This window comes from Pseudomonas sp. S04, from assembly GCF_009834545.1.
Lineage (GTDB): Bacteria > Pseudomonadota > Gammaproteobacteria > Pseudomonadales > Pseudomonadaceae > Aquipseudomonas.
Genome location: NZ_CP019427.1, coordinates 1,580,147 through 1,694,611 on the forward strand (window position 1 = coordinate 1,580,147; position 114,465 = coordinate 1,694,611).

The 114,465-nt window shown below is 61.6% G+C and carries 105 protein-coding genes (1 of these 105 running past the window's edge); 66 read left to right on the forward strand and 39 right to left on the reverse strand.

Annotation, left to right across the window (positions count from 1 at the left end; genetic code table 11):
• The 4 genes from PspS04_RS06915 to PspS04_RS06930 form a co-directional block, all read right to left on the reverse strand.
• A protein-coding gene (locus tag PspS04_RS06915) for an ABC transporter ATP-binding protein (protein WP_095170907.1) crosses the window boundary here: on the reverse strand, positions 1-673 show its 5' end (the start). 1,160 nt of this gene lie to the left of the window's left edge; 673 of the gene's 1,833 nt are visible here — the first part of the coding sequence; the start codon lies at positions 671-673; the stop codon falls past the left edge of the window.
• 88 nt (positions 674-761) lie between these two features.
• Complete coding sequence (locus PspS04_RS06920) at positions 762-1,325, reverse strand: peptidylprolyl isomerase (protein ID WP_095170909.1); 564 nt, start codon at positions 1,323-1,325, stop codon at positions 762-764.
• Positions 1,326-1,328: 3 nt separating this feature from the next.
• Complete coding sequence (locus PspS04_RS06925; protein WP_095170911.1) at positions 1,329-2,132, reverse strand: alpha/beta fold hydrolase; 804 nt, start codon at positions 2,130-2,132, stop codon at positions 1,329-1,331.
• A gap of 14 nt (positions 2,133-2,146) precedes the next feature.
• Entirely contained in the window at positions 2,147-3,070 is a 924-nt protein-coding gene (locus PspS04_RS06930) for a LysR family transcriptional regulator (protein WP_095170913.1), read from the reverse strand.
• Positions 3,071-3,119: 49 nt separating this feature from the next.
• On the opposite strand from PspS04_RS06930, the gene PspS04_RS06935 reads away from it, so the two are divergent.
• The 3 genes from PspS04_RS06935 to PspS04_RS06945 all read left to right on the forward strand — a co-directional run bounded on the left by PspS04_RS06935 (position 3,120) and on the right by PspS04_RS06945 (position 5,330).
• Complete coding sequence (locus PspS04_RS06935) at positions 3,120-3,434, forward strand: 3-phosphoglycerate kinase (RefSeq protein WP_095170914.1); 315 nt, start codon at positions 3,120-3,122, stop codon at positions 3,432-3,434.
• 149 nt (positions 3,435-3,583) lie between these two features.
• Complete coding sequence (locus PspS04_RS06940) at positions 3,584-4,183, forward strand: FMN-dependent NADH-azoreductase (protein WP_095170916.1); 600 nt, start codon at positions 3,584-3,586, stop codon at positions 4,181-4,183.
• Positions 4,184-4,463: 280 nt separating this feature from the next.
• Positions 4,464-5,330, forward strand: coding sequence for a carboxylate/amino acid/amine transporter (locus PspS04_RS06945; protein WP_159994308.1), 867 nt, complete (start codon positions 4,464-4,466; stop codon positions 5,328-5,330).
• 10 nt (positions 5,331-5,340) lie between these two features.
• Here PspS04_RS06945 and PspS04_RS06950 read toward each other — a convergent pair whose 3' ends face one another.
• The gene (locus PspS04_RS06950; RefSeq protein WP_095170920.1) at positions 5,341-6,639 is read right to left on the reverse strand and encodes a mechanosensitive ion channel family protein; all 1,299 of its coding nucleotides are present in this window, start codon (positions 6,637-6,639) and stop codon (positions 5,341-5,343) included.
• A gap of 194 nt (positions 6,640-6,833) precedes the next feature.
• On the opposite strand from PspS04_RS06950, the gene PspS04_RS06955 reads away from it, so the two are divergent.
• On the forward strand, positions 6,834-8,180 hold the full coding sequence (locus tag PspS04_RS06955) for a DEAD/DEAH box helicase (RefSeq protein ID WP_095080400.1): 1,347 nt from the start codon (positions 6,834-6,836) through the stop codon (positions 8,178-8,180).
• A gap of 193 nt (positions 8,181-8,373) precedes the next feature.
• Here the strand turns inward: PspS04_RS06955 and PspS04_RS06960 are convergent, their stop codons facing one another.
• Both PspS04_RS06960 and PspS04_RS06965 read right to left on the reverse strand, forming a co-directional pair.
• Complete coding sequence (locus PspS04_RS06960; RefSeq protein ID WP_159994310.1) at positions 8,374-8,649, reverse strand: hypothetical protein; 276 nt, start codon at positions 8,647-8,649, stop codon at positions 8,374-8,376.
• Between the two features lie 71 nt (positions 8,650-8,720).
• On the reverse strand, positions 8,721-9,452 hold the full coding sequence (locus PspS04_RS06965; protein ID WP_159994312.1) for a DUF899 domain-containing protein: 732 nt from the start codon (positions 9,450-9,452) through the stop codon (positions 8,721-8,723).
• Between the two features lie 201 nt (positions 9,453-9,653).
• Here PspS04_RS06965 and PspS04_RS06970 point away from each other — a divergent pair, with 201 nt between their 5' ends.
• Positions 9,654-10,046 carry a transcriptional regulator gene (locus PspS04_RS06970; RefSeq protein ID WP_095170926.1) on the forward strand — a complete coding sequence of 131 codons (393 nt, stop codon included), beginning with the start codon at positions 9,654-9,656 and terminating at the stop codon, positions 10,044-10,046.
• Between the two features lie 31 nt (positions 10,047-10,077).
• Here the strand turns inward: PspS04_RS06970 and PspS04_RS06975 are convergent, their stop codons facing one another.
• The 3 genes from PspS04_RS06975 to PspS04_RS06985 all read right to left on the reverse strand — a co-directional run bounded on the left by PspS04_RS06975 (position 10,078) and on the right by PspS04_RS06985 (position 11,998).
• A complete protein-coding gene (locus PspS04_RS06975) occupies positions 10,078-10,935 on the reverse strand; it encodes a DUF6279 family lipoprotein (protein ID WP_095170928.1) in 858 nt (285 codons plus the stop codon).
• 66 nt (positions 10,936-11,001) lie between these two features.
• Positions 11,002-11,718, reverse strand: coding sequence for a TorF family putative porin (locus tag PspS04_RS06980; protein WP_159994314.1), 717 nt, complete (start codon positions 11,716-11,718; stop codon positions 11,002-11,004).
• Between the two features lie 91 nt (positions 11,719-11,809).
• On the reverse strand, positions 11,810-11,998 hold the full coding sequence (locus PspS04_RS06985; RefSeq protein ID WP_030131898.1) for a hypothetical protein: 189 nt from the start codon (positions 11,996-11,998) through the stop codon (positions 11,810-11,812).
• A gap of 351 nt (positions 11,999-12,349) precedes the next feature.
• On the opposite strand from PspS04_RS06985, the gene PspS04_RS06990 reads away from it, so the two are divergent.
• From PspS04_RS06990 to PspS04_RS27980, 3 genes are all read left to right on the forward strand, one after another.
• Entirely contained in the window at positions 12,350-13,186 is an 837-nt protein-coding gene (locus PspS04_RS06990; protein ID WP_095170932.1) for a CvfB family protein, read from the forward strand.
• Between the two features lie 201 nt (positions 13,187-13,387).
• Positions 13,388-14,320, forward strand: a complete 933-nt coding sequence (locus tag PspS04_RS06995) for a DMT family transporter (RefSeq protein ID WP_159994316.1) — start codon at positions 13,388-13,390, stop codon at positions 14,318-14,320.
• Between the two features lie 139 nt (positions 14,321-14,459).
• A complete protein-coding gene (locus tag PspS04_RS27980; RefSeq protein WP_256562504.1) occupies positions 14,460-14,588 on the forward strand; it encodes a PA1414 family protein in 129 nt (42 codons plus the stop codon).
• 210 nt (positions 14,589-14,798) lie between these two features.
• Here the strand turns inward: PspS04_RS27980 and PspS04_RS07000 are convergent, their stop codons facing one another.
• Positions 14,799-16,178, reverse strand: coding sequence for a sodium:solute symporter (locus PspS04_RS07000; RefSeq protein ID WP_095170936.1), 1,380 nt, complete (start codon positions 16,176-16,178; stop codon positions 14,799-14,801).
• Positions 16,179-16,471: 293 nt separating this feature from the next.
• The gene (gene speB, locus PspS04_RS07005; RefSeq protein ID WP_159994318.1) at positions 16,472-17,422 is read right to left on the reverse strand and encodes an agmatinase; all 951 of its coding nucleotides are present in this window, start codon (positions 17,420-17,422) and stop codon (positions 16,472-16,474) included.
• Between the two features lie 236 nt (positions 17,423-17,658).
• Here speB and PspS04_RS07010 point away from each other — a divergent pair, with 236 nt between their 5' ends.
• Together PspS04_RS07010 and PspS04_RS07015 are read left to right on the forward strand one after the other, a co-directional pair.
• Positions 17,659-18,552, forward strand: coding sequence for a LysR family transcriptional regulator (locus PspS04_RS07010; protein ID WP_095170940.1), 894 nt, complete (start codon positions 17,659-17,661; stop codon positions 18,550-18,552).
• Between the two features lie 5 nt (positions 18,553-18,557).
• Positions 18,558-19,154: a tRNA-uridine aminocarboxypropyltransferase gene (locus PspS04_RS07015; protein ID WP_159994320.1), complete on the forward strand. Its 597-nt coding sequence runs from the start codon at positions 18,558-18,560 to the stop codon at positions 19,152-19,154.
• A 143-nt stretch (positions 19,155-19,297) separates the two neighbouring features.
• Here PspS04_RS07015 and PspS04_RS07020 read toward each other — a convergent pair whose 3' ends face one another.
• The 3 genes from PspS04_RS07020 to PspS04_RS07030 are packed head-to-tail and all read right to left on the reverse strand — an operon-like array spanning position 19,298 to position 24,199.
• Positions 19,298-20,653, reverse strand: a complete 1,356-nt coding sequence (locus PspS04_RS07020) for an HlyD family type I secretion periplasmic adaptor subunit (RefSeq protein ID WP_159994322.1) — start codon at positions 20,651-20,653, stop codon at positions 19,298-19,300.
• A gap of 9 nt (positions 20,654-20,662) precedes the next feature.
• Positions 20,663-22,822 (reverse strand): type I secretion system permease/ATPase, encoded by a 2,160-nt coding sequence (locus tag PspS04_RS07025; RefSeq protein WP_095170946.1) that lies wholly within the window; start codon positions 22,820-22,822, stop codon positions 20,663-20,665.
• An 18-nt stretch (positions 22,823-22,840) separates the two neighbouring features.
• Positions 22,841-24,199, reverse strand: coding sequence for a TolC family outer membrane protein (locus PspS04_RS07030; protein ID WP_095170947.1), 1,359 nt, complete (start codon positions 24,197-24,199; stop codon positions 22,841-22,843).
• Positions 24,200-24,780: 581 nt separating this feature from the next.
• Here PspS04_RS07030 and PspS04_RS07035 point away from each other — a divergent pair.
• Positions 24,781-33,351, forward strand: coding sequence for a retention module-containing protein (locus tag PspS04_RS07035; protein ID WP_159994324.1), 8,571 nt, complete (start codon positions 24,781-24,783; stop codon positions 33,349-33,351).
• A gap of 48 nt (positions 33,352-33,399) precedes the next feature.
• On the opposite strand, the gene lapD is transcribed toward PspS04_RS07035, so the two are convergent.
• The 4 genes from lapD to PspS04_RS07055 are packed head-to-tail and all read right to left on the reverse strand — an operon-like array spanning position 33,400 to position 37,126.
• Positions 33,400-35,340: a cyclic di-GMP receptor LapD gene (gene lapD, locus PspS04_RS07040; protein WP_159994326.1), complete on the reverse strand. Its 1,941-nt coding sequence runs from the start codon at positions 35,338-35,340 to the stop codon at positions 33,400-33,402.
• A gap of 26 nt (positions 35,341-35,366) precedes the next feature.
• A complete protein-coding gene (gene lapG / locus PspS04_RS07045; protein WP_095170951.1) occupies positions 35,367-36,074 on the reverse strand; it encodes a cysteine protease LapG in 708 nt (235 codons plus the stop codon).
• A gap of 58 nt (positions 36,075-36,132) precedes the next feature.
• Positions 36,133-36,498 carry a YbaN family protein gene (locus PspS04_RS07050; protein ID WP_162530221.1) on the reverse strand — a complete coding sequence of 122 codons (366 nt, stop codon included), beginning with the start codon at positions 36,496-36,498 and terminating at the stop codon, positions 36,133-36,135.
• 40 nt (positions 36,499-36,538) lie between these two features.
• Positions 36,539-37,126, reverse strand: a complete 588-nt coding sequence (locus tag PspS04_RS07055; protein ID WP_095170955.1) for a UPF0149 family protein — start codon at positions 37,124-37,126, stop codon at positions 36,539-36,541.
• Positions 37,127-37,427: 301 nt separating this feature from the next.
• On the opposite strand from PspS04_RS07055, the gene recQ reads away from it, so the two are divergent.
• Together recQ and PspS04_RS07065 are read left to right on the forward strand one after the other, a co-directional pair.
• Positions 37,428-39,554: a DNA helicase RecQ gene (recQ, locus tag PspS04_RS07060; RefSeq protein WP_095170957.1), complete on the forward strand. Its 2,127-nt coding sequence runs from the start codon at positions 37,428-37,430 to the stop codon at positions 39,552-39,554.
• 118 nt (positions 39,555-39,672) lie between these two features.
• Positions 39,673-40,107: a MarR family transcriptional regulator gene (locus tag PspS04_RS07065; protein ID WP_095170958.1), complete on the forward strand. Its 435-nt coding sequence runs from the start codon at positions 39,673-39,675 to the stop codon at positions 40,105-40,107.
• A gap of 22 nt (positions 40,108-40,129) precedes the next feature.
• On the opposite strand, the gene PspS04_RS07070 is transcribed toward PspS04_RS07065, so the two are convergent.
• Positions 40,130-42,319, reverse strand: a complete 2,190-nt coding sequence (locus PspS04_RS07070; RefSeq protein WP_159994328.1) for a patatin-like phospholipase family protein — start codon at positions 42,317-42,319, stop codon at positions 40,130-40,132.
• Between the two features lie 70 nt (positions 42,320-42,389).
• On the opposite strand from PspS04_RS07070, the gene PspS04_RS07075 reads away from it, so the two are divergent.
• A complete protein-coding gene (locus tag PspS04_RS07075; RefSeq protein ID WP_095170962.1) occupies positions 42,390-42,674 on the forward strand; it encodes a SelT/SelW/SelH family protein in 285 nt (94 codons plus the stop codon).
• A 7-nt stretch (positions 42,675-42,681) separates the two neighbouring features.
• On the opposite strand, the gene PspS04_RS07080 is transcribed toward PspS04_RS07075, so the two are convergent.
• The gene (locus PspS04_RS07080) at positions 42,682-43,575 is read right to left on the reverse strand and encodes a DMT family transporter (RefSeq protein WP_095170964.1); all 894 of its coding nucleotides are present in this window, start codon (positions 43,573-43,575) and stop codon (positions 42,682-42,684) included.
• 92 nt (positions 43,576-43,667) lie between these two features.
• Entirely contained in the window at positions 43,668-44,426 is a 759-nt protein-coding gene (locus tag PspS04_RS07085; RefSeq protein WP_095170965.1) for a helix-turn-helix transcriptional regulator, read from the reverse strand.
• Positions 44,427-44,560: 134 nt separating this feature from the next.
• Here PspS04_RS07085 and PspS04_RS07090 point away from each other — a divergent pair, with 134 nt between their 5' ends.
• Complete coding sequence (locus PspS04_RS07090; RefSeq protein WP_159994330.1) at positions 44,561-45,376, forward strand: UDP-2,3-diacylglucosamine diphosphatase; 816 nt, start codon at positions 44,561-44,563, stop codon at positions 45,374-45,376.
• 248 nt (positions 45,377-45,624) lie between these two features.
• Here PspS04_RS07090 and PspS04_RS07095 read toward each other — a convergent pair whose 3' ends face one another.
• The gene (locus PspS04_RS07095) at positions 45,625-46,200 is read right to left on the reverse strand and encodes an HD domain-containing protein (protein WP_159994332.1); all 576 of its coding nucleotides are present in this window, start codon (positions 46,198-46,200) and stop codon (positions 45,625-45,627) included.
• Between the two features lie 98 nt (positions 46,201-46,298).
• Positions 46,299-46,610: a DUF962 domain-containing protein gene (locus PspS04_RS07100; protein WP_159994334.1), complete on the reverse strand. Its 312-nt coding sequence runs from the start codon at positions 46,608-46,610 to the stop codon at positions 46,299-46,301.
• A gap of 161 nt (positions 46,611-46,771) precedes the next feature.
• Between PspS04_RS07100 and PspS04_RS07105 the strand changes: the two genes are divergently transcribed.
• Entirely contained in the window at positions 46,772-47,833 is a 1,062-nt protein-coding gene (locus PspS04_RS07105; protein WP_095170971.1) for an AraC family transcriptional regulator, read from the forward strand.
• On the opposite strand, the gene PspS04_RS07110 is transcribed toward PspS04_RS07105, so the two are convergent.
• The gene (locus tag PspS04_RS07110; RefSeq protein WP_159994336.1) at positions 47,790-49,244 is read right to left on the reverse strand and encodes a TrkH family potassium uptake protein; all 1,455 of its coding nucleotides are present in this window, start codon (positions 49,242-49,244) and stop codon (positions 47,790-47,792) included. The genes PspS04_RS07105 and PspS04_RS07110 overlap by 44 nt on opposite strands.
• A gap of 119 nt (positions 49,245-49,363) precedes the next feature.
• On the opposite strand from PspS04_RS07110, the gene PspS04_RS07115 reads away from it, so the two are divergent.
• Positions 49,364-49,930: an NAD(P)H nitroreductase gene (locus PspS04_RS07115; protein WP_095170974.1), complete on the forward strand. Its 567-nt coding sequence runs from the start codon at positions 49,364-49,366 to the stop codon at positions 49,928-49,930.
• A 465-nt stretch (positions 49,931-50,395) separates the two neighbouring features.
• Here PspS04_RS07115 and PspS04_RS07120 read toward each other — a convergent pair.
• From PspS04_RS07120 to PspS04_RS07145, 6 genes are all read right to left on the reverse strand, one after another.
• Positions 50,396-51,948, reverse strand: a protein-coding gene (locus PspS04_RS07120; protein ID WP_194240661.1) for an IS3 family transposase whose coding sequence is annotated in 2 segments (ribosomal slippage) — positions 50,396-51,486 and positions 51,486-51,948 — 1,554 coding nt in all. Because the reading frame shifts where the segments join, the coding sequence is not laid out codon by codon here.
• A 504-nt stretch (positions 51,949-52,452) separates the two neighbouring features.
• Positions 52,453-53,790, reverse strand: coding sequence for a sensor histidine kinase (locus PspS04_RS07125; protein ID WP_159994340.1), 1,338 nt, complete (start codon positions 53,788-53,790; stop codon positions 52,453-52,455).
• A gap of 67 nt (positions 53,791-53,857) precedes the next feature.
• Positions 53,858-54,301 (reverse strand): LTXXQ domain protein, encoded by a 444-nt coding sequence (locus tag PspS04_RS07130; protein ID WP_159994342.1) that lies wholly within the window; start codon positions 54,299-54,301, stop codon positions 53,858-53,860.
• 141 nt (positions 54,302-54,442) lie between these two features.
• Positions 54,443-55,120, reverse strand: coding sequence for a response regulator transcription factor (locus tag PspS04_RS07135; RefSeq protein ID WP_159994344.1), 678 nt, complete (start codon positions 55,118-55,120; stop codon positions 54,443-54,445).
• A gap of 225 nt (positions 55,121-55,345) precedes the next feature.
• Complete coding sequence (locus tag PspS04_RS07140) at positions 55,346-55,645, reverse strand: YciI family protein (RefSeq protein ID WP_159994346.1); 300 nt, start codon at positions 55,643-55,645, stop codon at positions 55,346-55,348.
• Position 55,646: 1 nt separating this feature from the next.
• The gene (locus PspS04_RS07145; protein WP_095170019.1) at positions 55,647-56,243 is read right to left on the reverse strand and encodes a septation protein A; all 597 of its coding nucleotides are present in this window, start codon (positions 56,241-56,243) and stop codon (positions 55,647-55,649) included.
• Positions 56,244-56,329: 86 nt separating this feature from the next.
• On the opposite strand from PspS04_RS07145, the gene PspS04_RS07150 reads away from it, so the two are divergent.
• From PspS04_RS07150 to scpB, 4 genes are read left to right on the forward strand one after another with little or no spacing between them, the layout of a single operon-like run.
• Positions 56,330-57,193 carry a PHP domain-containing protein gene (locus tag PspS04_RS07150; RefSeq protein ID WP_095170018.1) on the forward strand — a complete coding sequence of 288 codons (864 nt, stop codon included), beginning with the start codon at positions 56,330-56,332 and terminating at the stop codon, positions 57,191-57,193.
• Between the two features lie 13 nt (positions 57,194-57,206).
• Positions 57,207-57,836 (forward strand): L-threonylcarbamoyladenylate synthase, encoded by a 630-nt coding sequence (locus tag PspS04_RS07155; protein ID WP_159994348.1) that lies wholly within the window; start codon positions 57,207-57,209, stop codon positions 57,834-57,836.
• Between the two features lie 60 nt (positions 57,837-57,896).
• The gene (locus PspS04_RS07160) at positions 57,897-58,655 is read left to right on the forward strand and encodes a segregation and condensation protein A (protein WP_174244613.1); all 759 of its coding nucleotides are present in this window, start codon (positions 57,897-57,899) and stop codon (positions 58,653-58,655) included.
• Between the two features lie 12 nt (positions 58,656-58,667).
• Entirely contained in the window at positions 58,668-59,609 is a 942-nt protein-coding gene (gene scpB, locus PspS04_RS07165) for an SMC-Scp complex subunit ScpB (RefSeq protein WP_159994350.1), read from the forward strand.
• A 95-nt stretch (positions 59,610-59,704) separates the two neighbouring features.
• Here the strand turns inward: scpB and PspS04_RS07170 are convergent, their stop codons facing one another.
• Positions 59,705-61,009 (reverse strand): IS4 family transposase, encoded by a 1,305-nt coding sequence (locus tag PspS04_RS07170; RefSeq protein ID WP_159994352.1) that lies wholly within the window; start codon positions 61,007-61,009, stop codon positions 59,705-59,707.
• A gap of 713 nt (positions 61,010-61,722) precedes the next feature.
• Here PspS04_RS07170 and rluB point away from each other — a divergent pair.
• The 5 genes from rluB to arfB all read left to right on the forward strand — a co-directional run bounded on the left by rluB (position 61,723) and on the right by arfB (position 67,602).
• Entirely contained in the window at positions 61,723-62,958 is a 1,236-nt protein-coding gene (gene rluB, locus PspS04_RS07175) for a 23S rRNA pseudouridine(2605) synthase RluB (protein ID WP_095170015.1), read from the forward strand.
• 766 nt (positions 62,959-63,724) lie between these two features.
• A complete protein-coding gene (locus PspS04_RS07180; RefSeq protein WP_159994354.1) occupies positions 63,725-65,146 on the forward strand; it encodes an amino acid permease in 1,422 nt (473 codons plus the stop codon).
• Positions 65,147-65,289: 143 nt separating this feature from the next.
• Positions 65,290-65,790 (forward strand): Hcp family type VI secretion system effector, encoded by a 501-nt coding sequence (locus tag PspS04_RS07185; protein WP_159994356.1) that lies wholly within the window; start codon positions 65,290-65,292, stop codon positions 65,788-65,790.
• Complete coding sequence (locus PspS04_RS07190; RefSeq protein WP_237234964.1) at positions 65,777-66,472, forward strand: DUF4225 domain-containing protein; 696 nt, start codon at positions 65,777-65,779, stop codon at positions 66,470-66,472. The genes PspS04_RS07185 and PspS04_RS07190 overlap by 14 nt, the downstream gene beginning before the upstream one ends.
• A 716-nt stretch (positions 66,473-67,188) precedes the next feature.
• A complete protein-coding gene (gene arfB, locus PspS04_RS07195) occupies positions 67,189-67,602 on the forward strand; it encodes an alternative ribosome rescue aminoacyl-tRNA hydrolase ArfB (protein ID WP_095170013.1) in 414 nt (137 codons plus the stop codon).
• On the opposite strand, the gene PspS04_RS07200 is transcribed toward arfB, so the two are convergent.
• From PspS04_RS07200 to phhA, 6 genes are all read right to left on the reverse strand, one after another.
• Positions 67,599-68,789 (reverse strand): MFS transporter, encoded by a 1,191-nt coding sequence (locus PspS04_RS07200; protein ID WP_159994360.1) that lies wholly within the window; start codon positions 68,787-68,789, stop codon positions 67,599-67,601. The two genes, arfB and PspS04_RS07200, sit on opposite strands and share 4 nt — an antisense overlap.
• Positions 68,790-68,890: 101 nt before the next feature.
• Complete coding sequence (locus PspS04_RS07205; protein WP_095170011.1) at positions 68,891-69,073, reverse strand: hypothetical protein; 183 nt, start codon at positions 69,071-69,073, stop codon at positions 68,891-68,893.
• A 73-nt stretch (positions 69,074-69,146) separates the two neighbouring features.
• Entirely contained in the window at positions 69,147-69,278 is a 132-nt protein-coding gene (locus PspS04_RS27925; protein ID WP_256585517.1) for a hypothetical protein, read from the reverse strand.
• A gap of 206 nt (positions 69,279-69,484) precedes the next feature.
• Positions 69,485-70,681, reverse strand: coding sequence for an amino acid aminotransferase (locus tag PspS04_RS07210; RefSeq protein ID WP_159994362.1), 1,197 nt, complete (start codon positions 70,679-70,681; stop codon positions 69,485-69,487).
• Positions 70,681-71,037 carry a 4a-hydroxytetrahydrobiopterin dehydratase gene (locus tag PspS04_RS07215; RefSeq protein ID WP_095080175.1) on the reverse strand — a complete coding sequence of 119 codons (357 nt, stop codon included), beginning with the start codon at positions 71,035-71,037 and terminating at the stop codon, positions 70,681-70,683. Before PspS04_RS07215 ends, PspS04_RS07210 begins: the two co-directional genes overlap by 1 nt.
• A 69-nt stretch (positions 71,038-71,106) precedes the next feature.
• Entirely contained in the window at positions 71,107-71,898 is a 792-nt protein-coding gene (gene phhA, locus PspS04_RS07220) for a phenylalanine 4-monooxygenase (RefSeq protein ID WP_095170009.1), read from the reverse strand.
• Positions 71,899-72,176: 278 nt separating this feature from the next.
• On the opposite strand from phhA, the gene PspS04_RS07225 reads away from it, so the two are divergent.
• The 40 genes from PspS04_RS07225 (at position 72,177) to flhB (ending at position 113,140) form a co-directional block, all read left to right on the forward strand.
• Positions 72,177-73,736 carry a sigma-54-dependent transcriptional regulator gene (locus PspS04_RS07225; RefSeq protein ID WP_095170008.1) on the forward strand — a complete coding sequence of 520 codons (1,560 nt, stop codon included), beginning with the start codon at positions 72,177-72,179 and terminating at the stop codon, positions 73,734-73,736.
• A gap of 168 nt (positions 73,737-73,904) precedes the next feature.
• A complete protein-coding gene (locus PspS04_RS07230; RefSeq protein WP_095170007.1) occupies positions 73,905-74,072 on the forward strand; it encodes a periplasmic nitrate reductase, NapE protein in 168 nt (55 codons plus the stop codon).
• Positions 74,073-74,112: 40 nt separating this feature from the next.
• The gene (locus PspS04_RS07235; RefSeq protein ID WP_159994364.1) at positions 74,113-74,379 is read left to right on the forward strand and encodes a chaperone NapD; all 267 of its coding nucleotides are present in this window, start codon (positions 74,113-74,115) and stop codon (positions 74,377-74,379) included.
• Positions 74,370-76,874, forward strand: coding sequence for a nitrate reductase catalytic subunit NapA (gene napA, locus PspS04_RS07240; protein WP_159994366.1), 2,505 nt, complete (start codon positions 74,370-74,372; stop codon positions 76,872-76,874). The genes PspS04_RS07235 and napA overlap by 10 nt, the downstream gene beginning before the upstream one ends.
• Before the next feature lie 11 nt (positions 76,875-76,885).
• Entirely contained in the window at positions 76,886-77,377 is a 492-nt protein-coding gene (locus PspS04_RS07245) for a nitrate reductase cytochrome c-type subunit (protein ID WP_159994368.1), read from the forward strand.
• A 9-nt stretch (positions 77,378-77,386) separates the two neighbouring features.
• Positions 77,387-77,983, forward strand: a complete 597-nt coding sequence (locus PspS04_RS07250; RefSeq protein ID WP_095170003.1) for a cytochrome c3 family protein — start codon at positions 77,387-77,389, stop codon at positions 77,981-77,983.
• A gap of 203 nt (positions 77,984-78,186) precedes the next feature.
• On the forward strand, positions 78,187-78,927 hold the full coding sequence (locus PspS04_RS07255; RefSeq protein ID WP_095170002.1) for a flagellar basal body rod protein FlgF: 741 nt from the start codon (positions 78,187-78,189) through the stop codon (positions 78,925-78,927).
• Positions 78,928-78,972: 45 nt separating this feature from the next.
• On the forward strand, positions 78,973-79,758 hold the full coding sequence (gene flgG / locus PspS04_RS07260) for a flagellar basal-body rod protein FlgG (protein ID WP_027620992.1): 786 nt from the start codon (positions 78,973-78,975) through the stop codon (positions 79,756-79,758).
• A gap of 52 nt (positions 79,759-79,810) precedes the next feature.
• Positions 79,811-80,506, forward strand: coding sequence for a flagellar basal body L-ring protein FlgH (flgH, locus tag PspS04_RS07265; RefSeq protein WP_095170001.1), 696 nt, complete (start codon positions 79,811-79,813; stop codon positions 80,504-80,506).
• 15 nt (positions 80,507-80,521) lie between these two features.
• On the forward strand, positions 80,522-81,631 hold the full coding sequence (locus tag PspS04_RS07270) for a flagellar basal body P-ring protein FlgI (protein WP_095170000.1): 1,110 nt from the start codon (positions 80,522-80,524) through the stop codon (positions 81,629-81,631).
• A gap of 10 nt (positions 81,632-81,641) precedes the next feature.
• Positions 81,642-82,925, forward strand: coding sequence for a flagellar assembly peptidoglycan hydrolase FlgJ (gene flgJ / locus PspS04_RS07275; protein WP_159994370.1), 1,284 nt, complete (start codon positions 81,642-81,644; stop codon positions 82,923-82,925).
• Positions 82,926-82,935: 10 nt separating this feature from the next.
• Positions 82,936-84,978: a flagellar hook-associated protein FlgK gene (flgK, locus tag PspS04_RS07280; RefSeq protein ID WP_095169998.1), complete on the forward strand. Its 2,043-nt coding sequence runs from the start codon at positions 82,936-82,938 to the stop codon at positions 84,976-84,978.
• Positions 84,979-84,992: 14 nt separating this feature from the next.
• Entirely contained in the window at positions 84,993-86,570 is a 1,578-nt protein-coding gene (locus tag PspS04_RS07285; RefSeq protein WP_159994372.1) for a flagellar hook-associated protein 3, read from the forward strand.
• A gap of 366 nt (positions 86,571-86,936) precedes the next feature.
• Complete coding sequence (locus PspS04_RS07290) at positions 86,937-87,863, forward strand: ketoacyl-ACP synthase III (protein ID WP_095169996.1); 927 nt, start codon at positions 86,937-86,939, stop codon at positions 87,861-87,863.
• A 286-nt stretch (positions 87,864-88,149) separates the two neighbouring features.
• A complete protein-coding gene (locus PspS04_RS07295; RefSeq protein WP_159994374.1) occupies positions 88,150-90,135 on the forward strand; it encodes a flagellin N-terminal helical domain-containing protein in 1,986 nt (661 codons plus the stop codon).
• Between the two features lie 73 nt (positions 90,136-90,208).
• Positions 90,209-90,553 carry a flagellar protein FlaG gene (locus tag PspS04_RS07300; RefSeq protein ID WP_159994376.1) on the forward strand — a complete coding sequence of 115 codons (345 nt, stop codon included), beginning with the start codon at positions 90,209-90,211 and terminating at the stop codon, positions 90,551-90,553.
• 82 nt (positions 90,554-90,635) lie between these two features.
• Positions 90,636-92,000, forward strand: coding sequence for a flagellar filament capping protein FliD (gene fliD / locus PspS04_RS07305; RefSeq protein WP_159994378.1), 1,365 nt, complete (start codon positions 90,636-90,638; stop codon positions 91,998-92,000).
• 117 nt (positions 92,001-92,117) lie between these two features.
• Complete coding sequence (fliS, locus tag PspS04_RS07310) at positions 92,118-92,519, forward strand: flagellar export chaperone FliS (protein WP_159994380.1); 402 nt, start codon at positions 92,118-92,120, stop codon at positions 92,517-92,519.
• A gap of 24 nt (positions 92,520-92,543) precedes the next feature.
• A complete protein-coding gene (fliT, locus tag PspS04_RS07315) occupies positions 92,544-92,840 on the forward strand; it encodes a flagellar protein FliT (protein ID WP_159994382.1) in 297 nt (98 codons plus the stop codon).
• A 178-nt stretch (positions 92,841-93,018) separates the two neighbouring features.
• Complete coding sequence (locus PspS04_RS07320) at positions 93,019-94,494, forward strand: sigma-54 dependent transcriptional regulator (protein ID WP_095169990.1); 1,476 nt, start codon at positions 93,019-93,021, stop codon at positions 94,492-94,494.
• 128 nt (positions 94,495-94,622) lie between these two features.
• Positions 94,623-95,804: a sensor histidine kinase gene (locus PspS04_RS07325; RefSeq protein WP_162530222.1), complete on the forward strand. Its 1,182-nt coding sequence runs from the start codon at positions 94,623-94,625 to the stop codon at positions 95,802-95,804.
• Positions 95,805-95,809: 5 nt separating this feature from the next.
• On the forward strand, positions 95,810-97,210 hold the full coding sequence (locus PspS04_RS07330; RefSeq protein ID WP_159994386.1) for a sigma-54-dependent transcriptional regulator: 1,401 nt from the start codon (positions 95,810-95,812) through the stop codon (positions 97,208-97,210).
• Between the two features lie 132 nt (positions 97,211-97,342).
• A complete protein-coding gene (fliE, locus tag PspS04_RS07335) occupies positions 97,343-97,669 on the forward strand; it encodes a flagellar hook-basal body complex protein FliE (protein WP_095169987.1) in 327 nt (108 codons plus the stop codon).
• 14 nt (positions 97,670-97,683) lie between these two features.
• Positions 97,684-99,471, forward strand: a complete 1,788-nt coding sequence (gene fliF, locus PspS04_RS07340) for a flagellar basal-body MS-ring/collar protein FliF (protein WP_159994388.1) — start codon at positions 97,684-97,686, stop codon at positions 99,469-99,471.
• Positions 99,464-100,483 carry a flagellar motor switch protein FliG gene (gene fliG, locus PspS04_RS07345; RefSeq protein WP_095169985.1) on the forward strand — a complete coding sequence of 340 codons (1,020 nt, stop codon included), beginning with the start codon at positions 99,464-99,466 and terminating at the stop codon, positions 100,481-100,483. The genes fliF and fliG overlap by 8 nt, the downstream gene beginning before the upstream one ends.
• Positions 100,484-100,487: 4 nt before the next feature.
• Entirely contained in the window at positions 100,488-101,270 is a 783-nt protein-coding gene (fliH, locus tag PspS04_RS07350; protein WP_159994390.1) for a flagellar assembly protein FliH, read from the forward strand.
• The gene (gene fliI / locus PspS04_RS07355) at positions 101,260-102,618 is read left to right on the forward strand and encodes a flagellar protein export ATPase FliI (RefSeq protein WP_095169983.1); all 1,359 of its coding nucleotides are present in this window, start codon (positions 101,260-101,262) and stop codon (positions 102,616-102,618) included. Before fliH ends, fliI begins: the two co-directional genes overlap by 11 nt.
• A gap of 6 nt (positions 102,619-102,624) precedes the next feature.
• Positions 102,625-103,077, forward strand: a complete 453-nt coding sequence (fliJ, locus tag PspS04_RS07360) for a flagellar export protein FliJ (protein ID WP_095169982.1) — start codon at positions 102,625-102,627, stop codon at positions 103,075-103,077.
• A gap of 656 nt (positions 103,078-103,733) precedes the next feature.
• Positions 103,734-104,042 carry an STAS domain-containing protein gene (locus PspS04_RS07365; protein WP_095169981.1) on the forward strand — a complete coding sequence of 103 codons (309 nt, stop codon included), beginning with the start codon at positions 103,734-103,736 and terminating at the stop codon, positions 104,040-104,042.
• 8 nt (positions 104,043-104,050) lie between these two features.
• A complete protein-coding gene (locus PspS04_RS07370; RefSeq protein WP_159998748.1) occupies positions 104,051-105,754 on the forward strand; it encodes an ATP-binding SpoIIE family protein phosphatase in 1,704 nt (567 codons plus the stop codon).
• 31 nt (positions 105,755-105,785) lie between these two features.
• Positions 105,786-106,154 carry an Hpt domain-containing protein gene (locus PspS04_RS07375; RefSeq protein WP_159994392.1) on the forward strand — a complete coding sequence of 123 codons (369 nt, stop codon included), beginning with the start codon at positions 105,786-105,788 and terminating at the stop codon, positions 106,152-106,154.
• 80 nt (positions 106,155-106,234) lie between these two features.
• Positions 106,235-107,500, forward strand: coding sequence for a flagellar hook-length control protein FliK (locus tag PspS04_RS07380; protein ID WP_159994394.1), 1,266 nt, complete (start codon positions 106,235-106,237; stop codon positions 107,498-107,500).
• 244 nt (positions 107,501-107,744) lie between these two features.
• Positions 107,745-108,245: a flagellar basal body-associated protein FliL gene (fliL, locus tag PspS04_RS07385; protein WP_095169978.1), complete on the forward strand. Its 501-nt coding sequence runs from the start codon at positions 107,745-107,747 to the stop codon at positions 108,243-108,245.
• Between the two features lie 9 nt (positions 108,246-108,254).
• The gene (gene fliM, locus PspS04_RS07390; protein WP_095169977.1) at positions 108,255-109,223 is read left to right on the forward strand and encodes a flagellar motor switch protein FliM; all 969 of its coding nucleotides are present in this window, start codon (positions 108,255-108,257) and stop codon (positions 109,221-109,223) included.
• Between the two features lie 54 nt (positions 109,224-109,277).
• On the forward strand, positions 109,278-109,736 hold the full coding sequence (gene fliN / locus PspS04_RS07395) for a flagellar motor switch protein FliN (protein WP_095169976.1): 459 nt from the start codon (positions 109,278-109,280) through the stop codon (positions 109,734-109,736).
• A gap of 45 nt (positions 109,737-109,781) precedes the next feature.
• The gene (gene fliO / locus PspS04_RS07400; RefSeq protein ID WP_095170025.1) at positions 109,782-110,168 is read left to right on the forward strand and encodes a flagellar biosynthetic protein FliO; all 387 of its coding nucleotides are present in this window, start codon (positions 109,782-109,784) and stop codon (positions 110,166-110,168) included.
• Complete coding sequence (fliP, locus tag PspS04_RS07405) at positions 110,168-110,917, forward strand: flagellar type III secretion system pore protein FliP (RefSeq protein WP_159994396.1); 750 nt, start codon at positions 110,168-110,170, stop codon at positions 110,915-110,917. The genes fliO and fliP overlap by 1 nt, the downstream gene beginning before the upstream one ends.
• Positions 110,918-110,941: 24 nt before the next feature.
• Complete coding sequence (fliQ, locus tag PspS04_RS07410) at positions 110,942-111,211, forward strand: flagellar biosynthesis protein FliQ (protein ID WP_027621022.1); 270 nt, start codon at positions 110,942-110,944, stop codon at positions 111,209-111,211.
• 3 nt (positions 111,212-111,214) lie between these two features.
• Entirely contained in the window at positions 111,215-111,997 is a 783-nt protein-coding gene (gene fliR, locus PspS04_RS07415) for a flagellar biosynthetic protein FliR (protein WP_095169974.1), read from the forward strand.
• Positions 111,998-112,000: 3 nt separating this feature from the next.
• The gene (gene flhB, locus PspS04_RS07420; RefSeq protein WP_159994398.1) at positions 112,001-113,140 is read left to right on the forward strand and encodes a flagellar biosynthesis protein FlhB; all 1,140 of its coding nucleotides are present in this window, start codon (positions 112,001-112,003) and stop codon (positions 113,138-113,140) included.
• 34 nt (positions 113,141-113,174) lie between these two features.
• Here flhB and PspS04_RS07425 read toward each other — a convergent pair whose 3' ends face one another.
• Positions 113,175-114,269 (reverse strand): RHS repeat-associated core domain-containing protein, encoded by a 1,095-nt coding sequence (locus PspS04_RS07425; RefSeq protein ID WP_159994400.1) that lies wholly within the window; start codon positions 114,267-114,269, stop codon positions 113,175-113,177.
• Between the last annotated feature and the right edge of the window lie 196 nt (positions 114,270-114,465).

Here is a 114,465-nt window from a genome sequence, read left to right on the forward strand (position 1 = left end):
TCCGCCCCATGAGTTTGGAACGAGCATCGGACGACACCACCGAGCGCTCCTTGACCCGGGGCACGAAGTAGCAAAGGGCGGCGATGTAGGCGGCGATCCAGGTCAGCAGCGGGATCATCAGGCGCCAGTCGGCCTCGGCGAACAGCACCAGCGAGCTGATGGCATAGATCAGCACGTGCCACAACGCATCCACGGCTTGCACCGCGGAGTCGCGCAGTGAGTTGCCGGTTTGCATGATGCGCTGGGCGATGCGCCCGGCGAAGTCGTTCTGGAAGAAATTCAGGCTCTGCTTGAGCACGTAGCTGTGGTTCTGCCAGCGGATCATGCTGGTCATGCCGGGGCTCAGGGTCTGGTGCACCAGCAGGTCGTGCAGACCGACAAACACTGGCCGCAGAATCAGGGCAACCACGGCCATCCAGGCCAGCTCGGCACCGTGCACCTTGAAGAAGTCGGCATTCGGTGTGCCCTGGGCGAGGTCGATGATCCGGCTCAGGTAGCTGAACAGCGCCACTTCGACCAACGCGGCAAACAGGCCCACCACCAGCAGCGCGACGAAGCTGGGCCAGACCTGGCGCAGGTAGTAGGTATAGAAGGGCAGCACCTGGTCGGGCGGGGCTGCCGTCGGGGCTTCACGGAAGATATCGATGAGTTTTTCGAAGCGGCGATAGAGCATCAGTCAAACGCCCGCGTACGGGCTCTCCTTTTTTTGATGCGAGCGGCGCGATCAACCATCCGCTGCCGCTCAGGACGCCCTGTACAGCTTAGTCGATGCGCTTGGCCGACTTGATCAGCACCGGGTCGATCGGCACGTTCTGCATGCCTTGTTTGGTGGTGGTTTGCGAGTTGACGATGATGTCGACGACGTCCATGCCCTTGACCACTTTGGCGAAGACCGCGTAGCCGGCATCGCGGCCCGGATTGAGGAAATCATTGTCGGCGACGTTGATGAAGAACTGGCTGGTGGCCGAGTCCGGATTGGACGTACGGGCCATCGACAGGGTGCCACGCACGTTGTGCAGGCCGTTGCTGGCTTCGTTCTTGATTGGTGCCTTGGTGTCTTTCTGCGCCATCTGTGGGGTGAAACCACCGCCCTGGACCATGAAGCCCGGGATCACCCGGTGGAAAATGGTGTTGGTGTAGAAGCCGCTGTCGACGTACTCAAGGAAGTTCTTGGTACTGATCGGCGCCTTGACCGGGTCCAGTTCGATTTCGATCTGACCGTTGGTGGTCTCCAGCAGTACATGGGGAGCCTTGGCTGCTTCGGCGGCCATCAGGTTGGCGGCGAACAGTACGGAGCCGGCCACGAGGGCGATTTTTTTCAGCATGGGTCAGTGATCCTGGGTAGTGGTGTCGACTGTGGTTAAAAACTCAAGCAGGGTTTGGTTGAAGCGGTGTGGCTGATCCAGCGGGGTGGCGTGGCGGGAATCGTCGATCACCACCAGACGCGCATCGGGCAGTAGTTTGACATAGGCCGCCTTGAGCGCCACCGGGGTGTAGTCGCGGTCGGCGCTGATGACCAGGGTTGGACAGGTCACTCGTGACAGTCGTTCCTCGACCCCCCAGCCAACAATGGCGTTGAAGCTGGCGAGATAAGCACGTTTGTCGTTTTTTGCCCAGCGCTCGGCCATCTTTTGCCGCAGTCCGGCCTGTTCTGGCTTGGGGAACAGCTTGGCGCCCAGGGCTTTGCCGATGGTGCCCAGGCTCAGCACGTGCATCAGGCTCCAGCGCTTGAACCATTGCCAGTAATCATCGGCACTGCGCAGCTTGACCTGGGGTGCGCTGTTGACGATAGACAGGCTCTTGAGCAACGCCGGTTGATCTACCGCCAACTGAAAACCGATCATCCCGCCCATGGACAGTCCCACCAGGTGGGCCGGGCCAAGGTTGAGGTGCTCGATCAAGGCCACCAGGTCGGCGCTGAAGCCGGCAATGCTGTAGCGCTCGCGGGGTTTGTCGGAACGGCCATGGCCGCGCACATCGGGGACGATCACCCGATAGTGTGCCGCGAGCTGGGGAATCTGCTGCTCCCAGTCCAGGGTGCTCGAGCCCAGTCCGTGCACCAGCAGCAACGGTGTGCCGTGGCCATACTCCTCGTAGTGCAGGGTGCAACCTTCATGCTCGAAATAGGCCATGGCGCAACTCCTTGTCAGGCTTGTTCTGGGGCGGCGAACGGGGCATCCAGCGGCGCGGTGTCGAAGGTGCGCAGCAGTTCGATGAGGATCTGCGTGGCCGGACCCAAGGGTTTGTCCTTGTTTGAGTAGAGATAGAAACTGGGATTGCGGCTGCCACCCTGGTCCAACGGTAGCAGCTTGAGCACGCCTTCCTTGAGTTCACGCTCGATCATGTGTCGCGGCAGCCAGGCAAACCCCAGGCCGCTGCTGACGAAGGTGGCTGCGGTGGCCAGGCTGCCGACGGTCCAGCGCTGCTCGGCACCCAGCCAGCCGACGTCGCGTGGCTGCTGCCGGCCGGAGTCGCGGATCACCACTTGCAACTGGCTTTCCAGGTCCTGGAAGTTCAACTCGCGATTGAGTCGGTGCAAGGAGTGCTCGGGGTGGGCCACGGCGACAAATTCGACATCGCTCAGCTCTGCCCCGAGGTAGCCGGGAATGCTGAACCCACAGATGGCCAGGTCGGCCACGCCTTCGAGCAGCACCTCTTCGACCCCGGACAGCACTTCTTCGCGCAAGCGCACGCGGCAACCTCGGCTTTGCGGCATGAACGCGGTGAGCGCACGGACCAGCCGGGCACTGGGGTAGGCGGCGTCTACCACCAGCCGCACCTCAGCCTCCCAGCCTTGCTCCATGTGGTGGGCCAGGTCTTCCAGCTGGCTGGCCTGCTTGACCAGTTGCCGCGAACGCCGCAACAGCACGCCACCGGCCTCTGTCAGCACCGCTTTGCGCCCGTCGATGCGCAGCAGCGGCACGCCGAGCTGATCCTGCATGCGCGCTACGGTATAGCTGACGGACGATTGCGAGCGGTGCAGCACTTCGGCCGCCTGAGCGAATCCGCCGTGGTCGACCACGGCCTGCAGCGTGCGCCATTGATCAAGGGTCACGCGGGGCGCTTTCATGATGGGCTCCTCTTGTCCTAAGCTGGCGGCTTCCATTGGAGGCTGCCGAATGAAAAAAATCTGTTGTGTGCTGCTGGCGATGTTGCCGTTGAGTGCGTTTGCCTATCCCATCGATGTTGAAAAACACCTCAATGATCTGAAGATTGACTACACCACCTACGCCACCGACTACGACATGGGCTCCATTACCCTGAACAACTACGGCGATAAAGCCGCCGACTGCAAGGTGATCTTCCGCAATGGCCCGGAATCTCCACGCACCCGCCGAGTCAGTGTCGAGCCGGGGCGCAGCGCCGAGCTGTCGGCCAAGTTCAGCCGCAAGATCATCAAGCTCTACCTCACGGTGACCTGTACCCCGAAATGATGGGCAGCGGGACGCTGTGGTTGAGCATACGTGCTTATAAACGAATTTATTGATGGGTTATAGCAGTTATTTGCGCTTTTTCATCGATATGACTCTGTTTAATCTCCACTCCATCGACTTACAGCATTCACCGATGGAGGCTACATCCCATGTCCCGCGTTCTGATCATCGAAAGCAGTGCCCGCCAGCAAGACTCGGTATCCCGTCAACTGACCCAGACCTTCATCGAGCAGTGGCAGGCCGCACATCCGGCCGACTCGATCAGCGTCCGCGACCTGGCGAGCCAGCCGGTTCCGCACCTGGATGCCAACCTCCTGGGTGGCTGGATGAAACCTGCCGAGCAGCGCACTGACAGCGAACAGGCTTCGCTGGAACGCTCCAACCTGCTGACCGACGAACTGTTGGCCGCCGATGTCCTGGTAATGGCCGCGCCGATGTACAACTTCGCGATCCCCAGCACCCTCAAGGCCTGGCTCGACCACGTGCTGCGTGCCGGGGTTACCTTCAAGTACACCGCCACCGGCCCGCAAGGCTTGCTCAGCGGCAAGCGCGCCTATGTGCTGACCGCTCGCGGCGGGATCTACGCTGGCAGCAACAGCGATCACCAGGAACCCTACCTGCGTCAGGTCATGGCCTTCATCGGTATCCACGACGTCACTTTTATTCATGCCGAAGGCATGAACCTGGGTGGCGACTTCCAGGCCAAGGGCCTGGACCAGGCTAACGCCAAGCTGGCCAAAGTGGCTTGATATGTTAATCGCCAGATAATCGCTGGATGGTCTAGTGAGCTGGCGTACCCCTTCAAGGTTGCATGCGCATCGAACCTCCCTTTGCACTTGTTGCTCCTGAGTGCTCCTGCCCGATTGCACGCTTTAGCGAGATCGGGCTTTTTTTTGCCTGGAATTTGCCGGGTGGTCAGCGTGTACCAGCTGTGCAAGCCGGTTTGTCCCACAAGGTTTGTGTTGGTTGGGTGTTCGCGATCAGGTCCAAAACCCGTTATCGTCGCCGCCATTGAAAAATGAGGCGAACATGGGCTATCTACTTTTTGTCACGCTGATCCAGGCGTTTTCCTTCAGCTTGATCGGCGAATACCTGGCCGGTCACGTCGACAGCTACTTTGCGGTGCTGGTGCGGGTGGTCCTGGCCGGGCTGGTGTTCATTCCGCTGACCCGCTGGCGCTCGGTGGAACCGGCGTTCATGCGCGGGATGCTGGTGATCGGCGCCTTGCAGTTCGGCGTGACCTACGTCTGCCTGTACCTGAGCTTTCGTGTGCTGACGGTGCCGGAAGTGCTGCTGTTCACTATCCTTACTCCCCTGCACGTGACCTTGATCGAAGACGCGCTGAACCGCCGCTTCAACCCCTGGGCACTGGTGGCAGCGCTGGTGGCGGTGCTGGGTGCCGCAGTGATCCGCTACGACCGCATCAGCCCGGACTTCCTCATGGGCTTCCTGCTGCTGCAACTGGCCAACTTCACCTACGCCGCGGGGCAGGTGATGTACAAGCACCTGGTGGCGCGGCACCCCAGTGACCTGCCGCATTACCGACGTTTTGGCTATTTCTACCTGGGCGCCTTGCTGGTGGTGTTGCCCGCGTTCCTGATGTTCGGCAAAAGCAACTTCCTGCCCGAAGCCCCGCTGCAATGGGCCGTGCTGCTGTTTCTTGGGCTGGTGTCGACGGCGCTGGGCCTGTACTGGTGGAACAAGGGCGCCTGCCTGGTCAACGGCGGGACCCTGGCGGTAATGAACAACCTGCACGTGCCGGTGGGCTTGCTGCTCAACCTGCTGATCTGGAACCAGCACGAAGAACTGGGACGGCTGCTGTTGGGCGGGTTGGTAATACTGGCGGCGGTGTGGATCAGCCGGTTGGGCATTCGCCAACCGGCCACCGCCACCTGAGGTTGGGCATTTACCCGCGCTGTTGTTCCTGCGGCGTGATGTGACTGGCCCCCAGCACCGCCGGCAGGATCCCGGCCCGCAGGTCGTTGCCGCTCGGTTGCTGGTACAGGCTCAGGCCAAACTCCGGCAGCACCGCCAACAGGTAGTCGAAGATGTCGCCTTGGATGCGCTCGTAGTCGGCCCAGGCGGTAGTGCTGGTAAAGCAATAGATTTCCAGCGGCACGCCCTGGGCAGTGGTCTGCATCTGGCGGACCATGCAGGTCATGTTCGGCTGGATCTGCGCATGGCTCTTCAGATAGGCCAGCGCGTAGGCGCGGAAAGTGCCGATGTTGGTCATCCGTCGGCGGTTGGCGGACATCGCCGCGACGTTGCCCTGGGCCTCGTTCCAGGCCTTGAGTTCGGCCTGTTTGCGCGTCATGTAGTCGGTGAGTAGGTGGATACGGGTCAAGCGCTGTTCTTCATCATCGGTAATGAAACGCACGCCGCTGGCATCGATGAACAGGCTGCGCTTGATTCGCCGCCCCCCGGAGGCCTGCATGCCGCGCCAGTTCTTGAAAGACTCGGACATCAGGCGCCAGGTCGGGATCGAGACGATGGTCTTGTCGAAGTTCTGCACCTTGACGGTGTGCAGGGTGATGTCCACCACATCGCCATCGGCGCCCACCTGGGGCATTTCGATCCAGTCGCCGACCCGCAGCATGTCGTTGCTGGTCAGTTGCACGCTGGCGACGAACGACAGCAGGGTGTCCTTGTAGACCAACAAGATCACCGCCGACATGGCGCCCAGGCCCGACAGCAGGAGTAATGGCGAGCGGTCGATCAGGGTCGCGACGATGATGATCGCACCGAACACGAACAGCACCATCTTCGCCAGTTGCACATACCCTTTGATCGAGCGGGTCCGGGCGTGCTCGGTGCGCGCGTAGATGTCCAGCAGCGCGTTTAGCAGGGCGCTGATGGCCAGCACCAGGAACAGGATGGTGAACGCCAGGGCCACGTTGTCGAGAAAATTGCGGGTGATCTTGTTCAGTTCGGGGATCAGGTTGAGGCCGAACTGAACCACCAGCGACGGGGTCATCTGGGCCAGGCGGTGGAACACCTTGTTGTTGAGCAAGTCATTGAGCCAATGCATGGCCGGCTGCCGGCCGAGCAACTTGACGGCGTGCAGGATCAGGTAGCGCGCCACTCGTCCGACGACCAGCGCCACCGCCAGCAACATCAGCAATGCCAGGCCGGAGTACACGCGCGGGTGTTGCTCCAGCGCGGTCCAGAGTTCTTGGGTATTGAGCCAGAGCTGTTTGAGATCCATAAGCTAAAACGATTCTTCTGTAGGTCAGGACGGGGTCGATTAGAGCATTTAAGCGGAGTCGGGTTCGGTTTTACGACAAATCAGCTAATAAAATACCCACTGTTTGCGACCGTTTGCATAAAGAAACTCGGCCTGAGCGCTCGAAACCGTTACCCTATGCAGCTGATTTTTTGTATTTCTTCGAGGTAGCACCCGTGTTTTCCCAATTCGCCCTGCACGAACGCCTGCTCAAAGCCGTGGCCGAGCTTAAATTTGTCGAGCCAACGCCTGTGCAGGCAGCGGCTATCCCGCTCGCGCTGCAAGGGCGTGACCTGCGGGTGACGGCGCAAACCGGTAGCGGCAAGACCGCTGCATTTGTCCTGCCGATCCTCAACCGCTTGATCGGCCCGGCGAAAGTCCGTGTCAGCATCAAGACTCTGATCCTGTTGCCGACCCGTGAGCTGGCCCAGCAGACCCTGAAGGAAGTGGAACGCTTTTCGCAGTTCACCTTCATCAAGTCCGGCCTGATCACCGGCGGTGAAGACTTCAAGGTCCAGGCCGCCATGCTGCGCAAGGTGCCGGACATCCTGATCGGTACGCCGGGGCGGATGATCGAGCAACTGAACGCCGGCAACCTCGACTTGAAAGAAGTTGAAGTGCTGGTGCTCGACGAAGCCGACCGTATGCTCGACATGGGCTTCTCCGAAGACGTCCAGCGCCTGGTCGACGAGTGCACCAACCGTCAGCAGACCATGCTGTTCTCCGCCACCACCGGCGGTTCGGGCCTGCGCGAGATGATCGCCAAGGTGCTGAACAACCCTGAGCACCTGCAGCTCAATGCGGTCAGCCAGCTGAATGCGACCACTCGCCAGCAAATCATCACCGCTGACCACAACCAGCACAAAGAACAGATCGTCAACTGGCTGCTGGCCAACGAGACCTACCAGAAGGCCATCGTCTTCACCAACACCCGGGCCATGGCCGACCGTATCTACGGCCGCCTGGTGGCGCAGGAGTACAAGGCGTTTGTCTTGCACGGTGAGAAAGACCAGAAGGACCGCAAGCTGGCGATCGACCGTCTGAAGCAGGGCGGGGTGAAGATCCTGGTGGCTACCGACGTAGCCGCTCGCGGCCTGGACGTGGACGGCCTGGACCTGGTGATCAACTTCGACATGCCACGCAGCGGCGACGAATACGTGCACCGTATCGGTCGTACCGGGCGTGCCGGTAACGATGGCCTGGCGATCTCGCTGATCTGCCACGGCGACTGGAACCTGATGTCGAGCATTGAGCGCTACCTCAAGCAGAGCTTCGAGCGCCGCACCATCAAGGAAGTCAAAGGCACCTACGGCGGACCGAAAAAGGTCAAGGCTTCGGGCAAGGCCGTTGGCGTGAAGAAGAAAAAGACTGACGCCAAGGGTGACAAGAAGAAGTCAGCCGCCAAGGCACCAACCAAGCGCAAGATCGCCAACCGACCGAAGACCGACGCCCTGTCGCTGGTGAGCAAGGACGGCATGGCCCCGCTCAAGCGCCGCAAGCCGGAAGCTCCAGCGGCGGAATAACGCGCTGCGCTGAGACGATAAAAACCCGGACCGGGCGCTCTGGTGTAGGAGCGAGCCTGCTCGCGATGAACTTGAGAGCGCCGCGTGGTGACTGAAACCCCGCGTTATCGTTCACGTCCATCGCGAGCAGGCTCGCTCCCACAAGGGCTGGCCGTATCTCCCTGACTGATCAGCCTCAGAATCTGCCTCGCGATCAACCGTCAGCCTTCTTCTCTGCGCTATCCAGCTCCTTGAGCCGCAGGTCAATCAACTGGCACTTGTCCGGTAGGTCCGCGGCAGCGGTGCCCAGGTCCATTTTCTGCAACTCGTCGTTGATTTCCTTGGCCTTGGTCGGGTTCTGCTCGGTGAGCGTGGCCACGCGTTGGGCCAGTTGCTCACGCTTGGCCGTGGCTTCTTCCGGGGTGCAGGCCCAGGCGGGCAGGGCGCTGCACAGTGTGGCGACAAGGGTCAATTTCAGCAGGCTGTTCATCGGGTGGGCCTCCGGTGCCGTTCTTGGGTACCCGGTTGAGGGCCGGCCTCGGGGAAAAGTTCAGCCGGTTGTCATGAGTGGCAGCAACTGGCGCCAGCCGTCTCCTCGTAGCGGTCGTGATGGCGCACCCATTCCATGATCTGCTCTTCATTACGCCCCTTGGGCGTCAGGTCCAGGTAGTTGTAGGCACCCACCAGCAAGTCCAGGCCGCGGGCGTAGGTGGAGTAGGTATGGAAAATCTCGCCGGTTTCGTTGCGATAAAACACACTGAGGCCGGGGAGTTCTTCTTCGGCGCTGTCGGACTTTTCGTAGTTGTAGGTTGCGGAGCCGGCCGCCAGCTCTTCCGCGCGGGCCGAGACGCCGAAGTCGTAGTTGAAATCGCAACCTTCTGACGACAGCCAGTCGAACTTCCAGCCCATGCGCTGTTTGAAGGCCTGCAACTGCGCCAGCGGCGCGTGGGACACCGCCACCAGGGCCACGTCATGGTGAGACAGGTGCTGGTTGGCGCCGTCGATGTGGTCCGCGAGGAAGGAGCAGCCCGGGCAACCTTCGTCCCAGCCGTCGCCATACATGAAGTGGTAGATGACCAGTTGGCTGCGAACGCCAAACAGGTCGGCCAGGCCCAGTTCTCCCGTTGCGCCCTGGAAGCGATAACCCTTGTCGATTTTCACCCAGGGCAGGGCGCGGCGCTCGGCGCTGAGCTTGTCCCGTTCGCGGGTGAAGGCTTTTTCGTGTGCCAGGTGTTGGCGGCGGGCAGCCAGCCATTGCTCCCGGGACACCACCGGGTGATCGTGAATGTGCATGCTGTGTTCTCCTGCCTGCTGAGGTGAAAGTCGATCCGCGCTGCGCGGTTGCACCGTCCTGCATCATCTAGTCGTCTGGGCGCGGGGGATTCGACATACCGTCGGTCGGGAGTGGCAAAAATCCCGGCTGAACGGCTACCGATCGCACCGGTCACAACCTATGCAGACCCTCTCACTTGCAGTTTTGGAGGTTGAATCAGGATGACGACTTATAACTGGGACTTGATCGAACGGCTGTTGCACGAAGTGCAGAATAGCGCTGGCCACAGCTTTACCCCGCGCCCCTACGCCGAACAGCACGCCGCAGCCAAGGCTGCCGAAGGCGAGTCGACCGGCAATCTGGACGAGTTGAAGGTGACGGCCACCGAGTATGAAAAGCTGCTGCTGGACCGTGGCTTCATCGAATCGCGCCCTGAGGATCAGGGTGGCAATGGTGAAAACTTCATCCTGACACCCCGCGGTTCGAGCTTGCTGAGCCTGCTCGACAGTAGCATTCCGGGCAACGAGCACCCTCGCCAAGTGCTGGATGAACAGGCTGATGGGCTGGATCCGCTGACCTTTGATGAAGTGGCGGGCAAGGCGCAGATCGCCTGACCGGCTAGCGGTCACAGGGTCATGGCTGCGCTCAGGCTTTGAGGCATTTCAGGGCTTTCAAGTCGCTGCGCAGCTTTTCAATCTTTTGCACCAGGTGCTGGCGTTGCTCGGCTGTGCTTTGGTCCATGAGGTCGACGAGCAGGCTGCGCGCCTGGGCTTCGGTGTCGCTGAAGGCCTGGCGGTAGGCGGGGGTCCACAGGCTTTCGCGGTCTACCAGCAGGGTTTCGATCCGCGGGGCAAAATCGGCGCTCTGGCGTTGCGCCATGGCGGCGCTGAACTGCGCCTGCCAATGGGCGCGGTTGGCGATCCATTGCTGGTTCTGCTCGCCGAGCGCGGTGGACCAAGCCACCACGCGTGCTTTCTGCGCTTGATTGAGAGGCCCTAGCCAGTCGCTCAGGCGCTTGTCCATGCGTGCGCCGCGTTGACGGATTTGCTGGGCCAGCGGTGGCTTGAGGTATTTGTCCTGGCGTTCACGCAAGTCTTTGGCGAAGGCCTGGTTCATCTCCTTGACCTGTTGATCACTCATGCCCTGCAACAGCTCAACCGCCGAGGGGGTGATTTGCCGGGCGGTCAGGGCGATTGCCTGCCTGGCTTCCAGGGTGCGACTTTGCAACGCGCTGTCGCTGACCTGGTTGCTGGCGACCATCTGCTGCAGCTGGCCCAGCCATTCGAGGTAACCCGGCATCTGGGTCGAGCAGTGCCAGCTTAGCGTTTGTTTGAGGCGTGTGCCGAGCCAGTCCTTCTGCTGGCTGTTCATGTCCAGGTAGTCGTCGAGCGTCCAGGGAATCAGCACGTCGAGGTTGCGATAGGCCAGGTCCACACGGTTGCAGGCCGTCAGTGCCAGGCACAGGCTCAGGAGCAGACTCAGGTGGTGCAACCAGCGCGTCATGGGCCAATCCTTGCGAAGGTGTTGTCCTGGTATCTGAACGCGTAAACCGGGTGGCAGTTCAGCCCTTCAATAGAACGAGCGTTCAGCCTTGAAGGTGAGCAGGCCGTCGCATTGGCTGTTGTGCCCGGAATAGGCGCTGCACCCGTTGCCATTGAGGTTTGAATCACTGTAGATCAGGTTCAGGTCGATGCCCAACCACGGTCGCGAAAGCTTGACCGACCAGTCGTTGAAGGTGGAGATGTAACCGCCGTCGGCGATCGACACTGGGCTGTTTAACCGGTGGCTGGTGTACTTGAGGCTGAGCCCGATGCCGAAGGGTTCGTTACCACTGAGATTGGCGAACAGCGTGCTATTGCGTCGGTCGGGATCGTTGCTGAAGGCGGCGCCGAAGCGGCTGCCGAGCAGGGTCAGGCCGCCGAAAAACTCCTGGCTGTCGAGGGTGTCCAGTTGCGGGTAGCTGTAGTGGATCATGCCCACTTCATAGCCCAGGGTCTCGTCGAAGGGGTGTTTGAAGCCCAGGTAGGAGTCGACCTCCAGGTTGCTGGCTGGCGACAGGCCCATGCTCGGCGCCCACTGGCCGACATACCAGCCGCTGTCATGGCTCAGGTCCAGGCCGCCATGGAAGGACCCGCTGCTGGACGGCTTGACCAGGCCCTGGGCCATGCTGCGGCTCGGGCTGGTGCCTAGCTTGAGGTCGTAGTCACCGAGTTCGCGCTGGAATATCTGCGCGTCGGCGTGCATGCAAGCCAGCAGGCTGATCAGGAAAATCGTCGGTTTGAACATACGGGGGAGGTTACGGGTACTGCGGGGAGTGTTCCAGTCCTAGCGCTTCGATAGCCAAAGCGCTTAGGGACCAGGGTAACGCGCGGGGGTATTACTTTTTGCCCAGGGTGATCTGCTTGGATGGGCCGAATGTCTGGCCGCTGACGCCTTTGGCAATTTGCTGGATCTCGCCACCGGACTTGAGGAAAGCAGCAATCTGGTCGTTGATCGATTCGCTGGTTTCAACGGCTGGAGCTGGCTTTGCTTTGCTGTTGGATGCTTTTACGCGCATGGCGGCCATTAACCTGTAGAAAATTAACTTGGCCAGGCATCGTACAGGAAATACTTGACAATTGCTTGGTAAATATCCTCTGGAATAACCAGGGGGAAAGCTTGGTCAATACCAAGTTGCAGTTGTAAATATTCCCCTAAGCCACTGTTTTAAATAACAACCTGGGTGTGCAAGAAGGTCAGTCTGGCACCTTGTCAGGCGTGACGGAGGGTTAACTGGCCTGACGAGCGGGGTCGAGCGGCCAGGCCAAACCCAGGAAAATCGCACCTTGCAGCGGAAAATTCACAGCCGGTCCTGCGGCCACCCAACGGCGGCGGCAAAAACGGGTAGAATGCCGCCCACGCAATGAGGGTATTGGAAATGGCTTTAGTCGGGCGCTACAACAGTTTGCAAGTGGTTAAACACACTAACTTCGGTTTATATCTGGACGGCGGCGCGGATGGCGAAATCCTGTTGCCCAATCGTTATATTCCAAAAGATATTCCCAGCGAAGATGAAGACTGGCTCAACGTATTTGTTTATCTGGACAGCGATGACAAACTCATTGCCACCACAGAAAAACCGAAAGTTCAGGTCGGTGAATTTGCCAGCCTGAAAGTGGTTGAGGTCAACAGCATCGGCGTGTTTCTCGACTGGGGCCTGCCCAAGGACCTGCTGCTGCCGTATTCCGAAGAAAAACGCCAGATGACCGCCGGTGAATACTGCGTGGTGCATGTCTATCTCGACAAGCACACCCGTCGTATCACCGCGACTGCGCGTCTGGACCGCTACCTGGACAAAACCCCGGCCAACTACACGCCCGGCCAGGAAGTTGACCTGCTGGTGGCCGAAGCGACCGACATGGGCTTCAAGGCGATCATCAACAACAAGCACTGGGGCCTGATCCACAAGAACGAAATCTTCAAGTTCATGCGCGCCGGCAAGGAAGAGAAGGGTTTCATCAAGGAAGTGCGGGCCGACGGCAAGATCAGCCTGAGCCTGCAGCCGGTCGGAGAAGAGGCCGCCACCAGCCTGAACTCGAAGATCCTCGCCAAGTTGCGTGACAACAACGGCACCTTGCCGGTCAGCGACAAGAGCGACCCGGCACTGATCAGCAGCCTGTTCGGTGTCAGCAAGGGCAACTTCAAGAAGGCCATCGGCGCGCTCTACAAGAACGGCCAGATCGTCATTCACCCGGACCGCATTGAACTGAGCTGACCCTCAAACTGGGTGATGGCTTGATGATGTAGGAGCGAGCTTGCTCGCGATGAACTCATATATTGCGCGTAGCTACAGGAAGTATTGCGTATTCGTTGACGACCATCGCGAGCAAGCTCGCTCCTACATGTCTCCATGGGTTCATTGCACCATTGGTTTTTGAGTAACTGCCATGTCCTCGACCCTGTGTGAGGTTGCCTGATGATTGTCACTCGGCGCAGCGTCGATGGCTTTGCCCTGCAAGTGATGTTTGGCCTGTGCCTGGTGTGGGGCATCCAGCAGGTGATGATCAAGTGGGCGGCGGCGGACATCGCGCCGGTGATGCAGGCGGCCGGTCGCTCGGGGATCTCGGCGTTGCTGGTGGGGTTGCTGATCTGCTGGAAAGGCGGCTGGAATCAGGTCAGTGCGACCTGGCGTGGCGGCTTGCTGGCCGGCAGCCTGTTCGGCCTGGAGTTCCTGTTCATTTCCGAAGGCCTGCAACTGACCACCGCGGCGCACATGTCGGTGTTCCTCTACACCGCGCCGATCTTCACCGCGCTGGGCGTGCACTGGCTATTGCCCAGCGAGCGTTTACGGGCGGTGCAATGGCTGGGGATCCTGCTGGCCTTCATTGGCATCGGCGTGGCGTTTGCCGGGGGCGTGTCCTGGGACAACCTGGACCGGCGCATGCTGCTGGGCGATGCGCTCGGTGTATTGGCCGGAGCCGCCTGGGGGGCGACCACGGTGGTGGTGCGGGCTTCGCGCCTGTCGGAAGCGCCAGTGACCCTGACCCTGTTCTATCAGTTGATCGTCGGCTTTGTCGGCCTGTTGCTGATCGCCATACTCAGCGGCCAGGTGACCCACGTACACCTGAGCGCCGTGGCGGTCACCAGCGTGCTGTTCCAGGGGTTGGTGGTGTCGTTCTGCAGTTACCTGATCTGGTTCTGGTTGTTGCGCCGCTATCTGGCCGCCAACCTGGCGGTGTTTTCGTTCATGACGCCGCTGTTCGGTGTCACGTTCGGCGTGCTGTTGCTCGGCGAACAACTAACCCTCAACTTTGTCATCGGCGCGATGCTGGTGTTGCTGGGCATCACCTTTGTCAGCGCCGAACAGTGGGTTCGCCGTCGTTTGCGCAAAGCCCTTGGGCAACACTGACCGGGCGCAAGTTGATTTGGATCAATTCGGTAACAGATCTTTGCGTACTGAGGCGAGCATTGCGTAGGAGTTCGGACTACTATCTGTATGAAGCGTTTACAGAACCCGGTCGCTGGGCATTACCCTGAAGGGGGGCACCATGAAAGAGAAATTGCAAAACTGGCTCCATGACCTCGGTGTCGCGCTAGGTTTGATCGAACCACCTCTGCAACCCGTGCCTATTCGCACTGACGACGAACAACGCCGCCGCCAACCGCGCCGCCGGTAAAGCGCATGTTGTCGTAGCAGCTGCCGCAGGCTGCGTCCGCCTGCGCAGCAGGCGTAATCACTATGCCGCAGATCCTCCATCTGCGGCCCATTTTCCGCCGCTCGAAAACCTCCACTTTCTTCTGACTTACTTTTCCCCAGACGAAAAAAAACGGATGCAGCGACCGACGCTGCACCCGCCGAAGAAAGGTGTACGGCGTCTGGCCTGGGGTCAGATCGCGTTGGCCAGGGAGGCCGGGCGACGGGACGCCAGGCTGACCACGATGAAGCTCACCAGGCCGACCGCCAGGCTGTAGTAGATCGGCGTATTGGCATCCAGGCCATCCTTGAACATGAACACCAGGGCGGTGACGAAGCCCAGGCCCATGCTGGCGATGGCACCGGCGGTGGTCGCGCGTTTCCAGAAAATTGCCCCGATCAGCGGTACCAGCATGCCGCCCACCAACAGGTTGTAGGCCAGGGTCAGGGCGCTGATCACGTCGTTCACCACCAGGGCGATGCCCAGTACGGCAATCCCGGTCAGTGCGGTGAACAGGCGGTTGATTCTCAGGCTCGACTGTTTGCCACCACGCAGTTTCGGCAGCAGGTCTTCGGTCAGGGTCGTGGCGGCGGCAAGCAGGCCGGCGCTGGCGGTGGACATCATGGCAGCCAGGGCTGCGGCAATCACCAGGCCACGGATACCGTCAGGCAGCGACAGTTTGACGATGGCGGCGAAGGCGTTGTTGACGTTGTCCAGGTCCGGAATCAGCACGTGTGCCGCCATGCCGATCAGGGCGCAGGCCAGGCCGTAGAGAATGCAATAGAACCCGGCGAATGTACCCGCGTACTGAGCCACTTTGGCGGTGCGCACGGTGAACACCCGTTGCCAGATATCCTGGCCGATCAGGATGCCGAAGAAGTAGATCATGAAGTAGGTGATGATGGTGTCCCAACCGATGGTCGTGAAGCTGAAGTTCGACGCCGGCAGTTTCAACACCAGTTCGTCCCAGCCGCCGACGCGGTACAGGCAGATCGGCAGCAGGATGAACATCAGGCCCACGGTCTTGATCACGAACTGGACGATGTCGGTCAGGGTCAGCGACCACATGCCGCCGATGGCCGAGTAAATCACCACCACGCCACCACCCAGCAGTACCGAGATCCAGAACGGCAGGCCGAACAGCACTTGCAGCACAGTGCCGATCGCCAGGATCGAGGTCACGCCGATCATCAGCGCATACGCCAGCATGATGATCGCGCTCGCGGAGCGGGCCATCGGGTTGTAGCGTTTTTCCAGGACCTGGGTAACGGTGTAGATCTTCAGCTTGAGCAGCGGTTTGGCGAGGAACAGGTTCAGCGCCACGATCCCGCAGCCCAGTGCGGCGCACAGCCAGAAACCGGAGATGCCATGCACGTAGCCCAGGCGCACGGTGCCCACGGTGGACGCGCCGCCCAGGACGGTGGCGGCCATGGTGCCCATGTACAGGCTCGGGCCGAGATTGCGCCCGGCGACCAGGAAGTCCTCGTTGGTCTTGGCTTTGCGCATGCCGTAGTAGCCGAGTATCAGCATCGCGGCGGCGTAGATGAGTACGACGAATAAATCTAAAGCCATGATGGCGTGTCTCCGATTGTCTTTTTTATGGTGAGGCAATAATCAATCTGTCGGCGCAAGGGAGTGCGTTAGCCAGGCGGTTTGGCGCATGACCGGTGTAACCCGCAACGCCATGCCCTTGCGGCATGGCGGATAAGTGTTCGTTGCAGGCCAGCCAATGGCCTTTGGTTGCTGGCGAAACACGATGGTTTCGCCCGCCTGGCTAATGCGTTGCTCCAGGCCCCGCGACCGGTTCAGGCCAAGGCTGTCATCCGGTCGGCGCCAGCCTTGAGCAACTGATCCTGTGGGGACCCTCAGCGGTGGGTCACACCCGGCAGTACGCAGAGCATTTCGTACAGCAGGTTGGCGCCCAGCAGCGAGGTGTTGCCGGTGGTGTCGTACGGCGGCGAGACTTCTACCAGGTCGCAGCCAATCAGGTCGAGACCCTGGCAGCCACGGACGATTTCAATCGCCTGGATGGTGGTCAGGCCACCGATTTCCGGGGTGCCGGTGCCAGGGGCCCAGGCCGGATCGATGCCATCGATGTCGAAGCTCAGGTACACCGGGCCACCGCCGACTTTCTCGCGCACTTCAGCCATCAGCGGCGCCAGGGATTTGTGCCAGCACTCTTCGGCCTGGACCACACGGAACCCCTGTTTGCGGCTCCAGTTGAAGTCCTCCGCGGTATAGCCCTGGGCGCGCAGGCCGATCTGCACCACACGGTCGCAGTCCAGCAGGCCTTCTTCGACGGCGCGGCGGAAGGTGGTGCCATGGGCGATCTTCTCGCCGAACATGTGATCGTTGACATCGGCGTGAGCGTCGATATGCACCAGGCCGACCTTGCCGTGCTTCTTGTGGATGGCCCGCAGGATCGGCAGGGTGATGGTGTGGTCGCCACCAAGGGTCAGCGGGATCACGTCGTGTTCGAGGATCTCGTCGTAGGACTCTTCGATGATGCGCACGGCATCCAGCAGGTTGAAGGTGTTGATCGCCACGTCACCGATGTCGGCAACCGACAGCGAGTCGAACGGCGCGGCACCGGTGGCCATGTTGTACGGGCGGATCATCACCGATTCAGCGCGGATCTCCCGGGGCCCGAAGCGGGTACCGGCGCGCAGCGAGGTGCCGATGTCCAGCGGGATGCCAATGAAGGCAGCGTCCAGGCCGGCAGCGGTTTGCAAGTGGGGGAGTCGCATCATGGTGGCGATGCCGCCGAAGCGCGGCATTTCGTTGCCGCCCAGTGGTTGGTGAAGAATTTTGTCCACGGGTATGGCCTCATCGTCTTTGTTTTATTTATGGGGTTGCGCAGCGCATCGGGAATGCACGGGCACCTGTTGGGCGGATTCTGCGAAATGTAGTTGCGTAGAAGAATCGCTACCGGCAAATACTTAGTTCAGATTTTTCTAAACTAATGCTGACGGGGGCGATAGACTTCGCAGCCGAACGCAGGCTGCACCAGCTGCTACAGGGACTGTGTCGCGACGTCACTCGGAGCTCTGCCATGGCCAACGCTTTACCCGACCTGAAACTATTGCGCATCTTCGTCAGCGTGGTCCGTCATCAGGGGTTCGCCAATGCCCAGCACGAGCTCAACCTGTCGACCTCGGCCATCAGCACCTACATGAGCCAGCTCGAAGCCGCGTTGGGCCTGGTGCTCTGCCATCGTGGGCGGGGCGGGTTCAGCCTGACCAGCAAGGGCGAGCTGTTTCACCAGGAGACCTTGCGCCTGCTCGGCGAGCTCGAAGGCTTCGAGCAATACGCCGCCGCGCTCAAGGGCGAGTTGCGCGGTACGCTCAACCTGGGGGTGATCGACTCCACCGTCAGCGACAAGGCCTTGCCGTTCGCCGAAGCCATCGGCGCCTACACCCTGGAGCACCCGGCGGTGCATTTGCACCTGTCGGTAATGAGCCCCTACGAATTGCAACTCGGGGTGCAGGACAACCGCCTGGACCTGGCTATCGGCGCGTTCTCGACCCGCATGAGCGGCCTGGTCTACATGCCGCTCTATCGTGAGCAGCACTGGTTGTATTGCAGCAACCGCCACCCGCTGTTCACCGAGCGGCGCATACCCGAACAGTTGATTACCCAGCAACGCATGGTCGGGCGTGGCTACTGGAGCCAGGCCGAACTGGCCCGCCACGGCTTCAAGCACAGCGCCGCGACCGTGGACAGTATGGAGGCGCAGTTGATTCTGGTGCTGTCCGGCGCCTACATCGGCTACCTGCCCGAGCACTACGCCCAGGCCTGGGCCGACAAGGGCGATCTGCGGGTGTTGCTGCCGGCCACCTTCGGCTACCAGGCGCCGTTTTCGATGATTGTGCGGCGGGGGCGCAGTCGCGAACCGCTGATCCAGACCTTCCGTGACTTGCTTAAAGCCCAACTGAATCAGGCCTGAAGACCATGTCCAGAATTCAATGTCCGCGCTGCCTGCGCCCGCAAACCCATTGCCTGTGCCCGCTGATCCCCAGCCTCGACAGCCGCACCCGGGTGCTGCTGCTGCAGCATCCCAGCGAAGTGAACCACGCCTTGAACACCGCGCGGCTGGCGGCGCTTGGGTTGAAGAATGCCGAGTTGATCGTCGGCGAGGTGTTCGAGGATTTGCCGGCGCTGTTGAATCAGCCGGGGTATCGGGCGCGGTTGCTGTTCCCCGGTGACGATGCGCAGCCGATGCAGGCTTATGCCACGACAGACGAACCGTTGCTGCTGGTCGTCCCGGACGGCACCTGGCGCAAGGCGCGCAAGATGCTGCACCTCAATCCGCTGCTGGCGGCGTTGCCGAGGGTGACGCTGGCCGAGGGCGGTGTGTCTCGCTATCGGCTGCGCAAGGCGCCGGGACCGGGGGCGTTGTCGACGGTGGAGGCGATTGTGCAGGCGCTGGAAACCCTCGAAGCGCCGGCGACGTTTGCGCCGTTGTTGAAGCCGTTTGAAGCATTGATCGAGGGGCAGATTGCGGCGATGGGGGAGGAGGTTTTTCAACGCAACCATGGGCCGAAATAGTTGTTGTTTGTGCGGGCCCCATCGCGGGCAAGTCGAATCGTCGCACCGCCGCCCCCACAGGTTCAGTGGTGTTCGCAGATTTTGTGTACACAACGGACACTGTGGGAGCGAGCTTGCTCGCGATGGCGTCGGGTCAGTCGCCGCTACCTTTCCCGCATCGCCTCGGTCCGCGCTTTCAACACCGGTTTAAGCAAGTAATCCAGCACCGTTTTCTCCCCGGTAATGATGTCCACCGTCGCCACCATCCCCGGGATGATCAGCAGTGGTTTAACGTCCCCGCCCAAATGGTTTTTGTCGGTGCGCACCTGGATCAGGTAGAAGCTGTTGCCCTTGTCGTCGGTGATGGTGTCGGCGCCGATCAGTTCTAGTTTGGCGCTCAGCCCGCCGTAGATGGTGTAGTCGTAGGCGCTGAACTTGACCATGGCTTTCTGTCCTGGATGCAGGAAGGCCACGTCCTGCGGGCGGACCTTGGCCTCGATCAGCAGGTTGTCTTCCAGGGGCACGATTTCCAGCATGTCGCTGCCGGGCTGGACCACGCCGCCGATGGTGTTGACCTTGAGCACCTTGATGATCCCGTGCACCGGCGAGACCACGGTGGTGCGGGTGACCCGATCGTCGATGGCGATGCTGGTGGCGGTGATTTTCGACAGTTCGGTGCGCTTCTCGTTGAGCTCCTTGGCCGCGTCCGAGCGAAAGCTCTGTACCGATTCGTCGAGCTTGCTCTTGATCTCGTCGATGGCTGACTCGGCGCGGGGAATGGCCAGGGTGGTGGCGTTCAGCGAGCCACGAATTTCCACCGCACTGCGCTTGAGCCGCAGGATCTCCACCGGCGACACCGCACCGGTGCCGACCAGCGGCGCAGACATATTCATTTCCTGGTTGAGCAGTGCCAGGCTCGAACTGTATTGCCCCTGCTTGGAGCGAAACTCCGCCAGCTCCTGGGTTTTTTGCCGAAGTTGCTCGCTGAGGGTCCGCTGTTCGCTGGCCAGGCGCCGTTGCCGTTGTTCGAACAGCGAGCGTTCGTCTTCGGCGACTTGCGGGGCCTTGGCGATCACCTCGGGGGAGAGTTTGAACGGCCGCCCCTCGGCTTCGGCGGACAGACGTTCGACCTGGGCGGTCAAGGCATACCGATCGGCCTCGCTTTCGCCCTTGTTCGACAGGAACCGTGTGTCGTCGAGGCGCAGCAACGTGTCGCCCTTGTTCACCATTTGGCCTTCACGCACGAAGATCTCGGTGACAATCCCGCCTTCGAGGTTCTGGATCACCTGCACTTTGCTCGAGGGAATCGCCTTGCCTTCGCCCATGGTGACTTCCTGCAGCACCGCGAACCTGGCCCAGACCACGGCGCTGATGATCAGCGCGGCGGCGAGCCACACGGTGACCCGCGACCAGCGCGGCGAATCCTGCAGCGAGGCGCTGGCGGTTTCCGGCATGAACTCGCTTTCGGCACTTTTGCCAAAACTGCCAAAGTAGCCGCGATCACCTGTAGGCCCGGACATGTGCCACTCCTAGACGGCCGCAGAGCCGACTCGGCCCTTGCGCAGTGCATCGATAACCGCTTCTTTCGGACCGTCGGCGACGATGCGGCCGTTGTCCAGCACCAGCAGCCGGTCCACCAGGCTGAGCATCGAGGTGCGGTGGGTCACCAGCAGCAAGGTCTTGCCCTGGACCCAGGTCTGCAGTTTCTGGCGCAGGACGTCTTCGCTGCTGTTGTCCATGGCGCTGGTGGGTTCGTCGAGCACCAGGATCGGTGGGTCGAGCAGCAGGGCCCGGGCCAGCAGGACCGCCTGGCGCTGACCGCCGGACAGCAGTTGGCCGCGTTCGCCCACGGGGCGGTCAAAGCCCTGGGGATGCTGGCGGGCCAGGTCGGTGACGCCGGTCAGTTCGGCGACCTCAAGCATGCGCGCATCGCTGATGTAGCGTGCGCCGAGGGTCAGGTTATCGCGCAGGCTGCCGGCCAGCAGCGGCAGGTCGTGCGCGACATAGCCGATCTGCTGGCGCAGGTCGGCGACATCCAGTTGCCGCAGGTCCAGGCCATCGAGCAGCAACTGGCCTTCGTCCGGGGCATAGAAGCCCATCACCAGGCGCGCCAGGGTGCTTTTGCCCGATCCGCTGCGACCGATGATGCCGATCCGCTCGCCAGGCTTGAGGCTGAAACTGACCGTGGCCAGCGCCGGGGCGCTTTGTCCCTGGTAGTGGAAGGTCACGCCGCTGACGTCCAGCGCCCCTTGCAGTTGCGTACGCTCCAGGGGCCGCTGGCCGGCGTCGCGTTCCTGGGGCAGGGACATCAGCGCATCGGTGCTCTTCATCGTCAGTTGGGCTTGCTGGTAGCGGGTGATCAACCCGGCAATCTGGCCGAGCGGCGCGAGCACCCGGCTGCCGAGCATGTAGGTCGCCACCAGTGCGCCGACGCTGAGGTTGCCGGCGATGATGCTGTAGACCCCGGCGACGATGGTCGCCATGCCGGAGAACTGCTGGATGAACAGGGTGCCATTGGTGGCCAGCGCCGCGAGGTTGCGCGCGTGGCTGTCGAGGCGGGTCAGGGCGCCGTGGGTGCTTTCCCAGCGGTGCTGGCGTTCGCTCTCGGCGCTGCAGGCCTTGAGGGTTTCCAGGCCGCCGAGGGTTTCGATCAGTAGCGCCTGGCGTTCGGCGCCCAAGGCCAGGCTCTTGTGCACGGTGTCGCGCAGGCGGGACTGGATCAGCAGGGCGAAGATGATGGTGATGGGAAACGCGAGCATCGGGATCACCACCAGCCAGCCGCCGAGCAGGCCGATCACCACCAGCATCAGCACGGCGAACGGCAGGTCGATCAGGCTGGTGAGGGTCACCGCCGTGAGAAATTCACGCAGGCCCTGGAAGTCGTGGATGCTCTGGGCAAAGCCGCCGATGGTCGCTGGCCGGGCTTTCATCGCCATGCCGGTGATGCGCTCGAACAGGGTCGCGGACAGGATCACGTCGGTCTTGCGCCCTGCGGTGTCCAGCAAGTGCGCGCGCACCACCCGCAGCACCAGTTCGAAACCAGTGCCGATCAACAGGCCGATGGCCAACACCCACAGGGTCGAGGTGGCCTGGTTCGGCACCACCCGGTCGTAGGTCTGCATGACGAACAGCGGCACCATCAAGCCCAGCAGGTTGATCAGGAAACTCGCCAGGATCGCGTCGCTGTACAGCCAGCGGGACAGCTTGAGGGTGTCGCGAAACCAGGCGTCGACCCGTGGCACCAGGGGTGAACGCAGCTCTTCGAGTTCATGCCGGGGGCGGGCGAACAGCGCCTGGCCGCTGTAGGCTTCGGCCAGTTCTTCGCGGCTGACCCATTGTTCGCCACCTTCGGCCTCGCTGGGCAGGATCAGGGCCTGGCCATCCTCGCCCCAGCGGCGCAGGACCGCGCAGCGGCGGTCCTTGAGAATCAGCAGGACCGGCAGGTTGAGCGCCGACAGCGACCCCAGTTCACGGCGCAGCAAGCGCGCTTGCAGGCTGGCCCGGGCGGCGGCGCGGGGCAGCAGGTCGAGGCTCAGACGTTGCTTGTCCAGCGGCAGTCCGGCGCTCAGGCTGGCCCGGCTGACATTGCAGCCGTGCAGCTTGCACAGGATCAGCAAGCCATCGAGCAACGGATCATCAAAGCTCAGGCGTGGGTCGGCGCCAGTGTTGCCGGGTTGCATGCTGGTCAATTCGGGTACCCCGGTTCGCTAGCGCATCTCTGGCAGACGGGCCTGGCTTTTCACTTCGCTTTGCGCAATCGCCTCGGCCGGCACCACCACCTTGGCTTTGCTCAACAGCTCGCCCATGTTCGCCAGGATCCGGTACATGGAAAACTCCTCGGTGTAGCGCACTTCGGTGTAGCGGCGATTGGCGTTGTACAGCTCGTTTTCACTGTCCAGCAGGTCGAGCAGGGTGCGCTGGCCGAGGCCGAATTGATCCTGGTAGGCGGCGCGCACGCGCATGGTGGTATCGGCGTATTCGCGGGCGGTGGGGGTTTGTTTCTTGGCGTTGACCATGGCGTTCCAGGCCAGGGTGATGTTCTCGTTGAGCATGCGCAGGGCGTTGTTGCGGATGTCCATGGCCTGGTTGATCTTGTGCGCATCCGATTGCAGGCGGGCCTTGTCACTGCCGCCGCGGAACAGGTTGTAGTTCATGATCACACCGACGCGCCACTCGTTGTCGTGGCCCTGGTCTCCCTGGATGTTGTTGTTGGCACCCACCGCCGCCTCTGCATCGAAGCGTGGGTAGAACGGCGACTTGGCGACTTCGTACTGGCTCTCGGCGGAGTTCACGTCGGCCTGGGCGGACTTGAGGTAGGGGTTGTTTTCCATCATTGCCTGACGGGCATCCGGCAGGCTCTGCGGAACCTCGCCGCGAATCGAGGGCAGGCTTTCCAGTTCGTCGGGCATGCGCCCTACGGCGCTGAAGAAGTTGGCTTCGGCATCGGCGAGATCGACCTGGGCGGTGTCCAGGTTGTTTTCCGCCAGGGCGCGACGCGCCTTGGATTGATCGAGGTCGGCATTGCTGCCGACGCCGCGCTCGGTGCGCAGGCCGATCTGGTCGTTGACCCGCAAGTGCGCCTGCAGGTTGTTGGTGGCCAGGGTCACCAGTTCCCGGCGCTTGAGTACTTCCAGGTACACCTCGATGGTGCGCAGGGCCAGGCTCTCGGCGGTGCCGCGGGTGTAGTAGGCCCGGGAGTTGACGATGGCCTGGGTGCGCCCGACTTCGTTGGCGGTGTTGAACCCGTCAAACAGCATTTGCCGCAGGCGCAGCTCCGACTGGGTGTACCAATCGATTTCTGTATGGTGATTGCCCTGCGCGCGGGTGTTGGTGTTGTCGCTGTAGCCACGGCCATAACCGGCGTTCAGGTCGAGTGAAGGATAAAAACCGCCCTTGGCGACTTTTACGTCTTCATCCGCAGACAGGCGATTGTTCTCACTGGCGTGCAGTTCCGGGTGGTTGTCCAGGGTGCTTTGAATCGCCTCGGTCAGCGACATGGCCTGGGCCTGTTGTGCGCAGGCCATGGCGATCAGAATCGCACTGCAGAGCGGGGTAAATACGCGCATGGGGTGCCTCTCCCTGTGACTAATGGTGCTTGACTGTCGCCAATAATTTGGCGTTATTTTCGGCAAAAACCGTATCAAGCATGTAACAACAGAGCTAAGAACATCCTAGGCAGAAGCTAAGAAGGATTTCTCATAACGCATATGTCGAAAAAAACTTATGCGCCTCGAAAAAACCGGCACATTGTTCCCTGCACAAGCCTTGTATTTATGAGCTCTAGGGAGCTTGGCGAGGCTGGAAAAGGTTCCAACACTTTTGCAACATAGGGTGGAGAAGCGCTGGAGGGGATGGAGGCTGAACGGTTTTTAGGCGACAAAATATTGGCATGTTGCCGAAGATCCATCGTCAGCCACCCTCGTAGAACGGCTAGGCGGCGCTGAGTGAATGATTTCATTCAGTTTTGTCCCGCGATCATCAGCCCGCCTGCGTAGGCACGCGAGGCGAGATCCACGTCAGGCAAGGGCTTGCACCTTGAAGTGCGAGTGCTGCCGGGCAGAAGGTCCGTCCCGCAACCCGGCAAGACCCTGCATGCTTTCTCTGCACAACCCAGATGCCGATGGACGTCGGCAGCGGAGGAAGGCTCATGGCAACGCTCATCGCAACCGTCAGCAAGGTCGTAGGTCAGGTGTTCGCTGTAGCGGGTGATGGAACCCGACGCGCCCTGGTCGAAGGGGATCGGCTGTTTGCCGGTGAACAACTGGTGACCGGGGCCGAGGGCGCCGTCGCGGCGCACCTGCAAAACGGCCAGGAACTGACGCTGGGACGGGGCAGCAGCATGCTTCTGAGCCCGCAACTGCTGGCCAATCAACCGGCACATGTCGACTCCGCCGAAGCGCTGACGCCCAGCCAGGCGCAATTGAGCGATGTCGAGCAAGTGCAGCAAGCCATCGCTGCCGGTGCCGACCCGACCCAGGTCGCTGAAGCCACTGCTGCCGGGCCGGGCAGTACAGGGGCGCCCGGAACTGCCGGCGGCGGTCACTCGTTTGTCCTGCTTGAAGAAGTGGCGGGTCGAGTCGACCCGGTCATCGGTTTCCCGACCGCCGGTTTCAACGGCATTCCCGAGTTTGTCCCGGAACGTGTGGCGGGTTCGCCTGAGGACGGTGGCGACGACACGGGCACTGGGCCTTCGGTCAACCCGTTGACCCCCGTTACGCCCATCAACCCCGAATTACCGGTGACCCCGCAGTTGCCGGAGAACCAGCCGGTGACCTTGTCCGGCCTGTCGGTGGCAGGCGGTGAGCTGACCTTGTTTGAAGCCAACCTGGCCAAGGGCTCGGCCAGCAACCCGGGGGCCTTGACCCAGAACGGGACCTTCAGCATTTCCGCGCCGGATGGCTTGCAGAGCCTGAGCATCGGTGGAGTCAGCATCATCAGTGGCGGCGTGGCGGTGGGTTTCCCACAGACGATCACCTCGGCCCTGGGCAACACCCTGACGATCATCGGTTATGACCCGGCCACCGGCGTGGTCAGTTACAGCTACACCCTGGTGGGGAATGAAACCCACTCGGCCGGGGATGGCAGCAACAACCTCAGTGAGCATTTCACCGTGGTCGCCAGCGACGTCAATGGCGATACGGCCAGCAACACCCTGGACATCAACATCACCGACGATGTGCCCCACGCGTTTGACGACGGCAATGGCGTTGCCGCGTCCGAAGCGCATTTGATCCTGACCGGCAACGTACTCGACAACGATGTGCAAGGGGCCGACCGGGTCGTGACTGGGCCGATCACCCCTGGGACCTTCACTGGGACTTACGGCACCCTGGTGCTGGCCGCCGACGGCAGCTATAGCTACACCCTGCACAGCAGTGATCCGGCCTTTCTCGCGCTCAAGGGCGACGTCACCGAGACCTTCAACTACACCCTGACCGACGCTGATGGCGACAGCAGCAGCGCCAACCTGGTGCTCAACGTTCACAACAACGACGACCCAGTATTGATCGACGGCCTCAAGGTCCTGGGCGGGGAACTGACGGTCTATGAAAAAGCCCTCAGCGATGGCTCGACGCCTGGCACCCCGGCACTGACCCAAAGCGGTACCTTCACTGTTACCGCACTGGATGGCGTGCAAAGCTTGAGCGTGGGCGGGATCAACGTGGTGACCGCGGGCGTCACCGCCGGCTTCCCGCAAACCTTCACCACTGCGCTGGGCAACACCCTGACCATCACCGGCTATGACGCGGCGAGCGGGGTGGTGAGCTACAGCTACACCCTCAACGACAACGAAGCTCACCCCACCGCCAACGGCACCAACAGCCTCAGCGAGTCGTTCACCGTCACGGTCACCGACAGCAATGGCACCACTGCCAGCGACTCGCTGGACGTCAACATCGTCGACGACGTGCCGCAGGCCAAGGATGACGGCAACGCCGTGACCGCTACTGAACTGCACACGGTCCTTACCGGCAATGTGCTGGACAACGATGTGCAGGGCGCCGACCGAGTGATCACTGGTCCGGTGACGGCCGGCACGTTGGCAGGCGCCTATGGCCAATTGGTCTTGGCGGCGGACGGTTCCTATACCTACACCGTCGACCCGACCAGCCCGGCATTCCTGGCGCTCAAGGCCGATGCCCACGAGACCTTCACCTACACCCTCACCGACGCGGATGGCGACACTAGCACTGCGACCTTGACCCTGACTGTGCACAACAACGACGACCCAGTATTGATCGACGGCCTCAAGGTCCTGGGCGGGGAGCTGACGGTCTATGAAAAAGCCCTCAGCGACGGCTCGACCCCAGGCACACCGGCACTGACCCAAAGCGGCACCTTTACCGTCACCGCGCTGGACGGCGTACAGACCCTCACCGTGGGCGGGATCAATGTGGTGACCGCGGGCGTCACCGTCGGCTTCCCACAAACCTTCACCACTGCGCTGGGCAACACCCTGACCATCACCGGCTATGACGCGGCGAGCGGGGTGGTGAGCTACAGCTACACCCTCAACGACAACGAAGCTCATCCCACCGCCAACGGCACCAACAGCCTCAGCGAGTCGTTCACCGTCACGGTCACCGACAGCAATGGCACCACCGCCAGCGACTCATTGGACGTCAACATCGTCGACGACGTGCCGCAGGCCAAGGATGACGGCAACGCCGTGACCGCCACGGAACTGCACACGGTCCTCACCGGCAATGTGCTGGACAACGACGTGCAAGGCGCCGACCGAGTGATCACTGGTCCGGTGACGGCTGGCACGTTGGCAGGCGCCTATGGCCAACTGGTGCTGGCGGCGGACGGTTCCTATACCTACACCGTCGACCCGACCAGCCAGGCATTCCTGGCGCTCAAGGCCGATGCCCACGAAACCTTCACCTACACCCTCACCGACGCGGATGGCGACACTAGCACTGCGACCTTGACCCTGACTGTGCACAACAACGACGACCCAGTATTGATCGACGGCCTCAAGGTCCTGGGCGGGGAGCTGACGGTCTATGAAAAAGCCCTCAGCGACGGCTCGACCCCAGGCACACCGGCACTGACCCAAAGCGGCACCTTTACCGTCACCGCGTTGGACGGCGTGCAGACCCTCACCGTGGGCGGGATCAACGTGGTGAGCGGTGGCCTCACCGCCGGCTTCCCGCAAACCTTCACCACTGCGCTGGGCAACACCCTGACCATCACCGGCTATGACGCGGCGAGCGGGGTGGTGAGCTACAGCTACACCCTCAACGACAACGAAGCTCACCCCACCGCCAACGGCACCAACAGCCTCAGCGAGTCGTTCACCGTCACGGTCACCGACAGCAATGGCACCACTGCCAGCGACTCGCTGGACGTCAACATCGTCGACGACGTGCCGCAGGCCAAGGATGACGGCAACGCCGTGACCGCTACTGAACTGCACACGGTCCTTACCGGCAATGTGCTGGACAACGATGTGCAGGGCGCCGACCGAGTGATCACTGGTCCGGTGACGGCCGGCACGTTGGCAGGCGCCTATGGCCAATTGGTCTTGGCGGCGGACGGTTCCTATACCTACACCGTCGACCCGACCAGCCCGGCATTCCTGGCGCTCAAGGCCGATGCCCACGAGACCTTCACCTACACCCTCACCGACGCGGATGGCGACACTAGCACTGCGACCTTGACCCTGACTGTGCACAACAACGACGACCCAGTATTGATCGACGGCCTCAAGGTCCTGGGCGGGGAGCTGACGGTCTATGAAAAAGCCCTCAGCGACGGCTCGACCCCAGGCACACCGGCACTGACCCAAAGCGGCACCTTTACCGTCACCGCGCTGGACGGCGTACAGACCCTCACCGTGGGCGGGATCAATGTGGTGACCGCGGGCGTCACCGTCGGCTTCCCACAAACCTTCACCACTGCGCTGGGCAACACCCTGACCATCACCGGCTATGACGCGGCGAGCGGGGTGGTGAGCTACAGCTACACCCTCAACGACAACGAAGCTCATCCCACCGCCAACGGCACCAACAGCCTCAGCGAGTCGTTCACCGTCACGGTCACCGACAGCAATGGCACCACCGCCAGCGACTCATTGGACGTCAACATCGTCGACGACGTGCCGCAGGCCAAGGATGACGGCAACGCCGTGACCGCCACGGAACTGCACACGGTCCTCACCGGCAATGTGCTGGACAACGACGTGCAAGGCGCCGACCGAGTGATCACTGGTCCGGTGACGGCTGGCACGTTGGCAGGCGCCTATGGCCAACTGGTGCTGGCGGCGGACGGTTCCTATACCTACACCGTCGACCCGACCAGCCAGGCATTCCTGGCGCTCAAGGCCGATGCCCACGAAACCTTCACCTACACCCTCACCGACGCGGATGGCGACACTAGCACTGCGACCTTGACCCTGACTGTGCACAACAACGACGACCCAGTATTGATCGACGGCCTCAAGGTCCTGGGCGGGGAGCTGACGGTCTATGAAAAAGCCCTCAGCGACGGCTCGACCCCAGGCACACCGGCACTGACCCAAAGCGGCACCTTTACCGTCACCGCGTTGGACGGCGTGCAGACCCTCACCGTGGGCGGGATCAACGTGGTGAGCGGTGGCCTCACCGCCGGCTTCCCGCAAACCTTCACCACTGCGCTGGGCAACACCCTGACCATCACCGGCTATGACGCGGCGAGCGGGGTGGTGAGCTACAGCTACACCCTCAACGACAACGAAGCTCACCCCACCGCCAACGGCACCAACAGCCTCAGCGAGTCGTTCACCGTCACGGTCACCGACAGCAATGGCACCACTGCCAGCGACTCGCTGGACGTCAACATCGTCGACGACGTGCCGCAGGCCAAGGATGACGGCAACGCCGTGACCGCTACTGAACTGCACACGGTCCTTACCGGCAATGTGCTGGACAACGATGTGCAGGGCGCCGACCGAGTGATCACTGGTCCGGTGACGGCCGGCACGTTGGCAGGCGCCTATGGCCAATTGGTCTTGGCGGCGGACGGTTCCTATACCTACACCGTCGACCCGACCAGCCCGGCATTCCTGGCGCTCAAGGCCGATGCCCACGAAACCTTCACCTACACCCTGACCGACGCGGATGGCGACACTAGCACTGCGACCTTGACCCTGACTGTGCACAACAACGACGACCCAGTATTGATCGACGGCCTCAATGTCCTGGGCGGGGAGCTGACGGTCTATGAAAAAGCCCTCAGCGACGGCTCGACCCCAGGCACACCGGCACTGACCCAAAGCGGCACTTTCACCGTCACCGCGCTGGACGGCGTGCAGACCCTCACCGTGGGTGGGATCAACGTGGTGACCGCGGGCGTCACCGCCGACTTCCCGCAAACCTTCACCAGCCTGTTGGGCAACACCCTGACCATCACCGGCTATGACGCGGCGAGCGGCGTAGTGAGCTACAGCTATACCCTTAACGACAATGAGGACCACCCGACAGCCAACGGTGCCAACAGCCTCAGCGAACACTTCACGGTGACCGTGACCGACAGCAATGGCACCACCGCCAGCGATACGCTGGACGTCAACATCGTCGATGACCTGCCAACCGCCAGCCCCGATAGCGCCACGGTGGGCGAGGGCGCGACAGTGAACATTTCGGTGCTCGGCAACGACGTCAATGGCGCCGACGGAGCTGCCACGGGCGGCGCGGTGATCGGTGTGCGGGCGGGTGGCAATACGGCCACCTCGGCCCTCGGTGGCCTGGGCGATCAGATCCAGGGTGCCTACGGCTACTTGACGCTGGATGCCGCCGGCAATGCGGTCTACCACAGCACCGCGAACGGGGTCTGCCCGCCCGGGGCAACGGACGTGTTCACTTACACCATCCGCGATGGTGATGGCGACGAAAGCACCACCACGATCACCATCAATGTCACCGACAGCGGGTTGATCGCTTGCGTCGACGCCTGCCTGACGGTCTACGAAAAAGCCCTGGACCTCAGCCAGGACGGCCAGGACCTGGCCCCCGGCCTGGTCATCGGCAGCGACCCGACGTCCACTGGCGAAACCGCCCACGGTTCGTTGGTCGGCTCGGTCAGCGGAGGCAGCGGGACACTCACCTACACCCTGGTGGGCAGCGCCACCGGCACCTATGGGCAAATCCTGCTCAACCCCGATGGCACCTACACCTACACCCTGACTTCGGCTCCGAAAACCGCCGGGGGCAACGACGGGCCGAACATCCTCACCGAAAGCTTCACCTACAAGGTCACCGATGCCCTGGGCAATACCGCCACCAGCAGCGTGGTGGTCAACATCGTCGATGACGTGCCCCGGGCCCAGCACTCCGAGCGTTCGGTTACGGCGGTGGGGATCGACTCCAACCTGCTGCTGGTGATCGATGTGTCCGGCAGCATGGCCGACCACTCCGGTGTCTCGGGGCTGTCGCGCATGGACCTGGCCAAGCAGGCCATCAGCGCCTTGCTCGACAAGTACGATGCCATGGGTGACGTGAAAGTGCAGATCGTCACCTTCAGCAGCAGCGCCACCGAGCAGACTTCGATCTGGGTCGACGTGGCCACCGCCAAATGGATCATTTCCACCCTGCATGCCGACGGCGGGACCAACTACGACGACGCCCTGGCTGCGGCCAAGCTGGCGTTCATCACCGAAGGCAAACTGGCCGGGGCACAAAACGTTGGCTACTTCTTCTCCGACGGTAAACCCAACGAAGGCTGGGAAACCGATCCGTCGGACGAGGCCGCCTGGAAGGCTTTTCTCGAGGCTAACGGGATCAAGAACTATGCGATCGGCCTGGGCGACGGTGTCAGCAGTGGCAACCTCAACCCGCTGGCCTATGACGGCAGCAACCATGTCAACACCAATGCGCAAGTAGTCACTGACCTCAACCAGCTCAACGCGGTGCTGTCCGGCACCGTGGGGGGTGCGCCGATCAGCGGCTTGCTGATGGGTGAGGGCGGTAGTTTTGGCGCCGATGGCGGCTTTATCAAGACCATCATCATCGAGGGCACCACCTACAGCTTCGATCCCACCGGCGACAACCACAAGGGCGCGCTGACGGTGCTCGAAGGCTTCAATCGCGGCACCTTCAACACTCTGGACAACAGCCTGAGCATTGCCACCACCAAGGGCGGCACCCTGGTGATCAACCTCGACACGGGCGAGTTCACCTACACCTCGCAGACCACCACCTCAGTGGTGCTCACCGAGCAGATTGCCTTCACCGCCAGTGACTACGAAGGCGACCTGGCCAGCCGCACCCTGACCATCAACATCCTGCCGAACGCGGCGCCGGTGGCGGTTGATGACCAGGTGATCACCAACGTCCTGTCGAAACACCTTGCGGTACCGGTTGAAGGCTTGCTGGCCAATGACACGGACGCCAATGGCGACCGCCTGAGCGCCACGCCCACCACGTTCAATACGGGCTGGATTGCCAAGGGCGAGGACTTTACCGGCAGCGGCGCGATCAACTTCGCTGGCCACCAGAACAACTTCGGCAACCGGAACCTGGCGGATGTGCGCAGTGCCTTCGCGGCGGACACCGCCGCGATGACCGCACTGCTGGTGATCAGTGGTTACCTGGGCCAGGTCAGCAACGGCAATGCCAACGATGAGGACTTCATCACCGTCACCCTGAAAAAGGGCGAGACCCTCAACCTGGACCACAACCTGGCGGCGGGGCACATCAGTCTGGAGTACTCGCTCAATGGTGGCGGGTTCCTCGGCATCGACAATCACAGCACCCTCAGTGCCGCCGAGGACGGCACCTACCGCATCCACGTGAGCAACCTCAGCAATAGCAGCGGCAGCCACGTCAATGCCGCGGAAAACTATCAGTTGGACCTGACGGTCAACTACGCCGGCGCCCATGAAAGTTCGCCGGACTTTGTCGGTAGCTATACCGCCAGCGACAACCACGGCGGTAGCGACTCGGCCTCCGTCGGCATCTCCTACCAGGCAGGGCATACCCTGACCGGCACCGCCGGCGACGACGTGCTGCTGGCCGGTGGCGGCGACAACCTGCTGAATGCCGGCGACGGCAATGATGTGCTCACCGCCGGCAACGGCAATAACCAGTTGCATGGCGGGGCCGGCAACGACCTGTTGTTCAGTGGCCTGGGCAGCGACCTGCTGGACGGCGGTGATGGCATCGACACCGCCAGCTACGCCCATGCCAGCGCCGGGGTGGTGGTCAACCTGGGCTTGCTCGGGGCGCAGAACACGGGCGGGGCGGGCCTGGATACCCTGACGGGGATCGAAAACCTGATCGGTTCGACGTTCGACGACACCCTGATCGGTAACAGCAACGCCAATACCCTGACCGGCGGCCTGGGCAACAACACCCTGACTGGCGGCGGAGGGGCCGATACCTTCCAGTGGTTACACGGCAACAGCGGGCACGACGTGGTCACCGACTTCACCCTGGGCACCGACAAGCTCGACCTGTCGCAACTGCTGCAAGGTGAAGCCGCCACCGCGTCCTCGCTGGATGACTACCTACACTTCAGCGTCACCGGCAGCGGTGCGTCACTGCTCACCAGCATCGACGTCAAGGCCACGATCGGTGCGCCTTCGACCCAGACCATCGACCTGGCGGGCGTCAACCTGGCCGAGCATTATGGCGTCACGCCGGGGGCCGGCGGGGTGATCGCCAGTGGGCATGATACGGCGACCATCATCAACGGCATGCTCAACGATCATTCGTTGAAGGTCGATACGGTCTGAGCGCAAGCGAGGGTCCAGGAGTGAGCACTCCTGGGCTCTCGATCCCCCTCACAACGGTTGCGGGTGCCCGATCAATCGGCCCATCGCGCCAAACAGCCCTAGTTCCTTGAGCGCTTGCAGTTCGCCTTGGGTCTCGACCCGTTCGGCAATCAGCGGCAGGTCGATGCTGTGGGTGGCGCGGTAGATGGCTTCGATGAACAGGCGCTTGTCGCTTTGCTCATCGATGGCGCGGATGTAGCTGCCGTCGACCTTCAGGTAGGCCAGGCCCAGTTGAGTCAAGTTGCCGATCTGGCTGAAGCTGCCGCCGAAGTGCTGCAGGCCGAGGCGATAACCTGTGTCGCGCAGGCTCAGGCACAACTGGCGCAGGGCGTCGGGCGGTGGCAGTTGGTGTTCGTCGATTTCCAGGGTCAGCAACGGCGCCAGGTCCGGCAGGGCATTGAGGGTGTCCTGGATGATGCGCAACTGTGCGGGGTCGCGCAGGGTGCTGCCGGACAGACTCAGGGCCAGCGGTTGGCGATGTTCGGCGAGGTGTTCGAGGGTGTGTTCGAGCATCGCCAGGTCAAAGCGTGCGGCCCAGCCCAGGCGTTCGATCCAGGGCAGGAAGTGCCCGGCGGCAATGGCTTCGCCTTGCGGGTCGAGCAGGCGTGCGAGGACTTTGTGATGCAACACCTGGCGGGTGTCGGCGCATTGCACCACCGGTTGAAAGTACAGTTGCAGCTTGCCGTGGCTCAGGGCGTCGTCGATCCAGCTGCGCCAGTCGTGCTGGGTCTGGTGCTGCGGGGCGCTGGACTGTGCCAGGTACACCCACGGCCGCTCCGGTTGCAGTTGCGCCTGGGTCAGCGCCTGATCCAGGCGCATCAGCACGCAGTTGGTGCGCTCGCCGGGGACAAAGGGCACCACGCCCAGGTGCGCGACGGGCATGCAATCGCTGGCACCCGTGAGGCGCAGGTTTTCCAGGGTGGCACTGATTTCCCCGGCCAGGCGTGTCGCTTCCTGGCTGTCCAGCCCCGGGGTCAGCAGGCTGAACTCGCCGCCACGGTTGCGCGCGGCCAACCAGGCCCGCCGTTCGGGTGACTGGGTCAGGCGTTTGAGCAGTTGGCCGATGGTGGTGATCAGCGCATCGGTGTGCTGCCCGCCCAGGCGTTGGTTGAGACCGGCCAGGTCATTGATCCGGAACATCAGCAGGTGACCGGCGCTGCTTTGCTCGGTGACCAGCAGGCGCTCGGCCAGTTGTTCGTCGAGCAAGCGTCGGTTGGCCAGCCCGGTGAGGTTGTCCTGGTAGGACTCGGCGCGCAGTTTTTCACTGCGCGCCGCTTCTTCGGCAAACAGGCCCTTGAGTTTCTCGACCATCTGGTTCATCGCCAGCATGACGCGCTTGAGCTCCGGGGTCCTGGGCAGTCTGGCAGTACTGAGGAACTCCCGGTTACTGATGGCCTGCGCCTGGGTCACCAGGGTGTCGAGCGGGCGCAATTGGCGGCGCAGCAGCCAGCCGCCGAACACCGCGCTGAGCAAACCACACAGGAGCAACCAGAGCAGGCTGCCGAGGCTGCTGTCCCAGAGTTTAGCCAGAGCAAACTGCGGGTTGCTCTGCACTTCGACCCGGGCTACCTGTTCCCAGCCGCGCATGATCAGCGCGTCACCGCCCTGGGGGCGCAGGTCGACCAGCCTGACGAACCAGTGGGGCACTCCTTCGGTTGTGGCCGCGCTGCTGCGCTCGACTAGCAGTTGCTCGTCCTCGATGTTGACCACCCGGATACTGGCGAAGTAGCCGCTGTCAAAAATCGAGCTGACCATCAACTCGATCATCGCCGGGTCGTCCACCTGGCTGGTCAGAGACAGGCCGAGCGCCGTGGCGGCGTCCTGGGCGTGGGAGCGCAATTGACCGAGCATCTGCTCGCGCGAGCTCTCCAGGCTGACAAAAAAACTGCCGCTGAAGGCCACCAGCAAGAACAGGCAGATGGCCAGGAACAACTGTTTGAGTAGCGACATAGGACGCTCCTTGTTGATCGGCGATGTTAGCCGTCGCCCACGGCAAAACCTTCGGCCTGCATCTTCTGCAGCACATCCTGCCAGCGTGACAGGCGCTTGGCGTCGCCTTTGCGTTTGCCGCCGTCCGCCCCCGGCATGTACAGGCCTTCGGCATTGAAGGCGTACACCGGCAGCAGGTCCTTGCGGTTCGAGGCGGGGCGGATGTCGCTGATCAGGTTGTCGAGCACCAGCGGGTCGGCGCTGGGGGTGGCGTAGTAGGTCAGCACCATGTGCGCCTGATTGCGGGTCAGGGCCTTGACGTAGGTAATGCGCAGTTTTTCACTGGGCACGCCGAGGTTGCGCAGGCTGAAATATTTGGCCAAAGCGTAGTCTTCGCAGTCGCCGGCACCCTTGACCAGGGATTCGATGGGGGTTGCCCAATAATCGGTCTGGCGCCAGATGCGAGTGTCGTCGCGAAAGCTCAATTGCTGGTTGAAGAAGCGATTGACGGCGGTCAGCTGCTCACGTTCGGGTTGTCGGGTTTCGCCTTGCAGCATCTGGTTCCATGCCTCGATCCGTCCCTGGGCGCTGCCCAGAGGGCCGTAGCGTTGCTCGGCCGTTTGCAGGATCTGGGCGAAATTCCAGTTCGCCCGGACATTGCCTGGCCCTGTCAGCCAAAAAACGCTCAACAGCAGCCATCCGCCGAGCCAAAGTCGGAGCGTTGACCATCCTGGGCGACGCCGACTGCGGGACATGTCTGGCTGCTCAAATGCAGATGGGTGAAGTCTAGGCGATATTTTCCGCGGGGCGGGCTCAGGTCCTGGGCAGGGTTTTCTGGCGCAGGATGTACACCGTCACCAGCACCGCGCTGGTCAGCATGAAGCCGCGAGCCCACGGCAGGGGCACCAGGTAGCACGACAGGCCGATGCTCAACCACATCAGGCCAATGGCGTAGACCTTGCCCTTGAGGGGAATACCATTGCCGTCCAGGTAGTCGCGGATCCAGGGGCCGAGGCGCGGGTGCTGCACCAGCCACTGGTAGAAACGCGGCGAACTGCGGGCAAAACAGGCGGCCGCCAGCAGCAGGAACGGGGTGGTGGGCAGGACAGGCAGGAAGATGCCGATCACTCCCAACGCTACGCTCAACCAGCCGATGGCCAGGAGCACGTAGCGCAGCATCAGGGAGCGGTTGCCTATGGGATCAGCCACAGGCAGGGACTCAGTGGTGACGAGGCTTGAGGATCGCCGGTTTTTCGTCAGGGGCGTTGCACAGCAGGTACAGCGCGGTCAGGGCTTCCGGGATCTGGACGATCATGTCGTCCATCAGGTTGGCGTCGGCGGCGATGTCGGAGAACTCCGGCTGCTCGTCGAACAGACCCGAACCGACCATGATCGGCAGGAGCATTTCGCTGACTTCGTCTTCGGCGGTTTCGAACCAGGCTTCTTCGCGCAGGAACACCCCTTCCATGAAGCCGATGCACCAGCCGCGCAGGTCGGAGTCGTCCGGCTCTTCGCCGAGGTCGAGGTCGCACGGCAGCTCGAATTCTTCATCGGCCGCCAGCTGGCGAGCGATGTGGGCCTTGAGGGCCAGCAAGGTCGCTTCGATTTCTTCGCGCTGGGCGTCGCTGCTGTAGTGCGGTTCTTCGGCGAACAGGGCGTCGATCCATTCGCGGTCCGGCACGGTTTCCGAACAGATCGACAGGGCGGTCAGATAGCCGTGGGCGGCCACGTAGTCCAGCGCCTCGTCATGCAGCTCGTCGGCGTCGAGGAAGGCTTGCAGGCGGGTTAGTTGCTCAGCGAAGGACATTAGGGGGGCTACCTTGGGAATATACGATGAACAATTCTAGGCGTTCTTGAGCGCTCAGGCCAGCCGCGCGGCGGATTTGCCCACAATCGGCAGCTGCTGGATAAGGATACGGGGCGATCAAAGGCGGCTATTCGTCAGTGGTGTCCATTGCCGGGCAGGGCTCGGGTATACTCGCGCGTTTTGCATGCCCTGCAGCTGCCCGCGCACTGCGGACAAATCCGCTAACGGATCTGTCCGTGAACTACTCGGTGTTTTGATCCAGCCTGCATCCAGGGATATTCAGCACCCATCGGAGTTTTCCATGCTCGAACAGGCTCAACGCGTCCTCAAGGACATCTTCGGCTACGACAGTTTCCGTGGCCGCCAGGGTGCCATTATTGAGCGCGTGGCCAGCGGTGGCGACGCCCTGGTCCTGATGCCTACCGGTGGCGGCAAGTCCTTGTGTTTCCAGGTCCCGGCCCTGTTGCGCGAAGGGTTGGCAGTGGTGGTTTCGCCGTTGATCGCCCTGATGGACGATCAAGTCGCCACCCTGGAAGAGCTGGGTGTGGCCGCGGCGTCACTCAACTCCACCTTGAGCGCCGAGCAGCAGCGTGACCTGGCGACGCGGATCAAGCGTGGCGAAGTGAAGATGCTGTACCTGGCGCCAGAGCGCCTGGTCCAGCCGCGGATGCTGGCCTTCCTGCAGAGCCTGGAAATCGCCCTGTTCGCTATCGACGAAGCCCACTGTGTGTCGCAATGGGGCCACGACTTCCGCCGCGAGTACTTGCAGCTGGGCCAGTTGGCCGAGCTGTTCCCCAACGTCCCGCGTATCGCCCTGACGGCCACCGCCGACAAGCGCACCCGCGAAGAAATCGTCGACCGTCTGCATTTGCAGGACGCCGAACGATTCCTGTCGAGCTTCGACCGACCGAACATCTTCTACCGCATCGTCCCCAAGGAGCAGCCACGCAAGCAGTTGCTGGCGTTCCTCGCTGAACGCCGCAGCGATGCCGGCATCGTCTACTGCCTGTCGCGCAAGAAAGTCGACGAAGTGGCGGTGTTCCTCAGTGAGCAGGGCTTCCCGGCGCTGCCGTATCACGCCGGCCTGCCCAACGAAACCCGAGCCCATAACCAGAAGCGCTTCCTCAACGAGGAAGGCCTGATCATGGTCGCGACCGTGGCGTTCGGCATGGGTATCGACAAGCCCAACGTGCGGTTCGTCGCGCACCTGGACTTGCCCAAGTCCCTCGAAGCGTACTACCAGGAAACCGGTCGTGGCGGCCGTGATGGCCTGCCGGCAGATGCCTGGATGGCCTACGGCCTGCAGGACGTGGTGATGCTCAAGCAAATGCTGCAGAACTCCGAGGGCGACGAGCGTCACAAGCGTCTGGAGCAGCACAAGCTCGATGCCATGCTCTCGCTGTGTGAAGAGACTCGCTGCCGCCGGCAGACCCTGCTGGCCTACTTCGACGAAGACATGCCGCAACCCTGCGGCCATTGCGACAACTGCGTCGACGGCGTGCAAACCTGGGACGCCACCGAGCCGGCGCGCCAGGCGCTGTCGGCCATCTACCGGACTGGCCAGCGTTATGGCGTCGGCCATCTGGTGGAGGTGCTGCTGGGCAAGGACAACGAGAAGGTCCGCGGTGCCGGGCATCAACACCTGTCGGTGTTTGGCGTCGGCAAGGGGCGGGCGGAAGGCGAGTGGCGCTCGCTGTTCCGCCAACTGGTGGCCCGTGGCCTGGCCGACATCGACCTCGAAGGCTACGGCGGCCTGCGCCTGAGCGACAGTTGCCGACCGCTGCTCAAGGGCGAAGTGACCCTGGAGCTGCGCCGCGACCTGAAACCGCAAACCACCGCCAAGAGCAGCTCCAGCCATGCCAGCCAACTGGTACGCGGCGAAGAGCGCGAACAGTGGGAAGCCTTGCGCGCCCTGCGGCGCAAACTCGCCGAAGAGCATGGCGTGCCGCCCTATGTCATCTTCCCGGACTCGACCCTGCTGGAAATGCTTCGCAGCCAGCCCGGTACCCTGGCGGAAATGGCCCGGGTCAGCGGGGTCGGTGCCCGCAAGCTCGAGCGTTATGGCGAGGCGTTCCTCGAAGTGCTCGGCGGCCAGGCGGAGGCGCCGAAGGTGGTGGCCGACCTGCGCCACGAACTGATCACCCTGGCACGCGCGGGCATGACCCCGCTGCAGATTGCCGGCCAACTGCAATGTTCGGAGAAAAACGTCTATACCCTGCTGGCGGAAGCCATTGGCAAACAGCAGCTGTCCCTGGAGCAGGCACTGGATCTGCCCGAAGACCTGTTGGGCGAAATCCAGGACGCGTTCCTCGACGGCGAGGGCGAATTGCCGCCGGTGGCAGAGATCGCACCGTTGTTTGTCGGTCGGGTGCCTGAGGGGGTCCTGTACTGCGTCCGGGCGGCCTTGCAGTCGGAATTCGAGATCTGAGCAGCACTTCGCAAGATGTAACGATTCAGTACAGAGTCACCCTTGCTTCGTATCAAGGGTCATGCTTAGCTGACTAATAATTAGTTTCATCCTATTTCAGTCTAATCATGAGTTCTTTATGTCGTTAACCGAACAACACCGTTTTGGCATGCAGTTGGCGCAAATGTCTCGTGGCTGGCGCGCCGAACTGGATCGCCGCCTTGCCGGGCTCGGTCTGTCCCAGGCGCGCTGGTTGGTGCTGCTGCACCTGGCTCGTTTCGAAGACGCGCCGACCCAGCGGGAATTGGCACAAAGCGTGGGTGTTGAAGGTCCCACCCTGGCCCGACTGCTCGACAGCCTGGAAAGCCAGGGGCTGGTGCAACGCCAGGCAGTGGTGGAAGACCGCCGGGCGAAAAAAATTGTCCTGTGTGACACCGCCCGCCCGTTGATCGAACAAATCGAAACCATCGCCAACGCACTGCGCCAGGAACTGTTCGAGGGCGTGGACGAAGCCGAACTGGCATTGTGCATGCGTGTCCACGGGCGCATCCTGGCAAACCTGGAAAAACCCTGAGGCCCGGGGCACACGCTCCTGATTAGAAGGTCTGCCCCAGGTTCATGTAGATCGCCTGTTCGTCATCGTCGTTGAACCCGTAGCTGAAGTTCAGCGGCCCCAGTGGCGTATCAAACCCCAGGAATATGCTGACGGCGTTGATGTAGCCGCTGTCGAACTCGTTGTCGTTGTTCCACGCCCGGCCGCGTTCCAGCGAGCCGCCGGCGTACAGCGGGAAGTCCAGTGGCAGGTAGGCGCGCGGGGTCAGGCGCCGGTAATAGACGGCCCGGGCCAGGCTGACGTTCTGGCCGGAGATCGAGTCCTCGCGAAAGCCCGAGAGTTGCCGCGCACCGCCCAGCAGGAAGCTGGAAGTCACCACATTGGCCTGGTCCAGGGTGCGTCCGTAGCGACCGCCGAGGATGTAGGTGTCCGGGCCGAAGCTCAAGGCCTTGTCCAGTTTGAACTCCCACTGGCGATAGCGCTGGTCCGAGCCCAGTTCCGGCTCGAACTCACGGAATGACAGGCCGATGTCTTCACCCGCGTGGGGGAAGTACACGTTGTCCAGCGAGTCGAACGAGTACTTGAGCTCATAGAACCCTTCATTGAAGCTTTCGCTGGGCAGGTCCTGGTCGCCGATACGCACGTCCGCCTTGCCCCAGGCTTCGCCAACCCCCAGGCGGATCTCGCCACTGTTGCCGATCTGCCGTCCCACGTTCAGGCCAAAGCCGTAGCGCTCCAGGCGGTACTCGGCCACCGGGTCGTTGTCGAGGATGGCGTCGACGTTCTGTGACTCGATCGCCGCATAAGGCGCAATGAAGTAGCGCGAGCCCACGTCCAGGGGTTGATAGAACTCACTGTACAGCTCCTGCTGGTCGCCGATCTGCACCCGGGTCAGCCACTCGGCGCCGAGGCGGTTGATGCCGTTCATGCGGTAACTGGCGCCGATGTTGAAGGCGCTGTCGCCTTCCATGTCGTCGGACAGGTTCAGCCCCAGGCGCAGGTAGTCGGTGCCGGTGCGCTTGCCGCGCGCACGGATCACCAGGGTGTTGTCCGCGCCCTTGTGGACCACCCGGTACTGCACCTGCTCGAAGTAATCCAGGCCATACAGGGTGCCCATGTCGGTCTGCAGCCGGCCCATGTCCAGTGGTTCGCCGATGTGCTGGCGGATGTAGTAGCGGATCACGTCATCGCCGACTTTCGAATCGTTCTCGACCTTGATCGCGGTGATGATCGGGGTGCGCTGACCGGGTGCGCGGGCGGCCGTCAGTTCGGCATCCACCGTTTCAGTGGGGCGCAGGCGGGCCAGGCGGGCATCGAGGATGCGCGTGGCGCGGTAACCGGCGTCGATCATTTCCTGGGCCTTGCCGAAGTCGGTCACGCCGAAGCTGGCCAGGGCCGGCTGGACCAGCACATCATCGGGGTGCAGGGTCGCCAGTTGTTCTTCGGAGTTGCTGCGGGTCATCAGGGTGATCGACTGGTTCAGCACATCGACCACGGTTGTCAGTTGTTTACGGCTGCGCAGCGGGGTGCCGATGTCGACCACGATGGCGATATCGACGCCCATCTCGCGGGCCACGTCCAGCGGGATATTGTCGGTCATGCCGCCGTCCACCAGCAGCCGGCCGTCGAGTTCGACCGGGGCGAACACCGCCGGGATCGACATGCTCGCGCGGATCACCTGGGGCAAGTGGCCCTTGCGGAACACCACCTTTTCGCCGCTGGCGATATCGGTGGCCACGGCGCGGAACGGAATCGGCAGCTTGTCGAAGTCACGGGTATCACTGGCGTGGGCCAGCAGGCTTTCCAGCAGCAGTGCCAGGTTCTGCCCCTGGATCACGCCCAGAGGCAGGCCGAGGCTGCCGTCGTCGCGAAAGCTCAGTTTCTGTTTGACCAGGAAATCGCGGTCGTCCTGTTTGCGTCGAAACGGCACGTCGGCCCGCGGCGGGGCGTCCGACAGCGCCTGTTGCCAGTCAATCCCCAGCGCCAGCTTTTCCAGCTCATCGACCTTGTACCCTGAGGCATACAGCCCACCGATCACTGCGCCCATGCTGGTGCCGGCGATGGCATCAATATGGATACCTTGTTCTTCCAGCGCCTTGAGCACCCCAATGTGGGCCAGCCCGCGGGCAGCGCCGCCGGACAGGACCAGGCCGATTTTCGGTCGTGGGTTTTCAGCCGCCACGACGCACAAGGGCAGTAAACACAGAAGCAGGCAGGACAGCAGGCGGCGCATCGGGTATCTCGGGTGAGCGGTAAAGGCGGCTATTATAGCGACGCCATCGAACTCAGGAGTCTCGCAAACCATGTCTGCCCGTAAACCGGAAGTGGTCATCACCTATTGCACGCAATGCCAATGGCTGCTGCGCGCCGCCTGGCTGGCTCAGGAACTGCTCAGCACCTTCAGTGACGAGCTGGGCAAAGTGTCGTTGGTGCCCGGCACCGGCGGGGTGTTCCAGATTACCTGTGACGACGTGCAGATCTGGGAGCGCAAGGCTGACGGCGGTTTCCCCGAAGCCAAGGTGCTCAAGCAGCGGCTGCGCGACCAGATCGATCCGCAGCGCGACCTGGGCCACAACGATCGCAGTTGAGCGACGCTCACTGGGCACTCGCCACCTGGCGGGGCTTGGGGCCGGTGCTGCGGCTGCCCAGCAGGCTGGAGGCTACGATGGCGATAATGATCAGCGCGCCTCCCAGGAGCATGCGCAGGCTGGGGTTTTCGTTGAACAGCAGCCAGGCCACGCTGATCCCGTAGACCGGCTCCAGGGCAAACACCACCGCCGCCGTGCGTGCCTTGATCACCGCCAGGCTGGCGACGAACAGGCTATGGGCCAGGCCGGTGCAGAACACCCCGAGCAGGCCGATCCACAGCCAGTCGAGGGCGCGAACTTCGCTCAGCCCCGGCGCGGCCACCGGCAACAGGCACAACGCAACCACCACGTTCTGGCACAGCGCCGCCTGCACCGGCGGAATGTGCCCGGCGCTGGCGCGGTTGGTCAGCGACAGCAAGGAGAACAGCAAGCCGGACGCAACCGACCAGAGCAGGCCGCTGGTGGCTTGGCTGGCCAGGTCGAAATCCGGGGTCACCAACACCAGGCCGATGCTCACCAGCAGCACCAGGAGGATTTCGTTGAGGCGAATCCGTTCGCGGAAAATCAGCCCTTCGAGGATCACGGTAAACGCCGGGAAGCTGGCGAAACCCAGGGTGGCAATCGCCACGCCGGCAACCTTGACCGCAATGAAGAAACTCACCCAGTGCCCGGCCAGCAACAGGCCGCTGAGCAACAGGCGGCGCAGATCCCGGGCCTGCAGTTGGCGCCAGCCGGTGCTGCTGGCGAACCGCGCAAAAAATGCCAGGGCGAGCACGGCAAAGGTCGCGCGGCCGAAGACGATGATGGCGGGGGAGGCGGCGGCGAGTTTGCCGAGGACACCGGTCAGGCCAAACATCAGTGCACCGATGTGCAGGGCGCCAAGGGCGGAACGGGGAGTCATTTCAATCCTTAAACAGAAGAACGCAGTCGTGCTATTGAAGCGCGCCAGGTGCGGGGCTGTCTGTCGCCAGACTCGCGTTTTCTAGCGCCAGCCTAGCGTTCGTTCACCGTGCGTCGCAACGCGCCGGGGGATGAGCCGAATTCGCGCAACACCGCAGCGGCGAACGCGCTTTGCGAGGCATAGCCGACCCTGCAGGCGACCTCACCGATGGGCAGCGCGGTTTCGCGCAGCAACTTGACCGCGATATGCAGGCGCCGACTGCGGATGTAGTCCATCGGGGTCTGCCCGCACTCGGCGACGAACCGGGCATGCAGCCGGGCGCTGGACAATCCTGCGATTCGGGCCAGGTCAGCGACTTGCAGCGGGTAGGCGGCGTACTGGTCGATGTGCCCATTGAGGGCGGCGTAGGGCAAGCGTTTGCTGGCGACCTGGTGTGGCGCCGCACTGTTGAGACTGGCCAACAGCAAAATCGCGCCTTGCTGGGCAATCAGCGGATCCTGCACCGGACTGCTGGCCAGCCAGCTCACCAGTTGGCTCTGCCCGGCATCGAGCGGCAGCCGGCCCGGGGTGTCGAGCAGGCGCCGACTGGCCTCGGCGTGCTCACCCAACGATTGCACCAGCCATTGTTCACTTGGCACGTCGAGCACCAGGCAGCGGCTGCCTTTCGGGCTGCCGCAGGCATGGTGGGCGCCTTGGGGGATCACCACAAAGCTCTGTTGCTGCACTTGGCTACCCTGGCCGCCGACCTCGAAATCGAGTGCGCCCGACAGGCCGAACACCAGTTGTGCGTGGTCGTGGCTGTGGACGATCAGGTCGTGGCTGTATTGGCGTAGCGTGAGGATCGGTCTCATCACGGTCTCCTGGGCAGGACCGCAGTTTACACCGGCGGGGTCCTGTTCCGGGCTGTCATCGGATTGGCGTATTTGTGTCATGGGCCATTAATCGCTGCGGTGCAAGCTTGTGAAAACTCTCGCAGAGGTTGCCCATGACCCGTGCCGAATTCGCCAAGCCCAGCCGTAAACAACGCGTGCGCACCTTATGGATTTCCGATGTGCACCTGGGCACCCGGGATTGTCAGGCCGAACATCTGTCGCAGTTTCTCAAGGGCTATCACGCCGACAAGGTGTACCTGGTCGGCGACATCATCGATGGCTGGAAGCTGCGCAGCGGCATGTACTGGCCCCAGGCGCACACCAACGTAATCCGGCGCCTGCTGACCATGAGCAAGCGTGGGACCGAGGTGATCTATGTCACCGGCAATCACGACGAGTTCCTGCGGCGCTACTCCCGGTTGATCCTGGGCAATATCCAGTTGGTGGACGAGGCGATCCACGTCACGGCCGATGGGCGGCATCTGTTGGTGATCCATGGTGATCAGTTCGACGTGATTACCCGGTATCACCGCTGGTTGGCGTTCCTCGGGGACTGGGCCTACGAACTCACCCTGACCCTCAACCGCTGGCTCAACCACTGGCGTGCCCGGTATGGCTACGGTTACTGGTCGTTGTCGGCGTACCTCAAGCACAAGGTCAAGACGGCGGTCAGCTTTATCAGCGATTTTGAACAGGCGATTGCCCACGAGTGCGTCAAGCGCGGGCTGCACGGGGTGGTGTGCGGGCACATCCACCACGCCGAGATCCGCAAGGTGGGCGAGGTGGATTACCTCAATTGTGGCGATTGGGTGGAGTCCTGCACCGCGCTGATCGAACACTGGGACGGCACGATCGAACTGTACCGCCTGGCCGATGCCCAGGCGCGCGAGGCCCAAATCAATGCCATCAAGGTCGCCGAACCGGCCTGACAGTCACCGTGGGAGCGGGCTTGCCCGCGATGAGGCCGGCACATTCACCACCGAGGGGGCCTGACACACCGCTATCGTCGGAACGCCGCCCGGAGCAAGCTCGCTCCTACGGGATTGGGTGTATGGAAAATCCGCGAGCCTCCAAAACCCTGTGGGAGCGGGCTTGCCCGCGATGAGGCCGGCACATTCATCACCGGGGGGCCTGACACACCGCTATCGTCGGAACGCCGCCCGGAGCAAGCTCGCTCCTACACCATCGCCGCGCTGTAGATGGAGTTTTTCGGCCGGGCGAACAGGCGTTCCATCATCGGCTCGAAGAAGCTCAGGGGCAGGGTGTCATAGCTGGGGTCAAACGCCGCGGCGTCGTATTTGGCGCAGAACTCGATAGTCTGGCGGTACTGCGGGTGTTCGCTGAACTGCTCGCGCAGGTGTCGGTCCATGCCCAGGTGATGGAAGAAGTAGTAGCCCTGGAAGATCCCGTGCTGTTCCACCATCCACAGGTTCTCGGCACTGACAAAAGGCTTGAGGATGGCCGCGGCAATGTCCGGGTGGTTATAGCTGCCGAGGGTGTCGCCAATGTCGTGCAGCAGCGCGCACAGCACGTACTCCTCGTCACGCCCGTCACGCCAGGCCCGGCTGGCGGTTTGCAGGGAGTGGGTCAAGCGGTCCACGGGAAAACCGCCAAAATCACCCTCGAGCAATTTCAGGTGCGCCACGATCCGGCCTGGCAACTGCTTGGCGTAGGCGCTGAAGTCGGCCGCGATGATGCTCCAGTCTTCCTGCGTACCGTCCTTCATGTGGGTGAAACGGGCGTGGGCATTCATCGGCTATCCTCTTGTTCTCTTGCCGGGATGAGTCTGAGTGTAAAGCCTGGCTGCGGGCGCACAGTGGCCGCGCAGGACGGCTTGATGGCCCGGCGGGCCTAGAACGGCACCTTGCCGACGATCATGTCGCGGTACATGACAAAATCGCCGAGCAGGCTGTAGAGCGGGTGCTGGAAGGTCGCTGGACGGTTCTTCTCATAGAAGAAATGCCCTGCCCAGGCGAAGCTGTAGCCGGCCAGTGGCAGCGCCAGCAATAACAGGAAAGCGCCCTTGGCAATGGCCAGGGCAAAAATGAAAATCACCAGGGTGGTCCCGATAAAGTGCAGTCGTCGGCAAGTGCTGTTGCTGTGTTCGTCGAGGTAATAGGGGTAAAACTCGGCGAAGCTGTTGAATCGTCTGACGTTTTCCACGACTGCAATCTCTGTGAAGGACGGTATGGCCAAGCGGATGTGCAACGGGCAGCTTAATTGAGTCTAGAGTGATCATTGGCATCGGCCAGTGACAATAGGCGCCACATTAGTATCCTTGGGAAATCGGCCGTGAAACGCGACTTATCAAGTAAGAAAATCCCATGAGCGAACGAACGACTTCTGCAAGTTGGGCGATGGGGATTGTCAAGGCACTGGAAATGGACGGCCTGGATTGCCGGGCCCTGTTCCAGCAGCTGGGGCTGGACTTTGCAGCGCTGGACGATCCCGATGCGCGTTTTCCACAGGACTCCATGACCCGGCTCTGGCAGCTGGCGGTCGAGCTGTCCGGCAATCCGGCGATTGGCCTGAACATGGGCAAGGTGGTGCGCCCGGCGTCCTTTCATGTCGCCGGCTATGCATTGATGTCCAGCCAGACCCTGGCCGAAGGATTTCAGCGTCTGGTGCGTTATCAGCGGATCATTGCCGAAAGTGCTGACCTGAGCTTTCGCCTGCTACCCGAAGGTTATGCACTGATCCTGACGGTGCACGGCGACCATCTGCCACCGACCCGGCAAAGCGCCGAAGCCTCGCTGGCCTGTGCCCTGGGCCTGTGCGGCTGGCTGACCGGACGCACCTTGCAACCGCGCAAGGTGCTATTCCAGGGCGCGCTGCCGCTGAACCTCGCGCCCTACAAGGAAGCCTTCCATGCCCCGCTGGAATTTGATGCGCCCTACGATGCGTTGATCTTCGAACGGGCAGACATGGAGGCACCGCTGCCTACCGCCAATGAGGCGATGGCGGTGCTGCATGACCGGTTTGCCGGTGAATACCTGGCGCGATTTTCCGAAAGCCGGGTGACCCACAAGGCCCGGCAGGTGCTCTGTCGCCTGTTGCCCCAGGGCGAGCCCAAGCGCGACACCGTGGCGCAAACCCTGCATCTGTCCCAGCGCACCTTGCAGCGGCGCCTGCAGGAAGAGGGCACGAGCTTTCAGACGCTGCTCGACGATACCCGCCGCGAACTGGCCGAGCAGTACCTGGCGCAACCGAGCATGACCCTGCTGGAAATTGCATACCTGCTGGGGTTCGCCGATCCGAGCAACTTCTTCCGTGCTTTCCGCCGTTGGTTCGACAGCACACCCGGTGAATACCGGCTGCGCCTGGTCGACTCGCCGAAAGTCCTCAGTGACGCCAGAACGCCGGAATACACAGCACAAACACGGTGATGATCTCCAGCCGCCCGAGCAGCATGCCCACCGAGAGAATCCACTTGGCGGCATCGGGCAGGGTGGCGAAGTTGCCGGCCGGGCCAATGGTTTCGCCCAGGCCTGGGCCTACCCCGGAAACGGTGCTGGCCGCGCCGGTCAGGGCGGTCATCCAGTCCACGCCGAGCAGCGACAGCAGCAGGGCGATGACGCAGATGGTGATGGCGAAAAAGAACGAGAAGGTCAGGATCGAACGCACGATCTCTTCATCGAGGCGGTGGCCGTTGTACTTCTGTTTGATCACCGCACGCGGGTGAATCAATTGGTTCAGGTTGGCCTTGAGCAGGATATAGGCGACCTGGAAACGAAAGATCTTGATCCCGCCGGCGGTTGAACCCGAGCACCCGCCGACAAAACCCAGGTAGAAGAACAACATCAGCGAGAAGTTGCCCCACAGGCTGTAGTCCCCCAGCGCAAAGCCGGTGGTAGTGACCACGGACGTGACGTTCAGCGCCACGTGGCGCAAGGCGTCGAGCCAGTGCAGGTTGGTGGTCCACCAATACCAGGTCCCCAGGACCAGCCAGGTAACCAGCAGCATGCCCAGCAGCCCCTGGACCTGTTGGTCCTTGATCAGCGCCCGGCGATTGCCGCGCAAGGTCGCCACATACAGGGTGAACGGCAGGCTGCCGAGAATCATGATCACCACCGCGACCCAGTGCACCGCCGGTGCGGTCCATTTCGCCAGGGACTGGTCGGAGGTGGAGAAACCACCGGTGGAAATCGCCGACATCGCGTGGTTGATGGCATCGAACGGCGTCATCCCAGCCCACCAGAACGCCAGGCTGCCAAGAATGGTGATCCCGACATAGGCGGCAACGATCAGGCGCGCCACCATGTGCGAGCGCGGCATGACCTTTTCCGAGCGGTCCGAGGATTCGGTCTGGAACAGCCGCATGCCACCAATGCGCAGCAGCGGCAGAATCGCCACCGCCATGCCGATAAAGCCGATCCCGCCCAGCCAGTGCAACAGCGAGCGCCACATCAGGATGCCCGGAGACATGTTGTCCAGGCCACTGAGCACAGTCGCGCCGGTGGCGGTGATACCGGACATGCTTTCGAAAAACGAGTCGGTGTAGCTGATGTGCTGGGTCAACAGGAACGGCAGCGCCGCAAAGATACACACCACTACCCAGCTGGAGACGGTCAGCAGGTACATGTCGCGCGGGCGCAGGTGCACATGCTCGGGGCGTCCGGGGATGACCAGGGCCAGGCCGGCAAGAAAGGTGATTAGGCTCGACCAGAGGAACGAGGGCAGGTCGCTGGTGCGTTCGTAGATCACCAGCGTCGCCATCGGCACAACCATGCTGATAGACAGGGTGATCAGGAAGATGCCGATGATGAAACCAATGATCCGTAAGGTCGGCAACGCCATGAAGTCCGCTCGGGCTGATGTGGGAGGGCGCCATTCTACCTGCGGGGCGGGGCATGTAAACCGGCATCCGGTGGGCACTTACCGCTAGAATAGCCAAACTTTTTTTCAGGAGGTGGCCGATGCAGGCTCTCGACGCTTTGCTCAACCGTGTTTCCGTTCCGCGTTTGCTTGATCCGGCACCGACTGCCGAACAACGCGAAGTGCTGTTTGGCGCCGCCATGCGCGCGCCGGATCACGGGCATCTGCAGCCGTGGCGTTTCTTGACGGTCGAAGGTGAGGCACGCGAGCAATTGGGCGAGATCCTGGCCCAGGCCGCGCTGTTGCAGGATGCCGAAGCCCCGCAGGCGGTGGTGGACAAGGCCCGCAACGGACCGCTTCGAGCACCATTGGTGGTCGTGGTGATCGCGCGCTTGCAGGATCACCCCAAGTATCCGAAATCCGAACAGTTGCTGGCAGCGGGCTGCGCGGCCCACGGGATTCTGCTAGCGGCTTACGCCCAGGGGATCGGCGCGGTATGGCGCACTGGCGAGCTGGCGTACTCGGCGCACGTGGCCAAGGGCCTGGGCCTGGCCGAGGGGGAGGAGGTGATTGCCTTCCTGTACCTGGGTACCCCGCAGAAAGAACCACGGGTTGCCGAGAAGGTCGACCTGTCGCAGTTTGTCAGCGCCTGGTCGGTCCAGGGCTGAACAACGCCTCTAGCCAAGCCCCTGTGGGAGCGGGCAGTCGGGGTGTTGGATTAGGCCGAGTACATATCCATTTTTGCGGTAACGGCCTCCTATGGTTCCGCTTTTACAGCGGCTCACTTTTGGAGGAGCCCAAAAGTAAGCAAAAGGCTCTTGCCCCACCACTCGGCACCTCGCTTGGGCTCGGTGTTCCCTCACTCCGGCTTGAATCCGTGGGCCGCCGCCACGCGCCATCCATGGCGCGGGGCGGCTAACCCGGCGTCCTGCCGGGTTACCCACGGCTTCAAGCCTGCGTTCGGCCAGCGTGGTTAACGGGGCGCCCAGGATCAAAAGCCAGAGCCAGAGCCAGATCAAAAGATTGCTGACTTCGTCAGCGTCTTAGGAAGTAGAAGCCACACCGCGCATGCCCTAGCGATCAGGTCGGCTCTAACGGCGTTTTTCAAGGTAGTTGTCGTGTCGCCCGTCTTGCTAGGCGACCTTCACGACAACTGTCAGCTCCCTTTCGGGGTTGAGATACACCGTCCCGATTGGGTTCCAGTTGCGTGTCTCACCTGACCATCTTTCAGGCCTTTTTTCTCTCGCTTGCCCATAGATTGCCGCCCTCCGGGCCAAGATTTCCCGGTCATTTCCCTCGTGGCGCTGGGCGGGTGTCACGAAGCGGATTCGGCTATGACGATGCTCGGTGTTGTACCAGGCCATAAAATTCCTCACCCAGATACGCGCGTCATCCAGGCTGCTAAATCCATCCTGCGGCCACTGCGGGCAGTACTTCAGCGTTCTAAACAGCGACTCCGAGTAAGGATTGTCGTTGCTTACCCGAGGTCTTCCTCTCGATGGCGTGATACCCAGGTCGTACATCTTGGTCAGTAACGTCACCGATTTCATCGGTGCGCCATTGTCCGAGTGAAGCACCAGCGGCTGACGCCAGCACTTCTCTCGAGTGACACTTCGTTGCAGTAGGACGGCTGCTTTTTCACCGCTTTCTGCCTCGTAAACTTCCCAGCCCACGGCCTTTCGGCTGTAGATATCCTCGATCAAATAGAGGTAGTAAAACTTCCCACGAACCGGCGACGGCAGGTACGTAATATCCCAAGACCACACCTGATTGGCGGCTGTCGCCGCGTAAGTGGTGGGTGCTTCATGGCGATGCGGGCGTTTGGCGCGGGAACGATGATGCTGCTGATCTGCCGCATGCAGCACTCGGTAAAAGGTTGCCTCCGATGCCATGTAACGTCCCTCGTCAGCGAGCCGTGGCACGATCTGGCTCGGTGGCAGATGTGCGTAGGCCTTGCTGTTGCACAAGACCAGGATAGCTTGGCGCTCAAGATCACTCAGGGCGTTACTCGGCACTGGCCTCACCGTCGTGGTGCGCCCATCTGCCAACATTGCTTCGGGCAGGCTCCAGCGCTGTAGCGTGCGTAGCGAAATACCGACTTCTAGACACGCAGGCGCCCTGCGGGCGCCCGCCGTGATGGCTTCGTTGAGCCAGTCGACGAGAAGATGCCGTTCTGGCAACAAGGTCAATTGACCTCGTCGTCGCTCCCCCAGTAGGCATTGAGCTTTTTTCGCAGCACCAGCAATGCGACTGTTTCAGCCAGTGCTGCATCCTTTCGGCGCAGCTCGCGCTCCAGTTCCCGAATCCGCTTTTTATCCTCCTTGGTCTCCCCAGCGATTCCTTTTTTCAGCGCTGAATGATTAGTACTGTTGGCAATGAAAGCTTTGCGCCAGCCATCAATTTGCTCAGGGAAAATACCGTTGCGACGGCAATACTCACTCAGCTCCAGCTCCGACAAAGCTGATGATTCGATGACTGCCATGAGCTTGGATTCGGCAGACCAATTTTCAGGCGACTGCTTGTTTTCGGACAACTGGGAACCTCTGGCAGCAGCTTGCTTACGCCAATAATGAAGAGACATGTCGCTACAACCTTCACGGCGCGCGACCTCCGACGCTGAAAGGCTCAGGGGCGGAAGCATCATTTTCAACAACGCAGCTTTGCGTTCTTCTGAATAGAAAGGCATGACCTTACTCTTGCCGCCCCCGGAATACTTTTAAAAAGCGGAGGACACGACAACTACCCTGACACCGGGGGCTAAGGCCGCCTCGCTTTGTTTTTGATCCTGGGCGCCCCGTTAACCACGCTGGCCGTACTTCGATATTGATTTGGGGGGTAAACCGGCAGGACGCCGGTTTAGCCGCACTGGGCCAGGGAGGGCCCATTGCGGCGGCCCCCCAAATCAATGTCGGAGTACGGGCATGCCGAGCCTAAGCGAGGCACCGAGTGGTGGGGAAAGAGCGTTTTGCTTACTTTTGCGCTGTTCAAAAGTGAGCCGCCGTCAGGCGGAACCATAGGAGGCCGTTACCGAAGAAATGGATATGTACTCGGACCAGGATCCAACATCCTGGTCGGCCCAGAGGTCACTACGCAAGCAGGTGCAACGTCGCACCACAGTTGTGTAGATACCTATGCCCATCGCTGGCGAGCCAAAAGCGGGCGTCAGCTCCCCAAAAAGGCGGAGCCGGGCTCAGGTGCTGGCTCCCGGTTCCAGTGGCAACTCCAGGCTGGCGATGAATCCGCCTTCTGGGTGATTGGCCAGGGTCAGGCTGCCACCGTGACGCTCGGCGGCGCGGCGGGCGATGGCCAGGCCCAGGCCATGGCCGGGGGCAGTCTGGCCGGGCGCGCGGTAGAAGGGTTCACCCAACTGCGCCAGATGCTCGGCGTCGACCCCGGGACCGTGGTCGCGCACGCTGAGCACGATACGTTCACCCTGGTGCCGGGCCAGGACTTCGATCGGCCGTCCGCTCGGGTTGAAGCGCTGGGCGTTACGCAACAGATTGTCCAGAGCCCGCTCAATCATGGTCGGCCAGCCCTTGAGCTGCAGGTTTGGTTCGGCTTCGACCCGGATCTGCTGGTCCGGCGCAGCGAGCTTGGCATCGCGCTGCACGCTGCCCAACAACAGGTTGAGGTCCACTGTCTCGGCGCTGGCGTTATCGGCATCGACCCGCGCCAAAACCAGGATTTCACTGATCAAGGCCTCCAGGCGGTCGCATTCGCGCGTCAGGCGCGGCCAGAGTTTTTCCCGCTCTTCGGGGCCGGCTCGTTCGGCCAGGGCCAGGGCGATGCGCAAGCGCGCCAGGGGCGAGCGCAGTTCGTGGGACACGTCACGCAGCAATTGCCGCTGGCTGCCGATCAGGCTCTGCAAGCGTGCGCCCATGCGGTTGAAGTCATTGGCCAATACGCCGAATTCATCGCGCCGGTTGGCCAGGCGCGCCAGGCTGTTCTGCTGGTACGTGGTCTGGCCCAGGTCATGCACCGCGCCGCGCAAGCGGCTCAGGGGGCGGGTGATGGACAGCGTCACCAGCAGGCTGAAGAGGGTCAGCACTACCAGCGCAATACCCAGCGCGCTCAAGGGCCAAAGCAGGCTTTCGCGATGCCAGCTATCGAGCTCCGGGTGGGGGATGCGGTAGATCAGCAGGTAGGTTTCACCGGTTTTTGCGCTGGTGTACTCGGCGGTCAGGCGCCGCCACGGCAGGTGCCGGTCGTTATTGTCGTTCTGCCGGGCCTCGAAGGCCGCCGCACGACGCGGAAAGGTACCGCGCACCACCGGGTCACCGCTTTCGTTGAGCACCTGGACGTCGATGTGATAACGCCGTTTACGTTTTTCCAGCAGTGTTTGTGCGGCGTCCTCGCCGTTTTCCTCGTACAGCTGGGTCCACTGCTGCGCCAGGGTATTGAGACCGGGATGTCGACTGAGAATCCAGGCGTCCTGGTTCAGCATGTGCCCAAGCAGTATCGATAGCCCTGCTACCAGGGCGATGGCCAGCCAGAAACTGGCGAGAATGCGCCAGAACAATGAACGCACGGGAAACCCTCAAACAAGGAAAGCCCAATGGCGGGGACCATTGGGCTGGGGGAATAACGCTAGAGCATTATTGCGCTTTTTGCGGTTGTTGCGCTTTCCACGCCTGGAACTGTGCCCATTCGGCCTTGCGTTCGGCGCGCTTTTTCTGGATGGCGTCGAACTTCTGCTGCTGGTCAGGCTTGAGCAGCGCCCGGACCTCGGTTTCGGCTTTCTGGTGACGGGCGGCGATTTCGTCTTTCATGGCTTTCTGGTCGGCTGGTGACAGTTTTTCCAGGTATTTGTCGACCAGCTGCTTACGCTCGTGCATCTGCTCGCCCATGATCTTGCGGATCTGCTCGCGTTGTTCGCGGCTCAGGTCCAGCTGGCTGTAAGGGCCCTTGCCGTGATCGTGCATCTGAGCGCCGTGACGTGGGCTGTCCATCGGGCCCATCGGCCCCTGGCCTTCTGGCATGGCCATGGCAACGGTGGGCAGGGCGGCAGCGAACAGCACAGCGATAAGGGTCTTGCGCATGGTGTATCTCCTTGTCTCGTTCCCGGTGTGTTCCGGATGAGTGCAGATTACGCAGATCAAGGTCAGCGGCGGTCAGCGAAGCGTAAAGCTTGGGTAAAGACGGTCGCACGCGGTCCTGACATTGGCGCCGGCCTACTGAACTCAGAGGCTGTAGTAATAACCGCGGCTGCGCAGGGCCACGATGCGCGGGCGGCCATCGGGGTGCGGGCCGATCTTCTTGCGTAGGTTGCTGACGTGCATGTCCAGGCTGCGGTCGTAGAGGGTCAGCTTGCGGCCGAGGGCGATCTGCGCCAGTTCCTGCTTGTCCAGCGGCTCGCCAGGCTGCTTGAGGAGGGCTTCGAGCAGGCGGCTTTCGGAGACGGTCAGGGTGTATTCCTGCAGGTCGATGCTGACCACGCCCCGCGCAGGGCTGAAGCACAGGTCGCCGAGTTCCACCTGGCTGGACACGGCCGTCGGGTGACTGCGGCGCAGTACGGCGCGCAGGCGGGCGGTCAATTCCCGGGGGTCGCAGGGCTTGGCCAGGTAATCGTCGGCCCCCAGCTCCAGGCCGAGGATCCGGTCCAGCGGTTCGCCACGGGCCGAAAGCATCAGCACTGGCAGCTCGGGGTGGTCGTTGCGCAATTGCTTGAGCAGTTCCAGGCCGCTGCCGTCGGGTAGCATCACGTCCAGCACCACGGCCGCCGGCGCGAACTCGGCCAGGGCGCGGCGGGCGCTCAGTCCGTCGTGGCAGGCGCGCACGACAAAGCCTTCCTGGCTCAGCCAGCTACCGAGGAGCTCGCACAGCTCCTGGTCATCATCAATCAGTAACAGCTCGCTCATGACTTACTCAATTTAGCCATTGTCGATGTGGGGGGTGTCCATTCCTGGCAACGATATCGCAATGCAGGGCGGCGCGCGCGACTGGCATGCCACGACGAACCCGTGCGGCTGAGTGGTCAGCTGGACAGGGCGGGGTGAAAAACCTGAGGCGGGTGGGTTGAAACAAACATTGCGAGCACTATGGAGTGCGCGATGAACACAAGGTTCACCGCGCCGCCAGGCTTCTTAAGGCAGGACTTGCTTGAACGGCTTGACCAGGACGTTGGCGTAGACACCAGCGTCGATGTACGGGTCGGCATCGGCCCAGGCCTGGGCAGCTTCGAGGGAGGCGAATTCGGCGACGATCAGGCTGCCGGTGAAACCTGCGGCGCCTGGGTCATTGCTGTCCACTGCCGGGTGCGGACCGGCCAGGACCACGCGGCCTTCGGCCTTGAGCTGTTGCAGACGCTCAAGGTGCGCAGGGCGGGCGGCCAGGCGAGCTTCCAGGGAGTTGGCGACGTCTGTGGCAATAATTGCGTAAAGCATGTCAGTCCTCGGTTTTTGGCGTAGTGGGATCGGCGTCGTGCAGGTGACGGGACAGGTAGATACCTTGCGCCACCAGGAACAGCAGGGTCATGCCCAGGCTGCCGAAGACCTTGAAGTCGACCCAGATGCTCTGGAAGGTAAACGCGACGAACAGGTTGGCGGCCCCGCAGAACAGGAAAAAGCCGATCCAGGCGATGTTCAGGCGGGTCCACACCGCATCCGGCAGGGTCAGTGCGTGGCCCATGATGCGCTTGATCAGCAGTTGCTCGCCGATGAAGTGACTGCCGATAAACCCCAGGGCAAACAACCAGTTGACCACCGGCGCCTTCCACTTGAGGAAGGTTTCGCTGTGGAAGGCCAGGGTCAGGCTACCGAACACCAGGCAGGCGACGAGGGTCAGCCACTGGCTTTTTTCCAGTTTGCGCTGGGTGATGAACAAGGTGCCATAGACCACCAGGGAACTGACGATGAGCATCGCGGTGGCGCTGTAAATACCGCCTACAGTCAATGGATAGCCGGCAATGTCGACGACCCGGGGGTCGATTTTGAAGACGATGAAAAACAGCAGGAGCGGGATGAAGTCGATGAATTGTTTCACAGTGGCAGCCAGAAGCAGGATGTGGCGGCATAATAACAAACATATTGGGTCGCGATAGCGCCAGCTGATTTGAGGTTACACATCCTGTGAATGTTGATTTGCACTGCCATAGCACGGCCTCCGATGGCGCCCTGGCGCCCGCGGTACTGGTGGCGCGGGCGTTCGAGAAAGGCGTGCGAGTCCTGGCCCTGACCGACCACGATACCCTCGAAGGCCTCGACGAGGCCCGCGCTGCCGCACAAGCGCTGGGCATGCAGTTGGTCAACGGTGTCGAGTTGTCCTGCACCTGGGGGGGCGCCACCATTCATGTGCTGGGCTACGGCTTCGACGTCAATGCCCCGGCGCTGGTCGAGGCCATCGCCCGGCTGCATGACGGGCGCTGGCTGCGCTCTGAAGAAATCAGCCGCAAGCTGGAGCTCAAGGGCATGCCCGGGGCGCTGGAAGGTGCGCGGGCGATCCAGCAGGAACTCGGCGACAGTGGCAATGCCCCGGCCCGCCCGCACTTCGCCGACTATCTGGTGCGCGCCGGCTACGTCAAGGACCGCGCCGAAGCGTTCCGCAAATGGCTGGGCGCGGGCAAGCTGGGGGACGTCAAGCAACACTGGCCGACGCTGGAGGAAACCGTCGCTACCCTGCGCGCCGCGGGTGCCTGGGTCAGTCTGGCCCATCCATGGCACTACGATTTCACCCGCAGTAAACGCCGGCGCCTGATTGGCGACTATATTCAAGCGGGTGGTCACGCTATCGAAGTGGTCAACGGGCACCAACCGGCCGAGCAGGTCGGCAGCCTGGCCATTCTGGCGCGTGAGTTCGGTCTGCTGGTCAGTGCCGGCAGTGATTTCCATGGCCCCGGAGGCTGGTCCGAGATCGGCGAGTACCGCCCGCTCCCGGAGGATCTGCCACCGCTTTGGTGTCGATTCAAACATGACCCAATTATTGCCGCCGTCTGAACAGGTAGAAAATGTGAGTCAATTTTTCCAGATTCATCCGGAAAACCCGCAAGCGCGCCTGATCAAACAGGCTGTCGAAATCATCCGCGCCGGCGGGGTGGTGATCTATCCCACCGACTCGTCCTACGCCATTGGCTGCCAGATCGGCGACAAGAACGCCGTAGAACGGGTGCGGCGCCTGCGCCAGCTGGACGACAAGCACAACTTTGCGCTGATCTGCAGCGACCTGTCGCAATTGGGGGTGTTCGCCAAGATCGACACCGGCACCTTTCGCATCCTCAAGGCGCACCTGCCAGGCCCGTACACCTTCATTCTCAACGCCACCCGCGAGGTGCCGCGCCTGTTGCTGCACCCGAAAAAACGCACCATCGGCCTGCGGGTGCCGAGTCATCCGATTGCCCTGGCCCTGCTCGAACAGCTGGGCGAGCCGCTGATGAGCGTGACCCTGATCATGCCCGGCGACACCGATCCCTTGAGCGATCCCTACGAAATGCGCCAGTTGCTCGAGCATCAGGTCGACCTGATCATCGACGGCGGCTTTGGCGGCATCAAGGCCTCCACGGTGATCAACCTGGCCGATGGCGAGCCAGAAGTGATCCGCGTCGGCTGCGGCGACCCGGCCCCGTTCATGGCCGAGGCCTGAATGTCGGTGGTGGAAACCGTCGACAGCCAGGCGGGCGCGCAGCAGGAACTGCCATTTGCCATGGTCTATGGCCAGGCGGTCATGGAAATGCCGCAGGACCTGTACATTCCGCCGGATGCCCTTGAGGTTTTCCTCGAGGCCTTCGAAGGTCCGCTCGACCTGTTGCTGTACTTGATCCGCAAACAGAACATCAACATCCTCGACATTCCGGTGGCGGAAATCACCCGGCAGTACATGGGCTACGTCGAGTTGATGCAGTCGGTGCGCCTGGAGCTGGCTGCCGAATACCTGGTGATGGCGGCCATGCTGGCCGAGATCAAATCGCGCATGCTGCTCCCGCGGTCGGCAGAGATCGAAGCGGAAGAAGACGACCCGCGCGCCGAACTGATCCGCCGCCTGCAGGAATACGAACGCTTCAAGGCAGCCGCCGAAGGCATCGATGGCCTGAGTCGGGTCGGTCGCGATGTGGTGGTGCCCAAGCTGGACGCCCCCGAGGCGCGGGCGCGCAAGCTGTTGCCGGAGGTCCGGCTCAGTGAGCTGTTGCTGTCCATGGCCGAAGTACTGCGCCGTGGCGACATGTTTGAAAGCCATCAGGTCAGCCGCGAGGCCCTGTCTACCCGCGAGCGTATGAGCGATGTGCTGGAGCGGCTCAAGGGTGGCGGTTTTGTGCCCTTTGTCGAGCTGTTCACCGCTGAAGAAGGACGCCTGGGTGTGGTCGTGACCTTTATGGCGATCCTCGAACTGGTCAAGGAATCCCTGGTCGAGCTGGTGCAGAATGAGCCCTTTGCGGCTATCCATGTGCGGGCGCGAGCCGAATAACGAGCAAAATCCATGAATCTGAGTGAACCCCGCGAGCTGGCGCCACTGCTTGAAGCCTTTCTGTTGGCCTCGGGAAAACCGCAATCGATGGAGCGCCTGTTCGAGCTCTTCGAAGAAGGCGAGCGTCCGGAACCGCCGGTCTTCAAGAAGGCCCTGGCGATCCTGGGCAAGTCCTGCGAGGGCCGCGCCTTTGAGTTGAAGGAAGTCGCCTCGGGCTACCGCCTGCAAATTCGCGAAAAGTTCTCGCCCTGGGTCGGCCGCCTGTGGGAAGAGCGCCCGCAGCGCTACTCGCGGGCCATGCTGGAGACCATGGCGCTGATTGCCTATCGCCAGCCGATCACCCGTGGCGAGATCGAAGATGTGCGGGGGGTCGCGGTCAACAGCAACATCGTCAAGACCCTGCTGGAGCGCGAGTGGATCAGGATCGTCGGCTACCGCGAAGTTCCCGGGCGACCGGCGATGTTCGCCACCACCAAGGCCTTTCTCGACCATTTCAACCTGCAGAACCTCGACGATCTGCCGCCCCTGGCCGAGCTGCGTGAGCTGGAGCCCGAGCCGATGCTCGAGTTCGACGACGCCCCGGTTCCGCCCAGCCTGCAAGCGCTGGCCGACGCCAGTGCCGAGCCGGAAGAGCCGAAGGATGAAACCAGTTTCCATAGCCTGTTGCTGGAACTGGACTCGATGGAGGAGGGGATCAAGACCGACTTCGACGACCTGCTGCGCGATGGTGAGCCCGGCGAGGGGCCGGTGACGGACGAGGTCGCGCCTGAAGCCGAGCCAGAGCCAGAGCCAGAGCTAGAGCCCGACATCCTCGGTGTTGCCGAGGCCCGGGAAAAACTCCTGGCAGCGGTCGCCGCCCTGGAACCGCCGCCGCCCGAGCTGAGCGATGAAGAAGCCGAAGCCCGGGCGCTGGCCCAAGCCATCGAGGCCGAACGCCGTCAGTTCGAGGATTGACACATCTCGCTACGATCTTTTGATCCTGGTTTTTGGGGGTATATCCGTTGCTGCGGTAACGGCGGCTTAGGGTTTCGCCCTTACGGCCAGCCCTTTCAAGGTCTTTTGACTTTAGCGGCCTTGAGCACCCGATCCGTCGACACGTGGGCATTCGCGGCTTTGCCTTCAAGCCACTCCTTTGGTTTGGGCACCTTCGGACCTCGTTTACTCTTGACGACCGCTTTGGGCTGGATGTTTCGAGCGAGTGCAAGCAGATACTGAGCCAGCCCTCCTGCGGGGATCGGAATGGATGAGTGTTCTGCTGGCAGGGCTATTTGCATACCCTCGTAACCGCTGCGTACCTGTACCGTCAGGTGGAAAATCGATGCTTCCCAATCGTCGGGCAGGGTCTGGCGATGAGCCTGTTCAACGCTGTGCTTGAGCACGGCCAAGACGTTGTAAGCCAACACGGCCGACGCAAATCCCAGCAGGGCGGCCTTAGGGTTGCCCAAGGTTTCGATTTCGCTGTCCAGCACCGATTCCAGACGCTGGAACATCCCTTCGATGCTCCAGCGACGGCGGTACAAATCGGCGATTTGCTCGGCACTGATGGAGTCGGGCAAGTTGCTCCAGAACAACAGCGTGGTGTCGCCAGATTCGGTGGGGTTTTGCAGATTCAGTTCGACACGCCGCCACTGGCGACCACCTTTGACCTCGATGATTTGCTCGCGCACGCTGCCTACCCCGACCGCGACAGACTCCTGCCAGTCGCTTTCCTTAAGTAGACGTGGATGCTTGCTCGGTTCGCGAATGATGAACGAGGCTCCGGACTCTTCGCAGGCGTCCATGACGGGGAGCGTGCAATAGAGTCGATCAGCCATCCACAGCTGCCCCGCACAGGCTTTTTCCAGCAACGGCAGAACGCTGACGCGCTCACTGGCATAGGCATCTTCACAGGGCTGAAGATCGACGACCTGATCCAGATCGGGGTCGTAAACCACTACTGAAAAACCAGGCCGGGCGGCCCCTCGTTCACGGCGCAAAGCGCCCAGGCGTTTTTCGCTGGAAGGCAGGTGATTGCCGTCGACGACCCGCAGTTGCCAGCCAGGCAAAATGGCTGAGTGCCCCAGCTCTTTTATCGTCGGGGCCAAGCGCTCTGCGCTGCCGGTGACCAGGGCGCGCAGCAGCGCAGGTTCTGTGCGGCTGACCTTGTCATACAGCGCCGCCAAGCTGACGGGAAGATCCTCCATCTGCCGTGCAGCAGCATGTAGCGATGGTCGCAAGCCCAATGAAACAAGGGACATCAGTTCAACGATGGTTGAGAACAGAAGCTCACGCGGGTATTGCCGCTGACGATGTTCTTCGAACACCTGATCGACCCATGTGGCAGGAACAGCCTGCTCCAGTATCACTCTGGTCATGACACTGGCCGGTGTTTTTTTCTCAAACCGCGCTAGAACTTCTGCCCACATCGCTTTCGTCACCCTGACTGGAGTTTTGGGGGATTTTATCAAAGACCTTGAAAGGGCTGGCCCTTACGGCGAGGCACTTTTGTCAAACGCCGGAGTGCCGGCCCAGCCCAAAGTACCCAAAAAGTCTAGCCCCAGCGTTCGGCCCCTCGCTGAGGCTCGGGGTACCTTCGCTACGGTGCCCATCAGGGGGCATCGCCTACGGTTTGCTTCGCTGCACCTCCTCTCGATGTATGCGGCTTCGCCGCACGGCGCTACGCGCCTCCCCCTGATGCACACCTTCGCTCAGCCTGCCGAAGGGGCGGGTGGATCAAGATCAAAAGCCAGAGCACGGCGACCTGGCAGTCGGCCTGAGTGGTAAGAGCGGGCGAGGCGGCCTGCCGGCCGGCCTGTTTTTACTGGTGTTCGAATCTCCTTTTGTGGGAGCGAGCCTGCTCGCGATGACGCCAGCCCATGCACCAGCAAGGTGACTGACACAGCACTATCGCGAGCAACCACACCGATCAGCGGAAAAAACCGATAGTCGACCGTTTATCAGCTAGTCTCTGATGCGCGAGCCGCGCCATGAGCGTATGATTCGCGACCCTTTGGCGATCCCTTCGCCAAACGACCCGCTTTTACGACTTCAGGCCACGCCTGAACAGACCACACCGGGAGGTGCCCAGATGAGTATCAACGACCAGAAAGACGACCAGGAAATCGGCCCAGCAGGCGAAAAACTGCAGAAAGTCCTCGCCCGTATCGGCGTCGGCTCGCGCCGTGACGTAGAAGCCTGGATCAGCCACGGCCGAATCAAGGTCAATGGCAAAGACGCCACGCTCGGTCAGCGTGTCGACATGCACGACGCCATCACCATCGATGGCAAGGTGATCAAGCGTGAAGAAGCGGCCGAATCGGTCCGCCGCGTGATCATGTACAACAAACCCGACGGCGAAATCTGCACCCGTGTCGATCCGGAAGGCCGTCCTACCGTGTTCGACAAGATGCCGCGTCCCAAAGAAGGGCGCTGGATCAACATCGGCCGCCTGGACATCAACACCACCGGTCTGCTGATGTTCACCACTGACGGTGAGCTGGCCAACCGCCTGATGCACCCTTCCTACGAAATGGACCGCGAATACGCGGTGCGTGTCCGTGGTGAAGTCGACGACGAGATGATCGAGCGCCTGAAGGCGGGCGTGGTCCTCGAAGACGGCCCGGCCAAGTTCACCGACATCAAGCAGGCGCCAGGTGGCGAAGGTTTCAACCACTGGTACCACTGCGTGGTGATGGAAGGTCGCAACCGCGAAGTACGTCGCCTGTGGGAATCCCAGGGCCTGGTGGTAAGCCGCCTGAAGCGTGTGCGTTTTGGTCCGGTGTTCCTCAACTCCGACCTGCCGATGGGCCGCTGGCGCGAAATGAGCCAGTACGAAGTCGACATTCTGAGTGCTGAAGTTGGCCTGACCCCAGTGGCCATGCCGCAGATGAACGCCAAGAGCAAAGACAAGCTCGATCGCATGCAGCGTAAATCGTCGCGTCCGATGGGCAAGACCGAGCGCGTGCGCACCTTGCGTCCAGCCGCCGGTGCCCCGGCTGCCGCTCCGCGTCCAGCACGTGAGCCGCATATCGAAGGCGAACGTGCGAGCCGCAAGCCGGCAGGACGTCAGGACGGTGAGCGCGGTCCGCGTTCGCCACGTCCGGCCAACGGTCGCACAGAGCGCGGCGAAGGCCGTGGCGCTCCGGCAGGTCGTGGTACGCCAGTGGCAGACCGCCCGGCCGACACCAACCGCCCGGCCAAGCCTGCGCCGAAAAAGCGTCCAGGCATTGTCCTGGTCGACCGTGACGCGCCATCGGGCAAGCGTCGCGGCGCACCGGCCGGTTCCGGCCAGCGTCCTGGCTTTGGCCGTCGCAAGCCGGAGTGAGCTTGAAGCAGCGCTGAGCTTCAAGCGCTAAGCCGCACGTGAAAACGCCAACCTTCGGGTTGGCGTTTTTTTTGCCCGCTTGAAACTGCTGTGCTGTGGGGGGGAGGGTCTCGGCTGGAAAATTGGCGTTACGGCGTGTAACGAAAACATGACGAAAACCCCGGATTACCCCTGTGGAATCGTCACGCCCGCAAAGCTGTAAGGAAATTTTTCCGCAAGCGCTCGTCAAAACTGTCTTCCAAGGCTCTGGCCCGCTTGTTTCACGGGGCATTGCGCGGTGTCATGCGCCCCATGCCTGTCGTGCAGGTGCATAACAAGAAGGAGGCGCAATGTACGCCGTGAGTCATCTTCATCTCTCTTCGTGGGGCGATTTTTCCGTCACCCCCGCCACGGACCCGCAAAGGTCTGAACCTATTTTTGCAGCCGCCCGCGACCTTCGAGGCGGACACAGGCAATCCCGGCCAACGACACGCTAAACCAGCGAGGTCTGGCAGCAGGGGGTTAGCGGTGTACAATGCGCCGCGTTTTACCTGTGACCCTCTGCGTAACCACGCAATTTTCAAGGCTACCCGCCTTGTTCACTCCGCCGCGTCACGAGCGTGTCGGGTTCGATTTCGTCACAGATAAAAACAAACAGGTGACGCATGACCGTTGTAAATACGCTGAACTCCTGGTGCTTGCGCTGGGGTTTGATCGGCGCTGCCGGATCCTGATCCGGACGGCAACGTCTTAACGAATATCATCAAACCTTGCGTGAGACCCTTTCATGAGTGGACAAACCTCGCATTCAGGCGAGCTAAAACGCGGCCTGAAAAATCGCCATATTCAACTGATCGCCCTCGGTGGCGCGATTGGTACCGGATTGTTCCTGGGCTCTGCCGGCGTACTGAAGTCGGCCGGCCCATCGATGATCCTCGGCTACGCCATCTGCGGCTTCATCGCCTTCATGATCATGCGCCAGCTGGGCGAAATGATCGTCGAAGAGCCGGTGGCCGGCTCCTTCAGTCACTTCGCGCACAAATACTGGGGCGGCTTCGCCGGCTTCCTGTCGGGCTGGAACTGCTGGATCCTGTACATCCTGGTGGGCATGTCGGAGCTGACCGCGGTCGGTAAATACGTGCACTACTGGTGGCCGGAGATCCCGACCTGGGCCTCGGCGGCCGTCTTCTTCCTGATGATCAACGCGATCAACCTGGCCAACGTCAAAGTCTTTGGCGAGGCCGAGTTCTGGTTTGCGATTATCAAGGTGGTGGCGATTGTCGGCATGATTGCCCTGGGCAGCTATCTGCTGGTCAGCGGCACCGGCGGCCCGCAAGCCTCGGTGAGCAACCTGTGGGAACACGGTGGTTTCTTCCCTAACGGTGTCAGCGGTCTGGTGATGGCGATGGCGATCATCATGTTCTCCTTTGGCGGCCTGGAAATGCTCGGCTTCACCGCCGCAGAAGCCGACCAGCCAAAAACCGTGATCCCCAAGGCCATCAACCAGGTGATCTACCGGATCCTGATTTTCTACATCGGCGCCCTGGTGATCCTGCTGTCGTTGACTCCATGGGACAGCCTGCTGAGCACCCTGAACGCCTCGGGCGACTCCTACAGCGGTAGCCCGTTTGTCCAGGTGTTCTCGATGCTGGGCAGCAACACCGCCGCCCACATCCTCAACTTCGTGGTCCTGACCGCGGCCTTGTCGGTGTACAACAGCGGTACCTACTGCAACAGCCGCATGTTGCTGGGCATGGCCGAGCAGGGCGATGCGCCCAAGGGCCTGGCCAAGATCGACAAGCGCGGCGTGCCGGTGCGTTCGATCCTCGCTTCGGCCGCGGTGACCCTGGTGGCGGTGCTGCTCAACTATCTGATCCCGCAACATGCGCTGGAACTGCTGATGTCGCTGGTGGTTGCCACGCTGGTGATCAACTGGGCGATGATCAGCTTTTCGCACTTCAAGTTCCGCCAGCACATGAACCGTACCCGGCAGACGCCGCTGTTCAAGGCTTTGTGGTACCCGTACGGGAACTATGTGTGCCTGGCGTTCGTGGTGTTTATCCTCGGTATCATGTTGATGATCCCGGGCATTCAGATCTCGGTGTATGCGATTCCGGTGTGGATCCTGTTCATGTGGGTCTGCTATGGCATCAAGAACAAGCGCAGTGCGCAACGGGCTTTGAATGCAGCTGCTCCTGCTGTGAAGTAAGCATATCCGGCTTCAACGACCAACCCGGCCATGTGCCGGGTTTGTTGTTTTTGTGGTTCGTACAGTAAATCCAGAAACGGCCTACAACCGACATCTTTATTTTTGTCTTAGCCTGTCTCTCCGAACACAAAGGAGTGGGGCGTATGGCCAGTCACAGCTACATGAGTATTACCGGAAAGCACCAAGGTTTGATTTCTGCCGGTTGCTCCGGCTCTGATTCCATCGGCAACAAATGTCAGATCGACCACCAGGATGAAATCATGGTGCTGGCTTATGCGCACGACATGCTCACTGGCAATGACGGTAGCACGGCAGGTGGGCGCGGCAAGCACATGCCGATCATGATTACCAAGGGTATCGATAAGTCATCACCGTTGTTGGCCAGTGCGCTGCATGAGGGTGAAGAAGTTGAGTGCAAGATCGATTTTTACCGAACCTCTTCGGCGGGTGGTCAGGAACGGTACTATTCAATACACCTGACCGGTGCGCGCATCGACCATGTCAGCGTGCAAGTCCCCCACGCCGTTCGTATGAATGACGCTGATCCTCAAGAGCTGGTCTCCATTCGTTATAGGGAAATTGCCTGGGCGCATGTTCCCGGTGCCACAAGTGCTTACAGTACTTGGAGGAATGAAAGTGAATGAGGCTTCTTGCGATATTCACGATGTGAATAAAGCAGCTTCTGATCTGGTTGCAGTTGGATGCAGCATAGGCATGGCGCATATTTCTGATGGTTTTGCGCGGCTTCGATTTAGCTCGATTGTATCTTCCTATGTTGATGAAGTTATTCAGGCGGTTGATGAGGGGGTGGTTAGTGCGTGGCAAGCGCTACAGGAAATAAGAGCCGAGTACGAAGATTTATCATCAAAGGCGCGGTTCTATCTTCAAAATGGTATTGGGGTTGCGGCGGGGGTGATGCAGGTTAGGATGGGGGTTACGATTATTGGAGTTCCGGGAGGGCTCGGCGTAGCCCCGGGTGTACTCACGGTTGGGCATGGTGTTAATAATATCTATGAAGGATTTGGAAATATCTATCATGGGTCGGACGGTCCAAGTACGATTGGGCCCATTAGGTCTGCCTATAGAGCAATGTTCAATGATGATAAGGGGGATATGGCCTATTACTCTATGGACTTGCTTGTTTCGACGTATGGGGTTTTTAGATTCGTGCAAAAGCCGGGGGCGGTGGAGCTCTTTAGGCGTGACCCAGTTAATTATGAAATGGCTTATCGCCAAGCTGGAAAATTATCCTTGTCTTTTGAGGCGTTAGTTGATTTTTTGACGATAAGTACGATGGTTTCAGAAGGGGAGAAAAAAAGCAGATGAATCTGCTTTGTGGAGCTTAAGCTCTACTCATAGAATGCCGCGCATTTTTGGAGGGTAAAATTGCAAGCCCCAAATTACCATAACTGTGTATATTGTAAAAAAGATAGGCCGAAAATTTTCTTCTATATTGAAAATCATAACGATTGCGCGTGTGATGAGGCCGGAAGGTAGTGCGGAGCAAGCAAAAACAAGTAGGATTACTGATGTGTAGTATCGTATGTTTTCAAGGTTCATTGGCTGTGAATTCGAGGTGGTGCAGTAAGTGGCGTGATGCGATTTTCAGGGGGGCGAGTTTGTTGTTTGTTATGTGAATCCACGTAGTCTTGGTATGTAAAAGCGCAGCCCAAAAAAAACAAGTATTACGTATGTTACTAAGTATGCAGTATTTAGATGCTCTTCATCTATGTGGATTACCTCGGTTATGCAAAATACAATGAATCCTGTGGGCAATCCAGAGCAGCCTAAGACTAGGAGGGTAACTGCGATATGGTATCGAATATTTTCAAGATTCATTAGCCTTCATGTCCCGTTGATATGAGCCCCGAGATTAGTACGACCATTCAAAACAAATCAACTCTTCTTCAGTAGGCGCAGGACAGCGTTTGTAAACAAATTTGACCGACGCTCATGCCCGGCGTCACCTGCTCGCCATGATGATCCGTTATTACGAACGGCATTCGCGGTATCCTGAACGCCCTGAACCCGGACCGCTTTCCATGCTGGTGATTTCCAACAACGTGCATCTGCCGGATGCCGAGATCGAGTTGACTGCCATTCGCGCGCAAGGCGCCGGTGGGCAGAACGTCAACAAGGTCTCCAGTGCCGTGCACCTGCGCTTCGACATTCCGGCCTCGTCCTTGCCCGAGTTCTACAAGGAACGCCTGCTCGCGCTGCGCGACAGCCGGATCACCAGCGATGGCGTGATCATCATCAAGGCCCAGCAATACCGCACCCAGGAGCAGAATCGGGCGGATGCCCTGGAGCGATTGACTGAGTTGATCCTGGCCGCCACCAAGGTCGAAAAGAAGCGCCGCCCGACCAAGCCGACCCTCGGCTCGAAGAAACGTCGGCTGGAGTCCAAGACCAAGCGGGGCTCGATCAAGGCCGGGCGTGGCAAGGTGGATTTCTAGCGGTTTTCCCGCAGTCTCGGTGCCTGGCGGTATAGATAGACGCTCAGTGCCAGGCCGCTGAGGGCGGCGAGGGCGGCGAACAGGAAGATCGAGGCGAAGCCGAAGCCTGCGGCGATTGCGCCGGCCAAGGGGCCGGTAATGCCCAGGGACAAGTCGATGAACAGCGAATAGGCACCCACGGCTGCGCCACGGCTGGAAGCGGGTACCAGGTTGACCGCTTCCACGCCCAAGGCCGGGAACACCAGCGAAAAACCGAACCCGCTCAACGCTGCCCCGGCCAATGCCCAGTTCGCGTCCGGGGCCAGCCACAACAACAGCAGGCCGAGGGTTTCCACCGACAGGCAGGCGATCGCCACCCGAAACCCGCCCAGGCGGTTGATCAGGTTGCCGAACAGCAGGCGCGCGCCAATGAAGCTGGCGCCGAACAGGCTCAGGCACAGCACGGCGTTATCCCAGTGCTGGGTGGCGTAATACAGGGTAATGAAGGTGGCGATGGTGCCAAATCCGATGGACCCCAGCGCCAGTCCGCACCCGTGGGGCAGCACCCGTCCCAGCACATGCAGGAAGGGCAGGCGCTCGCCGGCGACGATCGGCGCAGCGGTCTTAGGCCAGGCCAGCAGCAAGCCGACCAGCGCCAGTAAAATGATGCTCACGCCCATGCTCCACAGCCCGTACTGGCGCACCAGCAGGACGCCCAGCGGTGCACCCACCGCCAACGCGCCGTAGCTGGCGATGCCATTCCAGGAAATTACCTTGGCGGTGTTCGGCGCGCCGACTCGACCGATGCCCCAGCCGATCGAGCCCGATCCCACCAGGCTTTCCGCGCTGCCGAGGACCAGGCGGCCGATCAACAGGCTGATCAGGCTCACCATCGGCAGGCTCTGGGTCCACGCCGAGAGCAGCATGAATACCCCGCTCAGGCCGCAGCCGGCCAAGCCATACATCACCGCCAGCTTGCTGCCCTTGTTGTCGATGATGCGTCCGGCATAGGGGCGGCTGAGCAGGGTGGCGAGGTATTGCACGCTGATCACCAGGCCCGCGATGACCGCGCCAAATCCCAGGTCGCTGTGCACATAGCCGGGCAATACGGCCAGGGGGATGCCGATGTTCAGGTAGCCGATGAAGGTAAACAGGACGATGGAAACGACTTGCAGCGTGACCGCCATGGGGCGCTGGGGATCTGGCATGGGGAAAGTCCACGGGACAGCAGGATAGATAGGCTGCTTATGATACCGGTGGTTGGCGCAGTGCAGGGGGAGAATTTGCCGGGTTGGGCGGCGGTGCTCGATCAGGTTTTGCTGGGCGCGACCAATTGGGTGGTGACCAGAGCGGCGAGGGCGTTTTCCTGGCTGCCGAAACGGTCCAGGAGCAGGGCTTGCTTCTCGGGCGTCAGGCGGTTCCAGACGTCGATCATCTGTTGCGCGGCATCGATCAGCACGCTGGCCTGTGATTCGTCGAAGGTGTCGGTCATGGCGGGGGCTCGGGTTTCAGGCTGTGTGGAAAGCGCATCAGTTAGCGCTTTCCACACGGTCTGGGTAGTGCGCTTAGTCTTCGCTGTCGGCCTTGCGGCTACCAGTGGCTTCCTTTGGCTCGGGCTGTTGGGCACCGGCTTGTTGCGGGGTTGTCTGCTCAGTTTCGTGCAGGCTTGGGAAGGGGAGATTCGGAATCTCGTGCATGTTGCTTGCTCCTCGCAAAGTCTGTTTGTAAATCGCTGTGTAGAACCACGCTTTCAAAAAGCCTTGGCAGGATACAGCAGGAGAAATGACAAATAGACTTTTATCTCGGATTTCTGCGACAGATGGCCGCACTGTAGCGGCACAACCCCCGTAGCAGCAGCCTCGCAAGCTCGACAGCTGCTACGGGCTGCTACACGCGGTAGCGTTTAGTCACGGCAGACGTCAGCGATCGCCTCGGCCAGTAGGTCCAGGCGCGTGGCGTCGATCCCGGCCACGTTGGCGCGTCCCGAGCTGACCATGTACACGCTGTGTTGCTCGCGCAGTTTTTTCACCTGTTCTGGCGTCAAACCTGTGTAGGAAAACATCCCGCGCTGTACACCGATATGGGCGAAACGCTCGCGCAGACCGTGGGGTTCCAGCGCTTCGACCAGGCCCGAACGCAGTTGGGCGATACGCTGGCGCATGGCTTCCACTTCGTCGGCCCAGCGCTGTTTCAACTCTGGGTCGCCGAGGATGGTCGCTACCACGGCCGCGCCGTGATCCGGTGGCGTCGACCACAGGTTACGGGCGATGTGGGCCAGTTGGCTGCGTACATCGGTCAGCTTCTCGGGATCCTTGGCGCAGACAATCAGCGCCCCGGTGCGATCGCGGTACAGGCCGAAGTTCTTCGAGCAGGAACTGGTGATCAACAGCTCAGGCAGCTCCTCGGCGAACAAGCGCACGGCCCAGGCATCCTGCTCCAGGCCATCGCCAAAGCCCTGGTAGGCGAAGTCGATCAGCGGCAACAATTCGCGGCTGCGCACCACGTCCAGCACCCGGCGCCAGTCATCCTGGGACAGGTCGAAACCGGTCGGGTTATGGCAGCAGGCGTGCAACAGCACCACATCACCCTTGGGGATCAGGTTCAGGGTGGCCAGCATGGCCTCGACATCCAGGCGGTTGTCACTGCCCACGTAAGGGTAGTGGCTGACCTTGAGGCCGGCGGTCGCGTAGATGGTTTCGTGGATCGGCCAGGTCGGGTTGCTCAGCCAGATGCCACGCCCAGGCAGGCAGTGCGCGATGAAGTCGGCACTCAGGCGCAAGGCCCCGGTGCCACCCGGAGTCTGGGTGGCGCCGGCCCGCTGTTCGGCGATCAGCGCCGAGTCGGCGCCCAGCACCAGTTCGTTGATCACCTTGCCGAACGCCGGGTCACCGTGACCGCCGATGTAGGTCTTGGTGCCCTGGCCATCCACCAGGCGCTGTTCAGCGAGTTTCACTGAGTGCGGGATCGGCGTCAGGCCCTGGGCGTCTTTATAGACACCTACGCCGAGGTCGAATTTGCGCGGATTGGGGTCCTGCGCATAGGCCTCCATCAGGCCGAGGATCGGGTCGCCGGGCACCCGGCCGATGGCGTCGAAAAACATTACTTGCGGCCCTCGGCGTCCTTGGCCACTTCGTCAGTGCGCGCGGCCATGATGAAGTCATTGCGGTGCAGGCCCTTGATCGAGTGGCTCCACCAGGTCACGGTGACTTTGCCCCACTCGGTGAGCAGGCCTGGGTGGTGACCTTCGGCTTCGGAGATTTCACCCATGGTGTTGGTGAACGCCAGGGCGAACTTGAAGTTCTTGAACAGGAAAACTTTTTCCAGCTGCATGACGCCGTCGCGAACTTCGATGTTCCAGTCAGGGATCTGCTTGATCAATACCGGCAGTTCTTCGTCGCTGACTTGTGGGGCATCGGCGCGGCAGGCTTCGCAATGGGCTTGGTTGAGAGCGGTCATGGTGGTTTCCTGATTTCGATTCTTGTTAGACGTTACTATTTTTTGTGGGGCGCCGCGACTGCAGCGTCCTCAGGCCGCCTTGGGTTTTGGCGGAAATTTCGGCGCGTGCAGACCCAACTGCATGCCCTGCTGGACCATGCCCATGATGTCCTCGTGGGCCAGGTCGAACAGGCGCTTGAGGTTGGGCAGGACAAAGTACAGGGGCTGCAGGATGTCGATGCGGTACGGCGTGCGCATCGCTTCCAGCGGATCGAAGGCCTGGTGCTCGGGCTCGCCGGACAGGCTGTACACGGTTTCCTTCGGCGAGGAGAGAATGCCGCCGCCGTAGATGCGCTGGCCTTCAGGGGTGTCGACCAGGCCGAACTCGATGGTCATCCAGTACAGGCGCGCCAGGTACACCCGCTCTTCCTTGGTCGCCTGCAAGCCAAGCTTGCCGTAGGTGTGGGTGAATTCGGCGAACCACGGGTTGGTCAGCAGTGGGCAGTGGCCGAAAATCTCGTGGAAAATGTCCGGCTCTTGCAGGTAATCCAGTTCTTCGCGGGTACGAATAAAGGTCGCGACAGGAAACTGCTTGCTGGCCAGCAATTCGAAAAAGGTCTGGAACGGAATCAGCGCCGGAACCCGGGCAACTTGCCAGCCGGTGGTTTCACCCAGGACCTTGTTGATTTCGTCGAGCTGGGGAATGCGGTCATGGGGCAGGCCGAGCTTGTCGATGCCTTCCATGTATTCCGGGCACGCACGACCCTCGAGCACTTTCAACTGGCGAGTGATCAGCGTGTTCCACACCGCGTGTTCTTCAGCGGTGTAGTGGATAAACCCTTGCGCATCGGGCTCGCGGGCCACGTATTGCGTCTGCTTCATGCTGCTCTCCTGCAAAGGGATACGTTCTTGTTATGTCTTGCTATGGACCTAGAAATACCCCGAAGCGTGCGACCGCGCAGCAGGGTGCTGGACGAGCGGCTAGGAAAATTCGCCAATTTTCGTAAAGTTTTCGTTACGCAAAGCGGCTTGTGGCGTACCTATTGCGATTTCCCGGTTTGAAAAGCCCTGAAGCTGTCACATAATCTTGACGACTAACTTTGGGTGTCGGCAGAAAAATCCTCGCCACCCGCTGTCCATCTCCTAGTCCGGGCCTTTTTATGCGTATCAAAGTCCATTGCCAGAACCGCATCGGCATCCTGCGCGACATCCTCAACCTGCTGGTGGAGTACGGGATCAACGTCGCTCGCGGGGAGGTCGGCGGTGAGCACGGCAACGCGATCTACCTGCATTGCCCGAACCTGATCAACATCCAGTTCCAGGCGCTGCGGGCGAAATTCGAGGCGATTGCCGGGGTATTCGGGGTCAAGCGGGTAGGGCTGATGCCCAGCGAGCGCCGGCACATGGAACTCAATGCCTTGCTCGGGGCGTTGGAGTTCCCGGTGTTGTCGATCGACATGGGCGGCTCGATCGTCGCGGCCAACCGTGCAGCGGCGCAATTGCTCGGGGTGCGGGTCGACGAAGTGCCGGGGATCCCGCTGTCACGCTACGCCGAGGATTTCGACCTGCCGGAACTGGTGCGCGCCAACAAGTCGCGGATCAATGGCCTGCGGGTCAAGGTCAAGGGTGACGTGTTCCTGGCCGACATCGCCCCCCTGCAGTCGGAACACGACGACAGCGAGGCCATGGCGGGCGCAGTGCTGACCCTGCACCGGGCCGACCGGGTTGGCGAGCGCATCTACAACGTGCGCAAGCAGGAGTTGCGCGGCTTTGACAGTATTTTCCAAAGCTCCAAGGTGATGGCGGCGGTGGTCCGGGAAGCGCGACGCATGGCGCCCCTGGATGCGCCGCTGTTGATCGAGGGCGAGACTGGCACCGGCAAGGAACTGCTGGCGCGCGCCTGCCACCTGGCCAGCCCGCGCGGCCAGTCGCCGTTGATGGCGCTGAACTGCGCCGGGTTGCCGGAGTCGATGGCCGAGACCGAGTTGTTCGGCTACGGCCCCGGCGCGTTCGAAGGCGCGCGGGCCGAAGGTAAGCTCGGGCTGCTGGAATTGACGGCGGGCGGCACGCTGTTCCTCGATGGCGTCGGCGAAATGAGCCCGCGCTTGCAGGTGAAATTGCTGCGGTTCCTGCAAGACGGTTGCTTCCGCCGTGTCGGCAGCGATGAAGAGGTCTACCTGGATGTGCGGGTCATCTGTGCGACCCAGGTCGACCTCTCCGAGCTGTGTGCCAGCGGTGAGTTCCGCCAGGACCTGTACCACCGCTTGAATGTGCTGTCGCTGCACATCCCGCCGTTGCGCGAGTGCCTCGACGGCCTGACGCCGCTGGTCGAGCACTTCCTCGACCAGGCCAGCCGGCAGATCGGCTGCCCCTTGCCGAAACTGGCGCCGGCGGCCATGGATCGGCTCAGCCACTACCACTGGCCGGGCAACGTCCGGCAGTTGGAGAACGTGCTGTTCCAGGCGGTGTCACTGTGCGAAGGCGGCACGGTCAAGGCCGAGCACATTCGCCTGCCGGACTACGGCGTGCGCCAGCCGCTGGGGGATTTTTCCCTGGACGGCGGGTTGGATGAAATTGTCGGGCGGTTTGAAAAGGCCGTGCTGGAACGCTTGTATTCAGAACACAGCAGCAGTCGATTGCTCGGTAAACGCCTGGGTGTTTCCCACACCACCATTGCCAACAAGTTGCGCGAATATGAAATCGGCAAACTTGAGCGCTAACTAAGTCGCCCTTGAATGCGTGGGCCTTAGTTGGCGAATTGCTGCTTGGTTAATACTAATCATTATTGAATGAGGATTAATCCTGTTTGACCTTTCGCTGATCTGAATCATGGAAAATTACCGGGCGGCCATCTAGGCTCAGTACACTTTCTGGCAGGAGCCCTGGCCATGACGACGGTTGATGAGTCCGCTCTACGTGCGCGCAAGGAAAGGCGGCTGTTGCTGTTCCTGATCGTGTTTCTTTTTCCCCTGCTATCGGTGGTGATAGTCGGCGGCTACGGCTTTTTCGTCTGGTTCCTGCAAATGCTCCTCGGCCCTCCCGGGGCTCCACACTGATTGCCAGTCCAGGTGAGTTAACAGGCAGGGAGTGTTGGCCATGGAACAAAAACTACATATCGCCAGTTTGATCGTGCAGGCCCGTGTCGAGATGTTTGCCGCGGTGAAAGCCAATCTGCGCCTGCTCCAGGGTGTTGAACTGCACCAGGAAAGCCCCGAGGGCAAACTGGTGGTGGTCCTGGAAATGCACGGCGAACCGCAGATCCTCCAGCGCATCGAACAGATTGGCCGCCTGCCCGGCGTGCTCAACGCCTCCCTGGTTTACCACGAGATCCTCGATCCGAGCGGAGAACACCCATGCCCATGACCCGTCGTGAGTTCGTCAAGGCCCAGGCGGCCGGGATTGCTGCGGCGGCTGCCGGGCTGCCGGTGTTCACCTCGGCCAGCAACCTGATCACCGAACAGGACATGGTCGCCCTGACCTGGAACAAGGCGCCGTGCCGGTTTTGCGGCACCGGTTGCAGCGTGATGGTGGCGACCAAGGACAACCGGGTGGTAGCGACCCACGGCGATGTCAAAGCCGAGGTCAATCGCGGCCTGAACTGCGTCAAGGGCTACTTCCTGTCCAAGATCATGTATGGCGTGGACCGCCTGACCCAACCGCTGTTGCGTATGACCAACGGGCAATACGACAAGCAGGGTGAGTTCCAGCCGGTGTCCTGGAAACAGGCGTTTGATGTGATGGAGTTGAAGTTCAAGGAAGCGCTGAAAAACAAAGGCGCAGACTCGATCGCCATGTTCGGCTCCGGACAATGGACGGTGTGGGAAGGCTACGCCGCAAACAAGTTGATGAAGGCCGGGTTTCGCAGTAACAACCTCGACCCCAATGCCCGGCATTGCATGGCCTCGGCGGTCATGGGGTTCATGCGCACCTTCGGTATCGATGAGCCCATGGGTTGCTATGACGACATCGAAGTCACCGACGCGTTTGTGTTGTGGGGCTCGAACATGGCGGAGATGCACCCGATTCTCTGGAGTCGGGTCACGGATCGTCGCTTGAGCCAACCCGATGTCAAAGTTGTGGTGCTGTCGACCTTCGAGCATCGCAGTTTTGAATTGGCCGATATCCCCATGGTGTTCAAACCGCAGACGGACTTGTTGATCCTCAACTACATCGCCAACTACATCATTGAAAGTGGCTCGGTGAACCAGGAGTTTGTCAGCCGGCACACGCGGTTTGCCAAGGGGGTCGACGACATCGGCTACGGCTTGCGCAGCGATCATCCGCTGGAACAACAGGCCAAGAATGCCGACAAGGCGAACACCTGGACCGACATCGACTTCGAGCAGTTTGCCGCCTTTGTCAAACCCTACACCCTGGAACGCACCGCCAAGGAGACCGGGGTTCCAGCCGAACGGCTCAAGGCGCTGGCGCAGTTGTATGCCGACCCGAAACGCAAGGTGGTGTCCTTCTGGACCATGGGTTTCAACCAGCACACACGCGGGGTGTGGGCCAACAACCTGATCTACAACATCCATTTGCTGACCGGCAAGATCAGCGAGCCGGGCAACAGCCCGTTCTCCCTGACCGGCCAGCCTTCGGCCTGTGGCACCGCGCGGGAAGTGGGGACCTTTTCCCACCGCCTGCCGGCAGACATGCTGGTCACCAATCCGGCACACCGCGCCACCGCCGAGAAGATCTGGAAACTGCCGGCCGGCACCATCAATCCCAAGGTCGGTTTCCATGCGGTGCAGCAGAGTCGCATGCTCAAGGACAGCGTGGTCAACGTGTACTGGACCATGGCCAGCAACAATATGCAGGCCGGGCCCAACATCATGCAGGAAGTCTTGCCGGGCTGGCGTAACCCGCAGAACTTCGTGATCGTTTCCGACGTGTACCCCACGGTGTCCGCGCAAGCCGCCGACCTGATCCTGCCCACGGCCATGTGGGTGGAAAAGGAGGGGGCCTATGGCAATGCCGAGCGGCGTACCCAGTTCTGGCATCAACTGGTATCCGCCCCGGGGGATGCCAAGTCCGATCTCTGGCAGTTGGTGGAATTTTCCAAGCGCTTCACCACCGATGAAGTGTGGTCCGCGCAGTTGCTCGACAGTGCCCCGCAGTACAAAGGCAAGACCCTGTACGAGGTGCTGTTCAAGAATGGCAACGTCGATCAGTTCCCGATCGCGCAGATGGAGCCAGGCTTTGAAAACGACGAAGCCAAGGACTTTGGGTTCTACCTGCAAAAAGGCCTGTTCGAAGAGTATGCCCAGTTCGGCCGGGGCCACGGTCATGACCTGGCGCCGTTCGATCGGTATCACACCGAACGCGGCCTGCGCTGGCCGGTGGTGGACGGCAAGGAAACCCGCTGGCGCTTTCGCGAAGGCCATGATCCCTACGTGGAGAAGGGCAGTGGCGTGCAGTTCTATGGCTACCCCGACAAGAAGGCGATCATCTTCGCGCTGCCCTACGAGCCGCCGGCGGAATCCCCTGACCAGGAGTTCCCGTTCTGGCTGAGCACCGGGCGGGTGCTTGAGCACTGGCACACCGGGACCATGACCCAGCGCGTTGAAGAACTCTACAAGGCGGTACCCGATGCCCTGGTGTACATGCACCCGGCCGATGCCAAGGCGCTCAATGCCAGGCGCGGCAGTGAGGTCAAGGTGATCAGCCGGCGCGGGGAAATGCGCGCACGCATCGAAACCCGTGGGCGCAACAAGCCGCCCCAGGGGCTGGTGTTCGTGCCGTTCTTCGACGCCAACCGGTTGATCAACAAGGTCACGCTCGATGCGACGGACCCGATCTCGAAGCAGACGGACTATAAAAAGTGCGCGGTCAGGATCGAGCTGATCAAGACTGCCTGAGGAGAGCTGTGATGAATGCTCGTACGCTGTCCTTGCTGTTTGCACTGCTGCTTGGCGTGCCCGCGGTCTTTGCCGCAGAGCCTGGGTATCCGCTGGATGCGCCCGCCCCCGATGGCAGGCGTGTCGGCGGTACCCTGACCCAGGAACTGCCAGCGCCGCCCATCGCCGAGGAGGAGAACAAGGACCTCAAGCGCGAGCGCAATTATCCCGAACAGCCGCCGACCATTCCCCACAGCATCCGCGGTTATCACATCGACAAGAACAGCAACAAATGCCTGTCCTGCCACAGTCGGGCCAACAGCGCGTTGACCCAGGCGCCGATGATCAGCATCACCCACTACATGGACCGCGACGGCCAGGCGCTGGCCGCCGTTTCACCACGGCGCTACTTCTGCAATCAGTGCCACGTGCCGCAGCGAGACGTGAAGCCGTTGGTCAACAACGACTTCAAGAATATTGACCAGGTGCTGCAAGACGAAATCAACCGCAAGCAGAAACCCTGAGGAGTGGTCATGAAGTCATTGTGGGTAGTGTTCAAAGACTACTGGCAGATCTTGCGTCGCCCCAGTGTCCACTACAGCCTGGGTTTCCTGACGCTCGGCGGGTTCATTGCCGGGGTGATTTTCTGGGGTGGATTCAACACGGCGCTGGAAGCGACCAATACCGAAAAGTTCTGCATCTCCTGCCATGAAATGCGCGACAACGTGTTTGTCGAATTGCAGGAAACCATCCACTACACCAACCGCTCGGGGGTGCGCGCAACCTGTCCCGATTGCCACGTACCGCATGAGTGGACCCACAAGATCGCGCGCAAGATGCAGGCGTCCAAAGAGGTCTGGGGCAAGGTGTTCGGCACCATCAATACCCGCGAGAAGTTTCTCGGTATGCGCCGTGAACTGGCGGAGCACGAGTGGGCCCGCCTCAAGGCCAACGACTCTCGCGAGTGCCGTAATTGTCACAACTTCGAGTTCATGGATTTCACCCGACAGGGCAAGCGCGCCGCCAACATGCACTCGACTTCCCTGGCCAACGGCGAGGCGACCTGCATCGACTGCCACAAAGGCATCGCCCACAAGCTGCCCGACATGAGCGGCGTCAAGGGCTGGTAGCCGTGCTGTCCGGCCGATTGCCGTAAAGCGGCATAAGCGCGCCGGTTTTTCGTCTCTGCGATCCTCCACCTCTCTCCTCTGAATTGTCCCAAGTCCTGTGTTTAAAGGACCTGGGGCCATTGCGCGCAAGTTGGTCTGCAAATTGCTAAAGCCTTGCCAGTACAGCAGTGGGCGGCAAACGTCCGGCATGCAGAGGAAAGACTGTGGACAAGTACCTTTATGTGGCCATGACCGGCGCCAGCCAGAACGCGCTGGCGCAAAAGGCCCATGCCAACAACCTGGCCAACATCTCCACCAACGGTTTCCAGAAAGACCTGGAGCAGGCGCGGTCGATGCCGGTGTTTGGCGACAGCTTTCCGGCGCGGGCCTTTGCCCTGTCCGAACGTCCGGCCACCGACTTCAGTCCGGGCTCGCTGGTGGAAACCGGGCGTGACCTCGACGTGGCGGTCAGCGGCAACGGCTGGATTGCCGTGCAGAACCCCGACGGCAAGGAAAGTTACGTGCGCACCGGCAGCCTGAATGTCGACGCCCTGGGTGTGCTGCGTGCCGGCAATGGCATGCCGGTGATGGGCAATGGCGGGCCGATTGCCGTGCCGCCCGAGCAGAAGATCGAAGTCGGCCAGGACGGCACCATCAGTATCCGCGCCATGGGTGAAGGCCCGCGCGTGATGGCGGAAGTCGACCGCATCAAGCTGGTCAACCCGGACCTGAAGAACATGACCAAGGGCCTCGACGGCTCGATCCACACCAAGGACGGCCAGCCCGCACCGGCCGATGCCAACGTGCAACTGGTCTCGGGGTTCCTCGAGTCGAGCAACGTCAACGCGGTGGAAGAAATGACCTCGGTGCTGGCCCTGGCCAAGCAGTTCGAGCTGCACGTCAAGATGATGAACACCGCCAAAGAAGACGACCAGGCCATGGCTCGGGTCTTGCAGATCAGCTAATTATCAGAACGTCGCGCCGTAAAACAGGCGCACGAGGAGAATCGAATGCTTCCGGCTCTATGGGTTGCCAAAACAGGCCTGTCCGCCCAGGACACCAACCTGACGACCATTTCCAACAACCTGGCCAACGTCTCGACCACGGGCTTCAAGCGTGACCGTGCCGAGTTCCAGGACCTGCTGTACCAGATCAAGCGCCAGCCGGGTGCCCAGTCGACCCAGGACAGCGAACTGCCGTCGGGCCTGCAACTGGGTACCGGTGTGCGCATCGTCGGCACCCAGAAGAACTTCACCGCCGGCAGCCTGCAAACCACCGAGCAGCCGCTGGACATGGCCATCGACGGTCGTGGCTTTTTTCAGGTCCTGCAGCCGGACGGGACTACGTCCTACACCCGTGACGGGACCTTTCACCTGGACTCCAACGGCCAGATCGTGACCGCCAGTGGTTATGCCCTGGAGCCGGCCATTGTCATCCCCGCCGAAGCCCAGACCTTCACCGTGGGTCGCGATGGCACCGTGTCGATCACCATTGCCGGCAACCCGGCCGCCCAGGTGATCGGCAACCTGCAAACCGCCGACTTCATCAACCCGGCCGGCCTGCAGGCCACCGGCAACAACCTGTTCCTGGAAACTGCCGCCAGTGGTGCGCCACAGATCGGCACCCCAGGCCTGAACGGTTTTGGTACCACCCTGCAAAGCACCCTGGAAACCTCCAACGTCAGCACCGTGGAAGAGATGGTCAACATGATCACCACGCAACGTGCCTACGAGATGAACTCCAAAGTCATCTCCACCGCCGACCAGATGCTTTCGTTCGTCACGCAGAATCTGTAATCAAGTCTATGGGGCGGCTTGAGGCCGCCTGCAACACCGTGAGGTTAGGGTCATGAATCGCTTTGTATCTGTTCTCGCATTGAGTGGGATCGCCGTGCTCGCGGGCTGCGTCGGGCCGACGCCAAAACCCAATGACCCTTACTACGCCCCGGTGTTGCCACGCACGCCCTTGCCGGCGGCAGCCAACAATGGCTCGATCTACCAGGCCGGCTTCGAGCAGAACCTGTACAGCGACCGCAAGGCGTTCCGGGTCGGTGACATCATCACCATCACCCTCAACGAAAAAACCCAGGCCAGCAAAAACGCCAACTCGCAAGTGGGCAAGACCAGCAAGGCCAACATCGGCCTGACCTCGTTGTTCGGTGCGGTGCCCAACACCAATAATCCGTTCGGCAGTGGCGACCTGAGCCTGGACGCCGGCTACAGCGGTGACCGCGCGACCAAGGGCGACAGCAAGGCCGGGCAGGGCAACAGCCTGACCGGCTCGATCACGGTGACAGTGGCCGACGTGTTGCCCAACGGCATCATCGCCGTGCGCGGCGAGAAGTGGATGACCCTCAACACCGGTGACGAACTGGTGCGCATTGCCGGCCTGGTGCGTGCCGACGATATCTCCACCGACAACACCGTGTCCTCGACCCGGGTCGCCGACGCGCGCATTACCTACTCGGGCACCGGCTCGTTTGCCGATGCGAGTCAGCCAGGCTGGTTCGACCGTTTTTTCCTAAGCCCGCTGTTCCCTTTCTAGGTGATGACCCTCTCCATGCTGAACTTCAAGCACCTGCTGGCGGCCGCGTTGTTGCTGGGCACCTCCCTGGGCGTGCAGGCCGAGCGGTTGAAGGACATCGCCAGTATCTCCGGCGTGCGTTCCAACCAGTTGATCGGCTATGGCCTGGTCGTCGGTCTCAATGGCACGGGTGACCAGACCACCCAGACCCCGTTCACCCTGCAGACCTTCAACAACATGCTCTCGCAGTTCGGCATCAAGGTGCCGCCGGGCTCGGGCAACGTGCAGTTGAAGAACGTCGCTGCCGTGTCGATCAGTGCCGATTTGCCGGCGTTTGCCAAGCCGGGGCAGCAGGTCGACATCACCGTGTCTTCTATCGGCAACTCCAAGAGCCTGCGTGGCGGCACCTTGCTGCTGACGCCGCTCAAGGGCATCGATGGCAACGTCTATGCGGTGGCCCAGGGCAACCTGGTGGTGGGTGGTTTTGACGCCGAAGGTCGTGACGGTTCGAAGATCACCGTCAACGTGCCGTCGGCCGGTCGTATCCCTGGCGGTGCCTCGGTGGAGCGCGCGGTCCCGAGCGGGTTCAACCAGGGCAACAGCCTGACCCTCAACCTCAACCGTTCGGACTTCACCACGGCCAAGCGCATCGTCGACAAGATCAACAGCCTGCTCGGCCCGGGTGTCGCCCAGGCCATCGATGGCGGTTCGGTTCGGGTCAGCGCGCCACTGGATCCGAGCCAGCGGGTCGACTACCTGTCGATCCTCGAAAACCTCGAAGTCGACCCCGGCCAGGCGGTGGCCAAGGTCATCATCAACTCGCGCACCGGCACCATCGTGATCGGCCAGAACGTCAAGGTGTCGCCGGCGGCGGTGACCCACGGCAGCCTGACCGTGACCATTACCGAAGACCCGATCGTCAGCCAGCCAGGGGCTTTCTCCAACGGCCAGACGGCGGTGGTGCCGCGCTCCAATGTCAACGCACAGCAGGAAGCCAAGCCGATGTTCAAGTTCGGCCCGGGCACCACCCTCGACGAAATCGTGCGTGCGGTGAACCAGGTCGGCGCGGCACCGGGTGACCTGATGGCGATCCTCGAAGCCTTGAAACAGGCCGGCGCCCTGCAAGCCGACCTGATCGTGATCTAAGGTGACGAACATGGATATGCGCAAGAGCGGCCTGGTCAGCAGCAGCGATTCGGCGGCCTACTCCGACCTCAACCGGCTGAACCAGCTCAAGGTCGGCGACAAGAACAGCGACGGCAACATGCGCAAGGTGGCGCAGGAGTTCGAATCGCTGTTCCTCAATGAAATGCTCAAGTCGATGCGCTCGGCCACCGACGCGCTGGGCCAGGACAACCCGCTGAACACCGCGGCGGCCAAGCAGTACCAGGAAATGTACGACCAGCAACTGGCGGTTTCCATGTCCCGCGAGGGCGGCGGCATTGGCCTGGCCGATGTGCTGATGCGCCAGATGTCGAAGAACAAACCACTGGCCCCCGGCGAGGCGGCCGCGTTGTCGGCGGCTAAGCAGGAGGCCGCGAAAGCAGCGGTGCAGACACCGATTGCCGCTGGCACGGTGGCCACTGATGGGCCGTTGTCGCGCCTCAATGGCCAGCGTCCGTTGTGGGCCTCGCGCTCGATCAATCCACCGCAGGCAGCGGAGCAGGGCGTGCACGGCAATGACATGGCGCTGATCAACCAGCGGCGCCTGGCGCTGCCGCCGAAACTGGCGGACCGCTTGTTGGCAGGCCTGGTGCCTTCGGCCAGCGGGGCGGCGGCCACCACCGCTACCAGCACCTTGCCCAGCCGTGCGACCCGTGACGGCAACGCGCTGGTCAAGGGCGACTGGCAGCCGGCGCAGAGCTATTCCGCCGAGCGCGGACGCCTGCAGGTCTATGGCCGTGCGATGGCGCAGCCGCCCCTGGCGCCGGCGCCAAAAGCCTTCAACTCGCCAGACCAGTTCATCACCACCATGCTGCCGATGGCGCAGCAGGCGGCCGACCGTATCGGCGTCGATCCGCGTTACCTGGTGGCCCAGGCCGCCCTGGAAACTGGCTACGGCAAGTCGGTGATGCGCGCCGCCGATGGCAGCAGCAGCCACAACCTGTTCGGGATCAAGACCGGCAGCACCTGGAAGGGCGCGCAGGCCCGCGCCATCACCAGCGAATTCCGCAATGGCGAGATGGTCAAGGAGACGGCCGAGTTCCGTTCGTACGCGTCCTACCAGGACAGTTTCCATGACCTGGTGACCCTGCTGCAGAGCAACAATCGTTATCAAGAAGTGCTGAAGTCGGCCGATAACCCCGAACAGTTTGTGCGTGAGCTGCAAAAGGCCGGGTACGCCACCGACCCCAACTACGCCAGCAAGATTTCGCAGATTGCCAAACAAATGAAGAGCTATGAGAACTACGCCTCGGCTGGCTCTTCCACGAATTTATAAGGTCTGAACCATGAGCTTGATCAATATCGGGATGTCGGGTCTGAATGCGAGCCAGGCGGCGTTGGCCACGGTCGGCAATAACATTGCCAACGCCAACGCTGCGGGCTACTCGCGTCAACAACTCATCCAGACTAGTGCAGGCTCGCAGCAGGTCGGTGGCGTGTTCATCGGGTCCGGCACCACCCTGGCCGATGTGCGCCGGGTGTACAACGCCTACATTGATGCGCAGTTGCAGACCACCACCTCGCTCAATGGTGACGCCCAGGCCTATCTCGATCAGATCGGCGCGGTCGACAAATTGCTGTCGGACAAAAACACCGGGGTTTCGGCCGCCCTCGGCAGCTTCTTCGCCTCGCTGCAGACCGCGGCCGGTGCCCCCGGCGACATGTCGGCGCGGCAACTGCTGCTGACCAATGCGCAGACCCTGAGCAATCGCTTCAATGCGATCTCCAGCCAGCTCACGCAGCAGAATGACGGCATCAACAGCCAGTTGACCACCCTGGCCTCGATGGTCAACCAGCACACCGCAACCATCGCCTCGCTCAACCAGCAAATTACCCAGGCAAGCACTTCCGGCAGCACCCCGAACAACCTGCTGGATGCGCGCAACGAAGCGGTTCGCTCGTTGAACGAGCTGGTGGGGGTCAAGGTGCAGGAGCACGACGGGGTCTACGACATCTCGCTGGGCACCGGCCAGACGCTGGTCACGGGCAACACCTCCAACACTTTGTCGGCAGTCCCGGGCAAGACCGACAAAAGCCAGTACAGCCTGCAGATCGACTACCCGCAATCGAGCATCGAGGTGACCTCGGTCGTCACGGGCGGCAAGATGGGCGGTCTGCTCCGCTATCGCAACGACGTACTGGCGCCGGCCATCAATGACCTGGGGCGCACTGCGCTGGTGGTCTCCGATGCGTTCAACAAGCAACTGGGCCAGGGCCTGGATGCCAATGGCGAGTTCGGTTCGTCGTTGTTCAACAATATCAACAGCCCGCAGGCCATCAGCCAGCGCAGCCTGGCCACCACCGGTAACAGCGCCGGTTCCGGCAACCTCGACGTGACCATCGGCGACAGCAGCGCGTTGACCGCGTATGACTATCAAGTGACGTTCACCAGCGACAAGAACTACAGCGTCAAGCGTTCCGACGGCACCACCCTGGGACCGTTCGACGTCACCAAGACTCCACCGGACATGATTGATGGCTTCACCCTCAAGCTCAACGGTGGTGGGCTGAGTGCCGGCGACAGCTTCAAGGTCAGCCCGACCCGCTCCGGCGCCAGCGACCTCAGCGTGCAGTTGAAAGATCCCAACAAACTGGCGTTCGCCGGGCCGTTGCTCGCGGACAAAGGCAGCTCCAACTCCGGCACGGGCGCCTTGAGCAGCCCGAACCTGTCATCGATGCTGGATATCTACGGCGGCGCCGAACTGGGCCAGTTGCAGAGCCAGATCGAAGGCGCGATGCCGGTGCGCATCGCCTTCGACGAAGCCAAGGACGGGACCCAGACCTATCGCGTGCTGAACGAGGCGGGCGCCGAAATCGGCAAGGGCAGTATTGTGCCGGGCCAGGACAACAAGCTGACGATCAACGTGCCGGTACTCGATGCGGCCGGCAATCCTGTGAAGAACGCCGATGGCACGGCCAAGACCGTTGGTTTCAATACCACGGTCAGCGGCTCGCCGGGCAAGGGCGACAGCTTCGATATCAAGTTCAACCAGGACGGCAAGGCGGACAACCGCAACGCCAATGAAATGCTCGCCCTGCAGACCAAGGCCACCGTTGGCGTCGGGGGCGGCAATGCCGGCGTCAGCATGGGGCAGGCCTACAGCCAGTTGGTTTCCACCGTTGGGGGCAAGGCCAGCCAGGCCAGCGTCGACGGCACGGCCAACAACGCCGCGCTGGCCTACGCCAAGTCCAGCCGCAGTTCGGTTTCGCAGGTCAACCTGGATGAAGAGGCCAGTGATCTGATCAAGTTCCAGCAGTACTACACCGCGTCGTCGCAGATCATCAAGGTCGCGCAGGACACGTTCTCGACACTGATCAACAGTCTTTAAGGGAGTCCTTGACGATGCGTATTTCTACCGCTCAGTTCTTTGAGACCAGCACGGCCAAGTACCAGAACAACTTCACCTCGGTGGTCAAGACCCAGGAGCAGATCGACTCCGGTGTGCGCATCCAGACCGCCGCGGATGATCCTGTCGGGGCTGGCCGCTTGCTGCAATTGCAGCAGCAGAAAGACATGCTGCTGCAGTACGCCGGCAACATGAACAGCATCAAGTCGTCGCTGACCAACCAGGAAAGCGTGCTCGACAGCATCAACACGGCCTTGCAGAAAGTCAGCGAGCTGGCCTTGCAGTCGGGTGGCGGGGTTATCAGCGACGCGGACCGCAAGTCGATCGCCGACGAGCTGGGCAATATCGAAGAGCAGGTGTTCAGCCTGCTCAACAGCAAGGACGAGTCGGGCAACTACATGTTTTCCGGCTCCAAGACCGACGTCCCGCCTTATGTGCGCAACAACGACGGCACCTACACCTACCAGGGTGACGATACCCAGCTCAACCTGCAGGTCTCGGACACCCTGAGCCTGGCGGCCAGCAACACCGCCAAGAGCATCATGGAAGGGTCGGTGAATACCGGTCGCACCCAGGCGGTCCTGCAGCCACCGTCGGTCAACGATGGCAAGGTTGCGGTCTCCGATGGCCTGATCAGCTCCAACCAGACCTACAACAAGAGCTTCGCCGCCGGCCAGCCGTACACGCTGGAGTTCACCAGCAGCACCCAGTACATCCTCAAGGACGCAACCGGCAAGGATGTGACTGCAGAAGTGCCGGGCAATGGCCAATTCGACTCGACGAAGGAGGGCGCCCACAGCGTCAACCTGCGCGGGGTGAAGTTCGACATCAACCTGAATCTGGCGGACGTACCTGCGGCGGACCTGGATGCGGCGGTCAAGGGGCACGTGTTCACCCTGCAAGCCAAGCCGGACAGCTTCAATGCCTCCCGCAGCCCCGGCAACCCGTCGACGGCCCAGGTCACTGGCGCCACCGTGACCGATGCCAAGGCCTATGGCGACAGCTTTCCGGGCAATGGCGCAGTGATCAAGTTCACCAGCGATACCGAGTACGAGGTCTATGCCCAGCCGTTGAGTGCCAACAGCAAGTCCATCGGCAAGGGCAGCCTGAACGCCGCTGGCGACTCCCTGACGGCGGTAGGGGTCAAGTTCGATCTCAGTGGTGCGGTGAAGTCCGGCGATCAGTTCGTGGTCGGCGCCAACAACCATCAGACCCAGAGCGCGCTGGACACCATCAGCCAGTTGCGCCAGGCCTTGGCAACTCCGAGCGATGGCGACCTGGTTGCCCAGCAGAAGCAGAAGAATGCGATCAACTCGGCCATTGGCAACCTGCAGAACGCCAGTGCCGGGATCGACAACGCCCGTGGTTCCATTGGTGCGCGCTTGAAGGCGATCGACATCCAGGCCGGCGAAAACGTCAGCATGGGCCTGGCCAACGACTCGACCATGGCCGCCATTGGCAACACCGACATGGCCAGCGCCTCGATTGAGCTGAGCTTCCAGAAAGCCATGCTCGAAGCTTCCCAGCTGGCCTTTGTGAAAATCTCCCAGTTGAGCCTGTTCAACAAGCTTTGATCCCCGCCTGAATACCGGCCCACCCTGATTCCGGGAGTGGGCCGGTGCTGCTTGAATTCCGCGCTTTTTCCCGCCTCATCCCCACCTGTTTGCCGGCGTTCGCCTGGCTAACGCGCTGTGCGCGGTTTTTTGCGTGGCGGATTGTTTTGGCCAATGCACACAAAATAGAGTGACCTATGAGTCATAAAGCGCATCTTCACTGTATCGTGTGAAAAGGGTGGGATGGGTGCCCGCTGTTCGCTGGGTTTATTTTGATGATTTTGGCACCCGCGTCTGGCGCAGTTTTGTCGGCAAAACCCCTTTGTTATCAGTGCCTCTCGATCCTGCGAGCGGTGATCTCCAGTTATTCTGTTTTGGGAAGCCACAATGATTGGCATAAAAAGCATCGCCAGTTACGTGCCAGTGAGCGGGCTTGATAACTACGCTCAGGGCGCGAAATTCGCCAAGGATGAAGAGTTCATTTTGGGCAAGATTGGCTCGGCCTTTCTGCCGCGCATGGATGCCGGCCAGGAAACCTCCGATCTGTGCGTGGAGGCTGCCAATGCGTTGTTCGCCAACAACCCGCAACTGGACCGTCAAGCCATCGACGTGCTGATTGTGGTCACGCAGAACGGCGACGAAGAAGGTTTGCCCCACACCTCTGCCATCGTCCAGGACAAGCTGGGCCTGTCGACCCGGGTTGCCGCGTTCGACGTCTCCTTGGGCTGCTCCGGCTACGTGTATGGCCTGTACGCGATCAAGGGCTTCATGGAGGCGGCGGGCTTGAAGAACGGCCTGCTGATCACCGCTGATCCCTACTCGAAGATCGTCGACCCGGAAGACCGCAACACCACCATGCTGTTCGGCGACGCGGCCACCGCGACCTGGATGGGCGAAGACGCTGCCTGGCAACTGGGCAAGGCCAAGTTCGGCACCGACGGTTCCGGCGCGCCGCACCTGAAGGTCAGCGACGGCGTGTTCTACATGAACGGTCGCCAGGTGTTCAACTTCGCCTTGCTCAAGGTCCCGGCGCACTTGCACGAACTGCTGGATGACTCGGGCCTCAAGTCCGAAGACATCGACGCCTTCTGCATCCACCAGGGCAGCGCGGCGATTGTCGATGCCGTGGCGCGCCGTTTCGAAGGCGAGCCGGAGAAGTTCATCAAGGACATGGTCGAGACCGGCAACACCGTGTCTTCGAGCATCCCGCTGCTGCTGGAAAAACACATGCTCGACTCCACCTGGAAGCGTGTGGCGATCAGTGGTTTTGGCGTAGGCCTATCGTGGGGCTCGGCGATCATCCACCGCCCGTGACCCGCTAGCGCCCGCTAGTAAAAACGCCCATGGCTGCGAGGTCATGGGCGTTTTTTATTGCTTGGGATTTGCCGCTGTCGAGGCCCGGCTCAATGCCAGGTATGACTCGTGCCAGGCGGCCTAAGGCCTTGAAACATTGGGGGGTGGCACGTTGCTAGTAAAAAATTTGAAAAAAGCCCTCAAGCAACCTGCGTTGACGACGATAACTATTACGAAGGTTCTCTAGGCCACACCCGGCGGTTGCCAGGGCCGGAAGCCGCAGCACCCAACCAACGAGGAATTCGTCATGGCTTTATCTGTAAACACCAACATCACCTCCCTGGGCGTTCAGAAAAACCTGAACAAGGCTTCCGACGCTTTGAGCAACTCGATGAACCGTCTGTCCTCGGGCCTGAAAATCAACAGCGCCAAGGACGACGCCGCTGGCATGCAGATCGCCAACCGTCTGGGCAACCAGGTCAAAGGCTTGAACGTAGCCATCGCCAACGCCAACAACGGTGTATCGATCGCGCAGACCGCTGAAGGCGCGATGCAAGAATCCACCAACCTGCTGCAACGTCTGCGTGAGCTGGCCCTGCAGTCTGCGAACGGTGATAAAAGCGACGCTGACCGTGTATCCCTGCAGCAGGAATTCACCGCGAAAGTCGGCGAGCTGACCCGTATTTCCAACACCACCACTTTCGGTGGTCGTAACCTGCTGGACGGTTCGTTCAACAACATCGGCTTCCAGATCGGTGCCAATGCGAACGAAACCATCTCGTTCGGCATGACCGACATCAGCGCCACCGGCCTGAAAGGCACCTTCAGCGAAGCAAAAGTAAACAGCAGCGCACTGGCTGGTTTGAGCGCAACTGCTATTGGTTCGGCGTTGCCTGTACCTATGACGGCTAGCGTAACCGGTGCGGCGAACACTGCGACCGCGGGTGGGGAAAAAATCTCCATCAACGGTACGGAAATTACTTTGGTCGCAGGCACGATCGGTGCTCAAGCCGGTACCAACGCGGCAACCGAAATCAACAAAAAAACTGCTGAAACCGGTGTTACAGCGGCTGCAGACGCTACAACTGGCGTTCTGACCCTGACCTCGAGCAAGGACATCACCATTGGTGGTACGGCCGCTGACTTGACCAAGGTCGGCCTAACTGCTGCAACTACGGCTGCACTGCCGAAGCCGGTTACCGTTACAGGTGCGGCGCCCACGGCAACTGCTGGTACTGAAAAAATCACCATTAACGGTACACAAATCTCGCTGGTTGCAGGTGCTACCGCTGCCCTTGCCGGTACCAACGCAGCAACCGAGATCAATAAGAAAACAGCCGAAACCGGTGTTACAGCGGCTGCAGACGCTACAACTGGCGTTCTGACCCTGACCTCGAGCAAGGACATCACCATTGGTGGTACGGCCGCTGACTTGACCAAGGTCGGCCTGACTGCCTCGACAAACAGCGCCTGGGACAACGAAGTGCTGGGCACCGCCGGTGGCATCACTGTCAACGGCAAGGATGTTACCTGGGGCGCGACCGATACCATCAAAACCGTATTGAGCAGCATCGCTGCACAAGCGGGCGCGGGCGCTACCGCAACCGTTAAAGATGGTCGCGTGACCGTTACTTCGGGCGAAGGTAAAGACATCAAGCTGGCGAACACGCAAAGCGGTTCGTTGTCGCAGTTGGGTCTGTCGGCCGGTACCTCTCAGGCCAAGCTGAAGGAAGACACCTCCATTGATGTCAATGGCGTTGAAGTCAAATTCAAGAAGGGTGATACCACCGACGCTATCGTCGCTTCGATCAACAGCGCCAGCACCGGCGTAAACGCCAGCAAAAACGCTGATGGCACCTTGAGCCTCTTCGCTGACAAAGACATCACCGTCAAAGACGGTAGCGCCGGTACCGGTCTGGCTGCGTTGGGTCTGACCGCAATCTCTGCCGCCGGTACTAAATCTGCCGTCACCATGGAAACCACCGTTTCCGACCTGAACATCCTGTCTGCGGCCACTTCGCAGCAAGCAGTACAGGCACTGGACGGCGCCCTGCAGCAGATCGACAGCCAGCGTTCGCAGCTGGGTGCGGTGCAAAACCGTTTCGCCAGCACCGTGGCCAACCTGCAGAGCATTTCGCAGAACTCCTCGGCTGCCAAAGGCCGCGTAGAAGACGCTGACTTCGCTTCCGAAGCCGCTGAACTGACCAAGCAACAAACCCTGCAACAGGCTTCCACTGCGATCCTGTCCCAGGCCAACCAGCTGCCATCCGCTGTACTGAAGCTGCTTCAGTAATCTCGGCTAGCGGTTGATCAACGGAAGGGCGCGTCTACGTGCCCTTCCGTTTTTTCAGTTTTGAGGTGATGACATGGACATGAGCATCAAGCTGAGCGCGTCTTATCCCAATGGTCTCGCCCAGGCCAGCGGTGGGCCTGCCCATCAGGCCGCACCTGCGGTCACGGTTACTCAGGAGTCCAGCGAGGAGCCACAGCGCCTAGCCCTGGAAAAAGCCGTCACGGATATCCGCGAGTTTGTACAGGCAACCCAGCGGAACCTGAATTTTTCCATCGACGACTCTACCGGCCAGGTAGTGGTCAAGGTGATCGCCACTGACAGTGGTGAAGTGATTCGACAGATTCCATCGGAGACCGCGCTGAAGCTGGCGCAGAATTTGAGCGATGCCGGCAGCCTACTGTTCCAGACCCAGGTGTGAGCTGGCACGAAATGTGTTTCTGACTGCTGCTTAGGGGTATTTGCGCCAATAAAGCGGCAGCCACAGGACAAGGAGAATAGCAATGGCGAGTTCAACGATTTCCGGCCCGGGTTCGGGCTACGACACCCAGGCCATCGTCAAGGCACTGGTGGGGGCTGAAAAGGCGCCCAAGCAAGCCCAGATCACCGATCAGCAAAAAGACACGACCATCAAATTGTCGGCGGTCGGCACGGTGAAGAGCTCGCTGGAGTCCTATCGGGCGGCAATCGCCAAGTTGAACAACGTGGCCGCGTTCAACGGCCTCGCCGCGACCTCGTCTGAAGAAAAAAACGTAAAGGTCACCCTCGGTGATGGCGCTGCCAGCGGCAAGTACGTGGTGGTGGTCAGCGAGCTGGCAACCTCCTCGAAAGTCACCAGCAAGGTGTTCGAGGGCGGAGCTTCGGGTAAGGCAAACTCCAGTGACGAAGCCCAGACGCTCACCATCAATCAAGGCGACAAGAGTTACGATGTACTGGTGCCCGGTGGCGCGACGCTGCAGGAAGTCCGTGAGTCGATCAACACCCAGCTTTCGGCCCAGGGCATTAGTGCCAACGTCTTGACTGATGCCAATGGCGGGCGTCTGGTGATTGGCTCCAACACCACAGGTGTGGACACCGATATCACCCTCAGCGGTGATTCGGACCTGGTCCAGGGTTATGACAAGGGTGCTCCGGCGCAGAATGCAAAGTACAGCATCGACGGTATCGAGATGGAGTCCACCAGCAACAAGGTGACTGCCGCCATCAGCGGCGTGACTCTGGATCTGGTTGCCAAAGACAAGGAAAAACCGATCACTATCAATGTGGCGAGTAACACTGACACGCTGAAAACCTCGGTCCAGTCATTCGTCACCGCCTACAACGCTCTGCTGACCAGTATCAACACCCAGACCAAGGTCACCGCTACCGGCGATACGGCTACGACCACGGCGGGGGCCTTGACTGGCGACGCATCGATGCGGCAACTGGTCAATACTCTGCGCAGCGAACTTGTGAGCAGCTCGGGGTCAAGTGCCATGAGTAGTATGGCGCAGATGGGCATTACCACTGACCAGAAGACCGGCCTGCTGAGCCTGGATGACAAGGCTTGGGACAAGGCCGTGGTCAAGGGCGCGGCAGATATCGCGAAGATGTTTACTGGTGACACCGGCCTGGTGGCACGCATGACCAAGGCAACCGACTCCTACGTGGGCACCACCGGAACGCTAGCCAGCCGGGTGACGGACCTCAACACCAAGTTGACCGACCTGACCACTCAGCAAGCTGAGCTGGATCGGCGCATGGAGAGCTTGCAGAAAACCCTCAGCGCCAAGTACACGGCCATGGACACCATGATCGCCCAGATCAACGCCAGCAGCGCCAGCATCATGACCACCCTCAACTCGCTGAACAATCCGAAGTCGGACTGATAGCCAGGGGCGCGCAAGCGCCCCGTGACGGTGGCGGCAATTAAAGTTTTCCTGGCGGCAGTCGAGAAACTGGTTAGCTAAAACCTATTCGCCTGTGGCCTGTACCGAGGTAGCAACATGAACCCTATGAAAGCCCTGCGTGCGTACCAGAAGGTCAATTCCCACGCGCAGATCTCCGAAGCCAGCCCACATCGCCTGATCCAGATGTTGTACGAGGGTAGCCTCGATCGCCTGGCCCAGGCCAAGGGCGCACTGGCCCGTGGTGATATCCCGCAGAAGTGCCTGATGCTCACCAAGGCCATCGACATCATTACCGGTCTGCGCCAGGGTCTGGATGAAGAGAAGGCCGAGGACCCGGCTGCGATCCAGCAACTGGCCAGCCTCTACGACTACATGAATACCCAGCTGTTGCAGGCCAACATCAGCAATGATCCGCAAATCATCGACGAAGTCGCCCGCCTGCTGATCACCCTGAAAAGCGGCTGGGACGCGATCGCGGCACAAGAGCTAGCACAATAGGCCCGTGGGCCTGAGGATGATGTCATGAGCCAAGCCCTGCAACGCATCGAGCAAACCCGCGAGGCCCTGGTCGAGGCGCTGGCTGAGCGCAACTGGGAGGCCATTGGCGAGCTCGACGTCGCCTGCCGCACCTGTGTCGACGATGTGCTCAGTGAGGTGCCGGTGGATGAGCAGGCGCTGCGCGAGAACCTGCAGAGCCTGCTGGTGGTCTACAAGCGGCTGCTGGACGTGGCGATGGACGAGCGTCAGGCGATAGTCAACGAGATGGCTCAGATCAGGCAAGCGAAGGGTGCGGCAAAGGTTTACCATCTGTTCGGTTGACGCTTTGGTTAATCAGCTTGTCCGGGTATATGCGCCATAAATTTGACTATGCACGGTTTTTTGACTTAACTAGTGGCTGTTTGCAGATTTCAGACGTCTATCAGGCTTAACGTGCCTGCAGGCGTCTAGCTTGCCTTTTTCTTTCGGGCACTGAGTTGACTAGGGAAGTTGCTATTGCATGTGGCGTGAAACCAAAATTCTGCTGATTGATGACGATAGCGTCCGCCGCCGCGACCTGGCGGTGATTTTAAATTTTCTCGGTGAAGAAAACTTACCCTGCGCAAGCTATGACTGGCAGCAGGCTGTCGGCTCTTTATCGTCTAGTCGTGAAGTCATCTGTGTCCTGATCGGGACGGTCAATGCACCTGGTTCGTTGTCGGCTCTGTTAAAGACACTCGCAACCTGGGATGAGTTCCTTCCCGTTTTGCTGATGGGCGATAATTGTGCCCAGGATCTGCCCGACGACCAGCGTCGCCGGGTGTTGTCGACCCTGGAAATGCCCCCCAGCTACAGCAAATTGCTCGATTCGCTGCACCGTGCCCAGGTCTATCGCGAGATGTACGACCAGGCCCGCGAGCGCGGTCGCCATCGTGAACCCAATCTGTTCCGCAGCCTCGTCGGCACCAGCCGGGCGATCCAGCACGTGCGCCAGATGATGCAGCAAGTGGCCGACACCGACGCCAGCGTACTGATCCTCGGCGAGTCGGGCACCGGCAAGGAAGTGGTTGCGCGCAACCTGCACTATCACTCCAAGCGCCGTGACGCGCCGTTCGTGCCGGTCAACTGTGGCGCGATCCCGGCCGAGTTGCTGGAAAGCGAATTGTTCGGCCACGAGAAGGGCGCCTTTACCGGGGCGATCACCAGCCGTGCCGGGCGTTTTGAGCTGGCCAACGGCGGCACCCTGTTCCTCGACGAGATCGGCGACATGCCGCTGCCGATGCAGGTCAAGCTGCTGCGGGTTTTGCAGGAGCGCACCTTCGAACGCGTGGGCAGCAACAAGACCCAGAGCGTCGACGTGCGGATCATTGCCGCGACCCACAAGAATCTCGAAAGCATGATCGAGGTCGGCAGCTTCCGCGAAGACCTGTACTACCGCTTGAACGTTTTCCCGATCGAAATGGCACCGCTGCGTGAGCGCGTCGAAGACATCCCGTTGCTGATGAACGAGCTGATCTCGCGCATGGAGCACGAAAAACGCGGTTCGATCCGCTTCAACTCGGCGGCGATCATGTCGCTGTGTCGCCACGGCTGGCCGGGCAACGTCCGCGAGCTGGCCAACCTGGTGGAGCGCATGGCGATCATGCACCCGTACGGGGTGATCGGCGTGGTCGAGCTGCCGAAGAAATTCCGCTACGTCGACGACGAAGACGAACAACTGGTCGACAGCCTGCGCAGTGACCTCGAAGAGCGGGTGGCCATCAACGGCCATACCCCGGACTTCACCGCCAATGCCTTGCTGCCGCCTGAAGGCCTGGACCTCAAGGACTACCTCGGTGGCCTGGAGCAGGGCTTGATCCAGCAGGCCCTGGATGATGCCAACGGCATCGTCGCCCGTGCGGCCGAGCGCCTGCGCATTCGCCGTACCACCCTGGTGGAGAAGATGCGCAAGTACGGCATGAGCCGGCGCGAAGGCGACGAACAGGCGGACGATTGACGCCTGTTTTTCAAGCCCTTGAATAATGGGCGGTTTTTTTTAGGCACGGGTATTGCTACATCCCTCGCAACGTTCCGTTTAACTGACGGTCAGCCAAGCGAGAGTGCACGATGCCCCACGCCGCCCAGATGTCTCCAGCCCCCGATGCGCCCGGCGTAGAGCCGGCAAACCGGCCTGGCCTGGAACAGGCGTTCGCCCTGTTCAATCAGATGTCGAGCCAACTTACTGACTCCTACAGCCGTCTCGAAGCCCGGGTCTGTGAACTCAAGGGTGAGCTGGAAGTGGTCAGTGCCCAGCGCCTGCAAGAGCTGGCGGAAAAAGAACGCTTGGCCAATCGCCTGCAGAACCTGCTCGACCTGTTGCCCGGCGGTGTCATCGTGATCGACGCCCAGGGCATCGTCAGCGAAGCCAACCCGGCGGCGTGCGAGCTGCTGGGGCTGCCGCTGCAAGGTGAGCTGTGGCGCCAGGTCATCGGTCGCTGCTTTGCGCCCCGTGAAGACGACGGTCATGAAATTTCCCTGAAGGATGGTCGGCGCCTGTCGATTGCCACCCGTTCGCTGGATGCCGAGCCGGGGCAACTGGTGCTGCTCAACGACCTCACCGAAACCCGCCACCTGCAGGATCAACTGGCGCGCCACGAGCGCCTGTCGTCCCTGGGGCGGATGGTCGCGTCCCTGGCCCATCAGATCCGCACGCCCTTGTCCGCGGCCTTGCTCTACGCCAGTCACCTGACTGAGCAGGCGTTGCCGGTGGCGACCCAGCAGCGATTTGCCGGACGCCTGAAGGAGCGCCTGCACGAGCTTGAGCATCAGGTGCGCGACATGCTGGTGTTCGCCCGTGGCGAGTTGCCGCTGACCGATCGGGTCAGCCCCAGGCTGCTGCTGCAATCGCTGCAAGCGGCGGCGCAGACCCATGTCCAGGACGTGCCGATCCGTTGGCAGTGCGATGCCCATGCCGGTGAGTTGTTGTGCAACCGCGACACCCTGGTGGGGGCGCTGCTGAACCTGATTGAAAACGCGATCCAGGCCAGTGCCGGCACGGTGCGCCTGAAAGTGCACCTGTATGCCCGGCAGAACACCTTGCGCCTGTGCGTCAGTGACAGCGGTGCCGGGATCGAGGCCGCGGTGCTGGAGCGCCTGGGCGAACCTTTTTTCACCACCAAGACCAACGGCACTGGCCTGGGCCTGACCGTGGTCAAGGCGGTGGCACGGGCCCATCAGGGACACTTGCAACTGCGCTCGCGCCCGGGCCGTGGCACCTGCGCGGTGCTTGAGCTGCCGTTGTTTGGCAGCGCGCAGGAAACGGAGTGAGGTCAATGTTAATCAAGGTTCTGCTGGTTGAAGACGATCGTGCGTTGCGCGAAGCGTTGGCCGATACGCTGCTGCTGGCCGGTCACGACTACCGTGCCGTCGGTAGCGCCGAAGAAGCGCTGGAGGCGGCGGCGCGCGAGCCGTTCAACCTGGTGGTCAGCGACGTCAACATGCCCGGCATGGACGGTCATCAGTTGTTGAGTCTGTTGCGGGTGCGCCATCCCCAGTTGCCGGTGTTGCTGATGACGGCCCATGGGGCGGTGGAGCGCGCGGTGGATGCGATGCGCCAGGGGGCGGCGGACTATCTGGTCAAGCCGTTCGAACCCAAGGCGCTGCTGGATCTGGTGGCACGCCATGCCCAGGGGTGCCTGGGCGGTGGCGAAGGTGAAGGGCCGGTGGCGTTCGAGCCGGCCAGTGCCCAGTTGCTGGAACTGGCGGCAAGAGTGGCGCGCAGTGATTCGACGGTATTGATTTCCGGTGAGTCGGGCACCGGCAAGGAAGTGCTGGCGCGCTACATCCATCAGCATTCGCGGCGTGCCAGCCAGCCGTTCATTGCGATCAACTGCGCGGCGATCCCGGACAACATGCTCGAGGCCACGCTGTTCGGTCATGAGAAGGGCGCCTTCACCGGAGCGATCGCCGCCCAGGCGGGCAAGTTCGAGCAAGCGGATGGCGGCACCATCCTGCTCGACGAGATTTCTGAAATGCCCCTGGGACTGCAGGCCAAGCTGCTGCGGGTGCTGCAGGAGCGTGAAGTCGAGCGGGTCGGCGCACGCAAGCCGATCGTGCTGGATATCCGGGTGGTAGCCACCACCAACCGCGACTTGGCCGCAGAAGTGGCGGCGGGGCGGTTTCGCGAAGACTTGTACTATCGGCTGTCGGTATTCCCCCTGGCCTGGCGTCCGTTGCGCGAACGCACTGCCGATATTCTGCCGCTGGCCGAGCGCCTGCTGGCCAAGCACGTCAATAAAATGCACCACGCGGCTGCGCGGTTATCGCCACAGGCCCAGGCCTGTCTGGTGGGGTATCCGTGGCCGGGCAACGTGCGTGAACTGGACAACGCGATCCAGCGTGCACTGATCCTGCAGCAAGGTGGGGTCATCGAGCCGCAGGACTTCTGCCTGTCGGGACCGGTGGCCTGCGCACCGCTGCCGAGCCTGGCGCCAAAGGCCCCGACGCCACGCACGATGGAGGTCGAGACTGCGCCCGGCGAGTCGGCCGGCGCCCTGGGCGACGACCTGCGTCGCCGGGAGTTCCAGATGATCATCGACACCCTGCGCGCCGAGCGCGGTCGCCGCAAGGAAGCCGCCGAACGCCTGGGCATCAGCCCCCGCACCCTGCGTTACAAACTGGCGCAAATGCGCGATGCCGGGATGGACGTGGAAGGACACCTGTTCGCCACCTGAGCAATGCTTGCTCGGCAGCTGCTACAAGGGCTTTTATCAGTGGGCCCGGGCGGAGCTGGCACCCTTGTTGCTAACACCAGTCTATCCGCCGAGTGAGCGTCAAAAAATTGCGGGTCGTCAGAGAGAGCAGTCATGAGCCAAGGAATTGAATTTAACCGGTTGATGCTGGACATGCGCGCCATGCAAATGGACGCCATGGCCGCACCCAAGGCCGTTGCCGCGCCGCAGGAAGCCGGCAGCAGCTTTGCCGACATGCTGGGCCAGGCCGTGAACAAGGTCAACGACACCCAGCAGGCGTCGACCCAGCTGTCCACCGCGTTCGAAATCGGCAAAAGCGGAGTCGACCTGACCGACGTGATGATCGCCAAGGAAAAAGCCGGCGTCTCCTTCCAGGCACTGACCCAGGTGCGCAACAAGCTGGTTCAGGCTTACCAAGACATCATGCAGATGCCGGTTTAAGGACACATTGAGTCATGGCAGAAGCAGTCGCCAATAACGTTCCGGCCAAGGCCGCCGCTGCAGATGGCAAACCGCCGCTGTTCGGCCTGTCCTTCCTGGAAAACCTCTCCGAGATGACCATGCTGCGGCAGGTGGGCCTGCTGGTTGGCCTGGCTGCGAGTGTGGCGATTGGTTTTGCCGTGGTCCTCTGGTCGCAGCAACCGGACTACCGGCCGTTGTACGGCAGCCTGGCCGGGATGGACGCCAAGCAGGTGATGGAGACCCTGGCCACCGCCGACATTCCCTACACCGTCGAACCCAATTCCGGCGCCTTGTTGGTCAAGGCCGATGACTTGCCGCGTGCACGGCTCAAGCTGGCCGCCGCCGGGGTGACCCCAACCGACGGCAACATCGGTTTTGAAATCCTCGACAAGGACCAGGGCCTGGGTACGAGCCAGTTCATGGAAGCGACTCGTTACCGTCGCGGCCTCGAAGGCGAACTGGCGCGAACCATTGCCAGTCTGAACAACGTCAAGGGTGCCCGCGTGCACCTGGCCATTCCGAAAAGCTCGGTGTTCGTGCGTGACGAACGCAAGCCTAGCGCCTCGGTGCTGGTGGAACTGTACTCCGGCCGTTCGCTGGAGCCGAGCCAGGTGGTGGCCATCGTCAACCTGGTGGCGACCAGCGTCCCGGAGCTGAGCAAGTCGCAGATTACCGTGGTCGACCAGAAGGGCACCCTGCTGTCCGATCAGGCGGAGAACTCCGCACTGACCATGGCCGGCAAGCAGTTCGACTACAGCCGCCGCATGGAAAGCATGCTCACCCAGCGCGTGCACAACATCCTGCAGCCGGTGCTGGGCAATGACCGCTACAAGGCCGAAGTGTCCGCCGACGTCGACTTCAGTGCGGTCGAGTCGACCTCCGAGCAGTTCAACCCGGATCAACCGGCCCTGCGCAGCGAGCAATCGACCTCCGAACAGAGGACCGCCAGCAATGGCCCGCAAGGCGTACCGGGGGCACTGAGCAACCAGCCGCCGGCACCGGCTTCCGCGCCGCAAGCCACCGGTGGCGCTGCCGCTGCAGGCGGCATGGTGCAGCCCGGCCAGCCTCTGCTGGATGCCAACGGCCAGCAGATCATGGACCCGGCCACCGGCCAGCCGATGCTCGCCCCATACCCGGCGGACAAGCGTCAGCAATCGACCAGGAACTTCGAACTCGACCGCTCCATCAGCCACACCAAGCAGCAGCAAGGCCGCTTGAACCGGTTGTCGGTGGCGGTGGTGGTCGATGACCAGGTCAAGGTCAATCCCGCCAATGGCGAAACCTCCCGCGCGCCGTGGACCGCTGATGAGTTGGCGCGCTTCACCCGCCTGGTGCAGGACGCCGTCGGCTTCGACGCCAGCCGTGGCGACAGCGTCAGCGTGATCAACGTGCCGTTCTCGGCCGAACGCGGCGAAGTGATTGCCGAGATTCCGTTCTATTCCCAGCCCTGGTTCTGGGATGTGGTGAAACAAGTGGTCGGCGTGTTGTTCATCCTGGTGCTGGTATTCGGCGTGCTGCGTCCGGTACTCAACAACATCACCGGTGGTGGCAAAGGGCGGCAACTGGCAGGGATCGGCAGCGATGCCGAGCTCGGCGGCATGGGTGGGCTGGATGGTGAGCTGGGCAATGACCGGGTCAGCCTCGGCGGCCCGCAAAGCATCCTGCTGCCAAGCCCGAGCGAAGGCTATGACGCCCAGTTGAACGCAATCAAGAGCCTGGTGGCCGAAGATCCGGGCCGTGTGGCTCAGGTCGTGAAAGAGTGGATTAACGCAGATGAGTGATAACCGAGCCTCGATCGCCAAACTCAGCCGGGTCGACAAAGCCGCGATCCTGCTGCTGTCCCTGGGCGAAACCGACGCCGCGCAAGTGCTGCGCCACATGGGCCCGAAAGAGGTCCAGCGCGTCGGCGTGGCCATGGCGCAGATGGGCAACGTGCACCGCGAGCAGGTCGAGCAGGTGATGAGCGAGTTCGTCGACATCGTCGGCGACCAGACCAGCCTGGGCGTGGGCTCCGATGGCTACATCCGCAAAATGCTCACCCAGGCCCTGGGTGAAGACAAGGCCAATGGCCTGATCGACCGGATCCTGCTGGGCGGCAACACCAGCGGCCTGGACAGCCTCAAGTGGATGGAACCGCGCGCGGTGGCGGATGTGATCCGCTATGAGCACCCGCAGATCCAGGCCATTGTGGTGGCGTACCTGGACCCCGACCAGGCCGGTGAAGTGCTGGGCAACTTCGACCACAAGGTGCGCCTGGACATCATCCTGCGCGTGTCGTCGTTGAACACCGTGCAACCGGCGGCGCTCAAGGAACTCAACCAGATTCTCGAGAAACAGTTCTCCGGCAATTCCAACGCCTCGCGCACCACCCTGGGTGGGATCAAGCGTGCCGCCGACATCATGAACTTCCTCGACAGTTCGATCGAAGGCCAGCTCATGGACTCGATCCGCGAAGTCGACGAAGACCTGTCCGGCCAGATCGAAGACCTGATGTTCGTGTTCAACAACCTGGCCGATGTCGACGACCGCGGGATCCAGGCGTTGCTGCGCGAAGTCTCCTCCGACGTGCTGGTGCTGGCCCTCAAGGGCTCGGACGAAGGGGTCAAGGAGAAGATCTTCAAGAACATGTCCAAGCGCGCTGCCGAACTGCTGCGCGACGACCTCGAGGCCAAGGGCCCGGTGCGCGTCAGCGATGTCGAGACGGCACAAAAGGAAATCCTCACCATTGCCCGCCGTATGGCCGAAGCCGGAGAAATCGTTCTCGGCGGGAAGGGCGGCGAAGAAATGATCTGACCCTATGGCTGCCAAGAGTGATGAGTCGCCCAGCGACCTGATTCGTGCGCGTGATGTCAGCGGACTCGACATCTGGGCGCTGCCCAGTTTTGACCCGTACGTCCCGGAACCCGAGCCTGAGCCCGAGCCAGAACCGCCGGAAATGGAAGAAGTGCCGCTGGAGGAAGTCCAGCCACTGACCCTGGAAGAACTCGAGAGCATTCGCCAGGAAGCCTGGAACGAAGGGTTTGCCACCGGCGAAAAAGAAGGCTTTCACAGCACCACGCTCAAGGTTCGCCAGGAAGCCGAAGTAGCCCTCAATGGCAAGTTGGCCAGCCTGGAACGGCTGATGGTCAACCTGTTCGAGCCCATCGCCGAGCAGGACACACAGATTGAAAAGAGCCTGGTGGCGCTGGTTCAGCACGTGACCCGGCAGGTGATCCAGCGCGAGCTGGCCATCGACTCGAGCCAGCTGGAACACGTCATGCGCGAAGCCATCAAGCTGCTGCCGCTGGGGGTCGAAAACGTGCGCCTGTACGTCAATCCCCAGGATTTTGCCCAGGTCAAAGCCTTGCGCGAACGCCACGAGGAAACCTGGCGCATCGTCGAGGACGAGGCGCTGTTGCCCGGTGGTTGCCGGGTCGAGACCGAACACAGCCGGATCGACGCGACGGTGGAAACCCGCATCGCCCAGGCCACGGCCCAGTTGCTCGACCAGTTGCACGAGCAGGCGCTGCACCCGGCGCCAGCGGATTTACAACTGGACCTGTCTGTCGTTGCGCCGCCGGTCAGCCCTGATGCGCCTTGATCGCACTAGCTTTGCCAAGCGTCTGGGCAGCTACGCCGCTGCGGTGGAGTTGCCGGGCCAGCCGGTCCTCGAAGGGCGCCTGTTGCGCATGGTCGGCCTGACGCTCGAGGCCGAAGGCTTGCGCGCAGCCATGGGCAGCCGCTGTCGGGTGATCAACGACGACAGCTACCATCCGGTCGAAGTCGAAGCCGAGGTCATGGGGTTTTCCGGCAACAAAGTATTCCTGATGCCGGTGGGCAGCGTCGCCGGGATCGCTCCGGGCGCGCGGGTCGTGCCGCTGGCGGACAATGGCCGCCTGCCGATGGGCATGAGCATGCTCGGGCGGGTGCTCGACGGTGCCGGTCGGGCGCTGGACGGCAAGGGCGGGATGAAGGCCGAAGACTGGGTGCCGATGGACGGCCCGACCATCAACCCGCTCAACCGCGACCCCATCAGCGTGCCGCTGGACGTCGGCATTCGTTCGATCAATGGCTTGCTCACGGTCGGCCGCGGTCAGCGCCTGGGTCTGTTCGCCGGGACCGGGGTGGGTAAGAGTGTGCTGCTGGGCATGATGACCCGCTTCACCGAAGCCGACATCATCGTGGTCGGGCTGATCGGGGAGCGGGGTCGGGAGGTCAAGGAGTTCATCGAGCACATCCTCGGCGAAGAGGGCCTCAAGCGCTCGGTGGTGGTGGCGTCGCCGGCCGACGATGCGCCGCTGATGCGTATGCGTGCGGCAATGTACTGCACGCGCATCGCCGAATATTTTCGCGACAAGGGCAAGAATGTCTTGTTGCTGATGGACTCTCTGACCCGTTTTGCCCAGGCCCAGCGGGAAATCGCCCTGGCCATCGGCGAGCCGCCAGCGACCAAGGGCTATCCACCCTCGGTATTCGCCAAGTTGCCGAAACTGGTGGAGCGCGCGGGCAATGCCGAGGCCGGCGGCGGTTCGATCACGGCGTTCTATACAGTACTGTCGGAAGGCGACGACCAGCAGGACCCGATCGCCGACTCGGCGCGGGGTGTGCTCGACGGCCACATCGTGTTGTCCCGGCGCCTGGCCGAGGAGGGGCACTACCCGGCCATCGACATCGAAGCGTCCATCAGCCGGGTCATGCCCTCGGTGGTTTCGCCCGAGCACATGCGCCGCGCCCAATACTTCAAGCAGCTCTGGTCGCGTTATCAACAGAGTCGCGACCTGATCAGCGTCGGCGCCTATGTGGCCGGGGGCGATCGCGAGACCGACACGGCCATTGCCCTGCAGCCGACCATGGTCAGCTACCTGCGCCAGGGTCTCAACGACAACATCAGCCTGGGCGAAAGCCACGCCCACCTGGAAACCATCTTCGCTCCGGCAGCCGGAGGCTAAGCGGCCATGGCCCAGAGCCGAGCAGCGCGCCTGGCGCCGGTGGTCGACATGGCCGAAAAAGCCGAGAAGACCGCCGCCCAGCGCCTGGGCTACTTCCAGGGCCAGGTGCGGCTCGCCGAAAACAAGCTGGCTGACCTCGATGGATTTCGCCTCGAATACCTGGAACGCTGGGTCGAGCGCGGCCGCGAAGGGGTGTCCGGGCAATGGCTGCTGGGTTACCAGGGCTTCCTCGCGCAACTGGGCACGGCCATCGACCAGCAGCGGCAAAGCCTGGCCTGGCATCAGAACAACCTCAACCAGGCGCGCGACGGCTGGCAACAGGCCTACGCCCGGGTCGAAGGCTTGCGCAAGCTGGTGCAGCGCTACATTGACGAGGCCCGGCAACTGGAAGACAAGCGTGAGCAGAAGCTGCTCGATGAGTTGTCCCAGCGCCTGCCCCGGGAGAGTCCGTATCGTTGAGGGGGGTGGGCCGATGGGCGAATGGGAGCGGCTGCAGGCTGTGATCTTTTGATCTTGGCTTTGTGGGCATATCCGTTGCTGCGGTAGCGGCGGCTTATGGTTTCGCCCTTACGGCGACTCCCTTTTGCAGACGCCCAAAAGGAAGCAAAACGCTTTGCCCCTGCGTTCGGCCCCTCGCTTAGGCTCGGGGTCCCTTCGCTACGGTATCCATCAGGGGGCATCGCCTACGGTTTGCTTCGCTGCACCTCCTCTCGATGCATGCGGCTTCGCCGCACGGCGCTACGCGCCTTCCCCCTGATGGACACCTTCGCTCAGCCTGCCGAAGGGGCAGGTGGATCAAGATCAAGAGCAAGAGCACGGCGACCTGACAGTCGGCCTGAGTGGTAAAAGCGGGCGAGGCGGCCTACCGGCCGGCCTGCTTTACTGGCGTGCGAATCCCCCCCTTGTGGGAGCGAGCGCCCGCTTGCGGACTGCTCGCGATGAACTTGACGGCACCGCGTGTTCATCGGATTCACGCGTGATTGTTCACGTCCATCGCAAGCTCGCACGGATTGGCGTTCTGAGCCGGCTGGAATTAGGCCGATGGGCTGCCTTGCTGATGCCCTGTACAGGTGCTAAACCTTGTACACGATTGCCAAAGACAAGGAAGCTCTAGCATGTCAGTCAATACGCAAGTCTCAGCGGATGGGCAAAAGCTGACGATCTCGATCAAGGGTCGCTTCGACTTTGCCAAGCACCAGGCATTTCGCGATTCCTTCGAGCAGATCGACAATCAGCGGCCCAACTCGGTGGTGGTCGATCTCAAGGAGGCCACCTACCTCGACAGTTCGGCGTTGGGCATGCTGCTGTTGCTGCGCGATCATGCCGGCGGCGACGAGTCCGATGTGCGGCTGGTCAACAGCAGTTCCGACGTGCGAAAAATCCTCGCCATCTCCAATTTCGACAAGCTGTTCGACATCAGTTGAGCGACCTGATCCCGTCGTTCGAGCCCCTGACGGTGCTGATCGCCGAAGACAGTGCGGCTGATCGCCTGCTGCTCTCGGGGATCGTCCGGCGCCAGGGCCACGCGGTGCTGCTGGCGGCGAACGGCGCCGAAGCGGTGGAGCTGTACCGTCAGGCATGCCCGCACCTGGTGTTGATGGACGCTCTGATGCCGGTGATGGACGGCTTTGACGCGGCGCGACAGATCAAGCAGTTGGCCGGGGAAACCCTGGTACCGATCATCTTCCTCACGTCCCTGAGCGAGGACGAAGGCCTGGCCCGCTGCCTGGAGGCGGGCGGTGATGACTTTCTGGCCAAGCCGTATAACCAGGTGGTGCTGGCGGCCAAGATCAAGGCCATGGATCGCCTGCGGCGTTTGCAGGCAACGGTGCTGGAGCAGCGCGACCAGATCGTCCGCCACCATCAGTACTTGCTTAACGAGCAGCGTGTGGCCAAGGCGGTGTTCGACAAGGTCGCCCACTCGGGCTGCCTGAGCGCGCCGAACATCCGCTACCGGCAATCGCCCTATGCGCTGTTCAACGGCGATCTGCTGCTGGCGGCGTTCACTCCGGCTGGCGACATGCATGTGCTGCTCGGTGACTTCACCGGTCACGGCTTGCCGGCGGCCGTGGGCGCCATGCCCCTGGCCGAGGTGTTCTACGGGATGACGGCCAAGGGGTTTGGCCTGGCGCAGATCCTGCGAGAGATGAATGCCAAGCTCAAGCGCATCCTGCCGGTGGACATGTTTTGCTGCGCGACCCTGCTGTCCCTGAGTTTCCAGCGCCGTTCGGCCGAGGTCTGGAACGGCGGGATGCCCGACGGCTACCTGCATGACATCGCCAGTGGCGAGCGCCGGCCGCTGAAGTCACGGCATTTGCCGCTGGGCGTGTTGACTGCCCAGGCGTTCGACGACCGCACGGAAGTGTTCCCGATGGCCCTGGGCGACCGGGTAATGCTGTTGACGGATGGGGTGATCGATACCTGCGACAGTGCCGAGCAGTTGTTTGGCGTCGAGCGTTTGTTGCAGGTGTTTGCCGATAACCTTGAGCCCGAGCAGTTGTTCGAGGAGATCGAACAAGCGCTGCGCGATTTTGGCGGTCAGGCCCGGGATGACGTGAGCCTGCTGGAAATCAGTCTGGTGGAGCCGGCCCAGCTCACCCCGCCAGCCCTGGTCTATTCCGACAGTGGCCAGTCGAGCCCGCTGGACTGGTCGTTGAGCTTCGAATTTCGCGCCGAGTCGCTCAAGCGCTTCGACCCGCTGCCCTATCTGCTGCAGTTGTTGCTGGAGGTGCATGGCCTGCGGGCGCAAAGCGCGGCGCTGCATAGTGTGCTGGCCGAGTTGTACTCCAATGCCCTGGAGCATGGCGTGCTGGGCCTGGATTCGAGCCTCAAGCGCGATGTCCGCGGATTTGCGCGCTACTATCAGTTGCGCAACGCCCGCCTGGAGCAATTGGAGGAGGGCTACCTGCGGGTGCACGTGCAGGTCGCGCCGCAAGGCACGGGCGGTTGCCTGGTGATTGAAGTGGAAGACAGTGGGCATGGCTTTGATGTGCAGCGTGTGATGGATCGGCCGCTGGACATCGGGCGTTTATCGGGTCGCGGTGTCAGCCTGATCCGTCAATTGAGCCGTAATGCCAGTTGGTCCGACGATGGCCGACGGGCGCGCGTGGAGTTTTCCTGGGAGGCTCTGGCATAATCCCGTGCATTCTTGATCAAGGAGCGAACAAGTGACCGATACACATCTGGATCGCGACGTACTCAGTGCGTTGCAGGAAGTCATGGAAGGGGATTACCCGGTGTTGCTGGACACCTTCCTGGCGGATTCCGAAGAGCGTCTGCAAATCCTGCGCGAGGCGCACGATGCGGCGCAGCTGATCAGCGCGGCCCATAGTTTCAAGGGCAGCAGCAGCAACATGGGTGCGTTTCGCCTGGCCAGGCTGTGCCACGAGCTGGAACAGCGCGCCAAGGAAAAAGCCCCCAAGGGCCTGGCCAAGCTGGTGGGTGAAATCGATGGCGAATTTGCCTTGGTGCGCCCCTTGTACGAAGCCGAACGGCAGCGCTCGCTGGCGTCTGAATCTTCCAATCGCAGCTGTTAGCCTTCTCTCGGGCAATCTGGCTCGACCCTTGCAGTCTCTTGCTCAACTGTATCGACGATTCCAGTGCAGCGGAGACCGCTATGCCCCTTTCCCCCAACATCCTGCTTCAGGCTGGCGCGCAGGCCAAGACTCAGTCCGCGTCGGCCAATACCCCGGCGGCGCCTGTGGACAAGGCGTCCGGCTTCGCCCGGGTGTTTGCTGGCCAGGGTGCAGGCAAGTCCTTGGCAGCGGCCGATATGGGGGCCAAGCCGTTGCGTGACAAAACCCCGGACCACCCGGTCCGTGCGGACAAACCTGCCGCCTCGGCTCCAGCGGTTGCCGCTAGCGGCAAAACCTTGCCCGCCGAAAAAGTGGCGCCTGAAGAGGTAACCGACACCGAGCCTGGCGCAGTGGCTGAAGACGTCACGGTAGATCCGGCGCAGGCTCAGGCAGCGACCCAGCCGGCCCCGGTTACCGTGGTCGAGACACCCGCCAGCGTGGATCCGGCCATTGAGGCGGCGCTGCTGGCCACCACGCAGGCGATCAGCGATCCGGCGTTCGATCCTGAGGCCGATCCGCTGGATGGCTTGCCGGCGGTGCGCCTGGCGATGGAGCAAAGTGGCCATCTGTCCGCCTCCAGTCAGGCTCAAGCCAAGACTCCGCCAGCGGCCGCCCAGGTCGACGGCGAACCGAACACGACGCAGACCTTCGCCGCGGGCATGGCCAGCATGCTCGGCCTGCAAGCGGAGCAGGACGGTGCCGGTGAGGGCGGCGAGAAGGCCTTCAGTGGCTTGATCGACGAAGGCCTCAAGGACCTCAAGGCTGCCAGCAGCGACACCCGCGTTGAAGGTTTTGCCGACCGCCTGGCCGCGCTGACCCAGGCTGCCACGGCAAAAACCGCCAATGCGCTGCCGGTCAATCAGCCGATCGCCATGCACCAGAGTGGCTGGACCGAAGAGGTGGTCAACCGGGTCATGTACCTGTCGAGCGCCAACCTCAAGGCGGCGGACATTCAGTTGCAGCCGGCTGAGCTGGGACGCCTGGATATCCGCGTCAACATGATTCCCGACCAGCAGACCCAGGTCACCTTCATGAGCGCCCACGTTGGTGTGCGCGAAGCGCTGGACGGGCAGATGCACCGCCTGCGCGAGATGTTCGCGCAGCAGGGTATGGGGCAGGTCGACGTCAATGTCTCCGACCAGTCCCGTGGCTCCCAGGAGCAGGCGCAGCAGGGGCAGGGCGCCCGCACCTCGGCCACTGGCAGCCGCCTGGAACCGATGGCGGATGAGTCGCCGGCCGGGATCGCCGAAGTCACCGCCAGCGCTACCCGCGTGATTGGTTCGAGCGTGGTCGACTATTACGCCTGATTGAACGCGATGGCGATCTGCGCCACCTCAAGATCACGAGCTGCAGGCGAGCTAACGCTCGGCCTGGTTTTTTCCTGGTGTATGAATTTCCCCTGTGGGAGCGCTGTCATCGCGAGCAAGCCGCAAGCGGGCGCTCGCTCCCACGGGATCTATGCAAACCGGGGTACCCCGACACTTCTGGCATAACACTTGCTCTTGCCTTGCCGTGCGACTGTGAAAACCCGAATAGTGACGGATTATTGGCATGGCGAAGAGCGACGCAGCAGTAAAAGATCCCGCCGGCAAAGGCAAACTCAAGCTGATCCTGGTGATTGCCGCGGCCTTGTTGCTGGCGATTGGCTTGTCCGTGGGTGCGACCTGGTACTTCATGCACAGTGCCCAGAGCAAGCCTGAGCCTGCGGCCGATGCGGCTGGCAATGCCAAGCCTGCGGCCATCTACGAAGCCATGGCCCCGGCCTTTATCGCCAATTACAACCAGAACGGCCGCCAGCGCTACATGCAGGTGAGCATTACCCTGCAGGCCCGCAACCAGGCCGATCTGGACGCTTTGAAAGTGCACATGCCGGTGATCCGCAACAATCTGGTGATGCTGTTCTCCGGGCAGACTTTCGACAACCTGGCCACCCCGGTCGGCCAGGAAATGCTGCGCCAGAAAGCCACTGCCAGCGTGCAGGAAGTAGCGCAGAAAGAAGTCGGCAAAGTTGTAGTCGAGCAGTTGCTCTTTACTAATTTCGTACTGCAGTAGGAACACGACATGGCCGTGCAGGACCTGCTGTCCCAGGATGAGATCGATGCGCTGCTGCATGGCGTCGACGATGGTCTGGTACAGACCGACACCGCTGCCGAACCGGGCAGCGTCAAAAGCTATGACCTGACCAGTCAGGACCGGATTGTCCGGGGGCGCATGCCGACCCTGGAAATGATCAACGAGCGTTTCGCCCGCTACACCCGCATCAGCATGTTCAACATGCTTAGGCGTTCGGCCGATGTGGCCGTGGGCGGGGTGCAGGTGATGAAGTTCGGCGAGTACGTGCATTCGCTGTACGTGCCTACCAGCCTCAATCTGGTCAAGATCAAACCCCTGCGCGGCACCGCCCTGTTCATTCTCGACGCCAAGCTGGTGTTCAAGCTGGTGGATAACTTCTTCGGCGGCGACGGACGTCACGCCAAGATCGAAGGGCGTGAATTCACCCCTACCGAATTGCGCGTGGTGCGCATGGTGCTGGAGCAGGCCTTCACTGACTTGAAGGAAGCCTGGCAGGCGATCATGGAAGTCAATTTCGAGTACATCAACTCGGAAGTGAACCCGGCCATGGCCAACATCGTTGGCCCCAGTGAGGCGGTGGTGGTGTCCACTTTCCACATCGAACTCGACGGTGGCGGCGGCGACCTGCACGTGACCATGCCGTACTCGATGATCGAGCCGGTGCGGGAAATGCTCGATGCCGGTTTCCAGTCCGACCTCGACGACCAGGACGAGCGTTGGGTCAACGCCCTGCGCCAGGACGTGATGGACGTCGATGTGCCCTTGAGTGCCACCGTCGCCCGCCGCCAACTTCGCCTGCGCGACATCCTGCACATGCAGCCGGGCGACGTGATCCCGGTGGACATGCCTGAAGACATGATCATGCGCGCCAACGGCGTGCCGGCTTTCAAGGTCAAGATGGGGTCCCACAAGGGCAACCTGGCGTTGCAAGTGATCGAACCCATCGAGCGCCGCTGAGCGGTGTTGCTCTCCACCCGTTTTTAAATGCTTGCTGCCCGCCGAGGACAAATGATGGTTAACGATATGAATGCCCAGGACGACCAGGCCCTGGCTGATGAATGGGCTGCCGCGCTGGAAGAATCCGGTGATGTCGGACAGGACGATATCGATGCCCTGCTGGCGGCCGATGCGGCCAGCTCGCCGTCCAACCGTCTGCCGATGGAAGAGTTCGGCAGCGTGCCGAAAAACAATGGCCCGGTGACGCTGGACGGTCCGAACCTGGACGTGATCCTCGACATCCCGGTGTCGATCTCGATGGAAGTCGGCAGTACCGACATCAACATCCGCAACCTGTTGCAGCTCAACCAGGGGTCGGTGATCGAGCTCGATCGCCTGGCGGGTGAGCCCCTCGACGTGCTGGTCAACGGCACGCTGATCGCCCATGGCGAAGTGGTGGTGGTCAACGAGAAGTTCGGCATCCGCCTGACGGACGTGATCAGCCCAAGCGAACGCATCAAGAAGCTGCGCTAAGTGAACAGGTTCCTCGGTGGGTTGCTGGCCTTGCCTGGCAGCGTGATGGCAGCCGAGCCGGTGGCAGCAGTCGCTGCGCCGGCGGTCGGTAGCGGGGTGGCCGGGCAGTTGACGCAACTGGTGCTGGGCCTGCTGCTGGTGCTGGGCCTGATCTTTTTCCTCGCCTGGCTGTTGCGCCGGGTGCAGCAGGCAGGGCCTGCGGGCAAAGGCCAGGTGATCGAGTTGATCGGCTCGCGTGCCCTCGGCCCGCGGGACCGGCTGGTCCTGGTGCAGGTCGGCAACGAGCAGATTCTGCTGGGCCTGACGCCGGGCACCATCAGCGCGCTGCATGTCCTCAAAGAGCCGGTGCAGGTGCCCGGCACCGAGCAGGCTACCCCCGAGTTTGCCCAGCGCCTGATGGAGTTGCTGGGTAAAGACAAGGATAAGAAGTAATGCCGTTGCGTTTCCTCCTGACGCTGCTCCTGCTGCTGGCGGCGCCCCTGGCGCTGGCCGCCGACCCGCTGTCGATCCCGGCGATCACCTTGGGCACCAATGCCGATGGCGCCCAGGAATATTCGGTCAGCCTGCAGATCCTGCTGATCATGACCGCGCTGAGTTTCATCCCGGCGTTCGTCATGCTGATGACCAGCTTCACCCGGATCATCATTGTCTTCTCGATTCTGCGCCAAGCCCTGGGCCTGCAGCAGACGCCGTCGAACCAGATCCTCACCGGCATGGCGCTGTTCCTGACCCTGTTCATCATGGCGCCGGTGTTCGACCGGGTGAACCAGGACGCCTTGCAGCCGTATCTCGCGGAAAAAATGACCGCCCAGGATGCGGTGGCCAAGGCCCAGGTGCCGATCAAGGACTTCATGCTGGCCCAGACTCGCAGCAGTGATCTGGAGCTGTTCATGCGCCTGTCCAAGCGCACTGACATCGCGTCGCCGGATCAGGCCCCTTTGACCATCCTGGTGCCGGCCTTCGTCACCTCGGAGCTCAAGACCGCGTTCCAGATTGGTTTCATGATCTTCATCCCGTTCCTGATCATCGACCTGGTGGTGGCGAGTGTGCTGATGGCGATGGGCATGATGATGCTCTCGCCGCTGATCATTTCGCTGCCGTTCAAGATCATGCTGTTTGTGCTGGTGGACGGCTGGGCGCTGATCATCGGCACCCTGGCCGGCAGTTTCGGCGGTGTTTAGCCTGGTGCGAGCGAGTGGCCCGATATGACGCCTGAAGTAGCGGTAGACCTGTTCCGTGAAGCGCTCTGGCTGACCACCGTGATGGTCGCGGTGCTGGTGGTGCCGAGCCTGTTGGTCGGCCTGTTGGTGGCGATGTTCCAGGCGGCGACCCAGATCAACGAACAGACCCTCAGCTTCCTGCCGCGCCTTTTGGTGATGCTGGTCACGCTGATCGTTGCCGGCCCGTGGCTGGTGCAGACCTTCATGGAATACATCCTGCGCCTGTACGGCAGTATTCCGCAGTTGATCGGCTAGGCCATGTCGCTGCTGGCGCTGACCGACGCGCAGATCAGTACCTGGGTGGCCAGCTTCATGCTGCCGCTGTTCCGGGTGACGGCACTGCTGATGACCATGCCGATCATCGGCACCACCCTGGTGTCCAAGCGCATTCGCCTGTACTTCGCCCTGGCGATCACCGTGGTGATCACCCCCAGCCTGCCGCCGATGCCCACGGTCAACGCGCTGGACTTGAGCGGCCTGCTGCTGATTGCCGAGCAGATCCTGATTGGCGGGTTGTTGGGTTTCTCTCTGCAGCTGTTTTTCCAGGCCTTCGTGATTGCCGGGCAGATTGTCTCGATCCAGATGGGCATGGGTTTCGCCTCCATGGTCGACCCCACCAATGGCGTGTCGGCGGCGGTGATCGGGCAGTTCCTGACCATGCTGGTGACCCTGTTGTTTCTCGGGATGAACGGCCACCTGGTGGTGTTCGAAGTGCTCACCGAGAGCTTCACCACCTTGCCGGTGGGCAGCGCCATGTTGGTCAATCACTTCTGGGATATCGCCAACAAGCTCGGCTGGGTGCTGGGTGCGGCCATGCTGCTGGTGCTGCCGGCGATCACCGCACTGCTGGTGGTCAACATTGCCTTCGGCATCATGACCCGCGCGGCGCCGCAACTGAACATTTTCTCCATCGGCTTTCCGCTGACCCTGGTGCTGGGCCTGGTGATCTTCTGGATCAGCCTGGGTGACATTCTCAATCAGTATCAACCGCTGGCCACCGAGGCTTTGCAGTTGCTGCGCGATATGGCTCAGGCGCGCTAAGCCATGGCCGAAAGCGAGAGTGGCCAGGACAAGACCGAAGAGCCCACGGACAAAAAGAAAAAGGACGCCCGCGAGAAGGGTGAAATCGCCCGCTCCAAGGAGCTCAACACCCTGGCGGTGATGCTCGCCGGGGCCGGCGGCTTGCTGGTCTATGGCGGTGGCCTGGCCCTGGATCTGCTGGACATCATGCGGCTCAACTTCAGCTTGCCCCGCGAGGTACTGCTCAGCCCCGGTGCCATGGGCCAGTACCTGTTGCACTCGGGCAAGATTGCGATCATCGCCGTGCAACCGGTGTTGATCACCTTGCTCCTGGCCGCGCTGATCGGCCCGATTTCCCTGGGTGGTTGGTTGTTTGCCGGCAGTAGCCTGGCACCCAAATTCAGCCGGATGAACCCGGCCAATGGCCTCAAGCGCATGTTCTCCTCGACCGCGGTGATCGAGCTGCTCAAGGCGCTGGCCAAGTTCCTGTTGATCCTGTTCGTTGCGTTGACGGTGTTGAAGTCAGACATCGACGACCTGCTGCGCATCGCCCATGAACCGCTGGAGCAGGCGATTATCCACAGCGTGCAGCTGGTGGGCTGGAGCACACTGTGGATGGCTTGCGGGCTAATCCTGATTGCCGCCGTCGACGTGCCGGTGCAGTTGTACCAGAGCCACAAGAAGTTGCTGATGACCAAGCAGGAGATCCGCGACGAGCACAAGGACCAGGAAGGCCGCCCCGAGGTCAAGCAGCGCATCCGCCAGTTGCAGCACGACATGTCCCAGCGGCGGATGATGGCGGCCATTCCCGACGCCGACGTGGTCATCACCAACCCGACCCACTATGCGGTGGCGCTCAAGTACGATCCGGACAAAGGCGGCGCGCCAATGCTCGTCGCCAAGGGCAGCGACTTCCTGGCCCTGAAAATCCGCGAAATCGCCGTGAGCAACAATGTGTTGCTGCTGGAGTCACCGGCGTTGGCGCGGTCGATCTACTACTCCACCGAGATGGATCAGGAAATTCCGGGCGGGCTGTACCTGGCAGTGGCCCAGGTGCTGGCCTACGTCTACCAGATCCGCCAGTTTCGGGCGGGTAAGGGCAAGCGGCCGGAGCCGTTCACGGATGATGTGCCGATTCCGCCGGAGTTGCGGCGGGATTCTTGATTTTGGTGTGGTGATAGGAGGGGGGCTTAATCAATTAATAGCGACGCTCCCTGATTAATTGGCTGGCTTTGTATGGATGAACGCCTCTGATTGTCCCTGCTACTGCGTTGTATCCTACAATTCTTTGGCTTATCATACCGGCATCGCCGCGCGACATTTTATGGCGTTCCATTAGTTCGGGGGTCATTTTCGAAGAGGCGTTATACATATTAATTTTATCGACGTCGATGTCTATCGAGTTGTAAAGTTTTGGAGGGAGTTGATTTAGTTGTTCGGGTGCTACTTGGGCGTAGCTTAGTTCTTGGAGGCTGGCATTGTGTTTTGTGTATGCCAAAGGGGTATCTTGTCCGAGCTTTATTTCTTGTTTGCTTATGATTTTTCCGTCATAGCTCACGAGCTTTATTCCTTCGTGATTTTTAGCGCCGACTTTCATCGAGGTTGATTCTGTCCATTCTCCGTTCAGCATGCGGTTGTTGGTTGTTAACGTTTCTACAAATGATTCTTCGGTGATATGAGTGAATATTTTTTCGGGTCCGCTCTTGAAGGTGGGTCCACGTGGTCTGCGCCCTGCAAGGCGAAGAGTAGACTGTGTGCGCATGTGTCCACTAGGGTCATGGAAGTTAATTGGATCGCCCATACAATAGGCATAAGCATTCAATCCCCCTTTTCCAAATGGACTCCAACTATCCGGGCTATTAAACCTCATCAACACAGGGTTAAACGCCCGATACCCATTCCCCAATAAATAATGCCCAGTCACCGGGTCCGGCTGTTGGCCGTTGAAACCCAGCAGGCTGAGCAAGCCACTCAATGCCGGTCGATGCCCGTAAGGCGAGTACGCGATTGGGTGTCGCGGATGATCTTTCTTGAGGGTATGCAGTACTGAACGTTGCAGGTCCGTGGACAGCAGAGCGGTGTCCAGTGCATCGCCATCCCGTTGTTGCTGGGCCAGTAGTAAGTCGTCGTGCTGAACAATTGAATACTTTGTCGCACCTTGAATTTCAGTCGCCAAGCGGCTTTTGCAGTAAAAGCGTTCATGCACGGGCGTATCAGGCTGTGTTTGGTGGATCAGTCGATCCAGTGGGTCGTAGCGATATTGGCAGAGCAGGGTTGTGGGAGGGGAAGCCATCTGCATACACCGGATTTGCAAGTGCTGGGAGCTTGAGTATCTGCGCAAATGTCGAGGGTGGGTACTAGCAGAACTGCTAGGTCCGGCAGCCTGTACAGAGAAAAAGGAGAAAAAGGGGACTGGAGAAAAAGAGAAAAAGGGGACAGATTTATTTTTAAGAGAAAAAGGGGACAGATTTATTTTTAGGAAAAAGAGG

Coding starts and splice junctions, on each gene's coding strand:
- PspS04_RS07110 (WP_159994336.1), bottom strand. CDS start 49,244: ATGGCGTTGCCGACCTTACGGATCATTGGTTTCATCATCGGCATCTTC.
- PspS04_RS06960 (WP_159994310.1), bottom strand. CDS start 8,649: ATGAACAGCCTGCTGAAATTGACCCTTGTCGCCACACTGTGCAGCGCC.
- PspS04_RS07330 (WP_159994386.1), top strand. CDS start 95,810: ATGTTAATCAAGGTTCTGCTGGTTGAAGACGATCGTGCGTTGCGCGAA.
- PspS04_RS07250 (WP_095170003.1), top strand. CDS start 77,387: ATGAAGTCATTGTGGGTAGTGTTCAAAGACTACTGGCAGATCTTGCGT.
- fliS (WP_159994380.1), top strand. CDS start 92,118: ATGAACCCTATGAAAGCCCTGCGTGCGTACCAGAAGGTCAATTCCCAC.
- PspS04_RS07115 (WP_095170974.1), top strand. CDS start 49,364: ATGCAGGCTCTCGACGCTTTGCTCAACCGTGTTTCCGTTCCGCGTTTG.
- PspS04_RS07000 (WP_095170936.1), bottom strand. CDS start 16,178: ATGGCTTTAGATTTATTCGTCGTACTCATCTACGCCGCCGCGATGCTG.
- PspS04_RS07080 (WP_095170964.1), bottom strand. CDS start 43,575: ATGACTCCCCGTTCCGCCCTTGGCGCCCTGCACATCGGTGCACTGATG.
- PspS04_RS06970 (WP_095170926.1), top strand. CDS start 9,654: ATGACGACTTATAACTGGGACTTGATCGAACGGCTGTTGCACGAAGTG.
- fliQ (WP_027621022.1), top strand. CDS start 110,942: ATGACGCCTGAAGTAGCGGTAGACCTGTTCCGTGAAGCGCTCTGGCTG.
- scpB (WP_159994350.1), top strand. CDS start 58,668: ATGAATCTGAGTGAACCCCGCGAGCTGGCGCCACTGCTTGAAGCCTTT.
- flgG (WP_027620992.1), top strand. CDS start 78,973: ATGCTTCCGGCTCTATGGGTTGCCAAAACAGGCCTGTCCGCCCAGGAC.
- PspS04_RS07300 (WP_159994376.1), top strand. CDS start 90,209: ATGGACATGAGCATCAAGCTGAGCGCGTCTTATCCCAATGGTCTCGCC.
- PspS04_RS06995 (WP_159994316.1), top strand. CDS start 13,388: ATGATTGTCACTCGGCGCAGCGTCGATGGCTTTGCCCTGCAAGTGATG.
- flgJ (WP_159994370.1), top strand. CDS start 81,642: ATGGATATGCGCAAGAGCGGCCTGGTCAGCAGCAGCGATTCGGCGGCC.
- PspS04_RS07075 (WP_095170962.1), top strand. CDS start 42,390: ATGTCTGCCCGTAAACCGGAAGTGGTCATCACCTATTGCACGCAATGC.
- PspS04_RS07205 (WP_095170011.1), bottom strand. CDS start 69,073: ATGACCGACACCTTCGACGAATCACAGGCCAGCGTGCTGATCGATGCC.
- PspS04_RS07210 (WP_159994362.1), bottom strand. CDS start 70,681: ATGTTTTTCGACGCCATCGGCCGGGTGCCCGGCGACCCGATCCTCGGC.
- PspS04_RS06940 (WP_095170916.1), top strand. CDS start 3,584: ATGTCCCGCGTTCTGATCATCGAAAGCAGTGCCCGCCAGCAAGACTCG.
- PspS04_RS06935 (WP_095170914.1), top strand. CDS start 3,120: ATGAAAAAAATCTGTTGTGTGCTGCTGGCGATGTTGCCGTTGAGTGCG.
- PspS04_RS07365 (WP_095169981.1), top strand. CDS start 103,734: ATGTCAGTCAATACGCAAGTCTCAGCGGATGGGCAAAAGCTGACGATC.
- PspS04_RS06930 (WP_095170913.1), bottom strand. CDS start 3,070: ATGAAAGCGCCCCGCGTGACCCTTGATCAATGGCGCACGCTGCAGGCC.
- flgK (WP_095169998.1), top strand. CDS start 82,936: ATGAGCTTGATCAATATCGGGATGTCGGGTCTGAATGCGAGCCAGGCG.
- recQ (WP_095170957.1), top strand. CDS start 37,428: ATGCTCGAACAGGCTCAACGCGTCCTCAAGGACATCTTCGGCTACGAC.
- phhA (WP_095170009.1), bottom strand. CDS start 71,898: ATGAAGCAGACGCAATACGTGGCCCGCGAGCCCGATGCGCAAGGGTTT.
- PspS04_RS07095 (WP_159994332.1), bottom strand. CDS start 46,200: ATGAATGCCCACGCCCGTTTCACCCACATGAAGGACGGTACGCAGGAA.
- PspS04_RS07055 (WP_095170955.1), bottom strand. CDS start 37,126: ATGTCCTTCGCTGAGCAACTAACCCGCCTGCAAGCCTTCCTCGACGCC.
- PspS04_RS07215 (WP_095080175.1), bottom strand. CDS start 71,037: ATGACCGCTCTCAACCAAGCCCATTGCGAAGCCTGCCGCGCCGATGCC.
- PspS04_RS27925 (WP_256585517.1), bottom strand. CDS start 69,278: ATGCACGAGATTCCGAATCTCCCCTTCCCAAGCCTGCACGAAACTGAG.
- fliH (WP_159994390.1), top strand. CDS start 100,488: ATGGCTGCCAAGAGTGATGAGTCGCCCAGCGACCTGATTCGTGCGCGT.
- PspS04_RS07225 (WP_095170008.1), top strand. CDS start 72,177: ATGCGTATCAAAGTCCATTGCCAGAACCGCATCGGCATCCTGCGCGAC.
- PspS04_RS07295 (WP_159994374.1), top strand. CDS start 88,150: ATGGCTTTATCTGTAAACACCAACATCACCTCCCTGGGCGTTCAGAAA.
- PspS04_RS07090 (WP_159994330.1), top strand. CDS start 44,561: ATGACCCGTGCCGAATTCGCCAAGCCCAGCCGTAAACAACGCGTGCGC.
- PspS04_RS07130 (WP_159994342.1), bottom strand. CDS start 54,301: ATGCGCAAGACCCTTATCGCTGTGCTGTTCGCTGCCGCCCTGCCCACC.
- PspS04_RS07185 (WP_159994356.1), top strand. CDS start 65,290: ATGGCCAGTCACAGCTACATGAGTATTACCGGAAAGCACCAAGGTTTG.
- PspS04_RS06965 (WP_159994312.1), bottom strand. CDS start 9,452: ATGCACATTCACGATCACCCGGTGGTGTCCCGGGAGCAATGGCTGGCT.
- PspS04_RS07140 (WP_159994346.1), bottom strand. CDS start 55,645: ATGCTTTACGCAATTATTGCCACAGACGTCGCCAACTCCCTGGAAGCT.
- PspS04_RS07325 (WP_162530222.1), top strand. CDS start 94,623: ATGTCTCCAGCCCCCGATGCGCCCGGCGTAGAGCCGGCAAACCGGCCT.
- PspS04_RS07285 (WP_159994372.1), top strand. CDS start 84,993: ATGCGTATTTCTACCGCTCAGTTCTTTGAGACCAGCACGGCCAAGTAC.
- PspS04_RS27980 (WP_256562504.1), top strand. CDS start 14,460: ATGAAAGAGAAATTGCAAAACTGGCTCCATGACCTCGGTGTCGCGCTA.
- PspS04_RS06920 (WP_095170909.1), bottom strand. CDS start 1,325: ATGCTGAAAAAAATCGCCCTCGTGGCCGGCTCCGTACTGTTCGCCGCC.
- fliT (WP_159994382.1), top strand. CDS start 92,544: ATGAGCCAAGCCCTGCAACGCATCGAGCAAACCCGCGAGGCCCTGGTC.
- lapG (WP_095170951.1), bottom strand. CDS start 36,074: ATGTCCCGCAGTCGGCGTCGCCCAGGATGGTCAACGCTCCGACTTTGG.
- rluB (WP_095170015.1), top strand. CDS start 61,723: ATGAGTATCAACGACCAGAAAGACGACCAGGAAATCGGCCCAGCAGGC.
- fliO (WP_095170025.1), top strand. CDS start 109,782: ATGGCAGCCGAGCCGGTGGCAGCAGTCGCTGCGCCGGCGGTCGGTAGC.
- PspS04_RS07135 (WP_159994344.1), bottom strand. CDS start 55,120: ATGAGCGAGCTGTTACTGATTGATGATGACCAGGAGCTGTGCGAGCTC.
- lapD (WP_159994326.1), bottom strand. CDS start 35,340: ATGTCGCTACTCAAACAGTTGTTCCTGGCCATCTGCCTGTTCTTGCTG.
- PspS04_RS07030 (WP_095170947.1), bottom strand. CDS start 24,199: ATGCGCGTATTTACCCCGCTCTGCAGTGCGATTCTGATCGCCATGGCC.
- napA (WP_159994366.1), top strand. CDS start 74,370: ATGCCCATGACCCGTCGTGAGTTCGTCAAGGCCCAGGCGGCCGGGATT.
- arfB (WP_095170013.1), top strand. CDS start 67,189: ATGCTGGTGATTTCCAACAACGTGCATCTGCCGGATGCCGAGATCGAG.
- PspS04_RS07235 (WP_159994364.1), top strand. CDS start 74,113: ATGGAACAAAAACTACATATCGCCAGTTTGATCGTGCAGGCCCGTGTC.
- PspS04_RS07160 (WP_174244613.1), top strand. CDS start 57,897: ATGGTCTATGGCCAGGCGGTCATGGAAATGCCGCAGGACCTGTACATT.
- PspS04_RS07035 (WP_159994324.1), top strand. CDS start 24,781: ATGGCAACGCTCATCGCAACCGTCAGCAAGGTCGTAGGTCAGGTGTTC.
- fliR (WP_095169974.1), top strand. CDS start 111,215: ATGTCGCTGCTGGCGCTGACCGACGCGCAGATCAGTACCTGGGTGGCC.
- PspS04_RS07380 (WP_159994394.1), top strand. CDS start 106,235: ATGCCCCTTTCCCCCAACATCCTGCTTCAGGCTGGCGCGCAGGCCAAG.
- PspS04_RS06980 (WP_159994314.1), bottom strand. CDS start 11,718: ATGTTCAAACCGACGATTTTCCTGATCAGCCTGCTGGCTTGCATGCAC.
- fliF (WP_159994388.1), top strand. CDS start 97,684: ATGGCAGAAGCAGTCGCCAATAACGTTCCGGCCAAGGCCGCCGCTGCA.
- PspS04_RS07170 (WP_159994352.1), bottom strand. CDS start 61,009: ATGACCAGAGTGATACTGGAGCAGGCTGTTCCTGCCACATGGGTCGAT.
- PspS04_RS07230 (WP_095170007.1), top strand. CDS start 73,905: ATGACGACGGTTGATGAGTCCGCTCTACGTGCGCGCAAGGAAAGGCGG.
- PspS04_RS07270 (WP_095170000.1), top strand. CDS start 80,522: ATGCTGAACTTCAAGCACCTGCTGGCGGCCGCGTTGTTGCTGGGCACC.
- PspS04_RS06985 (WP_030131898.1), bottom strand. CDS start 11,998: ATGGCCGCCATGCGCGTAAAAGCATCCAACAGCAAAGCAAAGCCAGCT.
- PspS04_RS07015 (WP_159994320.1), top strand. CDS start 18,558: ATGTCCAGAATTCAATGTCCGCGCTGCCTGCGCCCGCAAACCCATTGC.
- PspS04_RS07050 (WP_162530221.1), bottom strand. CDS start 36,498: ATGCTGCGCTACGTGCTCCTGGCCATCGGCTGGTTGAGCGTAGCGTTG.
- PspS04_RS07180 (WP_159994354.1), top strand. CDS start 63,725: ATGAGTGGACAAACCTCGCATTCAGGCGAGCTAAAACGCGGCCTGAAA.
- PspS04_RS07085 (WP_095170965.1), bottom strand. CDS start 44,426: ATGAGACCGATCCTCACGCTACGCCAATACAGCCACGACCTGATCGTC.
- PspS04_RS07190 (WP_237234964.1), top strand. CDS start 65,777: ATGAAAGTGAATGAGGCTTCTTGCGATATTCACGATGTGAATAAAGCA.
- PspS04_RS06945 (WP_159994308.1), top strand. CDS start 4,464: ATGGGCTATCTACTTTTTGTCACGCTGATCCAGGCGTTTTCCTTCAGC.
- PspS04_RS06975 (WP_095170928.1), bottom strand. CDS start 10,935: ATGACGCGCTGGTTGCACCACCTGAGTCTGCTCCTGAGCCTGTGCCTG.
- PspS04_RS07105 (WP_095170971.1), top strand. CDS start 46,772: ATGAGCGAACGAACGACTTCTGCAAGTTGGGCGATGGGGATTGTCAAG.
- PspS04_RS06990 (WP_095170932.1), top strand. CDS start 12,350: ATGGCTTTAGTCGGGCGCTACAACAGTTTGCAAGTGGTTAAACACACT.
- fliP (WP_159994396.1), top strand. CDS start 110,168: ATGCCGTTGCGTTTCCTCCTGACGCTGCTCCTGCTGCTGGCGGCGCCC.
- fliD (WP_159994378.1), top strand. CDS start 90,636: ATGGCGAGTTCAACGATTTCCGGCCCGGGTTCGGGCTACGACACCCAG.
- fliN (WP_095169976.1), top strand. CDS start 109,278: ATGGTTAACGATATGAATGCCCAGGACGACCAGGCCCTGGCTGATGAA.
- fliG (WP_095169985.1), top strand. CDS start 99,464: ATGAGTGATAACCGAGCCTCGATCGCCAAACTCAGCCGGGTCGACAAA.
- fliI (WP_095169983.1), top strand. CDS start 101,260: ATGCGCCTTGATCGCACTAGCTTTGCCAAGCGTCTGGGCAGCTACGCC.
- fliJ (WP_095169982.1), top strand. CDS start 102,625: ATGGCCCAGAGCCGAGCAGCGCGCCTGGCGCCGGTGGTCGACATGGCC.
- fliE (WP_095169987.1), top strand. CDS start 97,343: ATGAGCCAAGGAATTGAATTTAACCGGTTGATGCTGGACATGCGCGCC.
- PspS04_RS07020 (WP_159994322.1), bottom strand. CDS start 20,653: ATGTCCGGGCCTACAGGTGATCGCGGCTACTTTGGCAGTTTTGGCAAA.
- fliL (WP_095169978.1), top strand. CDS start 107,745: ATGGCGAAGAGCGACGCAGCAGTAAAAGATCCCGCCGGCAAAGGCAAA.
- PspS04_RS07290 (WP_095169996.1), top strand. CDS start 86,937: ATGATTGGCATAAAAAGCATCGCCAGTTACGTGCCAGTGAGCGGGCTT.
- PspS04_RS07070 (WP_159994328.1), bottom strand. CDS start 42,319: ATGCGCCGCCTGCTGTCCTGCCTGCTTCTGTGTTTACTGCCCTTGTGC.
- PspS04_RS07065 (WP_095170958.1), top strand. CDS start 39,673: ATGTCGTTAACCGAACAACACCGTTTTGGCATGCAGTTGGCGCAAATG.
- PspS04_RS07010 (WP_095170940.1), top strand. CDS start 17,659: ATGGCCAACGCTTTACCCGACCTGAAACTATTGCGCATCTTCGTCAGC.
- PspS04_RS07245 (WP_159994368.1), top strand. CDS start 76,886: ATGAATGCTCGTACGCTGTCCTTGCTGTTTGCACTGCTGCTTGGCGTG.
- PspS04_RS07320 (WP_095169990.1), top strand. CDS start 93,019: ATGTGGCGTGAAACCAAAATTCTGCTGATTGATGACGATAGCGTCCGC.
- PspS04_RS06950 (WP_095170920.1), bottom strand. CDS start 6,639: ATGGATCTCAAACAGCTCTGGCTCAATACCCAAGAACTCTGGACCGCG.
- PspS04_RS07425 (WP_159994400.1), bottom strand. CDS start 114,269: ATGGCTTCCCCTCCCACAACCCTGCTCTGCCAATATCGCTACGACCCA.
- PspS04_RS06925 (WP_095170911.1), bottom strand. CDS start 2,132: ATGGCCTATTTCGAGCATGAAGGTTGCACCCTGCACTACGAGGAGTAT.
- flgH (WP_095170001.1), top strand. CDS start 79,811: ATGAATCGCTTTGTATCTGTTCTCGCATTGAGTGGGATCGCCGTGCTC.
- flhB (WP_159994398.1), top strand. CDS start 112,001: ATGGCCGAAAGCGAGAGTGGCCAGGACAAGACCGAAGAGCCCACGGAC.
- PspS04_RS07200 (WP_159994360.1), bottom strand. CDS start 68,789: ATGCCAGATCCCCAGCGCCCCATGGCGGTCACGCTGCAAGTCGTTTCC.
- fliM (WP_095169977.1), top strand. CDS start 108,255: ATGGCCGTGCAGGACCTGCTGTCCCAGGATGAGATCGATGCGCTGCTG.